The organism is Pseudomonas sp. B21-059, assembly GCF_026016285.1.
Taxonomy (GTDB): Bacteria; Pseudomonadota; Gammaproteobacteria; order Pseudomonadales; family Pseudomonadaceae; genus Aquipseudomonas; species Aquipseudomonas danubii.
In genome coordinates, this window is record NZ_CP087201.1 from 4524043 (window position 1) to 4639385 (window position 115343).

Genomic DNA, 115343 nt, shown 5'->3' on the forward strand with positions numbered 1-115343 from the left:
GCGGCCCAGACCTACGGCGCCGGGCGCTGGCACATCGTCAGCTGGCACGTGGGGCGCAACGCCATGCCGCCGTTGCTGGTGCAACTGAGCCTGGACATCGGCAGCGCCATCCTCATGGCCTCGGCCCTGGGCTTCATCGGCCTGGGGGCGCAACAGCCCACCGCCGAATGGGGGGCGATGGTGGCCACCGGGCGCAACTTCATCCTCGACAACTGGTGGTACTCGACCTTTCCCGGGCTGGCGATCCTGTTCACCGCCACCGGCTTCAACCTGCTGGGTGACGGCATCCGTGACCTGCTCGATCCACGGCAACAGGGGAAATGACCATGAGCTCATCCGCCGTTCTCAACATCGACAACCTGAGCCTGGAATTCCCCGCCTATCGCAGCAACGTGCAGGCCCTCAACGGCGTGTCGCTGCACGTCAACCCGGGGGAAATCGTCGGCGTGGTCGGCGAGTCCGGTTCGGGCAAGTCGGTGACCGCCATGCTCAGCCTGCGCCTGCTGCCCGAGCGCAGCTACCGCATCACCTCCGGCAGCCTCAGCCTGCTGGGCCGCGACATGCTCACCACCCCGGAAAAACAGCTGCTGCAGATCCGTGGCCGCGACGCGGCGATGATCTTCCAGGAACCGATGACCGCCCTCAACCCGACCCGGCGCATCGGCCGGCAGATGCTCGACGTGATCATCCATCACCAGCGCCTGAGTCAGGACGAGGCCCGGGCCAAGGCCATCGCCCTGCTGCGGGACATGCACATCGCCGACCCCGAGCAGGTACTCCAGGCCTACCCCTTCGAGCTGTCCGGAGGCATGCGCCAGCGGGTGATGATCGCCCTGGCATTTTCCTGCGATCCGCAACTGCTGATTGCCGACGAGCCGACCACCGCCCTGGACGTCACGGTGCAGCGCCAGGTGCTGCTGTTGCTGCGCGAGAAGGCCCGGCAACGGGGCACCGCGATCCTGTTGATCACCCACGACATGGCGGTGGTCTCGCAGTTCTGCGACCGGGTCTATGTGATGTACACCGGCGCCGTGGTGGAGCAAGGCAGCACCGCCCAGGTCATGCTCGACCCGCAGCATCCCTACACCCGCGGCCTGCTCAGCGGCCTGCCGGAACAGGTGGCCCCCGGCGCGCCACTGCTGACCATTCCCGGGCAGGTGCCGAACCTCGCCCACCTGCCCGCTGGCTGCACCTTTCGCGAACGCTGCCCGCAGGCCATGGCGGTGTGTGCCCAACGGCCCCCGCTGCATTCGATCAACGCCTGTGAGCAGCGCAAGAGCGCCTGCTGGCTGGCCGCCCCGGAGTCCGCCCAATGACCGCCACCCACTCCCAAACCGGTAACGCGCCGCTGCTGCGCCTCAACGATGTGCAAGTGCGTTTCCCCCTGAGCAATGACTGGCTGGGCCGGCCCCGGGCCTTCGCCCACGCGCTGAACGGCATCGACCTGGAACTGCGCCCCGGGGAAACCCTGGGCATCGTCGGCGAGTCCGGCTGCGGCAAAAGCACCCTGGCGCAGCTGCTTATGGGCCTGGTCCAGCCCAGCAGCGGCGACCTGCGCTGGGCCTACGCCAGCGACCGCGAGCGCCACAGCCACGTGCAGATCGTGTTCCAGGACCCGCAGTCGTCCCTCGACCCGCGCCTGCCGATCTGGAAGATCATCACCGAGCCGCTGTTCGCCCTGGGCACCACCCCGGCCGCACAGATGCGCGAGATCGCCGCCAAGGTCGCGCAGCAGGTGGGCATTCGCGGCGAATACCTGGAGCGCTACCCGCACCAGTTCTCCGGCGGCCAGCGCCAGCGCATCGCCATTGCCCGGGCCCTGGCGTCGAACCCGGACATCATCGTCCTCGACGAGCCGACCTCGGCCCTGGACATCTCGGTGCAGGCGCAGATCCTCAACCTGCTGGCAGACCTGCAACGCAGCCGCGGCCTGACCTTTGTGCTGATATCCCACAACGTTTCGGTGGTGCGACACATGGCCGACCGGGTGGCGGTGATGTACCTGGGACAGATCGTCGAACTGGGCAGCGCCGAGCAAGTGCTGGAGCGACCGCGCCATCCCTACACCCAACTGCTGCTGGATGCGGTGCCACGCCTGGGTGCGCCCCTGGCGGACAGCCAGGTCTCGGCCCCCACCGAACTGCCGGGCAACCGCAAGCTGCCCGCCGGCTGCTTCTTCTTCGACCGCTGCAGCCGGCGCGGCCCGGGCTGCGAACAGCCGCAACAGCTGCTGGGCGATGCGACGCAGCAAGTGCGTTGCCATCTGCAACACCTCACCGGGTGATCCAAGCGCACCACGCCGCCGGCCGCGGCGTGGTGCTTGCTCCCTGCTCGCCAAGGGCTTAAAACAAGCGCCTTCTCTCTGACGTTGCAGGAACCCCACCCATGGAAAGCCATTGGCTGACCCACGCCAAACGCTTGCAAGCCATCGCCTCCACCGGCCTGCACTTCTGTAAGGACGTGCACGACCGCGAGCGCTACCAGGAAATCGCCGACATCGCCCACGGCATGCTGGCGCAGCTGGGCAACGTGCCCCTGGAGCGCATCACCGATCTGGTCTCGGACTTTGCCCAGCGCTATTCGACGCCGATGGTGGAAGTGCGCGGCGCGCTGATCGAGGACGGCAAGATCCTCCTGGTGCGCGAACAGCACGACGGCCTCTGGGCCCTGCCCGGGGGCTATGCCGATGTCGGCCTGTCGGCCAGCGAAAACGTGATCAAGGAAATCCACGAAGAAGCCGGGCTCGAGGTGTCGGTACGCGCCTTGTACGGCGTCCGGCACAAGGCCAAGGGCCCCTACAAGGCTGATCACCGCGACTTCTACAAGCTGTACTTTCTCTGTGAACGCCAGGGAACCCAGCCCCCTTTGGCCGGCAGTGAAGCCACCGAGGCCGGCTTCTTCGCCCCCGACCAGTTACCGCCCCTGTCCCAGGGCCGCACCGTGGAACGGGATATCCGCGAAGCCTTCGATTTTCATCAGGGCCGGACCACCCAGGTCATGTTCGACTGATCCGCACCCCGCGTGGCGTGACTCAAGATGACGCCGTCTGCACCGCTTTCGTGCCGGTGCCGGCGCTTACCTGTGGCTGAATACCTGTCATCGTCTATACCTGCCGGGCAGCCCCCGGTTGTCAGGCCGCTTGGCACGCTGGCTGCAACAACCGGCTATCACTCCGACCAGGGACAGGCCCATGACCCAGCACGAACCCGGCAACGACTACCCCTTGAGCGAAGTTCCAGCGCACGCCCGCAAGGGCCTGGCCTCCATGGCCATGGTGCTGCTGGGCTTCACCTTCTTCACCGCCACCATGTTCGCCGGCGGCAAGCTGGGGGTGGCGTTCGACTTCCCGACCCTGCTGGCGGTCATCGTCCTGGGTAACCTGTTGCTCGGGGTCTATGCCGCAAGCCTGGGCTACATCGCCTTCAAGAGCGGGCTGAATACGGTGCTGATGGGGCGCTTCTGCTTTGGTGAACGGGGCAGCAAGCTCAGCGACCTGATCCTCGGCCTGACCCAGGTGGGCTGGTACGCCTGGGGCACCGCCACCGCGGCGGTGGTGCTGGGCAAGTATTTCCAGCTGGATCAAGGCGCGGTACTGGGGCTGATGCTGCTGTTCGGCATGGCCTTTTGCGCCACGGCCTACATCGGCTACCGCGGCCTGGAGATCCTGTCGTGGATCGCGGTGCCGGCCATGGGCCTGTTGCTGGTGCTGTCGATGGGGGTGGCAAGCATCCAGGTCGGTGGTCTCGACGGCCTGCTGGCCCTCAGCCCCAGCGCCACCATGGACCTGTCCACCGCCCTGACCCTGGTGTTCGGCACCTTTGTCAGCGGTGCGACCCAGGCCACCAACTGGACCCGTTTCTCCCGCTCGGCGCGGGTGGCGGTGAGCGCCAGCCTGATCGGTTTCTTCATCGGCAACGGCCTGATGGTGCTGATCGGTGCCTACGGCGCCATCGTCTACCAGCAGCCGGACGTGGTGGAAGTCTTGCTGCTGCAAGGCTTCGCCATGGCGGCCATGGCCATGCTGCTGTTGAACATCTGGAGCACCCAGGACAACACCATCTACAACTTCGCCGTGGCCGGCTGCAACCTGCTGCGCACCCAGCGGCGCAAGACCGTGACCCTGGTGGGCGCACTGATCGGCACCCTACTGGCGATGCTCGGCATGTACGACTTGCTGGTGCCCTACCTGGTGTTGCTGGGCACGGTGATTCCGCCGATTGGCGGGGTGATCATGGCCGACTTTTTCTATCGCTGGCGCGGCCGCTACCCGCGCCTGGCCGACAGCCAGTTGCCGGCCTGGAACTGGCCAGGGCTGTGCGCCTATGGCCTGGGCACCCTGGCGGCTTTCTGCTCGCCCTGGGTCGCGCCCCTGGTGGGCATCGCGGCTGCCGGCCTGAGCTACATCCTGTTGAGCGCGATGCTGGGCGCGCGCGCCCCCCAGGCCGCCGACATCCAGGCCTGATTTGCTCACCCGGCAGCTTCCGGGTCTATCATGGCCCGGTCACGCAACACCCTGCCCCCTGCCGCACCGCGCATTAACGCCTGACCGGGGGCCGTCCAACGACCGTGGGACAAGGACCTGCCCTGATCCGACGGCTGAACCACTGATTGCCCGACCCGAGGAACTGCTCCGATGCTGATCACCAACGCCCGCCTGCGCCACCGTGAAGGTCTGTACCAACTGCACCTGGAAAACGGCCGCATCGCCCGCATTGTCCTGCAAGGCGCCGACGCCTCCGGCACCGTCCCGGCCTTCGGCCCCGAACACCTGGATGCCGGCGGCAACCTGGTGGTGCCGCCCTTCGTCGAACCACACATTCACCTGGACGCCACCCTGACCGCCGGCGAGCCGCGCTGGAACATGAGCGGCACCCTGTTCGAAGGCATCGAGTGTTGGGGCGAACGCAAGGCCACCATCACCGCCGAAGACACGCGCACCCGCGCCCACAAGACCATCCGCGCCCTGGCGGCCCACGGCATCCAGCACGTGCGCACCCACGTCGACGTTACCGACCCGGACCTCACTGCCCTCAAGGCCATGCTGGAAGTGCGCGAGCAAAGCGCGCACCTGATCGACCTGCAGATCGTCGCCTTCCCTCAAGAGGGCATCGAATCGTTCCGCAACGGTCGCGAGCTGATGGAAGAAGCCATCCGCCTGGGCGCCGATGTGGTGGGCGGCATTCCGCATTTCGAATACACCCGGGACCAGGGCGTGAGCTCGGTGAAATTCCTCATGGACCTGGCCGAACGCACAGGCTGCCTGGTGGACGTGCACTGCGACGAAACCGACGACCCGCACTCGCGCTTTCTCGAAGTGCTGGCCGAAGAAGCCCGCAGCCGCGGCATGGGCTCGCGGGTCAGCGCCAGCCACACCACCGCCATGGGTTCCTACGACAACGCCTACTGCGCCAAGCTGTTTCGCCTGCTGGGGCATTCCGGCATCAGCTTTGTCTCCTGCCCCACCGAAAGCATCCACCTGCAGGGGCGCTTCGACAGCTTCCCGAAACGCCGCGGCGTGACCCGGGTCAAGGAGCTGCTGGATGCCGGGATGAACGTCTGCTTCGGCCAGGACTCGATCGTCGACCCCTGGTACCCCCTGGGCAATGGCAACATCCTGCGGGTGCTCGAAGCCGGCCTGCACATCTGCCACATGCTCGGCTACAGCAACCTGCAAAGCGCCCTGGACCTGGTCACCGACAACAGCGCCAAGGCCCTGGCCCTGGGCGAGGGTTACGGCCTTGAAGAAGGTCGCCCGGCGAACCTGCTGATCCTGTCTGCCGACAGCGACTACGAAATGCTCCGCAGCCAGGGCTTGGCGCTGTATTCGATCCGCCACGGCAAGGTGCTGATGCAGCGGCAGATGGCCCAGGTGCAACTGGCCGGCGACTGACGGTGGCGACGCTTATTTGACCCGAAACGGCTGGGCCGCCATGAACGCCACCGGCAACAGCGGCAGGGCGAGGATCGTCAACACCCCGTCTGCGGTGAGGGTCACCGGCGTCAACAGCACCTGGCCGACCTTGCTCTTCTCCCGGTACGCCGAGAAGTTCAGGGTGTAGGTGCTGTTCAACGGGTTGGCCTGATAGGCGCTGATATCCCGCTTGGACTTAAAGCGGCTGCCGCGAATGGCATAGCGGTGCAACAGGGCGTTCTGCGACCTCGCCACCACGAAACCCAAGGCCTTGGCTGCCTCGATCTGCTGGGCGTCGAGCTGGTCCAACCCGGGAATTCTCAGGAGCAGTTTACCGTCCAGGTTCTGCCCCGCATTGACGAGGATCTGCGAAAACTCGGCCTGCATTTTTCCGTGCAGGTCCGACTTGATGGCCTTGAGCAACTCAGGATCGACTATCACGAAGTAGTGGTACTTCTTGCCCAGGATGACAAAGCTCTGCGCGTCCGCCGTGATGTAGAACTGGCTCACGGTTTCCGTATAGACCTCATTGCTGGCGCGGCTTTCGTACAGCTGGCTGGTCAGGCAACCGCCAAGGCTGCCAGCGACTAAAGCCCCCAGAGCCATAACCGAGCCTTTGAGCAAGGCGCGGCGGGGCATTCCTTTTTGCATGTCGAATCCCTTCCATGAATGCGGGCGGTATCGGGAGATAGGCCACGACTGCCGCCACGCTACATAAACCCCAGCCGTTTTGCACCCGGCCAGCGCCACGGCGGTGCCCTGCTCAGTCAGCCAGGGCCCGCGCCGTGCCAAACAGGCTCACCCGGGTTAACACCCCGTCGATCTCTTGCAACAGCAAGGGCGCGGTACCGCCCGGCATCAGCACTTCGACCCGTCCGGCCTGGACCCAGCCCACCCGCCAGGCCGCACAAGCCACAGCGCTGGCGCTGGTGCCGGACGACGCGGTGGGACCTTCGCCACGCTCGAAAACCCGGGCCGCGATGCGCCCTTCACCTGCGCGCATGGCCCATTGCAGGTTGACCCCGGCCGGGCAGGGCTCGCCGTTGCCGATGGGCCGGGCGAACGCGATACGGGTCAGGCCCTCGAACAGCGGCGGTTCGAGCATCTGCGGGTTGCTCGGCAAAGCATCGGCCGCCTCCACCAGGGTCACGCAATGGGGATTGCCGATACGCACGAACTGGCTGTGCTGCCACTGTGCATTCAACGCTTGCAAGGGCGCGACCCGGCTCAGTTGGCAGCCATTGAAGGTCAGGCTTTGCACCCCATCAGCTGCCACCGCCTCAGGTCCGAAGCTCGGCTGCCCGAGGTCCAGCCAGAACCCCGACACCCCCGCCACCCGCGCCGGCTCCACCGCCGTGATCACCGGCGAGTCGCCACCGGGCTGGTCATGATGCACCCGCAATAGCGTCTCGCCTTCGACCGCCATCAGCCCTTGTTCGGTGAGGGCTTGGGAAAAAATCGTCAGGCCATTGCCGCTGCGCTCGGCCAGGGTGCCGTCGGTATTGACGATCAGCAGATCGAAAGGCGCACCGGCCTGGAACGGCCCCACCAGCAAGCCGTCACAGCGATGAGCCTTGGCCCCTTGCGGCCGAGCTCCCGGCGCCCAGTCACACAGCGCGGCGATGGCCTGCACAGCCCACCGTCGCCGGTCCAGGGCCGCCTGCGCCGCCGTGTCGGGCAAGGCAATGCCCAGGCTGCGCAGCGCCTCGGGCGACACCACGCCATAGATATTGCCCCGGGCATCGTAGAACGCCGCCATCACACCGCCTCCAGAAAAAAAACCGAGCCGCTGACATTACGGGCAATCCAGCGGCTCGACCAGAGGGGACTAAGCAACCCGGGTGGACATCGCGCGCAGCTGAAGAACAACCATCCGCCAGGCTAGCGAATGGGCAAGGCCATGGGCCGGATCGGCGCCGCGTCGGCACCCCGCAGTTTGAGTGAGGCACCGATAAAGGCGAACTGATAGACCTTGTCCCGGGACAAGCCTTCCAGGTTCACCAGCTCCAGGATCGGCGCGCCCTGCATCGCCAGCAGGTAAGTGTGCAACGGCAGGTAATTGCCCTCGACCTCGGAAGGGAAGGTTTCAAAGCTGAGGTTGTCCGCCCCCACCACCATGGCGCCGCCCTCTTCCACCAGGAACTTCGCCGCATCCAGGCTCAGCCCCGGCGGGTTGGCCATATAGCGCTGGGCATTGTCGTAGTCACGCATGCGCCCGGTGCGGATCAGCACCACGTCGCCCTTCTCCAGCGCCACCTTCTGTTTGGCCAGGGCCTGTTGCAGGTCGGCGCGGGTCACTCGGTAGCTGTCCGCCAGCTGTTCCAGCCCCTTGGCCGCAGCCACATCGATCAGCACTCCGCGGGCAATGATCGGCGGCAGTTTTTCCGCCCCGGTGACGTTCCAGCCCCGATCCCCCAGATGCTGATCGGCGCGGTAGCCGTTCCAGATCTTGCCGTTGAGGCCAAAGTGGTTGAGGGCGTCGATATGGGTGCCCATATGGGCGTACATCGACACCGCCGAACCGCTGTAACTGACGTGCTGGTTCATCGGTTCGCCGACCTGCATCGGATCGGCGACCACATTGCCGTGGGGCGTGTGGGTCATCCACATCTGATAGGGCGGATCTCCAGCGGCCTGCCAGCTGGGCATGCCGACAAAATAATCCACGGCCAGGTCGTAGGCCTGCTCGCCGCTGACCCGGGCCATGATCGCCGCCCGGGACTCGGGGGTGATCAGGTTCAAGCGACCGATCTCATCCTTGGGCCCCCAAGGGCTGATCCCCACCTCGGCACGGGCCGCAGTGGCGGCACTGCAACCACCGCTGAAAAGGGCCAGGGCGAGCACCCCGGGAAGGATCTTCGACATTGCGTGATGAGCCATGACAACACTCCTGTGAAATGAAGTGCCCATGGTATTGAGGGATCAATCAGAGATAATCAGCCGATTCGTGGATAGATATTCAACCCAGGGGAAACAATATGGACGTACTGATGGCCATGCGCACCTTTCGCCGGGTGGTGGAACGGGCCAGCTTCAGCCAGGCCGCCGCCGACCTCGGGCAATCCACCGCCGCCGTCAGCAAGCAGGTGCGGCAACTGGAAGAGCGCCTGGGCAGCCTGCTGATCCTGCGCACCACCCGACGCATGAGCCTCTCGGAAGCCGGGCAGAGTTACTTCAATGAATGCTGTCATCTGCTGGATGAGCTGGACGCCCTGGAGCGCGCCACCCAGGCCGGCAGCCACGAACCCGGTGGCCGCCTGCGGATCAATGCGCCGCTGTCCTTCGGGCTCAAGGTGCTGTCGCCGATCCTGGTGGACTTCATGCAGCGCTACCCGCAATTGCAGGTGGACCTGACCCTCAACGATCAGGTGCTGGACGTGGTGGGCGAAGGCTTCGACGTGTCACTGCGGATTCGCCGGCAACTGGAGGATTCGACCTTGATCGCGCGTCACCTGGGTCAGGTTGAGCAGGTGATCTGCGCCGCGCCGGCCTACCTCCAGGCCCAGGGCACGCCCAGCGCCATTGCCGACCTGCATCGCCACCGCTGCCTGGCCTACCGGCTGGCGGAGCATCCTGGGCGCTGGCAACTGGAGGGCCCGGAAGGCCAGACCCGGCTGGAGCTGCCGGTGCACTTTGCCGTGGACAACAGCCTGCTGCTCGGCGACATGCTGGTGGCCGGCCTGGGCATCGGCGCCCTGCCCGGCTTTGTCGCCCAACCGCTCCTGGACAGCGGCCAACTGCTGCGCGTGTTACCGGAACAACGCCTGCCCAGCCGCCAGATCTACGCGCTGTATCCCAGCCAGCGCCACCTGTCACAGAAAGTCCGGGTGTTCATCGATTTTCTGGTGGAGGCGCTGCAGACCCCTTGAGCCTCAACCGTCGGTGGGCACCTGGAGCCCGACCTTGACCCGGTTCATCGCCACCAGGGTCTTGAAGCGCTTGACGTTGTCATTGCCAAAGAACAGCTCACGGGTCAGCTGGGTGTACTGGGCCATGTTGCGCACGCAGAAAATCAGCACGAAATCGCATTCACCGGCCACGTAGTAGCACTGCTGGACCTGGGGGCAGGCCTGGAAGCTGCGCTTGAGCGCATCGATCTGGTCGATGCGCTCACTTTCCACTTCCACCTCGACGATGATGCTCAGCTCATGGCCGAGGGCATCCGGGGCGACTTGCGCGGTGTAGCGCTCGATCACACCCTCGTCCATCAGGCGCTTGAGCCGCCGATTGACCGCCGCCGTGGACAGGTTAACCCGCAGGCCCAGTTCGCTCTGTGCGGTACTGGCATCGCGTTGCAGCTCGGCGAGCAACTTCAGGTCATAGGCATCGAGACTGGTGTTCATGAACGGCGCAACTCCGGAAAACAACGGCGCACAGTGGAATGTTTTTGTGCAAAAGCCGCCGATTATGCGCAATAGATGCGCCCCCTGCGCACTAATATTTCCGCCAACAGCAGCGGCCGTGGAATGCCTCAAGCATTGCCGAGGCGGCGATGAACGTTCCGTTCATGGGCCCGGTTGGGTTTTTCTGCAACCTTCAACCGATAGTTTTGTCACAATCCCCCCGGCCACCCTCGAAGCCTTCTGAAGGCACCACCGATACCAGGCTGCAAGAACAAGGGATCGGTGCGACAGCACAACCGGTCAGCCAGCGTTGCCCCCCTCGCTGGCACCTGACCGCCAAGGATTTTTATGACTGCCAGTAACACTCACCTGCAGGCCACCCCCGGCCGCCTCGAACAGATGTCCACGCGCATCGCCTTTTTCATCGCCGGTTTCGGCATCGCCGCCTGGGCCCCGCTGGTGCCCTACGCCAAGGCCCGGGCCGGGCTCGACGAAGGCACCCTGGGCCTGCTGCTGTTGTGCCTGGGCGTGGGTTCGATCCTGGCGATGCCGATTGCCGGGGCCCTGGCCGGGCGCTTTGGCTGCCGTCGGGTGATGGCCGGTGGCACCTTGCTGATCTGCCTGGCCTTGCCGCTGCTGGCGACCCTAACCTCGATTCCGCTGCTGATGGCGGCGCTGTTCCTGTTCGGTGCCGGCCTGGGTGGTGTGGATTCCACGGTCAACCTGCAAGCGGTGATCGTCGAGCGCGCCAGCGGCAAAACCATGATGTCGGGCTTCCACGGGCTGTTCAGCCTCGGCGGGATTGTCGGCGCCGCCGGCGTCAGCGCCCTGCTGGGCCTGGGCCTGTCGCCTCTGGGGGCAACCCTGGTGGTGATTGCCCTGATGCTGGTGGCCCTGCTCAAGGCCGCGCCGCACATGCTGCCCTACGGCAGCCAGAGTTCGGGCCCGGCCTTTGCCGTGCCCCACGGTGTGGTGCTGTTCATTGGCTGCCTGTGCTTTGTGGTGTTCCTCGCCGAAGGCGCGGTGCTGGACTGGAGCGCAGTGTTTCTCAGCGCCGAGCGCAACCTGGATGCGGCCTACGCCGGCCTCGGTTACGCCGCCTTCGCCCTGACCATGACCCTGGGCCGGCTGACCGGCGATGCCATCGTCCACCGCCTGGGCGCCCGGCGGGTGATCATCATCGGCGGCAGTACCGCGGCCGCCGGCCTGCTGCTGGCGACCCTGGCCCCGGCCTGGGAAGCGGCGCTGCTGGGGTATGCCCTGGTAGGCGCGGGTTGCTCGAACATCGTGCCGGTGCTCTACACCGCCGTGGGCAAGCAGAAGGTCATGCCGGAAAGCATCGCCGTGCCAGCCATCACCACCCTGGGTTATGCCGGCATCCTGGCCGGCCCGGCGGTGATCGGCTTCATCGCCCATGGCAGCAGCCTGAGCGCGGCCTTCGGCCTGATCGCCGTGCTGCTCTTGGCAGTGGCCGCCAGCGGCAGAGTACTCAAGCTCTAGCAAGCTCCAAGCTCCAAGCTCCAAGCTTGCGGCTTGCGGCTTGCGGCTGTGACTGTGGCTTTTGATCTTCCTGCCCCTTCAGGAGGCCGAGTGCAGGCATTGCGCAGGGGGCAGCTCGGCATGGATGCCGAGCTAGCCGCCCATCAACAACCTCCGCCTACTCCAATAACGCCGGAGAACCCAGGCCAACAGCGTCTCTCGGAGCACCATCGAGCAATGCCTCCACCACCGCCCGCGCCATCTCCACCGAATGCACCATGGACCAGATCAACCCGGTCTCCAGGCCACTACCCTGCCGGGTGATTTCATCACTGACCTCCTCCGCGCATTTAAGCAGCAACGCCACATGCACCAGCGCCTCCTCGACGCTGACGCCCGGGCGCACGCTGAACAGCGAGTCGGGAGCAACGGCCTGGGCCGTGGTCTTGAACTGGAACATCGCAGGGTCCAATGGATGCCGGGGCAGCGCTTCACGCAACGAAGCATTGGCGGCCTTGAGCTGGGGATCGCGATAGGAAGTCGGTGGATCGGGAACGATCTTTTTCATGGTCAAACTCCAGTGAATTAAAGGAGCCGACACCGTTCGCTTGCACACGAAATAAGGTGGCAGCCGTACGCAGGTGTGCAAGACCGAGCCCACTGGCACACTCGGCAGATCCGGAGATCTCCCGCGTACGACCGCCATAACACAGCGGACACAAAAAACGCTCAATTAACGCTGAGCGTTTATGCACCAGATTGGGAATCGGACTTGCACATCCGAGCCATCGATTTGGCGATGGCCCAGGCACCCTAGCCCGCCCACCAGGCGCATTCAAGCGGCCCGCAGTTTCTCGGATTTGCCTTACAAAAGAAAGCGACCAAACCCCGTTTCAACGACCTTTAAGCCCGCCTCCGCGCCAAGCTTGCCGCTTGCCGCTTGCCGCTTGCCGCTTGCCGCTAAGCCTCATTTGCCGTGCACCGTGGAACACCTACCGAACATCGCTAGCCGCCCAGGCATTTATCTGCCACGCCAAGTCTGGAATCATGGCCCCCCCGCCTCAACAGGAGTGAGCACCGATGCCGCCGTTCTCCCGCGCCCCCCTTCTCGGCCTGCTGCTGGCCAGCCTCGCGGCCCAGGCCGCGCCAAAGCAGGACCAGGAGCCGCACATCTACTACAGCATGGTGCCCGGCCAGTTCATGCTGATCGGCAAGCAGCCGGACGGCGGCCCGACCTACTCCGGCACCGCGCAGATCCGCTACGAGAACCAGGCCCTGACCCTGGTCAAGACCGTCAACGGCAAGACCACCACCGCCATCGGCAAAGTGGAACGTGCCCGCATGGCCGAGGCCGATGTCTTGCGTTTCAACTGGCCAGGGCACGCCGCCACCTGCCTGGTGCGCGGTGACCTGGACAACTACTCGCGCTTGTCTTGCTACTGGACCAAGGACGGGGTGGACCACCGCGAGCCGGGCCTGGAGGCGTATTTCCCAACCGAAACCTGGCCGGGCCACCAAGATTGAACCCCGGGTCAGCATGGGCAAGGTGATCACCGCCAACCTCCCGGAGCACCGGAGCGGCTGACGGCGACCTCGCCGCCTTTACCAGTTGTGCAGGTTGCTGCGCGGCGGCGCCAGCAGTTGCTGGGCCAGACTGACGGCGGCCAGCGGCGAGGCACTGTGCAGCAGTGGGTAGCCCCAGAACTGTTCATAGGTCCTGGCAAAAGCCTCGACCTGCGCCTGGTTCTCCGGCTGCGGGGCGATGACGATCATCGCCTTGATCCAGCGGCGGATCGCCGCCTTGTTGCACTTGGTCCATATCGAGCCCTGCTTGAGCAACGCCTTGCCCTGAGCGCTGTTGCGCTGCTCGGGCTCAGGTATCAGATCGCTCATCAGGACAAAAGCCTGGGCACGCTGCGTCAGCGCCTCCAACTGCTGGTAAGGGTCGACTACCGGCTGTCCTGCGCCTTCGGCGCGCCGCATCCAGACCAGGGGAAAATGCTGATGATCGAAGTACATGGGAACACCTCCAGAAGCTGACAAACAAGAATGCTTATCATCTTCCCGCCAACCATTGTCCGCATCAGCCGAGATCGACAAGAGATTGATTAATCCAGCCAAATGTCACCACCGCCTGGGCCGCGAACGGGTTGGGCGGTACTCCGACGTCGCGGCCACCGCGATCTTGAGTTTGACGAGGCATCGCCAGGCAAGGCCCTGCGGGCCTTTTCGCAGCCTCGCGGGCTCGGCAGCGGCTACAGGGCGTGGTTTTCCAGGGCTTGGCGACGCTCGGCAAAAAATCGCCCCGGCGGCTGGCCCACGGCTTTCTTGAACATGCGGATAAAGGCGCTGGCGCTGTCATAGCCCAGGGTCAGCGCCACACACTCCACCGAGTCGCCCCGGCCCAATTGCTTGAGTCCCAGGAGGATGTGCAACTGGCGCTGCCAGCGGCCGAAACTCAGGCCGGTCTCGGCCACGATCAAGCGGCTCAGGCTGCGTTCACTGAGGCCGATCTGCTCGCCCCATTGCCCAAGGCTCAGGCGCCGTTCCGGCTGTTCAAGGATCTGCTGGGCCAGACGCCGCAGCTGTGCGTGCCGGGGCATGGGCAGGTGGATCTGCTCACGGGGCGCGACCGCCAGCTCATCCAGGGTCACCGCGACCAGGCGCCCGGCGGCGCCGTCCTGGTCATACAGGAACGGCAGTTGCGCACAGCGCTTGAGCAACTCCTGCAACAGCGGCGACATCACCAGGGTGCAGCAGGCCTGCGGCAACGACCGGGCGTGCTCGGGCTCGACCAACAGGCAATAACCCTGGGCGTTCTCCAGCCCCTGGACCCGATGCTCGATCGCGCTGGGAATCCACACCGCGCACTGCGGCGGCGCCAGCCACAGGCCCTCGGCGCTCTCGCAACTGAGCACACCGCCCGCGGGAAACAGCAACTGGGCCTTGCGATGGCTGTGCCACGGCCGTTCCCAGCGCTCTTCTTGCATCGAGATGCGCAGGGCACATACCGGACGTGCAATCGCGTCCGGGTCCTGGTCCTGCTGTTTCAAGACGGGCATCCACCTTCCTCCACACTCCCAGGGCATGCCGGCCATCGGCACGATGCCGGCGCCTGCCCTGCAAGGTCGAGGATTGTGCCGGGCCCACGGGGCTGAGCCAAGCCACTGACCACGCCGGCCAGCGGCTCTGGACGCCGGGGCATTGGCGCTATTGATGAGGGCCTGCGGCCACCGCCTCCAGCAGCCAGGCCTTGAAGGCGCTCATGGCCGGGGTTTGCGCCCGCGACTGCAAACGGGTCAGCCAATAGCTACCGGTGACGATGCCGATGTCGAACGGCTGCACCACCGCCCCGCTGGCCAGTTGCCGCTCGAACATCAGCGGCGGCGCCAGGGCCACTCCCAGGCCTTGCAGGGCCGCTTCGAGCATGCCCAGGGAGGAGTCGAAGACAATGCTCTGGGGCAAGGGACTGCCGCCGCCCAGTCCCGCCTCCTGGAACCATTGCGGCCATTCATCGGTGCGATAGGAGCGCAACAGGGTCTGGCCCAACAGGTCCGCCGGGCTGTGCAACTGATGGGCGATCTGCGGTATGCACAGTACCGACAGCGGCGCCTGCAACAGCTCCAGGGCCTCGATGCCGTGCCAGGCTCCCGTGCCAAAACGGATGGCGTAGTCCAGGCCTTCGGCGGCCACGTCGACACGGTTGTTGTTGGTGCTCAGGCGCAAGTCGACAAAGGGATAGCGCGCCTGGAAATCCCCCAGGCGCGGCAACAGCCAGCCCACGGCAAAGGTGCCTACGGCCCCCACCGTCAGCACTTCGCGGTAGTGCCCGCCCTCGAAACGCCCCAGGGTCTGGGCGATGCGATCAAAGCACTCACGCAGCACCGGCAGCAGGGTCTCGCCTTCGCTGGTCAGCATCAGCCCCCGGGGCAAGCGCTTGAACAGGGTGACGTTGAGCTGGGCCTCCAGGCTCTTGACCTGATGGCTGACCGCCGCCTGGGTCACACAGAGTTCGATGGCGGCGCGGGTGAAACTCAAATGACGGGCCGAGGCTTCGAAAGCCCGCAGCGCGTTCAAGGGCAGGTGTGGACGGAGCATGGGCATTCCCTAGTTTTTCTAATGGCTCCTGCGAAATATCGTCGTTTGCCGATCCTGCGCAGACTGCCTACATTGGCCTCGCTCGCGCAGCGCTGACCACGTTCTCCCTTCCCGGGAAGACTCCGCGAGCACTGCGCCCCAGGGTTCCCGCAAAGAACCCCGAAGCCGGAAAGTCGCTGGGAATAGGCGGCAAAAAAATCAGAACCCATGGAAAACAGCCCATCATGCGCCATAAAACCTCAACCGGATTAGGCATCATCAGCGCCTGCGCACTGCTCCTCGGCAGCGTCGACGCCCTGGCCGAGAACCCCCAGGACAGCCATCTGAAAACCACCGTGGATGCCACCATCCGTCCGCTGATGCAGCAGCAGGGCATTCCCGGCATGGCAGTGGCGATCATCGCCAACGGCAAGCGACATTACTTTAACTACGGCCTTGCCTCCAAGGACAATCAACAGCCGGTGGACAACGACACCCTGTTCGAAGTGGGTTCGGTGAGCAAGACCTTCAGCGCGACCCTGGCCGGCTACGCCCAGGCCAGCGGCAAGCTGGCCCTCGAGGACCACGCCAGCCAGTACTGGCCGGCCCTGCGCGGCAGTGCCTTCGACGGCATCAGCCTGTTGCAGTTGGGCACCTACAGTGCCGGTGGCCTGCCGCTGCAGTTCCCCGATGAGGTCCAGGGCGAAGACAAGATCCTGGATTACTACAACACCTGGAAGCCCACCTTCAGCCCGGGCACCCAGCGCCTGTACTCCAACCCCAGCATCGGCCTGCTCGGCTACCTCGCCGCCCGCAGCCTGGGCCAGCCCTACGATCAACTGCTGGAAAAGAGCCTGTTCCCCAAACTGGGGCTCAAGCACAGCTACATCAAGGTGCCCAAGGACCAGCAGGCCCACTACGCCCAGGGCTATGACAAGCAGAACAAGCCGATCCGGGTCAGCCCAGGTCCCTTGGACGCCGAGGCCTACGGGGTCAAGACCAGTGCCCCGGACCTGCTGCAGTTCATTGCCGACAACCTGCAACCGCAGCCGTTGGACGACACGCTACAAAAAGCCATCACCAGCACCCAGAGCGGCTATTACCGGGTCGGCGACCTGACCCAGGGCCTGGGCTGGGAGCGCTACGCCTACCCGGTGCCGCTGGCGCGGCTGGTGGCGGGCAACTCGACGCCAATGGCCCTCGAACCGCACCCGGTAGAGTGGCTGACTCCGGCCCAACCGCCCCAGGCCGACGCCTTGTACAACAAGACCGGTTCCACCAGCGGCTTCGGCGCCTATGTACTGTTTGTCCCCAGCCAGCAGATCGGCATTGTCATGCTGGCTAACAAGAACTACCCCAACGAGGAACGGATCAAGGCCGCCCATGCGCTGCTCAGCGCCCTGGAGGCGGCAAAGTAACCGAGCTGCACAACACCGTGCCCCCTGGGGCGCCCGATAAAAAACGCCACCGGCCTGCAACGCCAAGTGGCGTTTTTCTTGTTGCTTGGGCCATGGCGCCTAGAATCAGGAAATCCCTTCGACCGTTGACCTCAGCCAGCTGTGCAACACCCGATTCCCTGGAGGGCGACAAGGCCCGCATTGAGCCTGATTCAGGGGTGGGGCTGAACCTTCTGCCAGGCTTTTCGGTCGATAACTGCAACCTGGACCAGCGCCGCCGCTTGCACACCGCGGGGTGTCCGGGAACCACAGCCGCCGGAGAAAAGCCCCGTGATATCGACCCTGCAAATCGCCAGAATCAAAGCCTGGGGCGCCCATGGCTTCACCGCCACCGGCGTGGTCAGCGCCCTGCTCGCCACCCTGGCACTGTTTGAAAACCAGCCCAAGGCCTGCCTGCTGTGGCTGGGGGTGGCGCTGCTGGTGGATGGCGTCGACGGCTCCCTGGCGCGCAAGGTCAACACCCGCTCGGTGCTGCCCAATATCGACGGCTCGGTGCTGGATCTGGTGATCGACTACCTGACCTATGTGTTCATCCCGGCGCTGTTCATCTACCGCTACATTCCCCTGCCGGAGTACAGCGCGCTGCTGGCCACCTCGCTGATCCTGCTGTCGTCGCTGCTGTGCTTCTGCAACGTCAACATGAAGAGCCACGACAACTACTTCCAGGGTTTTCCCGCCGCCTGGAACGTGGTCGCCCTGTGCTTCTACCTGATCGAGCCCGGCCCCTGGCTGAGCTTGCTGAGCATCTTCGCCCTGGCCCTGCTGACCGCCACTCGGGTGCAGTTCCTGCATCCGTTCCGGGTGCGCAAGTGGATGGGGCTGAACATCATCGTGACCTTCGTCTGGCTGCTCAGTGGCGCGCTGCTGATCCTCAGCCACCCATTGCACAGCCCGTCGATCATGGGCCTGTGGCTGGCGGCTTCCGCCTACTTCCTGGGGATCTGCCTGTGGCGCTCGGCCCAGGAGTGGATGAAGGGCAGCCACCAGCCATAGACGGCGGCGGCCCGCATCACAGCGGCGGGTCGTTGCCGATCGCGGCACTCAAGGCCTGGGCCAGGGCCGCCACCGAGTAGGGTTTCTGCAGGAACACGAACTCCCGGGTCTGGCCCTGGGCCAGGGCCGGGCTGTAGCCGCTGGTGAGGATCACCGGCAGCCCGGGGTAATCGCTGCGGATGCGAGTGGCCAGTTCGATGCCGCTCATGCCGGGCATCACCACATCGGAAAACACCGCCTGGAACACCCCCGGCTCCTGGCTCAGGCGACGCAGCGCCTCGATAGCGCTGGTGGCCCATTCGGTCTGGTAGCCCAGCTCGTTCAAGGCCTGGGCCAGCAGCACGCCCACCTCGGGATTGTCTTCCACCACCAGCAGCGTGGCCCCCTGGCCATCCACCTGCAGCGGCCCCGGGCGAGGGGCCGCTACCGGGCTGACCACAGCTTCAGAGCGCGGCAGGTACAAGGTAAAGCGCGTGCCCTGCCCCGGCTGACTGTGGACCACCAGGCCACCGCCAGACTGCTTGGCAAAACCGAACACCTGGGACAGGCCCAGCCCAGTGCCCTTGCCCACCTCCTTGGTGGTGAAGAAGGGCTCGAAGATCCGCTCGATCTGCTGCGGGTCGATGCCGGCACCGGTGTCGGTCAGGGACACCGCGACAAAGTCGCCGCTCTGGGCACCCTGGCTGGCGCTGGCGGGAATCTGCGCCACCCGCTCCACGGCAATCACCAGCAGGCCCTCGCCCTGCATGGCGTCCCGGGCATTGACCGCCATGTTGATCAGCGCGGTATCGAACTGGCCGGCGTCGGCATGGATGCAGCACGCTTGCTGCGGCAGTTCGATACGCAGTTCGATGCAGGCGCCGATCAGCGGATTGATCATTTGTGCCAGCAGTTGCACGCTGACGCCGACGTCGAAGGTTTCCGGGCGCAGGTTCTGCTGGCGGGCATAGGCCAGGAGCTGGGCGGTGAGCTTGCTGGCGCGGTCCACGGTGTCGGAAATCGCATCGATGTACAGCTGCCGGCGCTCCTCGCTGAGGTTGCGTCGCAGCAGGTCGGTGGACGAGCGGATCACCGTCAGCAGGTTATTGAAGTCGTGGGCGACCCCACCCGTCAGTTGCCCCACCGCCTCCATCTTCTGTGCCTGGCGCAAGATGTCTTCGGTCTTGCGCAGCGCCTGCGCGGCTTCACGCTCGGCCTGAATGTCACGCCCCACGGCATGCAGATGCTGGGGGTCGGGCACGGCACTCCAGGACACCCAGCGATAGCTGCCGTCCTTGTGCCGAAAGCGGTTTTCCACCCGTGAAAAACTCTGACCCAGCGCCAGTTCGGTACAGGCGTTGACCGCCGCCACACTGTCCTGGGGGTGGATGAAATCGTAGAAGCTGCTGCCTTCGAGTTCGTGCCGCTGCCAGCCCAGCAGTCGGGTCCAGGCCGGGTTCACGGCGACGATGCGCCCGTTGAAATCCGCCACCAGCATCAGGTCGGTGGACAGTTGCCAGATCCGGTCGCGCTCCTGGGTGCGCTCCTGGACCCGCTGCTCCAGGGACTCGTTGAGGCGGCGTAATTGTTCCTCGGCCTCGCGGGTGGCGGTAATGTCCCGGGAGATGCAGAGGATCTTCTCCGGCTGACCGGCCTCATCGAGCATCGGCGTGACCTGCACATCCCACCACTTGGCGTTGCCGGCCAGGGTGTTGGCGGCGCCCTGGAACCGCGCCGATTCCCCGGCCTGGGCAGCGGCGATGGCGGCCTGGGCGTCAAGGTTGCCCTGGCCCTGCCAGAAGTCCGGCCAGGGGCAGCCGGCAATGGCGTTGAAGTCGCTGACCTCCATGACCCGCAGGCCACCCTCGCTCATGAACGACAACTGACCATCGAGATCCAGCACCTTGATGCAGTCATTGCTGCTGGCCAGCACCCGGGTATTGAGCTCGCGGGTCTCGCGCAGGCGCGACTCGGTGAGCCGGGCGTGCAGCCCCAGGCGCACCCGCGCGGTGGTTTCCACTGTGTGACAAAGCACCCCCAGCACCTGCTCCTGGCGCTCGTCGAATATCGGGCTCATGGAAAACGACCACCAGGTCAGTTCCTCTCCGGGATAGCGCTGCATGTTCACCGGCAGGTCTTCATGACGGCAGGCCTGGCCGCGAAACGCCTGCTCGACCATGGGCTGCACATCCGGCCAGGCATCGGCCCAAAGAGTCTCGATGGTCTGCCCCAGGGCATGGGCCAGGCGCGGCCCCAGCACCGGACGATAGGCGTCATTGAAGAAGAACTGCTTCTGCGGGCCCCATAGCAGGTACAGGCTTTCAGGGGATTCGAGCACCAGGCTCAAGGTGCTGTGCAGCAGGCTGGGCCAGTGCTCCCGGGGTCCCACCGAGGTCTGCGACCAATCGAACTGGCGGATGGCGGCACCGGTCTCGCCGCCGCGCCAGGTCTGGGGGGCGGCACCATCAGCAGAGGAAATAGTCATGGACTGCATCACACAAGGGGAAAAGGGGCTGCGCCGCCCATCAAAGGCCTGCGCAGGATAACTGACCCCTGGAATCCACGGAAGTTAGCAGGTGACGGCGAGCATGGCCCGGCTGTGGGCCTCAGAAGGCCAGCTTGTAGCCGATGGAGAACAGCATGACCGCCAGGCACGGGCGCAGGATCTCGTCGGAGATCCGCCCGGTCATGTGGCTGCCGATCCAGATCCCCGGCAGTGAGCCCATCAACAGGAACCCCAGCAGGTGCCAGTCCATGTTGCCCATGCTGGCATGACCCAGGCCGGCCACCAGGGTCAGGGGCACGGCGTGGGCGATTTCGGTGCCCACCAGGCGCTTGGTGGCCAGGAACGGATAGAGGATGAACAGCGCCACAGTGCCCAGGGCGCCGGCGCCGATGGAGGTCAGCGCGACCATGGTGCCGAGGATCAGCCCGGTGACTACGGTCAGGCCGTTAAGGCCGCGGGGGCTTGGCTGATAATCGCTGCCGTGGCGCTGGGCGAAGGCCATGAGCTTCTTCTTGAAGACGATGGCCAGGGCCGTGAGCAGCAGGACGAAGCCCAGCCCTTGCTTGATCACCGAGTTCAAGGCTTGGGGATCGGAGTCCAGGTTGTTCAAGAACCCTAGGGTGGCCAGTACCGCCGGCACGCTGCCCAGAGTCAGCCAGCCGGTGATGCGCCAGTCGATATTGCGGTTCTTCTGATGCACCAGCACCCCACCGGACTTGGTGATGGCAGCGTACAGCAGATCAGTGCCCACGGCGGTGGCCGGGTTGATGCCGAACCAGAGCAGGATCGGGGTCATCAGCGAGCCGCCGCCCACCCCCGTCATGCCCACGATGAATCCCACTACCAGGCCTGCGATGACAAAACCGAAATTACCCACATCCATCAATAAAACCCTACAAATCACACGGCCAGGTAAAAAACTGGCGGCAGCATAGCGGCTAAAGCTTATGTCCATTTATATGAATAAAATCTAACGTTATAACCAGGGCCATTTTTTCCATGCGCCAGACGCATCCAGCGCCCCCAGCCCTTGCATCCGCCACATACCCATCCAGCCCTCCCTGAACCCCCGGTGACATACACCGCAACCTGCGCATCCGGTATTCTGCTGGGCGCTCGCCGGGGCAACCGATCCTGAGCTCACTCAGGTCCCGCCCCTTTCGTTTTCCAAGGAAGGCCCATGACACCCGACTCGACCCTCTACCAGATCGAGCAACAGCGCATCCGTTTCAGACGCCTGAGCCTGCATCAGCAAGCCCCCGGACCCAGCACGCCGCAGCGTGGCAACTGGGGCCTGGCGTTGTCCGGGGGCGGCATCCGCAGCGCCACCTTCTGCCTCGGCGTCCTGCAAGCCATGGCCCGGGCGCCGGCACCGGCGACGGCCTCCACGGCCCCACTCCAGCCCGCGCCTGAAACCGCCACCGAGCACAGTCTGCTGTCACGCATCGACTACCTGTCCACGGTCAGTGGCGGCGGCTATATCGGCAGTTTCTTCTCCAGCCTGTTCCTTCCCGGCCGCCTGCGCGAGCCCGATCCCCAGGACCCGGTGGGCCAGGCCGCCCGCGATGCCTACCAGGCGCTGCGCTTCGAGCCGCCGGGACGTATCAGCACCGGCGTCGACTACGCCCAGCAGCCCGTGGGCCAGGGCCCGGGCGCCTGGCTGCGGGAAAACGGCCGCTACCTGACGCCCACCGGCTCCGGCGACATGCTCTATGCCCTGGCCATGACCTGGCGCAACTGGCTGTCGCTGCACGCCATGATCGGCATGCCGATCCTGTTGATGCTCAGCCTGCTGACCCTGTTCCAGGTGTTGAGTCAGGCCAGCCTGCTGTTGTGGCCGCTGATGGCCGCCCTGCTGTTCGCCCTGCCCTGCGCCGTGGCGTACTGGCTGGTGATCCCCCAAGGCGATCTGGACCAGCCGCCAAACCTTGGCAACCCGGCCTTGCGCTTCATGCTGGCGATCGTCACCGGCCTGTGGATCGGCGGCGCCCTGGCCTATGACGTGGCCCAATGGCAGGTGGTGGGCACCCTGGCCCTTGGGGCCGCCCTGGTCGGCAGCAACGCGCTGCTGATCACCCACCGGCTGGTCCGTCGGCTGGCGGATCACCGAGACCCGGCCAAGGACAGCACCTGCAACAACTGCGTGCGCAACTACCGGGTGCAGATCACCCGCGCCCTGGGGCGAGCCATGGCGGCAGTGGCCATTCTCGCTTTCCTGGCCCTGCTGGTGACCGGTGCCGAAGCGTTGTATCGCTACCTGCTGGACTATCAGGCCCTGGCCACGCCCCTGCTGCTGGCGCTGCTGATGTGGCTGGTGCGCCGCCTGGTGCTGCTCAAGGATGAAAAGCCGCTGCCCGACTGGATGCGCAAACTGCCCCTGGATGTCCTGGCGCTGGTTGCCGGATGCCTGCTGATGAGCCTGCTGTGCCTGTGCTGGGCGCTGCTGGTGCAATGGGTCGCCCATGATGCTGGCGCCATCAGCTACAGCGCCGCCGCTGCCTGGCGCCTGCTGGCCCTGAGCCTGGTGACCGCCTTGCTGGTCTGCGTCAGCGGGCGCTTCATCGGCTTTCTCAACACCTCGTCGCTCCAGGCCTTCTACAGCGCCCGGCTGACCCGCGCCTACCTCGGCGCGTCCAATGGCCGGCGCTTCAACGGCCCGCCACAGCAGCGCCGCACCTACCTCAGCGTGGCCGAGCCGATGTCCAGCGACGACCTGTCGCTGCAGCAGTACTACGCCACCCCCAGTGCCGGGCCGGTGCACCTGATCAACGTCACCATGAACCTGACGGTGGACCCCGCCGAGCAACTGGTGCAGCGCGACCGCAAGGGCAAGCCTTTGTGCATCGCGCCGAACTGGGCCCCGTCAACCGAAGGCAGCGTCGCCAGCGACGGTCCGGCGGAACGCTACACCCTCGATGGCAAGCCCTACCGCCGTGACCTGAGCCAGGGCCCGGCCTCGGAAATCATGAGCCCCCTGAGCCTGGGCCAGTGGATCGGCGTCTCCGGCGCCGCCTTCAGCACCGGCCTGGGGCGAGCCAACAGCCTGGGCATGTCGCTGATCCTGGGGCTGGCCAACATACGCCTGGGCATCTGGTGGCCCAGCCACTTCCTCGATCCCGGGCAACAGCACTGGAAGCCCCGTGACCTGAAGCCCTGGACCTACTTCGGCACCCAGGCCTACCTGTTCTATGAGCTGACCTCGCGGTTTCATGGACATCGACGCGACTACCAGTACCTGTCCGACGGCGGGCATTTCGAAAACACCGCCACCTACGAGTTGCTGCGTGAGGGGCGCGGGGTGGAACTGATCGTCACCTGCGACAGCGGCTGCGATCCGGATTACCAGTTCGACGACCTGGCCAATCTGGTGCGCCTGGCGCGCATCGACCAGGCCCTGGAGATCCGCGAAGACCCGGGGGTACTGGCCCACCCCCAACTCAAGGCGCTGTTCGGCAGTCTGGAAGAGTTTCGCCAGCCACCGAGCGCCGACAGTCACAAGTGCGCCTTGCTGCTGAACGTCTACGCCCATAGCCCCGACACCCAGGCGGACATCGCGGCCACGCCCCACTGCCGGATCCTGGTGCTCAAGCCGCGGCTGATCGCCGGGCTGACACCGGACGTCGTCAACTACGCCCGGGCCAACCCGGGCTTTCCCAACCAGAGCACGGTGGATCAGTTCTTCGACGAGGCGCAGTTCGAGAGTTATCGCCAGCTGGGGCTGCATATCGGCCAGCAGCTGTTTGGCCGCAGTGGCCAGTCCAACGAAATGGCCGAGGCCTTGTGGCGTTACCTGGATGATCCGCAGCCTTGAGGAGGGGCCAGCGGATCAACCTGAACCTCAGCGCGGCTGGTGCACCTTGACCGCTTCCAGCCACTGCGCCTCCAGGCGCTCCTGCTGTGGGTCGATGCCCTGCTCGGCCAGCAACGCCAGGTGGCGCTCCACTTCACCCAGCATCTGTCCGTGGGCACTGGAGTTGGCGTCCAGCTGATGCATCTGGGTCAACCCCAGGTGATAGAAACGCAGCAGCTTGAGGGCTGCCGGATCGCCCGCCGCCACCCCGGCGGTGACATGATGCATGACATTGGTCACCCGCATAAGGCTGCGCTTGAGGCGCCAGCCATAGACCGCCGAGGCCATCCACGGCTGGGTCCAGAACACCGTGCGCAATAGCACGGCGCTGATCACCAGCCCGGTGAACACGCCGCCGGCATTCCACACCAGGTTATCGCCACCGGGCTGGCCGAACACCGCCACCGCAGCGCTGGAAAACAGCATGGCCAGGGCGATGAACACCAGGGCGATGATCAGGGTGCTGCGGCGGGTTTGCCGACGGTAGAGTTCGGGGTCCTGCGGGGTGATGACGAACATGGGTGCGATGGGCTCCGGAAGCAGTAGGGAAATGAGCAGGCGGGCATTATCACCGCTGGGACCGGGAGCGGTGGCTTAAATCGTCGGCGAAGGGCAGAAATACTGCATAACCCTGATCCAGGTCGCGGTATTGCGCCCTCCCCCGCCTCAACGCCGACGCGCACGCAATGCACGCCCCAGGCGGCGCCAGCCCAGCACCACACCGCTGACGCTGATCAGCAAGCCTCCGGCGCTGAACAGGATCATCCACAGGTCCCACAAGGGGCGGTTGGCCAGCAGCGGCAGCCAGTCCCAGCTGTGCAGCAGGCCGAACAGCCAGCGCGAGGCGCGGCGCGGCTGGTCCAGTTGCCCGACGATGGCACCGGTGTGCAGGTCCAGGTGCAGCCAGGTCTGGGCCGGGTCGTCGAAGCGCACCCGCAGTACCGGCAGGCGCTGCTGCAAGTGGCCCATCATGCTGTGGGGCTCGCGGGCGTAATAATAGAAATCGTAGGCAGCCAATTGCTGGACAACCATCGGCCGCTCGGGACGAATGGCCCAGGCCGCTTGGCGCAAGGTGTCGGGGTTGAACTGGCGCAGCACCTGCTGATCGTCCATGGCCAGAATCCGCGTGCGTCCGGCACCGTCGTAGCCGATCACATACCCCTTGCCGCCGATCATCCGCCACTCCAGTTCCCGGGCCTGCAGGCCGTCATCGGCAAAGCGTTGCAGGGCCTGGGCCGCGCTCAGGGGAAAGGCCGCGGCGTGCAGCGGTGCGCCTTGATAGGCCGCCACCGACAGGGGCTGGGAGCTGCTGAAGATTTTCCACGGGTTCATCGACATCAGGCCGCTGAAGATCCAGGTGATCAGCAGCACGCCGAACAGCATGCCGCCCACATGATGCCAGCGGGCAAAGCCCTGGTACGGCGAGTGCGAACCATTGCGATAGGTGCGCTTGAAACGCCAGCGCAGCACGCCCACCGCCAGGCCGAGCACGGCCATCAGGGTCGCGGCCAGGGACAGGTAAGTGACGATCGGCCCCCAGGCGCCATCGATGCCGATGCCCCGCAGCGGGTACAGCCAGTGCAGCCAGGCACCGATCCAGTTCCAGCCACGCTCGGTGGCAGTGGCATCGCGCACCACCTCGCCCGTGGTGCCGGAGACATACAGCAGACGTCGTTCGGCATCGGCGGTGGCCACCCGCAGCAAGGGGCGGTCGGCGTCCAGGGCCCGGGACTGGCTCCACATGTCGCCATTCACTGTCCCGCGATCACGCACCGCCACACCGGGGGCAAACTGCCGGGCCGCGGCCAGGGCCTCGACCCGGTCAGTGGGCAGCGCCCGCAGGCCGCTATCGGCCTCGATCGCCACCTTGCGCGGTCCTGGGTATTCGAGGATATAGCGCGGGGCACCGGCCACCGTGGTCAAGCGAATGCTTGACGGCGCCAGCTCGGGATCAGCAGCGTGCAGCACCTGCTTCAGCTCAATGGGTGCATCATCCAGTTGCAGCACAGGCAAGCGTGACCAGTATTCGGCGGGGGTCAGTTTGGGGTAGCCGACATACAGCATCACCACCCCGGAGATAAACCACAGGGCCATGAACAGGCAGGCAACAATGCCCAACCAGCGGTGCCAGAGGTACAGATAACGCTTCATCACAGGCTGCTCGCAAATGCGCGGGGCGCCATCGGACGCCCCGCGGTCTCAGGTTAAAAGCGCGTTTGCAGCGCCAGCTCGAAGGTCCGCGGCGCCCCCAGGTAGAGCTGGGTGGGTGCGGTAGTACGGGCGTAGACCTGATCGGTCAGGTTGCGCACCCGGCCGGTGATCCGCGTATCGGCATTCAACTGGTAGCCGACGAACGCGCCGAAGATCGTATAGGCCGGCGCATAGCGGGTGTTGGCCGCATTGGCGTACATCGACGACACGTAGCGTGCATCGCCACCGACCTGCCAAGACGGCGCAATGTCATAGCTCAGCCACAGGTTGCCTACCTTGTCCGGGGTGTTGGTGGGGCTGTTGCCCTTGCGCGACACCGGCCGGCCGCCGACGTTTTCATAGAACTCGTCGTACTGGGCGTCGACATAAGCGAAGTTGCCTTCGGCCAACAGCTTGGGCGTGACCTGCAACGAGCCCGCCAGCTCCACGCCCCGGGACGATTGCTGGCCCACCGGCTGGCTGCTGCCGGGGTTGCTCGGATCGGCGGTGGACAGGTTCTTGCGTTCGATGCGGTAGGCGGCCAGGGTCGCCGAACCACGGCCGTCGAGGAAATCGAACTTGCTGCCGATCTCCCACTGATTGCCGGTGCTGAGGTCAAAGTCGCGCACCTGACCGTAGCTGGCGGTGGTCAGGATGCCTGCCGGTGGATCGGCAGCGGTGCTGTATTGCACATAGACGTTGGCCGCCGGGGTCAACTCATAGACCAGCCCCAGGCGCCCGGTGGTGGGCCGGTATTTACGCTGGAAGAACGCCGGATTGGCCTCGGTGACGGCGCGGTAATTGGTCACTTGCAGGTCGATCTGATCGTGGCGCAGGCCGCTGAGCAGGGACAGGCGATCGGTCAGTTGCAGGCGGTTTTCCAGGAACAGGGCCCAGGTGTCCACCTGGTTGCGGCGGTTCTTCTCGAAGCCGCGCTGCATGTCTGGCAAGTCCCAGAAGCTGCCCGGAGCAAAAGCGTCCGGATCGACCCCAGGCAGCGAGCCCGACACCGAGCGCGGGTAGTTGCTCATCACGTTGTGGCTGTAATCGATACCCGCCGACCACTGGCTGTCGAGGCCGAACAGACTGTTGTGGTGCAGCAGTTCGAAACGGTTGCCGTTGAGTTCCTGGGCGTGGCGCTGGAGCAGAATGCCAGAGCGCACCACCTGGCTGTTGTCACTCTTGTAGGCGTAGTTTTCCAGGTTGCGGTATTCGCGATCGGCGTTGTAGTGGTACAGGGTGTTGCGCACGGAAGTGCGGTCATTGACCTGATAGTCGATGATCGAACGCAGCCATTGCACCCGCTGTTCATAGCGACCGTCGCTGACGTTGTAGTTCTCGAAGCGCCGGCTCTTGTCCACTTCCATCTTGCCCCCCAGTGGGTTCAGCGCCGGCGTGCCCCAGTAAGGGCTGTCGACGCTTTCATTCTGGTACTCGTAGGCCAGGGTGTGGGACAGCTGGTCGTTGAAATCCGTCAGCAGGGAAAACGCCGTGGTCCAGGCATCGCGCTGTTCGCGGTCGACATAACCGTTGCTGGTGGTGTGGCTGACATCGAAACGCGCGTAGTGGCGCGGCCCGGCGCCGTCGTTCAGCGCATGGTTGAAACCCAAGGAGGTTTCGCGGCTGTCGAAGGAGCCATAGCTGACCCGCCCTTCATTGAATGACTCGGTGCGCGAAGGCAGTTTGGTGATGTAGTTGATGGAACCGCCCACCGCGCCAGTGCCGTAGAGAAAGCTCGACGGCCCGCCGACCGCCTCGACCCGGTCGTAGATCCAGCTGTCCACGGGACGGGCGGCGATGGAGTCGTATTGCACGCTGATGCCGTTGAACAGCTGGGTGATCTGCGGCCCGGAGAACCCGCGATAGGAAACGAACCCCGGAATGCCCGGGGATGCCGCGGCGTTCATTCCCGGCACGCTGGCCAGTATGTCCTGGGTGTTGGCGGCGCCGCGCTGCTCGATCTGCTGGCGGTTGACCACATTGACCGTGGCCGGGGTTTCCCGCGGGGTCAGGCCCAGGCGCGAGCCGGTGGTGGTCTGGGTATCCAGTTGCAGACCAGTGGGTTGCACTTCATCGGCGCTGATGCGCGTCTGCGGCAATTGCAGCGTGCCCTCGGCCAGGGCATTGAACGACAGGGCACAGCACAGCGCCGCGCAACTGGGGGAGCGATACAGGAACTTCATGGACTCGGACTCGAAAAAATCATCAAACACCCCGGCCGCCGTCGCCATCGCGACCGCAGACTTAAGTACCGGGAGATGAAAAAGACGCGACGCCAAGGCAATCGCGAAGCAGCGCTAGGCGCTCAGAGGGGGAGCCCGAGGATTGAGTGACGGCCAGGAGTAACGCGGCGGCGCCTTGCTGCCCCGCTCGACCTTGACCCGCGCCGAGTGCCGTACCAGCAGCAGCCAGGCCAGACAGAACAGCAGCCCCAGGCCCAGGCTCACCGCCGAGCACAGGGGGCAGACAAAAGCCCCCATGGTGCTGGGGCCAGTCTTGTCGCTGGAGCTGTCATCCAGAGTCGATGCAGATTCGCCCATGGCGTGACAGAACTGCCCACCCACGCCGGTGATTTCCAGTGCAGCCATCTGTCCATGACCCAGACCGCAGACGAACACGTTGAACAGCACGCAGAAATACAGCGTCCAGGCAATGTGAGGGCGATGTGCGGAAGAATGGGTCATGGCGGCAAGGTTAACAGTGAAAAACGCACTGGAAAATCACCCATGCATGGCGAGCGAAACTCATGGGCCCGCCTGCGGTGAGGTTGTGGCGAGCTTTATAGCCGACTCGCGAAGCGCGAAGGATCGGACCAGAACTAAAGTCGCCAGGTGAGCCCGCGCCTGGGCGGAACAATGCCGCCTATGCCCATGATGGCTTTTGGCCTTGATGCGCAAGAAGTTGCGCACTCAAATGTGAGTAAGCCTGTGGGCACATCGCTGTAAGCATGACGGTCAGGGCTCTACAGAGGAGTGCGCAAGAAGTTGCGCAGTACTGCGCAACTTCTTGCGCACTTTCTATAGGAATTCAGGCTGGAAACAGCCTGTTGAACCTTGAATTTCCATCAAGTGATTGATTTGCAAAGGGTATTGGCAAGTTGGCATGACTCTTGAGATATCCCTGGAGCCCGGCCGGCCATTCAGGCCTCCGGGTTTTCCGTATATCCAAGCAAGGAGAGCAACAATGGCAACCCCAGCGTACATGTCCGTCACCGGTACCAAACAAGGTCTGATCACCGCCGGTGCCTTCACCGCTGACTCCGTTGGCAACACCTACCAGGAAGGTCACGAAGATCAAGTCATGGTCCAGGGCTTCAGCCATGAAGTGATCATCCCCCGCGATCCGCAGTCCGGTCAGCCCACCGGCCAGCGGGTACACAAACCGGTGAAGATCACCAAGGTTTTCGACAAGGCTTCACCGCTGCTGCTCGCGGCCCTGACCTCCGGTGAGCGTCTGAGCAAGATCGAAATCCAGTGGTTCCGGACCTCCGCCGCCGGCACCCAGGAGCACTACTTCACCACCACCCTGGAAGACGCGATCATCGTCGACATCAAGGACTACATGCACAACTGCCAGGACCCGTCGAACGCGCATTTCACCCACCTGGAGGACGTCGAGTTCACCTACCGCAAGATCACCTGGACCCATGAAGTGTCGGGCACTTCCGGCTCCGATGACTGGCGTACCCCGGTCGCCGGCTAAATCCAGCGGCAGGTTCCAACCCATCGGTCAGCCGGGCTGATCGATGGGGTTCGCGCTCCCAGGCACGCCTGAGGAGGCACACCGGTCATCCGTTGGATGGGATGAGGCTCGGGAAAACCGAGCACCGACTGCACACTCCCTGATCGCTCGTGCTGTCAGGGGGGATGAGCACTTCACGAAGTGGAGGTGTGTGTCATGCGTCAAAGGGATTTGCAGTTCACGTTTTCCGTGCTGACCGCGCAGGTGGCGTTCGAGGTTGTCGAGTTCACTCTGGAAGAGGCCTTGTCCGAGCCTTTTCGCCTGACGCTCGAACTGGCCAGCGACAACGGTGCCATCGATTTTGGCCAGATCCTCGACCAGCCGGCCTTGCTGACGATCTGGCAGGGCGGCCTGCAGGTGCGGCATGTCCATGGCTTGGTCAGCAGCTTCACCCAGGGTAAAACCGGGTTTCGTCGCACCCGTTACCGCCTGCTGGTGGAGCCGCAACTGGCACGGCTGGCCCTGAGTTCCGACTGGCGTATTTTTCAGCACAAAACGGTGCCCGAGATCCTCAAGTCGGTGTTGGACGAGCACGGCGTCCTTGATTACAAACCTTATATCCACACCCAGCATGCGCCACGTGAGTACTGCGTCCAGGCCGGAGACACCGACCTCTATCTGTTCGACCGCCTGTCCACCGAGGAAGGCCTGTTCTATTTCTTCAAACACGATGCCAACGCCCACACCCTGGTCCAGGGTGACAAGTTGTACGTCCAGGAGCGCATCCAGGGCGGGCCGGTGCTGTACTCCACCCAGCCGGCCGGGGATGCCCCGCAACCGGTGCTGTACGCCTTCAGCTACACGGAAAACGTGCGTACCGCCGAGCAGACGCAGCGCGACTACAGCTTCAAGCGCCCGGCCTTCGACCAGCAGCAGCGACAGCTCGGCGATGACCTTGAGCATCAGGCCCAGCGCTATGAGCGCTACGATTACCCAGGCCGCTACAAGAGCAGCGCCGTCGGCCAACCCTTCACCCAAAACCGCCTGCTGGGCCATCGTCGCGATGCCCGGATGGCGACGGTGGAAGGGGATGATCCGCGGCTGATTCCGGGGTTTTCCTTCCAACTGACCGGGCACCCACGGGGTGACTTCAACCGCTGGTGGCGCTCGGTGCGCATCATCCACAAAGGGATACAGCACGCCAGCCAGCAAGAAGAGGCTGCCGGTGCCGAGATGGGCGTGAGTTACGACTTCAGCGCCCAGATCATTGCCGAGGACTGCGAATGGCGCCCGAGACCACTGCCCAAGCCGGTCATTGACGGCCCGCAGATAGCCACAGTGGTAGGCCCGGAAGGCGAGGAAATCCACACTGACGAATATGGCCGGGTGAAAATTCAGTTCCCCTGGGACCGCGAGGGCAAGCACAACGGCTTCAGTTCCTGCTGGGTCCGGGTTTCACAGAACTGGGCGGGGGCGGACTGGGGCCATATGGCGATCCCGCGCATTGGCCAGGAAGTCATAGTCGATTACCTGGATGGCGACTGTGACCAGCCGATCATCACCGGACGCACCTACCGGGCCAGCCATATGCCGCCCTACCGCCTGCCGGATCACAAGACGCTCAACACCCTCAAGAGCAAGGAACACAAGGGCAGTCGGGCCAACGAACTGCGCATCGATGACACCACCCAGCAGATCAGTGCGGCCTTGATGAGCGACCACGGCAGCAGCGCCTTGCACCTGGGGTACCTGACCCACCCCCGGCCCGAAGGGGGCGCACCCCGTGGCGAGGGCTTTGAACTGCGCACCGACGAGCGCGGCGCCTTGCGCGCGGCCAGGGGGCTGCTGCTCAGCACCGAAGCGCAACTGCAGGCCAATGCCGGGCAGCTGCAGCGTGGCGCGGCCATCCAGGTACTGGAGGCCGCGCTGCAACTGGCCAAGGGGCTGGGCGACTATGCCGAAGACCATCAAGGCGTCGGGCACGACACCGAGCCACAGAAAACCCTCAGCGAAGCGGTGCGCGACCTGGGGCATGGCGCCAACGACGAGTCGCAGCAGAGCAACGGCGGCAACCCGGCCATTGCCCTGAGTGGCCAGGCGGGCATCGCCGCGGTATCGCCCAAGAGCGTCACCCTGGCGGCGGGCGAGCATATCGACAGCGTCGCCCAGCAGAATCAGCAGCTCACCTCGGGACAGAAATTCGTGGTCAATGCCGGTAGCGACCTGGGCCTGTTCGCCCAGAGCGGCGAGATGCGCCACATCACCCACCAGGGGCCGATGCTGCTGCAGGCGCAACAGAACAGCATTCGCCTGGAGGCGGATCAGAGTGTGGAGGTCAGCGCGGGCCAGCAGCACGTACTGGTGTCTGCCAAGGAGCACATCACCCTGATGTGCGGCGGGGCTTACCTGACGCTCAAGGGCGGCAATATCGAGCTGGGCATGCCGGGTAATTTCACAGTCAAGGCAGCCAAGCACTCCTCTATCGGTCCCGCACATGCCTCGACCACGTTCAACTCATGGGAGTCGACCCCGTTCAATGACGCCTATGTGCTGCGTGATGAAATCACCCTTGAGCCTCTGGCAAACACCACCGTAGAACTGCGGCGCGGCGACGGTGGGGTCACCACCCTCACGACCGATGGACAAGGCCGTCTGCCCAGGCAGCAGGACCTGGCCATGGATCAAGTCCAGATGCGCATTCTGGCCAAGGGAAATAGCTCCAACGACGACAGGGAGTCCACTGCATGAGCAGCCAAGCAGCCGATAACACTGAGGACGTCATCATTCCTCGCTCGCGCGACAATCTGGGGCGACCGGTCTACAAGACCCAACTGACCCGCACCGAGGACCAGCGTGAAAAGGTCCTGCTGGCGAGGCAGGCCGCGCCGATTCCGGTGATCTTCATTCCAGGCATCATGGGCAGCAACCTGCGTAACAAGGAGGACCAGAGCAAGGTCTGGAGTCCGCCGAATGCCAGCTTTTGGCCCACTGATATCTTCCCCGCTCTCGCAGCCTTGGCTGTCTGGTGGGGCCGCGGCCCCAAGGATCGACAGATACTGCTAATGCCGGAAAACGTCGAGGTGGATGATCGAGGCTCGATTGATACGTGCTCATCCGGCCTGAGCAAAGAGGCGGCGCGCATTCGTGGCTGGGGGACGGTGATGCGCAGCGCCTACAACCCGTTCATGGCCCTGATGGAGGGCCGCTTGGACAGCATCGTCAGCCGACAACAAATCCAGCCATGGTGGAACACTGAAAGCCTGCATGAACCCGCAGCCTATGGCGAAGAACTGGGGCAAGCGACGCCCCTCAGCGAAGACGAACTGAAACAAGCGGGCAAGTATCAATTCGACGTCTGGTGCGCCGGTTACAACTGGCTGCAATCCAACCGGCAGTCCGCCCTGGATGTGCGTGACTACATCGAGAACACCGTCCTCGCCCACTACCGCGAACACGCAAGCGTCAGCCCTGAGCAGGCGGATCAGATGAAGGTCATCCTGGTCACCCACTCAATGGGTGGGCTGGTTGCACGCTCCCTGACCCAATTGCACGGTTACAAACGAGTGCTTGGCGTGGTCCATGGCGTGCAACCGTCAATCGGTTCATCGGCCATCTACCACCACATGCGCTGCGGCTATGAAGGTATTGCCAGCATCATCCTTGGCTACAACGCAGGCGAAGTGACCGCAGTGGTGGCCAATGCCCCAGGGGCGCTGGAACTGACACCTAGCAACGAGTATCGGGAAGGTCGCCCCTGGTTGTTCCTGTGCGATGCCCAGGGGCAGGTCATCAAGGATATGGACGGTAAACCCCGCGCCTATCCGCAGAACCAGGACCCCTACGAGGAAATCTATAAGAGCACCGCCTGGTATGGGTTGGTGCCGGAGCAGAACACTCAGTATTTGGATATGTCAGATAGTGCCAACACGAACAACCTAAACGGTCCACGAGCTATTTTCAGAAAGCGAATTGATGCCGTAGCGAAGTTCCACCGTGAGTTAGCCGCATCGAGCTACCACCCGGAAACCTATGCCCACTATGCAGCAGACGATGACCGCCACAGCTGGCGAGACATGATTTGGCAAGGCGATCCTGCTCCTCTGGAAACACCCGGTTCCGCGCTCAAGGATAACGAGACCGGCAGCTACAGCAGTTGGTTTCGCCGTGGCCTGCCCGTCATCGTACCTACGCTTGAAAACTGGACGGTCAAGGAGGAGGACCAGTCTGGCAGTGGTGGCGATGGCACCGTGCCAACCGACTCAGGTCAAGCCCACAAGAAAGCGGGGGTCAAGGCCAGTTTCCGCCAGGGCGGCAAGGGCGCGGGGCAGTACAACACCGACAAGGGTTACGAACACCAAGAAAGCTACAACGACAGGCGAGCCCAATGGGCCGCGCTTTATGGCGTGATCAAGATCGCTCAGTTGGCTGACTGGCACCCTGACGACCAGGGGGGCTTATGACGCTCACTCGTCGCTTACTTACTGTTCTTGGCCTGGTCGCTTTAACCAGTGTGGCCAGTTGTACTTCGTTTTCATCTTCTCGGAGTCCCACCATGGACAAAACCGGATGGATTACTCATTGCTATGGACGCTTTCTAATTGATTTACCACCCCAGGCAAAGGTCAAAGCAGGGTATGGCCTATGGGGCAGCAGCATCAAAGCACTCGACGACACTGCAGCAACCTTGGCTACCAGAATTGATCAACGGGAGAAGGAGCTAAAAGGGCAACAGCATGATACGAAGGGCAGCATGTTTCTTCGTCGGCTAGATCTTGGTGGAGGCTCAACTGGATTGTTGTCCTGGGCTTCCGACGCCAGCATAGAGACTTATTACTTGAGTACCTACGTTCTTTCTAAACCGACATGGCAACCATATTCTTGGAGAGTTGAAATGTCTCCAGACAGAGAACATCGCGGCATTGAAATCGCTACCTCTCTGGCTCGTAACCTACGCTCTCGCGCCCCCTACGAAATCCCCACCGAACCAGGATTCTGTATCGACCGGGCTTATATCGCGGGTGATAGCTTTCAAAGTGAAAACTTCGGGATTGGCGTGACATTTCCGGAACACCCTAGAACCTTTTTGGCATTCAGATCCAGCACCGGAGCCGAACGTGATCGGTTACTGGATCGAGTAAGTGGCTTTCTGATGGGCGCGGCAAAGATGGTTGCAGGCATCGAGACCCTGCGCAAAAGAGAGCGCGGCGGTGCCATTCCCGCCGATGAGTACCTGCTGGCAGGCAGCGCAAAGGGCCAGCGCACCTACACCTTCCTCTGGGAAGCTCAGGGCAAGGACGAGTCGATCAACGAGCCCCATCTCAAGGTAGAACTGAGCGTGGAGGAAGCTGATGTCGATGACGATGGCAAGCCACCGGCTCCCGCTTTCAAGTCCGATAAAGCCGCACTGGAACTGTGGGATGCCATCATCGATTCGATTCGCCTACGACCGGTATCGGCGTCTGGGCGCAACGACAATGCTGGCCCACCCTCCCCGCCTACAGGCCCGCAACGGATGGCCAACAGCTCAGCGGTAGATGATGACTACGCCCTGGGAGAGTTCCTCGCTGAGCTGAAGCCCAAAGATAACTGGATGGATGATTTGTGAGTTTCCTAAGGAAGCGCGCGCTACCACAGCACACTCGCCAATGGGCCGCACTATCCGACGTGATCAAGATCACTCAACTGGCTGACTGCCAGCTGGATGCCAAGGAGGGTTTATGAAGCGCGCTCGTTGCCTAATAACGATCCTTGGTCTAATCGCTATGACTAGCGTTATCAGTTGCACATCGATTTTTTCCTCTCGGAGCCCGGCCATGGACAAGAGTGGATGGATTACTCATTGCTACGGACGCTTTCTAATTGATTTACCGCCCCAGGCAGAGATCAATGCTGGCTACTACCTGTGGGGCGACAATATCAAAGCGCTCGACGATACCCCTGCCGCCCTAGCAATCAGAATCGATAAGCGTGAACAGACACTAAAAAGTGAACGCCACAGAAAGATACAAGAGAGCATGTTTTTAAGGCGGACTGAACATCAAAACGGTTCAATTAGCCTGTGGTCATGGGGCTCAACGGCTAGCAACTTGTCATATAAAGTTGACTCATACTTGGTGGCTCCACCGAGAGGCTCTGTTTATTACTATTCTGGGAAAGTTACATATGACAGAGAGAAAAGAGGATTAGAAATAGTTAATGATTTAGCCCGCAACCTACGCTCTCGTGCCCCCAACGAAATCCCCACCGAACCAGGATTCTGTATCGACCGTGCCTACATCGCGGGTGACAGCTTTCAAAGTGAAGGCTTCGGAATTGGCGTGACCTTCCCGGAACACCCGAGAACCTTTTTGGCATTCAGATCCAGCACTGGAGCCGAACGTGATCGGTTACTGGATCGAGTGAGTGGCTTTTTGATGGGCGCGCTGAAGATGGTTGCGGGCATCGAAACCCTGCGCAAAAGAGAGCGTGACGGTGCCATTCCCGCCGATGAGTACCTGCTGGCGGGCAGCGCAAAGGGGCAACGCACCTACACCTTCCTCTGGGAAGCACAGGGCAAGGACGAGTCGGTCTACGAGCCCCACCTCAAGGCGGAACTGAGCGTGGAGGAAGCTGACGTCGATGACGATGGCACCCCACCAGATCCGGCTTTCAAGTCCGATAAAGCAGCACTTGCGCTGTGGGATGCCATCATCGATTCAATTCGCCTGCGTCCGGTATCGACGCCTTAAAGCGATGGCAATGACCGGATGCTCAAGGCTGCAATACTGCAGAAGCAGCCTTGAGCAAAGACCCTGAAAGGGCTGGCCGTAGCGGCGAAATCCTAAGCCGGCGTTACCGCAGCAACGGGCATGTCTCCCCATCCTTGTCGCCACTTCGCCGACGGCCAGCATACTTTGATTTGAAGAAGACCGGGGACTCAGGCTTTACGAGCGCGGCTCGTCCGAGCATGAGCAGACACCTCGCGGGCTAGCGTCCAGCAACGCCTCCACCACCGCCCGGGCCATCTCCACGGAATGCACCATGGACCAGATCAGCCCGCGCTCGATGCCGCTGCCCTGCTGGGTGATTTCATCGCAGACCTCCTCGGCGCATTTGAGCAACAACGACACATGCACCAATGCCTCTTCAGCACTGACGCCTGGGCGCACGCTGAACAGCGAGTCGGCAGAAACAGGTTTGGCTTGGGTGTTGCGCTGGAACAGCGCGGGGTCCTGCGGTTGTCGAGCCAGAGCCACGCGCAAGGTGGCGTTGGCGGCCTTGAGTTCGGGATCGCGATAGGACGTGGGGGGATCGGGGACGAGCTTTTTCATGGTCTAACTCCTTGCAGATAAAAGGAGCCAACACCGTTCGCTTGCACACGAATAAGGTGGCAGCCGTACGCAGGTGTGCAAGACCGAGTCTGCAAGGACACCCGGCAGATCCGAAGATCTCCCACGCACGGCCGCCATAACGCAGCGGACATGAAAACGACCAATCAGTGCTGATCGTTTGTGCGCCTTTGCAGAGTTCGGACTTGCACATCCGAGCCATCGATTTGGCGATGGCTCCAGCACCCTAGCCCGCCCACCAGGCGCATTCAAGCGGCCGGCAGTTTCTCGGATTTGCCTTACAAAAGAAAGCGAATGGGCGTAGTTCCAAGCACCTTTCAGCACTCTCTGAAACAGCCAAAGATTTGTGGCGATAGCGTTTTCCCCCGGCGGGTTAGCTTGTCAGCAACCAGCCCGCTCACCGTCCCGCCGCCTTGTTTTCGTATCTGCGATGTACCTGATGCACCGCGCCAACTGGCCGGGCGATGCTCGCCCGTTCGCAGCCTTCGGCAGCTCCTACAAGGGAAGGTGCTCCCCCCCATTCCCGCTCCAGGCCGGCCGCAAGGCCGCCGTCTGGCTCTTGATCTTGATCTTGATCTGAACGCCCCGTTAACCACGATGGCCGAACGCAGGCATTGAGCCGTGGGTAACCCGGCAGGGATGCCGGGTTAGCCGCCACCCGGCCATGGATGGCCGGTGGCGGCGGCCCACGGATCAATGCCGGAGTGAGGGCATGCCGAGCCTAGGCGAGGCACCGAGTGGAGGGGCAGAGCGTTTTGCTTACTTTTGCGCTTTTCAAAAGTGAGTCGCTGTAAGAGCGAAACCATAAGTGGCCGTTACCGCAGCAACGGATATGTACACCGCCCACCGCTGTAAGAGCGAAACCGCCAGCAACCACACCCGCAGCAACGGACATGCCCACCAACAAGACCGCCCCCTCATGCTCCACGACCACCACGCCCCCAAACAGGAACACCCCCCCCTCACCACAACAAGCCCCCCACCCAACAGAAATGCCGATCGCCCGCCTATGTGCCCCAACGCACAGACACCCTCCCCCACGCCCGCCACCGTCAAGGTTGCAGCTTTTTGCCTGAAACGTTCGTCGCGACGGTGCATCGATTTGACCGCACGCCCCGCTCCCGGCCCTCCCTCGCACCCCGTGCCGAGGGACGGCTCTGTTATGCCAAGGAAAACATGGACAGTCATTGGACCCACACATTCCTGAGGTTCTGCCGTCTGCCCGCCGCCAGATACGGCCAATGGAAGGCCTCGCGCAACAGCGTCGAATACGAAGCGCCGCTGCGCTCGGAATTGTTCAGCAGTGAACAGATGGCCAGCCACGGCACCCTGCTGGCGCACCAGCACCGCCTGAGCCAAAGCCGCAACCCCGACTGGCTGCTGGCACGCCTGTCGGACAACGCCAGCGCCCTGGCCAGTTGCTGCAAAAGCCTGACCGCCGCCACCGGCAGCTCGCCCCGGGCCACCCCCGCCGCCGAATGGCTGCTGGACAACTACTACCTGCTGGAAGAACAGATCCGCATCACCCGCACTCACCTGCCCCGGGGCTACAGCCGGCAATTGCCGCGCCTGGCCAACGGCCAGTCGGCGGGCCTGCCACGGGTCTACGACATCGCCCTGGAAACCATTTCCCACGGCGACGGCCGGGTCGACAGCGAAAGCCTGGGGCGTTTCGTCGACAGCTACCAGAGCGTCACCCCGCTCAAGCTCGGCGAGCTGTGGGCGATTCCGATCATGCTGCGCCTGGCCTTGATCGAGAACCTGCGGCGCGTGGCCTTCCGGGTCATGGCCAACTGGAGCGAGCGCAATCTGGCCAACGACTGGGCCGACCGTCTGATGGAAACCGCCGAGCAGGACGCCAAGAGCGTGGTGCTGGCGGTGGCCGACATGGCGCGCTCGGCACCGCCCATGAGTGCCGCCTTCGTCGCTGAACTGGCGCGGCGTCTGCAGGGCCAGAACGCCGCCCTGGTGCTGCCCCTGGCCTGGATCGAGCAACTGCTGGGGGAAACCGGGCTGAACATCGAGCGCCTGGTGCAGCTCGACGCCCAACAGCAAGCCGCCGATCAGGTGTCCATCAGCAACAGCATTTCCAGCCTGCGCCTGCTCTCGGCCAGCAACTGGCGCGAGTTCGTCGAACTGATGAGCCGGGTCGAACAGGTGCTCCAGGACGACCCGGCCAAGGTCTACCGGCGCATGGATTTCGCCACCCGTGACCATTACCGGCATGTGCTCGAACGCCTGACCCGCCACTGCCCCCTGAGTGAAGACCAGGTGGCCCGCCAGTGCATCGAACTGGCCCGGGCCCACTACCGCGCCGAGGCCCCGGAAGCCGTGGCCGGCCATGTCGGGCATTACCTGATCGGCGCCGGACGCCGCACTCTGGAACAACAGATCGGCGCCCGAGTGCCCCTGGCCGAACGCGGCCGGCGCCTGCTGACCCAGGCGCCCCTGGGCTTTTTCCTGGGGCCGGTGATGCTGCTCTCGGCGCTGTTCGCCTGGCCGTTTCTCGATGCCCTGTATCAGGAAGCCAGCCCCGGCCATTACTGGCTGGCACTGTGGGCGGTGCCGGCGTTGCTGCTGGCCAGCCGCCTGGCCATCGGCCTGATCAACGGCCTGGTGACCCTGACCGTGGCCCCGGGCATTCTGCCGCGCCTGGACTACAGCGAAGGCATTGCGCCCCGGGCCCGGACCCTGGTGGCGGTGCCCTGCCTGTTCGGCAACGCGGTGGATGTCGAAGAGCTGGTGGAAGGCCTGGAAGTGCGCTTTCTGGCCAACCGCGATGCCCAGCTGTACTTCGCCCTGCTCAGCGACTTTCTCGACGCCCCCAGCGAAACCCAGGACGGCGACACCGCCCTGCTGGCGCTGGCCCGACAAGGCATTGAGGCGCTGAACCTGAAGTACCCCGAAGAGGCGGTGGATCGCTTCTACCTGCTGCACCGGCCACGGCTGTGGAACGCCGCCGAACATTGCTGGATGGGCCACGAGCGCAAACGCGGCAAGCTCGAAGACCTCAACGCCCTGCTGCGCGGCCGGGGCCAGGAACGCTTCTCGCTGATCGTCGGCGATATCCAGGCCCTGCCCGAGATCACCTACGTCATCACCCTGGACAGCGACACCCAACTGCCCCGGGACGTGGCCCAGCAATGCGTGGGCGCCATGGACCATCCGCTGAACCGGCCCCAGACCGATCCGCTCAGCGGGCGCATCGTCAGCGGCTACGGGATTCTCCAGCCGCGGGTCGGCATCAGCCTGTCGAGCACCGCGCGCAGCGCCTATTCCCGGCTGTTCGCCAGCGATGCCGGGATCGATCCCTATACCCGCGCGGTGTCGGACGTCTACCAGGACCTGTTCCAGGAAGGTTCCTTCGTCGGCAAGGGCATCTATGCCCTGGACACCTTCGAGCAGACCCTGGGCGGGCGCTTTGCCGACAACCGGATTCTCAGCCACGACCTGATCGAGGGCTGCTATGCCCGTTCCGGGCTGCTCAGTGATGTGCAGCTGTTCGAGGAATACCCGGCGCGCTACAGCGCCGACGTCAAGCGCCGCCAGCGCTGGATTCGCGGCGACTGGCAACTGCTGCCCTGGCTCCTACCCTGGTCGCCCAAGGCCGCCGGCGGCCTGGAAAGCAATCGCCTGAGCCCGCTGGCACGCTGGAAAATCCTCGACAACCTGCGTCGCAGCCTCGAACCCCTGGCCTTGCTGAGCATGCTGCTGTGGGGCTGGCTGGGCTCCACCCAGCCCCTGGCCTGGACCCTGGCGGTGCTGATTGTGCTGCTGGTGCTGCCCCTGTCCGCCGCCTTGCGCGAGCTGGTGCACAACACCCCGGAAGTGCCGTTGCTGCAACAACTGAGCGCCGCCCTGGGCAGCGCCGGCCAGCACCTGTCCCGGGCCCTGTTGCCCCTGGCCTGGCTGCCCTATGAGGTCGCCTACAGCCTGGACGCCATGGCCCGCGCGTTGTGGCGCATGGGCATCAGCAAAGCTCATCGCCTGCAGTGGCAACCGTCCCGGGAAGCCGAGCGCGGTCCGGATGACAACCTGCTGCAGCTGTACCGGCGGATGTGGATCGGCCCGTTGCTGGCCCTGCTGCTGACGGCGCTACTGTGGCCGCGGCCGCAACTGCTGATGGCCGCCCCCCTGCTCCTGGCCTGGCTGGCCGGCCCGGCCCTGGCCTGGTGGCTCAGCCGCCCGGCAAGCCAGGTGGCGTTCGAGCCTTCCAGCGGCCAACGGCGTTTCCTGCAGAGCCTGGCCCGCCGCACCTGGGGCTTTTTCGACCAGTACGTCGGCCCCGATGACAACTGGCTGGCTCCGGACAATCTGCAGGAACAGCCCCAGCAGCGCATCGCCCATCGCACCTCGCCGACCAACCTCGGGCTGGCCCTGCTGGCCCATCTGGCGGCCCACGACTTCGGCTACCTGAGCAGCCGCCGGCTGATGCAACGCCTGGAGCAGATGCTGGCCAGCATGGGCCGGCTGGAACGCTATCGCGGGCACTTCTACAACTGGTACGACACCCAGAGCCTGCAACCCTTGCCGCCGCGCTATGTGTCCACCGTGGACAGCGGCAATCTGGTGGGCATGCTGCTGACCCTGCGCCCCGGCCTGCAGGCCCTGGTGGACAGTCCTCCGGCGCTGCTGCAGATCGCCAACGGCCTGCTGGACAGCCTCGATGTGTTCCAAGACGCCCTCACGGCGGCCGGCCAGGACACCGCCCCAGTGCTGCGCTGGCGCCTGGAAACCCGCGCCGTGCATGAGCACCTGAGCCTGCATGCCGATGTGGCTCCGGATGCCTTGCTGGGGCTGCTGCAACGGATTGCCGACAGCGTCGAGCAGGCGCAGACCGGCACAACGGACGATGTGGACTTCTGGCGCCAGGCACTGGCCGCGCAATGCCGTGACCTGCATGACGAACTGCAATGGCGCTGCCTGCCGCCCATGGCCGATGGCCGCCGCTTCGGCACCCTGAGCTGGCGCCAGTTGGCCCAGTTGGACGCCGGGTATTGGTTGCCGATGCACCACGAGCGGATCGCCGCCGTGCAGGAGCTGGCCCTGGAGCGCATCAGTTGCCTCAGTCGATTGCTGGAAGCGGTAGCCAGCATGGCGCAGATGGACTTCGGCTTTCTCTACGACACCCGTCGTCACTTGCTGGTGATCGGCTACAACGCCGATGAGCACCGCCTGGATGCCGGTTACTACGACCTCTTGGCCTCGGAAGTGCGCCTGACCCACTTTGTCGCCATCGCCCAGGGACAGTTGCCCCAGGAAAGCTGGTTCGCCCTGGGCCGCCTGCTCACCAGCAGCGCCGGCACCCCGGTGCTGCTGTCCTGGACCGGCTCGATGTTCGAGTACCTGATGCCGATGCTGGTGATGCCCAGCTACCAGGGCACCCTGCTGGACCAGACCTGCCGCGCCGCGGTGGCCCTGCAGATCGAGCACGGCCAGCAACTGGGCCTGCCTTGGGGCGTGTCCGAGTCGGGCTACAACACCCTCGACAGTCAGTTCAACTACCAGTACCGGGCGTTCGGCGTACCGGGCCTGGGGCTCAAGCGTGGCCTCGGCGCGGAACGGGTGGTGGCGCCCTACGCCAGTGTCCTGGCGCTGATGGTGGCGCCCCAGGCCGCCTGCCAGAACCTGCAGCGCCTGGCACAGCTGGGGCTGGGTGGACGCTTCGGCCTCTATGAAGCCGTGGACTACACCGAGTCGCGCCTGCCCCGGGGCCAGGACCATGCCGTGGTGCGGTCGTTCATGGCTCACCACCAGGGTATGAGCCTGCTGGCCCTGGCCTGGTTGCTGCTGGATCAACCCATGCAACGGCGCTTCGAATCCGATCCGCAGTTCCAGGCCATCGCCCTGCTACTGCAGGAACGGGTGCCGAAAACCGCCGCCCAGTACCTGCACGCCGCCGGTGCTCCGGAAGCCGACGAAGCGGCCCGGGCCCATGAAAACAAACTGCGGGTATTCGCCGACCCGGACCGCAAGCGCCCGGCCGTGCAACTGCTGTCCAACGGTCACTACCACCTGATGCTCAGCAGTGCCGGTGGTGGCTACAGCCGCTGCAACGAACTGGCAGTGACCCGCTGGCACGAAGACCCGACCCGCGATCACTGGGGGCAGTTCTGCTACCTGCGGGACGTGGCCAGCGGCGACTTCTGGTCCGCGGCCTACCAGCCAACCCGCCACCGCCCAGAGCATTTCGAGGCGATCTTCACCGATGCCCGGGCCGAATTCCGCGTGCGTGAACGGGACTTCGACAGCCACCTGGAAATCGTCGTGTCCCCCGAGGACCCCATCGAACTGCGCCGCCTGCACCTGTGCAACCGGGCCCGGGGGCGCCGCAGCATCGAGCTCACCAGCTACGCCGAGGTGGTCCTGGCCCCGGCCCAGAGCGATGCGGCCCACCCGGCCTTCAGCAACCTGTTCATCGAAACCGAACTGCTGCCCAGCCTGCAGGCCATCGTCTGCAGCCGCCGGCCACGGGCCCAGGAGCAGCCAGTGCCGTGGCTGTGCCACCTGCTGGCGGCCCACGGCGTGGACATCGACGCCATCTCCTATGAAACCGACCGCGCACGCTTTATCGGCCGCGGCCGGGATCTGGCCGCGCCCCAGGCCCTGGACCCGCAGGTCGAACGACTCTCGGGGACCGACGGACCGGTGCTCGACCCGATCGTGGCGATCCGCTGCCGGATCACCCTCGACCCCGGCCAGAGCGCCACCATCGACCTGGTGACCGGGGTCGCCGAGAGCCGCGAACACTGCCTGCAACTGATCCACAAATACCGTGACCGGCACCTGGCGGACCGGGTCTTCGACCTGGCCTGGACCCACAGCCAGGTGCTGTTGCGCCAGCTCAACGCCTCGCTGGCCGAAGCCCGGCTGTTCCAACAGATGGCCGCCTCGCTGCTCTACGCCAACGCCAGCCTGCGGGCCGACAGCAGCCTGCTGCTGGCCAACCGCCGCAGCCAGTCCGGGCTCTGGGGCCAGGGCATTTCCGGCGACCTGCCGATCGTCCTTTTGCAAGTGGGTGACCTGGCCAACATCACCCTGGTGCAGCAACTGATCAAGGCCCACGCCTACTGGCGACAGAAAGGCCTGGCGGTGGACCTGGTGATCTGGAACGAGGATCAGGTCGGCTACCGCCAGCAGCTCCAGGACCTGATCATGGGCCTGGTGACCTCCGGCAGCGAAGCCAGCCTGATCGACCGTCCCGGGGGCATCTTCGTGCGTCCGGCCCAGCAACTGTCGGGCGAAGACCGCGTGCTGATGCTGGCGGTGGCGCGCCTGGTGATCAGCGACAGCCGCGGCAGCCTCGCCGAGCAGGTCCACCGGCGCCGCGCCGATCCGTCGCTGCCGCGCCTGGAAGCGCCCCTGGTGCGCCTGCCACAAACGGCCAGCAGTGCCCCGCCCGCCCCGCTGCCGGAACTGATCCTGGAAACGCCCTACGGCGGCTTCAGCAGCGACGGCCGCGAATACCTGATCACCCTCAACCCCGGGCAACCGACCCCGGCGCCCTGGGCCAACGTGCTCGCCAACCCGCTGTTCGGCACGGTGATCTCGGAAAGCGGCGGCGCCTACAGCTGGCGCGAAAACGCCCACGAGTACCGCCTCAGCCCCTGGCACGACGACCCGGTCAGCGACCCCAGCGGCGAAGCCCTGTACCTGCGTGACGAAGACAGCGGCCAGGTCTGGTCGCCCACTCCCCAGCCCTGCCCCGGCAACGGCAGCTATCGCACCCGCCATGGCTTCGGCTACAGCGTGTTCGAGCATGAGGAGAACGGCATTCACAGCGAGCTGACGATCTATGTGGCGCTGCAGGCGCCGATCAAGTTCTCGCGGTTGAAGATCCGCAACCGCAGCGGCCGGCCACGGCGCCTCACAGTGACCTGCTACGTGGAATGGGTGCTGGGGGAATTGCGCGGCCGCTCGGCCATGCATGTGGTCACTGAAAGCGATCCGGTCAGTGGCGCGCTGTTCGCCCGCAACCCCTACAACATGGAGTTTTCCGGGCATGTGGCGTTTCTCGACACCGACTCGGCGGTGCGCAGTTTCACCGGCGACCGCAGCGAGTTCATTGGCCGCAACGGCAGCCTCGCGGCGCCGGCCGCGTTGACTCGGGGGCGTCTGTCCGGGCGTTCCGGCGCCGGTTTCGATCCGTGCGCGGCGATGCAGGTGGCGCTGGAGCTGGCGGACGGCCAGAGCCAGGAAGTGCTGTTCCGCCTGGGGGCCGAGGTGGATGCCAAGGCCGCAACCCGGCGGGTCCTGCAGTACCGCGGCACGCAGATGGCGCAGAGCGAACTGGCCGCCGTGCACCAGCACTGGCAGGACAGCCTGGGCACACTGCAAGTGCATACCCCGGACCCGGCCGTCGATGTCATGGCCAACGGCTGGCTGATGTACCAGACCATCGCCTGCCGCTTCTGGGCTCGCAGCGGTTTCTACCAGTCCGGTGGCGCCATCGGTTTTCGCGACCAGTTGCAGGACAGCATGGCAATGATCCACGCCGAGCCGACCCTGGCCCGCGAGCACCTGCTGCTCTGCGCCGCCCACCAGTACCCCGAGGGCGACGTCCAGCACTGGTGGCACCCGCCACAGAATCGCGGGGTGCGCACCGGCTGCTCCGATGACTTCCTCTGGCTGCCCCTGGCCACCAGCCGCTACGTGCAGATCACCGGCGACCGCAGTGTGCTGGAGGTTGAAGTGGGTTACCTGGAAGGTCGCCAGCTCAACCCCGGGGAAGAGTCCTACTACGACCTGCCCCAGGCCAGCGGACTGCGGGAGAGCCTCTACCGCCACTGCCAACGGGCCATCGAGCACGGCAGCCGGCGCGGCGTCCACGGTTTGCCGCTGATGGGCACCGGGGACTGGAATGACGGCATGAACCGGGTCGGCGAGCGGGGCCTGGGGGAAAGCGTGTGGCTGGGGTTCTTCAGCCACGAGGTGCTGCAGCGGTTCGCCGTCACCGCCGAACAGCACGACGACCCGGCCTTCGCCCGGACCTGTCGCGAGCAGGCCCTGGCCTTGCGCGCCGCCCTCGACAGCCAGGCCTGGGACGGACAGTGGTATCGCCGGGCCTGGTTCGACGACGGCCAGATCCTGGGCTCCGCCGACAACCAGGAATGCCGCATCGACTCCATCGCCCAGAGCTGGTCGGTGCTCTCCGCTGCCGCCAGTGACGTCCGCCAGCATCAGGCCATGGAGTCCCTGGACCGGCATCTGGTGCGCCGCGACAGCGGCGTGGTGCTGCTGCTGGACCCGCCGTTCGCCCACAGTCCCCTGGACCCGGGCTACATCAAGGGCTATGTGCCCGGGGTGCGGGAGAACGGCGGCCAATACACCCACGCGGCGATCTGGGCCAGCATGGCCTTCGCCCGCCTGGGGGACAGCGCCCGGGCCTGGGAGCTGCTGCACATGATCAACCCGGTGAGCCGACGCAGCGCCGAGCAGGTGGCCACCTACCGGGTCGAACCTTATGTGATGGCCGCCGACGTCTATGGCGTGGCGCCCCACACCGGACGCGGCGGCTGGAGCTGGTACACCGGCTCGGCGGGCTGGATGTACCGACTGATCGTCGAGTCGTTGCTGGGGCTGCGCCGCGAAGGCGAGCAGCTGTACATCGAACCGGTGATCCCGGCCCACTGGCCGGGCTACAGCCTGGACTACCGGTTTGGCGCGACGGTCTACCACATCGAGGTGCAGCAGACTCCAGGCGCCAACCTCAGCCTGAGCCTGGACGGCCGCCCCCTGCCGGGGCTGGCCATCCCGCTGCTGGACGACGGCACCACGCGCCGGGTGTTGCTCACTTGGCCCGTCAGTGTCCCACCGCCGCAGACCGGGCATTCCCCGACAGCGGCCATCACCGAGTCGGCGCCATGACAGACACCGGGCAACGCCCTGGACTACCCTGAGTGAGCGCTGACGCCTTGCCATCCGGTGGTTCTGAGATGTTCGACAACCTTGGGCTCGGGCCCAATCACTTGCTCAACGCACTGCCGGCCGAGGTGCAGGAGCGCCTGCTACCCCACCTCAAGCCGGTGCCCCTGGCCCTGGGCCAGGTGCTCTACGAGTCCGGGGATATCCCGCGCCACGTGTATTTCCCCACGGACGCGGTGGTGTCGCTGCTGTACCTGATGGAGAACGGCGCCTCGGCGGAAATCGCCGTGGTGGGCAACGAAGGGCTGGTGGGCGTGTCCCTGGTCATGGGCGGCGAGAGCACCACCAGCCGGGCCATCGTGCAGAGCGCCGGGCATGCCTTGCGCCTGCCCGGGCAGCGTCTCAAGGACGAGTTCAACCGCCACGGCGAGATGCTCCTGCTGATGCTGCGCTACACCCAGTCGCTGATCACCCAGATGGCCCAGACCGCGGTGTGCAACCGGCACCACTCCATCGACCAGCAACTGTGCCGCTGGCTGCTGCTGTCCCTGGACCGCCTGCCGGGCAACCAGTTGGTGATGACCCAGGAGTTGATCGCCAACATGCTCGGGGTGCGCCGTGAAGGGGTCACCGAGGCCGCCGGCAAACTGCAGCGCCAGGGCATCATCGAGTACAGCCGGGGGCGCATCAACGTCCTCGACCGGCCGCGCCTGGAACAGCACAGCTGCGAGTGCTACGCGGTGGTGCGCAAGGAGACCGCGCGGCTGCTGCCGTACCTGCCGGGCAGCCAGCGCGACGAGCCGGGCTGAGGCTCGCCGCTGGCGGGGTCAGAGCGGGGATTTCAGTTCGGGCTCAGCGCCTTCACCGCCAGGATGCTACCCGGCATCGAATACAGGGCACGCTCGGTTGTGCTGCCGATCAGCCGGCCAAAGCCGGTGCGGTGCACGGTGCCCATGACCACCACGTCCACCAGGTACTCGTCGACGAACTGAGCAATGCCTGGCACCGGCGGGCCCATGATGAAGTGGCGAAATTCCTGGGGCACGTTGTGTTCATCGCCCAGGCGCTCGAATTCCTTGTGCAGGGAGTCGCGCAACTCGTCCAGGCAGTTGACGCTCCAGGCGGTGGACGCCACCGGGGCGACGCCATCGAGCATCGGCATCAGGTCGTAGGCATACAGCAGGTGCAATTGCGCATCGCATTGCAGGGCCAGGGCGTTGGCGGTCTGGATGATCAGGCCGTTGAGGCCGCTGATCTGGGTGTCGGACTGGGCCGGGTCGACGGCGGCGACGATGCGCCGGGGCAGTTTGTGCGGAGCGTCGTTGACCAGATGCACCGGCACCGGGGCTTCACGCAGCAGGTGGCAATCCAGGGGGGTGACGAAAACCCGCTTGAGGGCCGATTCCAGGGTCACGTCCTTGATCAGCAGGTCAGGCTGGAATTCGTTGATGTAGGCCAGCATGTCCTTGAGCACCTGGGTGCTCCAGATCACCTGGGTGGTGACTTCCACGCCCTGCTCGCGCATCCATTCGGCTTCCACCTGCAGCCAGCGCTCATGGCGTTGCAGGTAGGCCTGGCGTTCACTCTCCTCCAGGTGCTCTTCCCACAGGTAGGTACGCGCCGGTGGTTCGACGAACACCAGGGCATGCAAGGCCGCTCCGCTGGCCTTGGCCAGGGCGGCAGCGCGGCGCGCCGCGGGAGACTGATGCTGTTGGGGATCGGCAATCAGCAACAGACGCTGGTACTGGCTCATGGTTGACCTCCTTGGACGTTGATGGGCCTGAGTGTCGAGGCAGACGGCCCCGGGCGCCTTGATATGCATCAAGGCCACCCGGTGCTCGGATCATGGTGTGATGGCGATCTTCATTACGCCGTCGCGCTGGCTGGCGAACAGTTCGTAGGCGGCTTCGATGTCATCCAGCTTGAAGCGGTGGGTAACCAGGGGCTTGAGGTCCACCTGGCCACTGGCGACCACCTCCATCAAGCGGCGCATGCGCTCCTTGCCGCCGGGGCACAGGGTACTGAGGATGCTCAGGTCGCCGAGGCCGGCGGCGTAGGCGTCCAGCGGGATGCGCAGGTCGGAGGAATAGACCCCCAGGCTCGATAGCTTGCCGCCCGGGCGCAGCACCCGCAGCGCCGATTCGAAAGTGCCCTGGGTGCCCAGGGCCTCGATGGACACATCGACCCCGCGGCCGTCGGTGAGGTCCATGATCTGCTTCACCACATCGCCCTGCTTGAAGTCCACCACATGGGTCGCTCCCAACCCGCGCGCCACGCTCATGCGCGCGGCCACGGTGTCGACGCCGATGATGGTGGTGGCGCCCTTGAGCCGGGCCCCGGCCACCGCGCACAGGCCGATGGGCCCCAGGGCAAACACCGCCACGCTGTCGCCGATGTTGACTTCGGCGCGCTCGGCGCCGGAGAAGCCGGTGGACATGATGTCCGGGCACATCAGTACTTCTTCGTCACTCAGACCGTCGGGAATCGGGCACAGGTTGGCCAGGGCGTCCGGCACTCGCACGTACTCGGCCTGGCAGCCGTCGATGGTGTTGCCGAACTTCCAGCCGCCCGTGGCGCGAAAGCCATGGCGGGTGTCGGGCCCATCCTGGGAGCCGCAGCCACAGAGGCAGGCGTAGCTCTGGCCGCTGGGGGTGATGGCCCCGGCGATCACCCGCTGGCCCTCATGGAAACCGCGGACCTGGGAGCCCAGGCGCTCGATCACGCCCACCGGTTCATGGCCGATGGTCAGGCCCTTGGCCACCGGGTATTCGCCGCGCAGGATGTGCACGTCGGTGCCGCAGATCGTCGTGGTGGTGATGCGCACCAGGGCGTCCAGCGGACCGATTTCGGGGATGTCCTTGTCTTCCAGGACGATGCGGTTCTTTTCCACGAATACCGCGGCTTTCATCTTGGCCATGTTGCCGATCTCCATTTCCGGGAAGGGGCTGCGCCGTTGCACAGATCTGCCGACAGGCTGCGCGGATGCGCCGGGCAACGGCTTGATCATGGTCAAACAATGGACCCTTCAGGGACGGTGCGGCGACCGCGTGTCGCAAACCCGGCTTTCATGTGCGGTGGCGCGCACCCAGGCACAGCAACAGGGCCGCCGCGCCGCACAGGCAAAGGCTCGGGCCCAGGGCCTGCCCCCAACCCACCAGCAGCAGGCCGGCGCCGATCAGCAGGTAATAGAACAAGCCGAACCAGGCCCCGGCGCTGCCCAACCGGTCGCTGTAGGCCGCCAGGGCCGAGCCGAGAATGTTCGGGATCGCCAGGCCAAAGCCCAGCACCACCCCGAGCATCGGCAGCACCAGCCACAGGCTGTGCTGCAAGGCCAGGACCCCGCCGCCCCCGGCCAACACCGCCAGGGCTGCCAACATCAGTAGCCGCTCGCTGTGCCAGCCCCGGCCCAACAGCCGGCGATTGAGCCAGGCGCCCAGGCCGGACCCCAGGGCCAGCAACGCACCGCTGTAACCGAACCATTGCGCGCCCTGCCCCAGGCTACGGAACACAAAGGGCCCGAGGCTGTAATAGCTGAGCAAGGCCAGGTTGAACACCGCCACCAGCAGCGCCGAGCGCCAGATCGCGGGGTCCCGCAGCATCTGCCACAAGGTGCCGGCCAAAGGCGCCAGAGGCTGCGCAGGCGGACGGGTTTCCGGCAAGGCCCGGGCGCACCAGCAGAACAACGCCAGGGCCAGCAACAGCAACCCCGTCAGTGCGCCCTGATAGCCAAAAGCGCGGCTCAGGGCCGCTCCCGCGAACAGGCCGATAGCGGGACTGGCCGCCAGCACCATGCCCATCAGCGAGAACACCCGGATCAGTTCGCGGCCCTGGAACAGGTCCCGCAGCAGGGTCTGGGTCACCACCGAACCGGCAGCCACGCCCAGGGCAGCCAGGCCCTGGCACAGCAACAGCTGGGCAAAGCTGCGGGCCTGCAACTCCAGGACCAGCGCCAGGGCATACAGCGCCAGCCCGCCAAGCAAGGCCGGGCGCCGCCCCCAGCGATCGCTCAGGCGTCCCCAGAGCACCACCCCCGGCGCGAACCCCAGGATAAACACCGACAGGCTCTGGGCCGCCTGCTGCGCCGGGACGCCAAAGGCCCGGCCGATATCGGTCAGGGCCGGGCTGAAGAGGGTTTGGGCGATCTGCGGGAACATCAGCAGGGCCATGGCCAGGGGCAACAGGGAACGGGGATTCATCAGGTGGGTGCTCGGCAAAAAAACATGCCGGCGATTCTAGGCAGGCGCGGCTGGCGTATTATCGCAATCCGGCCAACAAACAGCGGAAATCGGACAAAGATGGCATGGCTCGATCCCCAGGCACGCTTCGACCCGGACCCCTTCAGCGCACCGGTGATCGGCGTTGCCGCCACCCTCGGCGATCATGACTCTGGCCTGCACCGGCACCGTCGCGGGCAACTGCTGTACACCCGCCAGGGCTGCACCCGAATCACCCTCGCCGACCGCCTGTGCCTGCTGCCCCCCTCGCGGGCGGCCTGGATTCCCGGTGGGGTGCAGCACCGGGCGCAAATGCAACAGAGCGTGGATTACCGCTCGCTGTATTTCAGTGTCGAACTCAGTCCGCGCCTGCCGGCGGACGTGGCGGTGATCGATGTCAGTCCCCTGCTGCGCGCCGTGCTGGAACCCATGGCCCTGGCGGCGTTCGATTGCGACTGGAGCCAGGGCCGCTACCCACACCTGCTGGGCCTGTGCCTGGAGGAAATCGGCGCTGCGCTGCACCAGCCGCTGTCCTTGCCCCTGCCCCGGGACAAGCGCCCGCAGCCGCTGCTGGAAGACCTGCAGCACCTGCCACCGGAGCTAAAGGTGCTGGCCACCCGGGTCGGCGCCAGCAGCCGCACCATCGGCCGCATCTTTCAGCGCGAGACCGGCCTGGGTTACCAGCAATGGCGTCAGCAATGGCGGCTGATGCGCGCCATCGAGTTGCTGGCCACCGGCCGCAGCATCGGCTACACGGCCTTCGAACTGGGCTTTGCCAGTGACAGCATCTTTATCGCCTTCTTCAAGGCCATGACCGGCACCACGCCCCGGGCCTACTTCAAATGAGAAACCGCGACGGGGCACCTCAGGTGCGGCTGCGCAACCACTGCAGAAAGCCCTTCTTGGCCACAGGCTTGGGCGGCGACTGGGCCAGGCTCTGGGCAATGTGCTGGCGGAAGTCCAGCAGGGTCTTCATGGCGTCGCCGATGTCGTGACGGGCATCCAGGCAGGGTTTGAGGAACTCGTTGTCGATGCGGTACAGGCTGCAGAAGGTCTTGGCGGAAAACTCCGCGATCGTGGCCTGCTCGGCCACCACGCCCGCCTCGCCGATCACTTCACCCGGGCCCATGCGCCCGGCTTCGAAGGGCTTGCCGTCACGCTGCATGGTCACCGACACCACACCGGACTCGATGATGAACAGGTGATCGCTGACCGCCCCCGCCGGCAGGATGGTTTCGCCGGCACGGAAGGTCTGCAACTGCATGTTCTGGCTGAAGGTGTCCTTCTCTTCCTGCCGCAGGGTGGAAAAGATACTGGAGGCGTCCAGCAGCGCCCGAGGTCGGGACAGCGCCGGGTTCTGCACCGGCTCGTCACTGGACAGCAGGCTGATGCCGCTGGCCTGCAGATGACGGAAGGCCAAGTCGAACAGCTGGTTTCGCACTTCGCGCTTCTGCCCCATGGTGGCGACGAAGCCGCTGATCTCGTATTCCGCGCCGCTGCTGCCTGAGCTTTTCAGGGCCACGCTGGGGGCCGGGGTGCCGAGCAGGAAACGGCAGCCGAGCATGGCCCGCTCCAGGGCCTCGATGACCTTCTGCGGGCGAGCGTGGGGGCTGACCTGCACGCTGATGGATAAACCATAGATATCGCTGGGGCGGCTGAAGTTGGTGATCTTGGCCTTGGACGCCAGGGAGTTGGGGATCACCACCATGCTGCCCTGAGAGGTCTGCAGCCGGGTCGCCCGCCAATCGATGTCCACTACCCGGCCTTCGGTGCCGTCGATGGCGATCCAGTCATCGATCTGATAGGGCTTGGTGGTATTGAGGACCAGGCCGGAAAACAGATCGCTGAGGGTGCTTTGCAGGGCCAGGCCGACGATGATTGCCAGCGCCCCGGAGGTGGCCAGTACGCCCTTGACCGGCAGGTCCAGCACGTAGGCCAGGGCGGCGATGATGGCGATCAGGAAGATCACCGCGCCCATCAAGTCCTGCAACAGCCGCCCGGTGTGACCGACCCGCTGCATCATCAGGGTTCCCAGCAACACCGTCAGGGTCCGGGCGCCGAACAGCCACCAGCCGATCTGCAAACCGGTGGCCGCCAGGTGCAACGGCACATCGTCCGGCCAGGGCGCCGTCTGCATGGGGCTCAGGCCCTGGTTGAACAGCATCAGGCTGTACAGGCAAAAGATCAGCACCCGCACCGCCAGCTTCCAGCGATCGCCCTGGGTACCGATCAGGTGCCACAGGGCAAGGTCCAGCAGCAACAGCGTCATCGCGGCCAACAGCAGGTGATCGGCGAATGGGGCAAGCATCGAGCAACTCCAGCAGGACAATGGCGGCAAGATCGCACGAAAGGTACAGGAGCAGGTATAGCCGGAAAGGCCCAGGGCGCGGAGCGCGGAGCCCGCCGCCAGCGCCAGACTGTGCCGCGCATGGCCAACACACAACCGACGGTGAGGGCATGCACGCCCTCACCGCCGGTTAGTTTTCGCAGGCTCCGGCGCTGGGCGGCCATCCGCCGCGCCAGGAGCTTATTTGCCCTGGGTCAGGGTGTTGTAGCTGGTCATCAGGTTGCGGTAGTCCGGGATGTGGTTGGAGAACAGGGTCGCCAGGCCTTCCACGTCGTTGCGCCAGTCGCGATGCAGCTCGCAGGCCAGGCCAAACCAGGTCATCAATTGCGCGCCAGCGTTGGACATGCGGTTCCAGGCCGAGTCCCGGGTCAGTGCATTGAAGGTGCCGGAGGCATCGGTGACCACAAAGACTTCAAAGCCTTCTTCCAGGGCCGAGAGCGCCGGGAACGCCACGCAGACTTCGGTGACCACCCCAGCAATGATCAGTTGTTTCTTGCCGGTGGCCTTGATCGCCTTGACGAAGTCTTCGTTGTCCCAGGCGTTGATCTGGCCGGGACGGGCAATGTACGGCGCGTCGGGAAACAGTGCCTTGAGCTCCGGCACCAGCGGGCCGTTGGGGCCGGTTTCGAAACTGGTGGTGAGGATGGTCGGCAGCTTGAAGTACTTGGCCAGGTCGGCCAGGGCCAGCACGTTGTTCTTGAAGCGATCAGGCTCGATATCGCGGACCAGCGACAGCAGGCCGGCCTGGTGATCAACCAGCAGAACAGCGGCATTTTCCTTGTCGAGACGTTTGTAGGCGTTAGTCATGGTAAGTCCTCGTTAATGATCGATGCCGGGTAACCCGGCTGGGGTTAAACCCATGGCCGCGCCTGCTGCGTGAGGGCGGACATTGGGGGGTAGCGCGCGACTCGCAGAGCCTAGTCGGCCAAGCGCGCCGCGCCAGCGCTGCCGGTCAGTGACCGGTAGCGTCCATCTGGCCGAAGCGTCCCGATTGAAAATCGACGAAGGCCTGATGAATCTCCTCTTCGCTGTTCATCACGAACGGGCCGTGACCGACGATGGGCTCGTCGATGGGCTCGCCGCTGAGCAACAGCACAATCGCGTCGCTGTCGGCTTGCAGGCTGATCAGGTCGCCCTCGCGTTCCAACAGTGCCAACTGTCCTTGCGCGACACGCTCCTGGCCATTGACCTGCAGCGTGCCACGCAGCACCACCAAAGCGGTGTTGCGCCCTGGGGGCAGGGGCAGCTCCAGGTGTTTGCCGGCCAGCAGGCGCATGTCCCAGACGTCAATGGGGGTGAAGGTCCGCGCCGGGCCGCGCTGGCCGGCGAACTCACCGGCGATCAGGCGCAGGCTGCCGGCATGGCCGGGCAGCGGGAGCTGCGCAATATCCGCCGCGACGATGGTCTGGTAACCGGGGGCTGCGAGCTTGTCCTTCGCCGGCAGGTTGACCCACAGCTGGACCATTTCCAGATTGCCGCCACGCCGGGCGAAATCGGCGGAGTGGAACTCCTCGTGGAGAATCCCCGAAGCGGCGGTCATCCACTGCACGTCGCCCGGACCGATCTTGCCGCCGCTGCCGGTGGAATCACGGTGTTCCACTTCGCCGTCGTAGACGATGGTCACTGTCTCGAAGCCGCGATGGGGATGTTCACCGACCCCACGGCGGGTGCTGGTGGGGCTGAACTGGGCGGGGCCGGCGTGATCCAGCAGCAGGAACGGGCTGATGTGCTGACCCAGGTTGTCGTAGGAAAACAGGGTGCGGACCGGGAAGCCGTCACCGACCCAATGAGGCCGGGGGCTGGTGTAGATGCCGATGATGTTTTTCATGTCGTCCTCCAGAACTATCTGATGGACACACCTTAAAACTCACACCTTTGCCGCGCTAGACTGCAAAAATCGCCCTTAGCGTTCTATTTGGAGAACGATCTTGGAAGACCTGAATACCCTCTACTACTTCACCCAAGTGGTGGAGCACCGAGGATTCGCCGCCGCCGGGCGCGCCCTGGACATGCCCAAGTCCAAGCTCAGCCGACGGATTGCCCAGCTGGAGGAGCGCCTCGGCGTGCGCCTGATCCAGCGCACCAGCCGCCACTGTTCGCTGACCGAGATCGGCCAGGAGTATTACCAGCGCTGCCTGGCCATGCGGGTGGAAGCCGAGGGCGCGGCGGAAGTCATCGAACGCAATCGCTCCGAACCTCAAGGCCTGGTGCGCGTGGCCTGCCCCACGGCCCTGCTCAATTCCTGGGTCGGGCCGATGCTTACCCGCTTCATGCTCAAGTACCCCTTGGTCGAGCTGTTCATCGAAAGCACCAACCGCCGGGTCGACCTGATCCACGAGGGCTTCGACATTGCCCTGCGGGTGCGCTTCCCGCCCCTGGAAAACACCGATCTGGTGATGAAGGTACTGGGCAACAGCACCCAGAGCCTGGTCGGCCATCCGGACTTTCTCCAGCGCCTGTCGAGCCCGGCCACACCGGCGGATCTCAGTGGCCTGCCGAGCCTGCACTGGGGAGCGGCGCAACGCGAATACCAATGGCAGTTGCTGGGGCCCGACGGCGCCGAAGCCTTGATCCGCCATCGGCCGCGGATGGTCACCGACGACTTGCTGGCCCTGCGCCATGCGGTGCTGGCGGGCGTCGGCATCGCCCATCTGCCCAAGGTGGTGGTCCGCGAGGACCTGGACGCCGGGCGCCTGCTGGAACTGGTGCCCGGCTGGGCGCCGCGCTGCGGGATCGTCCACGCCATCTTCCCGTCACGCCGCGGTCTGCTGCCTTCGGTGCGCAGCCTGATCGACTTTCTCGGCGAGGAGTTCAGCCACAGCGACATGGCCTGAACCCGGCCTCGCCTGCTCAGCGACGCCTTGCCCGAAGCGCAACGTAAAACGGCATCCCCTGGGGATGCCGTTTTGCATAGAGCGCGGTTCAATCAATTGGCACTGACGCGCCAGCCGCCGTGCTGCAGTTCCGGCAGCCACTGAATGCCTGATCTGGCGCCCCTGAACACTGGGGGATCGATCTGCAGCATCAAGCGGCGGATCGCCTCGCTGTCGGGCAACTGGGCGCGGCTGGCCTGGATCCGGTGCCGCAGGCTGCTGGGGATGGGTGGAAAGCGCTGGCTGTCATAGATCAAGGCGTGACCGAGCTGAGGGTTGTCCAGGCAGAAGTCCAGCAGATCGAAACCGCTGTGGATGGCCAGGCTGCCGTTGATGATCAGCAGGTCGAACGGATCGCAGGCGTACTCCACCAGCGAAAGCAGCTCCTCCAGCGTGTGCACGGGGGCAATGCGGTAATAACTCAGTTGATTCAAGGTTCGTTCGATCTGCATCCGATGAAAATGTTGATCATCGGCAATCAGTATGCGCAGCGCTCTATTGGACATTTCTGGATCCTGCTTTTGAGACTACGACCGGCGGCTGCCGGCCTTTCCTCCTAGGTCGCTAGAAGGCTAGGGAAGTGCCTGTAGGTTTTCTCTAGGAGTATTCTGAAAACCATGTCCAGCGTGCTCTTGCCGTAGTTTTTTTCGGACAAGTCAGCTAGTGCACAAGCCCAACCGCTAGCTCTTTCTAAGTCGCTGACTACCTTAATCGCCGCCCGGTTTTTTTAGCAGAGGGGTAGGAGACTGAAAGGTCTTGTTGTTTTGTAAGGCTTTTCCCAGAACCCACTACAGGTCTCTGAGAACAGCAAAAGACAACAGGCTAGCCATCATCGAGCCCCTATCACTCGGTGGTGCTCGGGCTCCAGAATGCCTGCTGCACCAGGGCCGAAGTGGACAGCCGCGCCACCAGCGCATCCAGTTCTTCACCGTCCACCGAGGTGCTGGCCAGAGTCGCCTCGATTTCCACTTCATCGTTGCCAAAAGCATGCACATCGACATCGCTGGCCGGGTAATTGCTGCGCGTCAGCTCGGCTTCCAGCAAGGCGAACACGGCCTTCTGGTTCGAACGCTGGGCAATGACGTAGACGATGTTGGTGACCTCGGCGGAGATCACGTCCAGTGGCTGGCGGTTGATGTTGTTGACGATGGGCCGCAACAGGGTATTGGCGGCCAGCACGAACAGGGTGCCCAGCAGGGCTTCGAGAACCAGATCGGCACCGGCACAGGCGCCCACCGCCGCCGAAGCCCAAAGGGTGGCGGCGGTGTTCAGCCCGCGGACTTTGCCCTCCTCGCGCATGATCACCCCGGCGCCGAGAAAGCCGATGCCCGACACCACGTAGGCCACCACCCGCACCGCGCCGTCGGCACCGCCCAGGCGGTTGGCCATGTCGACGAAAATCGCCGCGCCCACCGCCACCAGCACGTTGGTGCGCAAGCCCGCGGTGCGCTGCCGGTACTGGCGTTCAAAGCCGATCAGGCCACCAAGGATAAAAGCCGCGCTGAGGCTGACCAGGGTATCGATCAGCGAGTCCAGGTTGATGTTGTGCAGGGCCTGCATGGCGAAAATCCTCTTGGCGACTAGCGGCAAGCTACAAGCAGCAAGTTACAAGCAGTACGCCGCAAACCCGAAACTTGCCGCGGGCCACCACGACGCGGCAAGAGGAATCGAAAAGTTCTCAAGCCAAGGTTCAGGAACGCCTTCGCCGGCAAGCCGGCTCCTGCAAAAAACACCCGGGATAACCCCGAACGGCAGGAGCCGGCTTGCCGGCGAAGAGCTCTGCAAGAATGCCTTGGCGCCCGTCCGCGCAGGCCACGCAAGAGCGGCCGTGGCGCCCCTCAGCTGGCGTTGGCCAGCAGCAGGTCGCGGACCGAGCGACTGTGACCGCGGGTCTTGCCATGTTCATACAGCGAATCGGCAATCTCCTGGGCACGAATCGGCAGCACCGACAGCAAGGTGTCGCTCAGGCCATGGCTGGCCTGGCTGAAGCCCTGCATGTAGATACCGGCCTTGCAGCGTTCGTCGGTGATCACCCGATAGTTGCGGTCCACTTCGAAGTCGCCCAGGTATTCCTGCAGAGGCGCCAGCAACTGCCGATGCATCTGGCGCTCATAACCGGTGGCCAGCACTACCGCGTCGTAGTTTTCAGTGGTGCAGGCGCCGGTGGCATTGTTGCGCAGCACCAACTCGATGCCTTGATCGGAAGCCACGGCTTTTTCCACCAGGGTCAGGGTGCGGAATGCGTGACGGGCGATCCCCGAGACTTTCTGGCGATAGAAGATCCCGTAGATGCGTTCGATCAGGTCGATGTCCACCACCGAATAGTTGGTGTTGTGGTACTCGTTGACCAGGCGCTCACGTTCACTGCTGGCTTGCTGGAACACCAGGTCGGTGAACTCGGGCGAGAACACTTCGTTGACAAAGGGACTGTCGTCGGCTGGCTTGAGTGCCGAGCCACGGATCATCATGTCCACCTGCACCGACGGGAAACTGTCATTCAGATCAATGAAGGCCTCCGCCGCACTCTGACCGCCACCAATGATGGCGATTTTCATCTTCTTGCCGGCGACACAAGGTTGTTCAGCCATGCGCTCCAGGTACTGAGAATGGTGGAACACCCGAGGGTCGCCCTTGAGCGCCTTGAAGGTCTCGGGAATCCGCGGTGTTCCACCGGCGCTGACCACCACCGAGCGAGTGCTGCGGATGAACTCTTCCCCCTGGGCATTGCGCGAGATGACCCGCAGCGCCTCGACGTGCTGGTTGTGCAGCAGCGGCTCGATGGCCAGAACCTCCTCGCCGTAGCGGCTCTGGTCCTTGAATTGAGCGGCGACCCAGCGCAGATAGTCGTTGAACTCCATGCGGCACGGATAAAAGGTCCCGAGGTTGATGAAGTCCACCAGGCGTCCATGGTGCTTGAGGTAGTTGACGAACGAGTAAGGGCTGGTGGGGTTGCGCAGGGTGACCAGATCCTTGAGGAAGGAAATCTGCAGTTCACTCTGGGTCACCAGGGTATTGCCGTGCCAGCGATAATCGGCCTGTTTGTCGAGAAACAGCACGTCCAGAGGACCCTGAACCTGGCCGCGCTCCTCCAGCGCAATGGCCAGCGCCAGGTTCGAGGGACCAAAACCGATACCAATCAAATCGTGAACGATGGCCGATGCCATTGCCTGTGTCATGTCCAGTGTCCTCTGGAGAAGCCCCTCAACGCGGGGAATTACGCCGGTGACCTGGCCGGCCCCTGAGGGCCAACAGGTCGTCTGTTGAGTAGGAACGAGGACGATGAAAAAAAATTTAACCCACTGCCCCGGCGGTCCGGCAAACAAAAGTCAGCCGCCACTACACCAGGCTCAGTGCCGCCAGCGTGCGCCGCTGGTCACTGAGCTTCCCACTGACGCAGGCGCACCCGGCAATGCTTCATGGCATTGACGATGTGTTTTTCCACCAGGCTGCGGGAAATGCCCAGATGCTCGGCAATCTGCACATGGGACAGACCTTCAAGCTTGCGCAGCAGAAAACTCTCGCGGCACAGCCGGGGCAGTTCCGCCAGGGCTCGCTGGAGCATCTCCAGGCGCTGCCCCTGATCCAGGCTCGCCTGCGGTGACGGACTGAAGCAGTGCTCTTGCTGGTCGAGTGCTTCCAGGGGTTCGGATTGACGCAGCTGGTTACGCCGATGGTCGTCGATCACCAGATTCAGCGCCGTGCGATAAAGGAAGGCCCGCGGCTGCTCGATGGGAGGAGCGCTGGGGCGCTCCAGCACCCGCACAAAGGCGTCATGGGCAACGTCCTCGGCGACCTGGCGGTTGCCAAGCCTGGCGTTGAGGAAGCCCATCAGCTCGCGGTAGTAACTTTCCAACATGACTCCCGACCCAGGTGGGTGATTTCTGTCCTTGAACAAGATCCGTGGCAAGGGGACTGATCCAGTCATTCAATGATGGCAGTTTAGGAGCGACGTAATTTATAGTAATTCTCATATAGATTTAAAGTACTGCTGCTGCGATACGCTGATATTTCGTGTTCAAGCAGCTGTAACCCCATGTGTCGGGAGTTAAATTCCCCCACGCGCTTCTCGTTTACCTGACAGCTCCCCGTATCTGCCGCCCCGACGGCAGCGCCCGGCCTTGCCTCATGAAGCAGCAACGGCTGGATGACGGGCCGATTTCCCCTGGCCGGAACCCTGCATGAAACGTCCCCGACATACCCGACGCGCCCTGCTTGCAGCACTCTGCTTGATTCCCGTTGTAGCCATCACTGCCTGGACCTTCATTCCCCCTGGACGCGATCAGTTCGCGACGGTGCAAGTCAGCCGTGGCGATATCGAAAGCAGCGTCACCGCCCTGGGCACCCTGCAGCCCCGACGCTATGTCGACGTCGGCGCCCAGGCCTCCGGGCAGATCCGCAAGATCCACGTCGAGGCCGGCGACACCGTCAAGGAAGGCCAATTGCTGGTGGAGATCGACCCCGCCACCCAGCAGGCCAAGCTCGACGCCAGCCGTTTCGCCATCGAGAACCTGCAGGCCCAGTTGCAGGAGCAGTACGCCCAGAACCAGCTGGCCCGGCAGAAATACCAGCGCCAGCAGAACCTGGCAGCCGGCGGCGCCACTCGCGAAGAAGACGTACAGACCGCCCAGGCCGAACTCAAGGCCACCCAGGCGCGCATCGACATGTACAAGGCGCAGATCCGCCAGGCCCAGGCCAGTTTGCGCAGCGACCAGGCGGAGCTGGGCTATACGCGCATCTACGCTCCTATGTCCGGCACCGTGGTGGCGGTGGATGCCCGCGAAGGCCAGACCCTCAACGCCCAGCAGCAGACGCCGTTGATCCTGCGCATCGCCAAACTCTCGCCCATGACCGTCTGGGCCGAAGTCTCGGAAGCCGATATCGGCCACGTCAAACCCGGCATGCAGGCCTACTTCACCACCCTGAGCGGTGGCAACCGGCGCTGGACCAGCACCGTGCGGCAGATCCTGCCCATTCCGCCCAAGCCGCTGAACGAAACCAGCCAGGGCAGCGGCAGCCCCACCAGCACCAGCAAGAGCGGCAGCGGCCGGGTAGTGCTCTACACCGTGCTGCTGGACGTGGACAACGCCGACAACGCGCTGATGGCGGAAATGACCACCCAGGTGTTTTTCGTCGCCAACCAGGCAAAAAATGTCCTCACCGCCCCCATCGCCGCCCTGCAGGGCAGTACTGAGCCGGACCTGCAGATTGCCCGGGTGGTAGCCAAGAACGGTTCGATCGACGAGCGCAAGGTCCGGGTCGGTATCAGTGACCGCCTGCGCATCCAGATCCTCGACGGCTTGAACGAGGGTGATCACCTGCTGATCGGCCCGGCCAACAGCAGCGAGGGTTGAATGCAGACTCCGCTGATCGACCTCAGAGACATCCGCAAATCCTATGGCGGCGGCGACAGCCCACAAGTCGATGTCCTACGCGGCATCGACCTGTCGATCCACGCTGGGGAATTCGTCGCCATCGTCGGCGCCTCGGGCTCCGGCAAGTCGACCCTGATGAACATCCTCGGCTGCCTGGATCGCCCCACGTCCGGCGAGTACCTGTTTGCCGGAGAGAACGTCGCCCAGCTCGACAGCGACGAACTGGCCTGGCTGCGCCGCGAAGCCTTTGGCTTCGTGTTCCAGGGCTACCACCTGATCCCCTCGGCCTCGGCCCAGGAAAACGTCGAGATGCCGGCCATCTACGCCGGCACCCCGACCGCCGAACGCCACGCCCGCGCCGCCGCCCTGCTGGAGCGCCTGGGCCTGGCCAGTCGCAGCGGCAACCGCCCGCATCAACTGTCCGGCGGTCAGCAGCAACGGGTGTCCATCGCCCGCGCCCTGATGAACGGCGGCCACATCATCCTCGCCGACGAACCCACCGGCGCCCTGGACAGCCACAGCGGCGCCGAAGTCATGGCCCTGCTGGACGAACTGGCCAGCCAGGGCCACGTGGTGATCCTCATCACCCATGACCGTGAAGTGGCGGCCCGGGCCAAGCGCATCATTGAGATCCGCGACGGCGAAATCATCAGCGACACTGCCCACCACGACCCGTCGGTGCAACTGAGCGCCAACGCCGGCGCCCTGCAGGCAGTGGACCTGCGCCAGCGCCTGGCCGACGGCAGCGAAGCCACCGGCGCCTGGAAAGGCGAGCTGCTGGAAGCAGTGCAGGCCGCCTGGCGGGTGATGTGGATCAACCGCTTCCGCACCGCCCTGACCCTGCTGGGGATCGTCATCGGCGTCGCTTCGGTGGTGGTGATGCTGGCGGTGGGCGAAGGCAGCAAGCGCCAGGTGATGGCGCAAATGGGGGCCTTCGGTTCGAACATCCTTTACCTCAGCGGACACGCGCCCAACCCGCGCGCACCGCAAGGCGTCATCAGCCTCGACGACGTCGCCGCCGTGGCCACCCTGCCCCAGGTCAAGCGCATCATGCCGGTCAACGGCTCGGAAGCCGTGGTGCGTTTCGGCAATGCCGATCACATGAGCTACGTAGGGGGCAACGACACCAACTTCCCGCACATTTTCAACTGGCCGGTGGTCGAAGGCAGCTACTTCACCGAGGCCGACGAACGAGCCGGCGCCGCGGTCGCGGTGATCGGCAAGAAGGTCCGGGAAAAACTGCTCAAGGACGTTGCCAACCCCATCGGCCAGTACATCCTGATCGAAAACGCCCCCTTCCAGGTGGTCGGCGTACTGATGGGCAAAGGCGCCAGCTCCGGCGACCAGGACAGCGACGATCGCATCGCAGTGCCCTACTCCGCCGCCAGCACCCGCCTGTTCGGCAGTCGCAATCCGGAGTACGTGGCCATCGCCGCGGCGGACGCCAGCAAGGTCAAGGAAGCCGAGCAAGCCATCGACCAACTGATGCTGCGCCTGCACAACGGCAAGCGCGACTATGAGCTGACCAACAACGCGGCGATGATCCAGGCCGAGGCCCGCACCCAGAACACCCTGTCCCTGATGCTCGGCGCCATTGCCGCGATCTCGCTGCTGGTGGGCGGTATCGGGGTGATGAACATCATGCTCATGACCGTGCGCGAACGCACCCGGGAGATCGGCATCCGCATGGCCACCGGCGCTCGCCAGCGCGACATCCTGCGCCAGTTCCTCACCGAAGCGGTGATGCTCTCGGTGGTCGGCGGCCTGACCGGCATCGCCCTGGCACTGCTGATCGGTGGCGTACTGATCCTCAGTGAAGTGGCGATCGCCTTCTCCCTGGTCGCCGTCCTCGGCGCCTTCGGCTGCGCCCTGGTCACCGGCGTCATCTTCGGCTTCATGCCGGCCCGCAAAGCTGCCCGGCTCGACCCGGTCACGGCCCTTACCAGTGAATGATCGAACGATGAAAACACCCCTGAGCCTTCTGGCCGCCTGCATCCTGCTGGCCGCCTGCAGCAGCCCCGCACCGCGCCCGGACAGCGGCCTGCAAGCACCCGCCACCTGGCAAACAGCCACCCCCCCCGCCGCCCAGGCCGACAACCGGCAATGGTGGAGCCAGTTCGCCAGCCCGGACCTGGACCGCCTGATCGCCCAGGCCCGCGATGGCAGCTTCGACCTCGCCGCGGCCATGGCGCGGGTACGCCAGGCCCAGACCAGCGCCGTGATCGCCGGCGCGCCACTGCTGCCCGAGCTCAAGGGCGGGCTCAACGCCAACCGGCAGAAACTGCTGCGCGGCAAGGGCTACAGCAAGTTGGACGCCACCAGCGACAACCAGGCCGTGGACTATTTCGACGCCAGCCTCAGCGCCAGCTACGAGATCGACTTCTGGGGCGGCCGCCACGCCGCCCGCGACAGCGCCCTGCTGGGGGTCAAGGCCAGCGAGTTCGACCGGGCCACCGTGGAACTGACCCTGCTCAGCGGCGTCGCCAACAGCTACACCCAGGCCCTGGCGCTGAGCGAACAAAGCCGGATCGCCCAGCTGAATCTGGACAACGCCCTGAACGTGCTCAAGCTGGTGCAGACCCGCTACGACTCGGGCTCGGCCACCGCCCTGGAACTGGCCCAGCAACGCAGCCTGGTCGCCGCCCAGCAACGCCAGTTGCCCCTGGCGCAGCAACAGGCCGAGGAAGCCCGGATCACCCTCGCCGCCCTGCTCGGGCAACCGGTGCAGGCGCTCAACCTGGGTCACCAGGACTTCGCCCAACTGCAATGGCCGAGCATCAATGCCGGCGTCCCCAGCGACCTGCTGACCCGGCGCCCGGACATTGCCAGTGCTGAGGCCAAACTGGCCGCAGCCCAGGCCGACGTCAAAGTGGCGCGGGCGGCCATGTTGCCCAGCGTGACCCTGAGCGCCAGCCTCGGCTCCGGTGCCAGCCACGCCCCGGATCTGCTGCGCAGTCCCTTCTACAACCTCGGCGCCGGGCTGGTGGCGCCGATCTTCAACGCCGGACGCCTGAGCGCCGAACGGGACAAAGCCACGGCCCGCCAAGAAGAACTGCTGGAAAGCTATCGGGGGGCGATCATCAATGGTTTTGCCGATGTGGAAAAAGCCCTCAACAGCATTCGCGGCCTGGACCAGCAACGCCAGTGGCAGAGCGAGGAGTTGAATCAGGCGCAACGGGCCTTCGAGATTGCCCAGAGCCGCTACCAGGCCGGCGCCGAAGACCTGCTGACCGTGCTGGAAACCCAGCGCACCCTGTACGCCGCCCAGGATCAGAACGTGCAACTGCGGCTGTCACGGCTGCAGTCGAGCATTGCCCTGTACAAGGCCCTGGGCGGCGGCTGGAATCAATGAATCACCAAAGTCTCGCATGGCCGGCGGCATCACCACTGGCCATCGTCGCAGCGACGGCCAGGACCCTGATGACCTAGAATCGTCCGACCACCAACAGACGCGAGCAACACCCCCACCATGCCCATCGGAACCGAGCTGGACGCCTCCCTGGCAGACGTACTGTCGATGCTGAAAAGAGCATTCCCGAACGGAGTCAGCCCAACCGATTACCGCCCTCTTCTGGCAGCGCTATATGAACATCTGTCAGATCGAAACCTGGCGAATGTCATCTCACAGCTCACCCACAAGGACCCGGATCTGGTCCTCAACGAGATCTACGAGGCCGTGACCAGCAAGAAACCGAAAGCTCAGGAGATAGCATCGCTAACTCGGCTCCTGAACCATCACGGAGCGTCTGAAACACTGGCCGACACCTGATGCCTCGCCCCTCAAGAAGACCAGGACAATGAACTTCAGTGAATTTGAACAACTGCTGAATGCCAAGAAGAACCTCCATCCGATCTGGTTTGAGCTCCCTTCGGACAGCGCCGCCACCGAGGAGGACATCACCGAGACTCAAAATGACCTGGCGCTGCGACTTCCTGTCGAGTACCGCCAGTTCCTGCTGAAGCATGGGGGCGGCTACTTTGCCTTGGGAATCGTCTACTCACTGGACAGAGACAGCGATTTCAACCTGGCCAGAATCAATCGACAACACCCACTGATTGGCAAGTGTCATCTGTTGTTTTCAGAGAACGGCTGCGGCGACTTCTACGGATTCCGGATTGAAAAAAACCAATGCCTGGCAGAGGTGTGCTTTTTTGATCATGAAACCCAAGCATGGCAGCAGACCGGATACCCAGAACTGTTCAGCTTCCTGGCCGAAGTGGCCCTTTCGATCTGAACACCCCTAGCAACGACCTCCAGACTCGAAGTTCGCGATCAGTCCGGCGCCGCTATAGCAGCCGCTGCCTGACCTTCAGATGCCGCGCATACCAGGGCCGGCGCGGCACCTTGCGCAGCAGATCGGCCAACTGCTTTTCATCCTCGATAAAGGTGATGCGCAGGGCCAGCTTCATGGTTTCCGGGTCCATCTCCACGGTCTTGCCGGTCTGCAATCCAGGGATAGTGCTGCAACCGTGGGTCACCGGCCCCAGCCAGGGATCGCCGGCCTCGACCCAGCGCCCCGGGGCGAACCAGGGCACGCCATTGACTTCCAGGCGCTTGAGCTCGCCGGGATGGAAACGCTCGTGGGCGCGGAACCAGTCCTCCAGGCGGTCGTCGATCCAGCCATGGAAACGCCAGAACACCGGGCTGACATGGGACGAAAACGGATCGCCGAGAAAGTCGTTTTCCGGCTGGTACCAACGCGGGGAAAAGTCCGCCGGATCGCGGGCCATGGGCACCGGTGCACCGCTGGAAGGATCACGCGGCACCGAGGCCCAGCGCATGTGCAGCCAGTCGTGCAGGCCCAGTTCAATCTCCGAGCCGAACTGGCCCAGGGTCAGGTTCGCCAGGTAGCGCGGGTTGCGATACTGCGACTCCCAGACCTGGAAGTTGCTGTGATAGGTCTCGCCGGCCTTGATGTCGCTGACCCACTGGCTGTAGTCGTCATCGTCATCAGCCAGCCACGCCGGCGGCAGGGAACCGCCGTCATGGTTGTCGAAATAGCGGGCGAAACCCAGGCGATCACGCAGCAGTTCCGGCTGCGGCAGGGGGAAATGCTGCCAGGACGGCAAGTCCTGCATGGAACGCGCCGTGCCCAGCATGTGCCGGTGCATGAAGAAGAAATCGATGCCAGAGCCGTTGCGATCCTTCTTCGGACCGCGCGCATCGCGCTCCTGCCCCCGGGGACCGGGCTGCCAGCCGATGCCGCGTAGGGCGTCACGCTTCTCTTCGGACAGCCGGTGCCACTTGTCCCGGGTCGCGTGCCACAGCTGGTGGAACAACCGATGCTCGGGCGACACCAGCCAGGCCTGCAGCGTCGGGTTCAGGCCGATACGCTGGCGAGCCTCGGGAAACATCTGCTTGGTGGCGACAAAGCGGTTGTCCAAGGCGGGCAGCGCCAGGGGCCGGTCCAGGCGCTCGACCCGGCCGCTCAGGGTGCCGCTGCCGGCGTTGGCGAAATCGGCCCAGACTTCATCCAGGCTCATCTTGAACTCATAAGTGGCGGCACCGTCCACCGCCGTGGCAGGAATCAACCGCCAGTACATTTCACCCGGCTGCGGGTTCACCAGGTCGGCAACGATCCGGTAGCGCGGCTCGGCGGCGCCGCGCAGGCCCTCGGCGGTGTCCAGGTAACCGCGCAGGCCACGCCCGCGCTGGGCGATGTCGAGAAACACTTCCAAGTCCTGGCGCCCCAAGCCATCGAGCCCGGCATCGGCACCTTCAAAGCGAATGCTCCAGATGCCCCGCAACTGGTCCGCCAGGCGTTGCCCGGCGGTATCCGCCAGCTCCACTGTGGCCTCGCCCGGGGTGATCGGGAATTCCTCACGCGTCAACTCGCGATGCACATAAAACGCCGCCGGCACTGCAGCGCCAGTCAGCGCCAAGCCCGCCATGAACCCTCGTCGAGAAATCGTCATTGCCCTACCTGTGTCAGCCCTGATGCAGGCTTTATCCAAGCTAGAACGTTTATTGCCCACGGAAATTTACCGCCCGCGCAGGGGGCTTAAATTTCTTCGTCACTGGCTCGTTCTTCCCAGATAGCAAAGGCCCCTGTGCCTGCACCTTGACGGCGAAACCGACTGAGATGGCAATGACAAAACCACGTTCGAAGAAGGCTCTTTACATCGGCCTGCCGCTGGCCCTGGCGATTGGCGCCGGCGCCGGCTTCCTGGCCTGGGACTACTGGTTCAGGGACAACCCGGGCTACCCGGTCAAGGTGATGAAGCAGGCAGAAGAACTGCAGGAGCGCATCCTCTCCTTCGACAGCCACATTACCGTGCCCCTGGATTTCGGCAGTGCCGGCAACGAGGCCGACAAGGACGGCAGCGGCCAGTTCGACCTAGCCAAGGCCGGACGCGGGCGCCTGTCCGGCGCAGCCCTGACGATCTTTGGCTGGCCGGAAATCTGGAACGGCGCAAATGCCCCTCATCGTCCCACGGCGGGCTTTGTCGACGCCGCGCGCAACGAGCAGGAAGCGCGCTACAAGATCCTCACCGGCATGGTCCGCGACTTCCCCAACCAGGTGGCCATTGCCCACACCCCGGAAGAGTTCCGCCGCCTCAATGGTGAAGGCAAGTTCGCGGTGTTCCTCAGCATGCTCAACGCCTACCCCCTGGGCACCGATCTCGACCAGCTCGATCTCTGGGCGGCCCGGGGCATGCGCATGTTCGGTTTCAGCTACGTGGGCAACAACGCCTGGTCCGACTCCTCGCGCCCGCTGCCGTTCTTCAACGACACCCCGGACGCCCTCGGCGGCCTGTCCGACCTGGGCCGGCAGGCCGTGCGCCGGCTCAACGACCTGGGGGTGATCATCGATGTTTCGCAGATGTCGACCAAGGCCCTGGAGCAGGTCAGCCAGCTCAGCCGCGCGCCCTTCGTCGCTTCGCACTCGGCGCCCCGGGCCCTGGTGGATATCCCGCGCAACCTCAGCGACAAGGAAATGCAGCTGATCAAGGACAGCGGCGGCGTGGTGCAGATCGTCGGTTTCCCCACCTACCTGCGCCCCCTGAGCCAAGCGACCCGGGACAAGCTCAACGCCCTGCGCGCGCGTTTCGACCTGCAACCCTTGACCGGGCTGGAAATGGCCCTGATGCCCGGCGACGCCATCATCACCGTGTGGCCCGAACAGCGTTTCGGCGAATACGCCGGCGAGCTGTACAGCATTGTCGAAGCGGAACCCAAGGCCACCCTCAAGGACTTCGGCGACGCCATCGATTACGCCGTGAAGAAGATCGGCATCGACCACGTCGGCATCAGTTCGGACTTCAACGACGGCGGCGGCCTGGACGGCTGGAAGGATGTCAGCGAGGGCCGCAACGTCACCGCCGAACTGCTGCAGCGCGGCTACAGCGAAGCAGATATCGCCAAGCTCTGGGGCGGCAACTTCCTGCGGGTCTGGGAGCAGGTGCAGAAATCCGCCAAGCCCCTGGCCAATCGCTGATCCCCCCTTTTGCCAACCAGTGAAATGAGCTCATGACCGATCGCCGTACATTTCTCAAACAGGCCGGCATCCTCGCCGCCGGCCTGCCTCTGGGCGCCGGCGCCCTGGCCGCGTCCGGCACCAGCGCTAGCGCCCCGGCGCCCACGCCCAAGGACCCATGGGCGCAACTGCGCCTGCTGTTCGACCAGGACCCGGACTCCATTCACTTTTCCAACTTCCTGGTGACCTCGCACCCAAGGCCCGTACGTGAAGCCATCGAACGGCATCGCGCCAATATCGACCGCAACCCCGGGCTGGCCATGGACTGGGACCTGCAGGAACCCTGGAAACGCGAGGCCGAGGTGCGTCGATGGGCGGGTCGCTACCTGCAAGCCAAGCCCGGCCAGATCGCCCTCACCGGCAGCACCAGCGAAGGCCTGGCGATGATCTATGGCGGCCTTCACGTGCGGCCCGATCAGGAGATCCTGACCACGGTGCACGAACACTACGCCACCGAGTACAGCCTGGAATATCGCGTGCGCAAGCAAGGCACCCAGGTGCGCAAGATCAGCCTGTTCAAGGACCCGCACCGGGTGTCCAAAGATGAAATCCTCGACTCGATCAAGCGCAGTATCCGCCCCAATACCCGAGTCCTGGGCATGACCTGGGTGCAGTCGGGCAGCGGCGTGAAACTGCCGATCGGCGAGATCGGCCAGTTGGTGGACGAGTTCAACCGCAACCGCGACGACAAAGACCGAATCATCTATGTGGTGGATGGGGTCCACGGGTTTGGCGTGGACAACCTGGACTTCCCCGACATGCACTGCGACTACTTCATTTCCGGCACCCACAAGTGGATGTTCGGCCCTCGCGGCACCGGGATCATCTGTGCCCGTTCCGAGGAGCTCAAGGACGTTACCCCCAGCGTGCCGACCTTTTCCGAGGACAACAATTTCGCCACCAGCATGACCCCCGGCGGCTACCACGCCTTTGAACACCGCTGGGCCCTGGATGAAGCCTTCAAGCTGCATTTGCAATTGGGCAAGGCCCAGGTCCAGGCGCGCATCCACGCCCTCAACAACTACCTCAAGCAACGTCTGCAGGAGCTGCCCCAAGTGGAGCTGGTCACCCCCCTGAGCCCCGAGCTGTCAGCGGGCTTCACCTTCTTCCGGATCAAGAATCAGGACTGCGACAAATTCGCCGCCTACCTGATGGCCAATCGGGTGGTGGTCGATGCCGTGGACCGCGACGTCGGTCCGGTGATCCGTACCGCGCCTGGCCTGCTCAACGACGAACAACAGATCGATCGCTTCATGGACCTGCTGCGCAAAAAGGTCTGAAACCGCTCCTCCTTGCGCCCTGCGTCACTTTTAAAAAGAGAGTCATGATGAAACAGCATTCACTGAGCACCGCCCTCCGCCCGCCCCTGGCCAGCTTCTCCCTGGCCCTGCTGTTGAGCCTGTTCCTGCCGACCGCCGCCCAGGCCGCCGCCTCGCCCCAGCCGGGCAAGGTGTTCAAGGACTGCAAGGACTGTCCGGAAATGGTGGTGCTGCCCGCCGGCACCTTCACCATGGGCACCCCCGCTGACGAGGTCGGCCGCCAGGAGGACGAAGGTCCGATGCATGAAGTGACCTTCGCCAAGCCATTCGCCATCGGACGCTTCCAGGTCCTGGCCGGCGAATGGGCGACCTACCTGAAGGAAACCGGCTACCAGATGCCCGACGGCGACACGCGCCCTGGCCGCGAATGCAAGGCCGGCAAACCCCGCTACGAAGTCGGTCCGCGCCAACCGGCGGTATGCATGGACTTCAACGAAGCCCAGGCCTACACCGCCTGGCTGTCCAAGCGCACCGGCCAGCACTACTTCATCGTCAGCGAAGCCATGCGCGAATACGCGGCCCGCGCCGGCAGCACCGGCCCCTTCCCCTTCCCTTTCGACGAGGGCAAGGAGTACAGCATCGCCAAGCACGCCAACACCTACGGCCCGGAAGACGGCTTCAGCTTCACTTCGCCCGCCGGCTCCTTCCCCGCCAACGCCTTCGGCGTCTACGACATGCACGGCAATGTCTACGAGTTCACCCCCGACTGCTGGCATGAAAACTATGTCGGCGCCCCCACCGACGGCAGCGCCTGGACCGAGCCCAACTGCAGCGTCCTGCAGATGCGCGGCAACGATTGGACCGAAGCGCCGATATTTTCCCGCTCAGGCAACCGCAACAACATCTACCCCACCGATCGTGGTGACTGGCTGGGGTTCCGGGTTGCCCGCGACCTTTGACCTTCCCCCTCATCGCCTGACGGAGACACATCATGAAAGCAGCTTTGTTCACCCTGTCGCTGAGCGACGGTTCCACCGCCAGCGTGCATGACGCCGAAGAGAACCAGGGCAGCCTGCACACCGAGGGCTTCGCGGCACTGACCTTTCGCAGCGATGGCGAACTGATCGAGATCGCCGGCGAGATTGCCCCCAACTACCCGGCCAGCGCGCTGCTGGCCTTGTTGGGCGGGCATTTCTGCTACAAGAAAAAGTCCGCCCAGGTGCGGGTTCGCCTGCGTGGCAGCCGCGACTTTGCCGTGTCAGCCATCCGCCAGGGGGTCTTTGACACCTTGCTCGCCGCCGATGCCCACCAGGTGGAGCTACAGTGCCGACGCAGCACCTTCTGGCAGCACCCGCTGCCCTGGCTCAGCGCTCCGGCCAGCGCCCACACCGCGCCCTTCTACCAGTTCAGCGGCGAGAAACGTCACCCACAACGCCCGCCACTGCCCCAGGGCGAGGTGTACCGCCGTCGACTGCCGGGGCTCAACACCGAGTTCAGCCTGCGCACCATCGATCCGGACCGTGACCTGCAAGCCTTCAATCGCTGGATGAACCTGGAGCAGGTGGCGTTCTTCTGGGAGCAGGCCGGCAGCCTCGACGAGCACGCCGCCTATCTGCAAGACATGCTCGCCGACCCGCGGGTCCATCCGTTGATCGGCTGCTACGACGACGAGCCTTTCGCCTACTTCGAAGTCTACTGGTGCAAGGAAGACCGCATCGCCCCCTACTACGACGTGCAGGACCACGACCGCGGCTGGCACGTGGTGGTGGGCGAGAACAAGCACCAGGGCATCGGCAAGCTCAAGGGCTGGTTCAATTCGCTGATGCACTACATGTTCCTGGATGATCCACGCACCCAACGCATCCTTGGCGAACCGCGCATCGACCATGACCGGCAGATCGACTTCCTCAAGTCCCAGGGCTTCGGTCACTTGAAGGATATTCAACTGGCCCACAAGAAAGCCGCCCTGCTGCGCCTGGAGCGCGAGTTCTTCTTCGATCGACCACTTTGAGCTGATCCAGCGGTCGCTGCAGCCTCCCTGCAGCGACCGACGCACGGCGCGACGCCAGGCCTGCGCTAAATCCCCCCAGCGCCACTTCGTCTTCTCTGCAACGGTCTTGAGTCAAGCCCCGTCCCGAACGCGACAGCCTCCTCAAGCCCGGCATTGAAGCGCACGGCACTGCACGCCGCGTCGCGCTGTGCACCCCGGCCCCTTGCCCGTATCTCGATCCATTCCAGAGGAAGCGCACCAGATGAACCCGACGGCTGCACCCCGGCCCCCATGCCCCAACGCAAACCGCCTCTCACCCGCCCTTATCCGTGCTTGAACCAGGAGTCATCATGAACAGCCCTCCGCGTAGCCGCAGCGCCATCCGTGACCTGCTGGGCCTGCTCAAACCTTTCTGGCCCACCGTGGCCGTATCGATCGTGCTGGGCATCATCGGCGGCCTGAGCATCACCGTCCTGTTGGCGACCATCAACCAGGCCCTGAACGGCGCCGACGGCCTCAGTCGCGGCGTGGTCCTGACCTTCGCCGGGCTGTGCCTGCTGGCGCTGCTGTGTTCGATTCTGTCGGACATCGGCAGCAACTACGTCGGCCAGCACATCATCAGCAAGCTGCGCAAAGACCTGGGGGAAAAAGTCCTCAGCGCGCCCATCGAGCAGATCGAACGCTATCGCAGCCATCGCCTGATCCCGGTACTGACCCACGACATCGACACCATCAGCGACTTCGCCTTCGCCTTTGCGCCACTGGCCATTTCCCTGACCGTGACCCTGGGCTGCCTGGGTTACCTGGCCCTGCTCTCATGGCCGATGTTCCTGCTGATGCTGGTGGCCATCGTGATTGGCTGCAGCGTGCAGTTTGTCGCGCAGACCAAGGGCATCAAGGGCTTCATGGACGCCCGGGATGAAGAGGACAACCTGCAAAAGCACTACAACGCCATTGCCGACGGCGCCAAGGAACTGCGCATCCACCGGCCTCGCCGCAACCGCATGTTCAACCAGCGGATCAAGCACAGCGCCGAGCACATCTGCAACAAACAGATCGAGTCGGTGAACATTTTCATCGTCGCCAAGACCTTCGGCTCCATGCTGTTTTTCGTGGTCATCGGCCTGGCCCTGGCCCTGCAGTCCTTCTGGCCCAACAACGACCGCGCAGTGATGAGCGGTTTCGTCCTGGTGCTGCTGTACATGAAGGGCCCCCTGGAGTTGCTGATCGGCAACCTGCCGATTGTCAGCCGCGCCCAGGTGGCCTTCCGCCGCATCGCCGAACTGTCCGAGCGCTTCTCCTCCCCCGAACCGCACCTGCTGCTCAGTGAAACCGCGAGCCAAGCCCAGACTGTGCACAGCCTGGAACTGCACGATGTGCGCTACGCCTTCCCGGCCGTCGAAGGCAGCGCGCCCTTTGCCCTGGGCCCGGTGAACCTGCGGATCAAGCAGGGCGACATCGTCTTCATCGTTGGCGAGAACGGCTGCGGCAAGACCACCCTGATCAAGCTGCTACTGGGCCTGTACCGACCCCAGGAAGGCGAGATCCGCCTCAACGGCCACGCGGTCACCGCCCAGACCCGCGACGACTATCGGCAACTGTTCACCACCATCTTTGCCGACTACTACCTGTTCGACGACCTGGTCCAGGGTGGCGAACAACTGCCCGAAGAGGCCGAACAGTATCTGCGCCGCCTGGAGATCGGGCACAAGGTGAGCATCCGCGACGGGGCCTTCACCACCACCGACCTGTCCACCGGGCAACGCAAGCGACTGGCGCTGGTCAACGCCTGGATCGAAGAACGCCCGGTGCTGGTGTTCGACGAATGGGCCGCCGACCAGGACCCGACCTTCCGGCGCATTTTCTACACCGAGCTGCTGCCGGACCTCAAACGCCTGGGCAAGACCATCATCGTCATCTCCCACGACGATCGCTATTTCGACATTGCCGACCAGTTGGTGCGCATGGAAGCGGGCAAGGTCAGTTGCGAACTCGAACCGGCTTGATTTTTTTCGTCTCGGCTTTCCGGTTTTCGGGAAGTCGAACGTCTCATAACAAGTTTGAGAAACATTCACATTTAAAACGAATTCCCATTGCCGCTTAATAAGAGCAAATGAACATGCCAGCACCTCTTGGACTCACCCCCCTGAAAACAGCCCTGCTCATGCGCCATGCGCTGCGGCCGAGCTTGCGTCCCTATCTGCTTGGGGCCGTATTGGCGCTGCCCTGTGCCGCCCAGGTACAGGCCCAGCAAGCCAATTTCGATATTCCTGCACAGTCACTGGGCAGCGCCTTGCAGACATTCGGCCAGCAAGCCGACCTGCAAGTGCTCTACAACCAGGACAGCGTCCAGGGCAAGCGCAGCACGGCGATCAAGGGCGCCTTGCAGCCCGACCAGGCCCTGTCGCAACTGCTGCGCGGGACCGGGGTGAGTTATCAGCGCCAAGGCAACACCGTGACCCTGGTGCAAAGCAGTGGGGCTGTGGAGCTGGGGACCATGAACATTTCCACTCAGGGGCTGGGGAGCACCACTGAGGGGACTGGTTCCTACACCACCGGGCAAAGCAACTCGGCCACGCGCATGGACCTGTCCCTGCGTGAAACGCCGCAGTCGGTGAGCGTCATCACCCGCCAGCAGATGGATGACCAAGGGTTGACCGAACTGGCGCACGTCATGCAGCAGACCCCCGGGATCACGGTCAACCGCGAGAGCTCCGAAGGCTACGTGTATTACTCGCGGGGCTTTGAAATCCAGAACTTCCAGTACGACGGCATTCCCAGCCTGGGCACCGACGGCGGCAACATCCGCGACAACTACAGCATCGGCAACACCCTGATCTACGACCGCATCGAAGTGCTCAAGGGCGCCACCGGCCTGGTCAACGGCATCGGCTATCCGTCCGGGGTGATCAACATGGTGCGCAAGCGCCCCACCCGGGAATTCCAGGGCCACGTCGCCGCTGGCGCCGGTTCCTGGGACCGCTACACCAGCGAAGTGGACGTTTCCGGCCCGCTGGTGGAAGGCGGTGCGATACGCGGACGGATGGTGGCCGGCACCGGCAAGCGCAACAGCTTCATCGACTATCAGAAAGGTGAGCAGAACGTCTTCTACGGCATTCTCGAAGGCGACCTGAGCGACGCCACCACCCTCAGCGTCGGCTACGACTACCAGAAGAACAACAACGACGCCACGACCAACACCAGCTTGCCGGTGTTCTACAAGAACGGTAATCGGATCAAGTTCTCCCGTTCCACCAACCCGGCGGACAAGTTCGCCTACCGCAACCAGGAAACCCAGCACGCCTTTGTCGGCCTCGATCACCAGTTCGACAACGACTGGACCTTCAAGGCGACGGTCAACACACGCAAGTACACCTCGCGGGAAATCATCGCCGGCATGTCCAGCGAGCACGTCAACCTCGACAACAGCCAGGACTATGGCTACCTGCCGCCGGGCGGCGTGGCCAACTTCGGCTCCAACAGCGACGAGAAGTCCTTCGATGCCTACGCCAAGGGTCCGTTCGCGCTGTTTGGGCGCACCCACGAACTGGTGCTGGGCTACAACTATTCCCACGCCACCACCCGCTCCAAGCGTATCGACGGCACCACCACTGGAGTCATCGACGACGTGCTGAACTGGAACAACAGCATGCCCTACCCGACCGACTGGGCCTGGTGGTCGACCTTCGACATCAAGAGCACCCAGAAAGTCTCCTACGCAGCGGTGATCCTCAAACCCACCGACGCCCTGAACTTCATACTCGGTGCCCGGGTCACCGACTACGACTGGCAGATCGATCGGGTCAACGCCCTGCGCCAACTGCCGCGCATCTCCACCACCAACTCCGGGGAAGTCATTCCCTATGCCGGTATCACCTATGACCTGGACGACTACCACACGGTCTACGCCAGCTACACCGACATCTTCAAGCCACAGCCCTACAGCCTGGACGTCAGCGGCAAGTCCCTGGAGCCGCTCACCGGGCAGAGCTACGAAGTGGGGGTCAAGGGTGAATACTTCGACCGTCGCCTGAACGCCAGCCTGGCGCTGTTCCAGCTCAAGCAGGACAACCTGGGCGAGAATACCGGCGTCATGGGCGTTGACGGCTTCGAGGCCATGCGCGCGATCAAGGGTGCCACCACCAACGGCATCGAACTGGAAATGGCCGGTGAAGTGCTGCCGGACTGGAACGTCAACGCCGGCTACGTCTACCAGGAATCCTACGACGCCAAGAACAAGCGCGTGGCCACCACCCAGCCACAGCACTTGTTCAAGGTAGCCACCACCTATCGCCTGCCTGCCGAACTGAACAAAGTCACCGTAGGCGGCAACATGCAATGGCAGAGCTCGACCTCCTTCGTCGACAACAGCTTCGTCGATGCCGCCTACAACCAACTGCCCAGCCACAAATTCACCCGTGCCAGCTACGCCGTGGTGGGCCTGATGAGCAGCTACGACTTCAACCAGAACCTCAAGGCCACGGTCAACCTGAACAACGTCTTCGACCGCAACTACTACAGCGGTATCGGCACCTACAACTCGGTCTACTACGGCGACCCGCGCAACGTCATGTTCAACGTCAAATACAGCTTCTGATTCCCCTTGGTTGAACCCCTCCCCGCCCCGGTCACCGGTGCGGGGATTTTTTTTGCCCGAGGCGCCAGCATCGACCTGATGTCTCGCCCTCAGTCTTCGGCATACGCATTGGTATTGGATTTTCGTAGGAGCCGGCTTGCCGGCGAAGAGGCCCGCAAGTCATGCGTCGCCTGGGCGGACGCCTTCGCTGGCAAGCCAGCTCCTACACAAACGCACCCCACCCTTAGCTTCAGGCCGGCCGGCAGGCCGCCGTCACGCTCTTGATCTTGATCTGAACGCCCCGTTAACCACGATGGCCGAACGCAGGCATTGAGCCGTGGGTAACCCGGCAGGGATGCCGGGTTAGCCGCCACCCGGCCAAGGATGGCCGGTGGCGGCGGCCCACGGATCAATGCCTGCGTTCGGGCATGCCGAGCCTAGGCGAGGCACCGAGTGGAGGGGTAAAGCCCTTTGGTTACTTTGGGGCCCCAAAGTGACTCGCCGTAAGGGCGAAACCGCCAGCCGCCGCACCCGCAGCAATGGATAAGCCCCCTAACCGCCAGCCACCACCCCCGCAGCAATGGATCTGCACTCCAACCCCCGCCGCAAAAGCCCAACCACCACCAGATTTCCCCAATCAAAAAAAAACGGGAGAACAGTCACCTGCCCTCCCGCCCTTCACTCCAATGTCCTATGCCTAAGCCCCCACCCGCACCTCCCGCTGAGACCGAGTCCCACCCAGCTGCGCCAACACCTGCGCCAGCGAGCGCGCCGGCGAACCATCTGCCAACACCCCAAGCAACTGCACCAGTTGCAGATTCACCCCCTGCACCGCCGCCTCGCTAAAGGCCTCAAGCCGATGGTCATAGTGGAACTGCAACTGCCCCTTGAGCTCGACATACAAGGTCAACGCCGAACTGGTCTGCTCGAAACTGTGCATGCTCTCCAGACGCAAATCACCGACATCACCACCGGCCGACGCCGCACTGACCGGATAGTTCTCGAACACGATCACCGTGTCGCTCAACTCCCCGCCCGGCAACCCGGCCCAGCGTTCGATATCGCTCAAGGCACTGTAGCCATGCTCACGCATCAGCAAGTTGCGTCCTTGCAGCGCTTGCAGCCAGTCACCCACGCTCTGCTCTGGCTCGATACGGGCCACCAGCGGCACATCGTTGATGTACATCCCCAACTGCTGCTCAATGCCCTTGAGCTGTGGCGGGCGTCCGGCGATGGTGGCGCCGCAGGCCACCGTCGACTGACCGCAATGCACATGCAGGAGCAACAGCCAGGCCGCCTGCACCAGGGTGTTGGCGGTGATCTTCTGCTGCCGGGCGAAACGAGTCAGTTGCTCGGTCTGGGCCTCGTCGAACTCGAAGTAATGCTGGCGATGCCCACCCCGCTGCCGATCACCCTGGGCCATCGCACAGGCACTGAGCAAGGTCGGCACCTTCAGTGGCTTGAGCTGTTCACGCCAGAAGCATTCGTCGGCCTGCTGGTCACGGGCCTGCAGCCAGGCAATGTAGTCATGGTAGCCAGCCGGTCGGTGACTGATGGCCTGCCCGGTGTAGGCCGCCAGCACATCGTTGAACAACTGGAACCCGCTCCAGCCGTCCAACAGGATGTGATGGTTGGTACAGATCAGCCGGTAGCGTCCCTCCCCCAGCTTGATCGCCTGCAGACGCAGCAACGGCGCCTGGGCCAGGTCGAAGCCCTTTAGCCGGTCAGCCAGGGCCAGACGCTCCAGCGCATCGCTGCTCAACACAGTGCCGTCGAGCTCCTGGAACGGCACCTCGACCTGCTTGTGGACCACCTGCAGCGGCTGCACCAGGGACCCGCCCCAGACAAAACGGCTGCGCAGGATCTCATGGGTATCCATGGCCTGCTGCCAGGCCTGACGCAGTCGCTGCGGGTCGACGCCTTGCACATCCATGCACATCTGGTTGACGAAATCCCCCGCCTCATGGTCCTGCAACTCATGCTGCAACAAGGCCTGCTGCATCGGCGCCAATGGGTAGATGTCCTCGATCTGCGCCGGCACCAGCGTCAGGGCGTCGAGCTGTTCCTGAGTCAGCCGCGCCAGCGGGAAGTCCGATGGCGTGACGCCGCCGCGGGCCTGGCAGCAATGCTCCACCAGTGCCTGCAGCGCCTGGATATAGTCCTGGGCCAGTGACTCGATCTGCGCACTGTCGAACATGCGCTGACTGAAGCTCCAGTCCAGGCGCAATTGACCGTCGTACACCTTGCCGCTGATGGACAGCCAGTTGCCCAGGGGCGCATCGATACTGGCATCCGCGCCATGGGCCTCGGGCGCCGGAATGAACAGCGCCTGAGGATCATCGAAACTGCCGTCGAACTGCCCCAGGTAGTTGAAGGTGACCCGAGGCTGGGCAAGCCCCTGCAACGCCTCGCGACTGGCGGTATCCCCCAGGTAACGCAGGGCACCGTAGCCGATCCCCTTGTTGGGGATCGCCCGCAGCTGTTCCTTGATCCGCTTGATCGAAGACTCGGCGCTATCCCCGGCGCTCAGGCGCACCGGGAACACCGAGGTGAACCAGCCCACGGTGCGGCTCAGGTCCAGGTCCTCGAAGAGTTGCTCACGCCCGTGGCCTTCCAGCTGGATCAGGGTCGAAGGCTGTCCGGTCCACTGCCCCATGACCTGGGCCAGGGCCGCCAGCAACAGGTCGTTGACCTGGGTCCGGTAGGCGGCCGGAGCGCGTTGCAGCAAGCGTTGGGTGGTCGCGGCATCGAGCTGGACCTGCACGCTGCCGGCGTCGCGGCTCAAGGCCTGGGTGCCGGGTTCAACCCCAGGCAACGATGCCTGTGCGCCCGCAAGTTGCGCGCGCCAGTAGGCCAGCTCGGCCTGGGCCTCGGGCCCATGGGCATACGCTTGCAGGCGTCGGCCAAAGGCCTGATAAGAACTGCTCTTGGCAGGCAACTGCAGCGCTTGCCCGGCCAGCGCCTGGGTGTAGGCACTTTGCAGGTCTTCGAACAGCAGGCGCCAGGACACGCCATCCACCACCAGGTGATGGGCCACCAGCAACAAGCGCTGAGTGGAGTCCGCCAGGGTCACCAACAGCGCCCGCAACAAAGGCCCGCGCTGCAGGTCGAGGCTGCACTGGACCTTCTCGCAGAGCTGCTCCAGCTCGGCGGCGTTGGCGGCTTCGGCCTGCCACAACAGGTCCGGACCGGGCCCGGACTGATCCAGCGAACCATGGCTGGCACTCCAGCCTGCGCTCCCCTGCTGGAACTGCAGACGCAATCCGTCGTGATGTTCAAGCAAGGCCCGCAAGCCCTGCTTCAGGGCCAGCGGGTTCAAGGGCGTGGCCGGAATCAGCAGCACCGACTGATTGAAATGGTGCCGCTGGGGAATCGGCTCGGCAAAGAACAGACGCTGGATCGGCAGCAGCGGCATGTCGCCGGTCACCGGTCCCTGGTCGATGTCGTCCTGCACCCCGCACTGCGCCACCGCCGCCAGCCCTCCGATGGTCTGTTGCTCGAACAGGTCCTTGGGGGTAAAGCGGATCGAGGCCTGACGCGCTCGACTGACCAACTGCAGGGAGATGATCGAGTCCCCACCCAGCTCGAAGAAGTTGTCGGTCAGACCGACCTGCGCCAGCTTCAGCACGTCCTGCCAGATCTGTGCAAGGCGCTTCTCCAGATCGCTGCGCGGTGCCACATAGGCGTGGCTGGCCTGGGCCATTTCCGGCATGGGCAGCGCCTTGCGATCCAGCTTGCCATTGGGCGACAGCGGCAAGCGTTCGAGGAACAGCCAATAGGACGGCACCATGTAATCGGGCAGGCAGGCCTTCAACGTCTGGCGCAGGGTTTCACGCAACCTTTCCTGGTCTTGCTCGTCCTCACGCGCGGTCGCGGCCGTCACCAGATAAGCCACCAGACGCCGGCCATGGGCGGTGTCCTGGGCCAGAACCACCGCCTCGCTGACCTGCTCATGGGCCATCAGCCGCGCTTCGATTTCACCCAGCTCGATGCGGAAGCCGCGGATCTTCACCTGGTTGTCGATACGCCCCAGGTACTCGAACACCCCGTCACTGCCCTGGCGCACCACGTCCCCGGTGCGATACAGACGTCCCCCCAAGGGGCTGTAGGGATCGGGAACAAAGCGCTCGGCGGTCTGGGCGAAACGCTTCAGGTAGCCTCGCGCCAAGCCATTGCCGCCGATGTACAGCTCTCCGGCGACCCCCACTGGCAAGGGATTGAGATCGGCATCCAGGACATAGGCGCTGCGCTCGCCGACGCAATGGCCGATGGGCGCATAAGCAGCCTTGCAAGGCTCACCGGCAGCGGTTTTCCACACCAGCGGCGTGACCACGGTTTCGGTGGGCCCGTAACCGTTGATCATGTACTGGGGACGCAACACCTGCTGGACCAGCTCGAAGCTGGCCTGAGGCATGGCATCGCCGCCAAAGCTGTAGAGGCGCATGGGCGGCGGATTGCCGACCCGCTGCACATGCTCCGCCAACTGATGCAGGTACGCCGGCGGGAAGCCGGCCATGGTCACGCCATGGCTGCGAATCGCTTCACAGGTCTGCTCCGGGGTCCACAGGCTGTCGTCACGCAGCAGCAGGCTGGCACCGCAGACAAAGGCGGTCAGCCAGCGTTCATGGGCGCCGTCGAAGGAAAACGACAGGAAGTGCAGTTCACAGTCATCGGGCGTCATGCCATAGCGTTCGCCGGTGGTGCGACAGTGCATCGCCAGCGGACCATGGGCCACGGTCACGCCCTTGGGCTGCCCGGTGGAGCCCGAGGTGTAGATCACATACGCCAGGCTCTCTGGCGCCACCGTCACCGCAGGCGCGGTCAGCGGATGCTGCCCGACCTCCAGGCGCGACAGATCGAGCACCGCCAGACCGGCGGCCGAAGGCAGGCGCTGCAACGACTCGCTGTCACTGAGCAACAGGGCCATGCCGGAATCCGCCATGAGGTAGGCCAGGCGGTCGGCTGGGTAGCTCAGGTCCAGCGGCACGAAGGCACCGCCGGCCTTGAGCACCGCCAGCAAGGCCACCAGCAGCCCCTCGCCCCGGGGCAGGGCCACGCCGACCCGGACCTCCTGGCCGACCCCGCGGGCCACCAGTTCATGGGCCAGGCGGTTGGCCCGGCGATCCAGTTCACCGTAAGTGAAGCGCTGCCCGGCAAACAGCACCGCCTGACGCTCCGGCCAGCGTTGTGCGAGGGCACCGATGCTCTCGTGTACCGCCGGCTCGATCCCCGGCGCGACGGGCGCTACGCATTGGCTCGCCGTCTCGGCCGGGGTCAGCAGCTCGATGGCGCCCAGTTGCAACTGGGGGTTATCAATCAGCTGCGCCAGCAGGTGCAGCAGATGGCCGTTGAGGCGCTCGATCACCGCCGCGCTGAAGGCCTCCCGGGCATAGCCGTAGCTGATGCTCAGGCGCTGCTCCAGCGCCACCGCCACCGACAACGGATAGTTGGTGCGTTCACGACTGTGCACGGCACCGAAGCGCACGCTGGAAGCCTCCTCCTGCTCCAGGGCCTGGGCCACCGGGTAGTTGTCGAAAACCAGCAGGGTATCGAACAGCGCTTCACCGCTGCTGCCGGCCCAGCGCTGGATATCGTTGAGCGGCGTATGTTCGTATTCGCGCAGTTGCAGATTGTGCGCCTGCACCTGTTGCAGCCACTGCGCCACGCTCATCTGCGCATCGGGGGTGGCGATCACCGGCAAGGTATTGATGAACAGACCGATCTGCTGCTCGATCCCCGGCAGCTCCGAAGGACGCCCCGCCACCGTCGCGCCAAAGGCCACGGTGCTCTGTCCGGTATAGCGCTGCAACAGCAGGAGCCAGGCCGCCTGCAACAGGGTGTTGGCGGTGATTTTCTGCTGCCGGGCGAAGGCCACCAGGCGCTCGGTCCACGGCTGGGTCCAATCATGGTGGAGCTCGCCATGGCCGGCATCCGCGCCCGGGTTCTCCAGGGCGATGCTGCCCGCCAGGCGGGTCGGGGTCGACAAACGCCCCAGTTGCTCGCGCCAGAAACTTTCACAGGCGCTCAGGTCCTGGCGTTGCAGCCACTGGATGTAGTCGCGATAACGCCCCGGAGCCTGTGGCGGCACCACCCCGGCGTAGCGTTGCAGGACCTCGCTCATCAACTGCGAACTGCTCCACCCATCCATCAGGATGTGGTGGTTGGTGTAGATCAGTTGGTAGTCCTGGGCCGTGGTCTGTACCAGGCACAGGCGCAACAGCGGTGCACGATCGAAATGCGCACACAGGCTGCGCTCTTCGCCGGCCAGCGCTTCAAGGGCCGGCTCGGTGGCCTGCCCGGCCGACCAGTCGAGCACCCGGAACGGCAGCGCCAGCTGACGCTGGACAATCTGCACCGGTTGCTCCAGCTCCGCTTGCCAGTGGAAAGAGGTACGCAGGATGTCATGGGCCTGCAGGGCATCTTCCCAGGCCCGGCGGAAACGCTGCGGGTCCAAGCCCTGCACCGACACCCGGACCTGATTGACGTAATCGTCGCTGGCCTGCTCGTAGAGGGTGTGGAACAGCATGCCCTGCTGCATCGGCGACAAGGGATACAGGTCGACGATGGTTCGTGGGGCCACCGGCAGCGCATCCAGCTGAGCCTGGTTCAACCCGGCCAGGGGGAAGTCCGACGGCGAGACACCAGCCGAGGTGTCCAGGGTGCAATGCTCGATCAGTGCCTGCAGTTCCAACAGGTAATCATCGGCCAGGCGCTGAACCGTCTGCGGCTTGAACAACTGATGGCTGAAGCTCCAGCTCAGGGACAGTTCGCCCCCATAGACCTGGCTGTTGACCGTCAACCAATTGCTCAGTGGCGCCTCGTGGTGACGTTCGTCACCGGCCGCTTCCGGCGCCGGAGCCAAAAGTGACTGCGAGTCGAAGCTCTGGTCGAACTGCCCCAGGTAGTTGAAGGTGATCCGCGGCTGCGCAAGCCCCTGCAGGCGTTCGCGGACCGCGTCCTGCCCCAGGTAACGCAACGCGCCATAACCCAGGCCATTGGCCGGGACCCGACGCAAGTCCTCCTTGACCGCCTTGATCGAATCCGAGAGTGACTGCGCCGGCGTCAGGCACAGCGGATAGAGACTGGTGAACCAGCCCACCGAACGCGACAGATCGACATCGGCAAACAGTTCCTCACGCCCGTGACCTTCCAACTGCACCAGCATTTGCGAATGCCCGGTCCAACGGCAGATCACCCGCGCCAGGGCGGCCAGCAACAGATCGTTGATCTGCGTGCGATAGGCCTTGGGGGCTTCCTGCAACAGCTGGCTGGTCAGCTCCCGAGGCAGCCGGGCATTGATCGCCGTGCCATGGCACGCCAGGTTCGCCCCGGCGGGATAGTCCAGGGGCAGGCCCTGGGGCGCCTGCTCCAGTTGCCGGCACCAGTAATCGAGTTCGTCGGTGTGCCCAAGGCGCTGCGCCCAGTCTTGCAGGTGCACGGCCCAATCCTGGAAAGCACTGGTCTTGGACGGCAGGACCGGCGCCGCACCCTCGGCCAACTGCCGATAAAGGCTTTGCAGGTCCTCCAGCAGAATCCGCCAGGACACGCCGTCCACCACCAGGTGATGGATGACCAGCAACAAACGCTGGCTGCCATCGTCCAGGTCCATCAGCACCGCGCGCAACAACGGTCCATGTTCCAGGTCAAGGCTGCTCTGGGCCTGTTGGCCCAGTGCCTGAATCGCTGCGGCATCCGCCACCCGCTGCCGCCAGAGGCTGACCGGCTCGGGATGCTCCTGGTGTTCGGCCTGCCAGAGGCCGGCGTGCTGCCGATACCTCAGGCGCAAGGCATCGTGCTGCACCAGCAGTTGGTTCAGGGTGCGCTCCAGCAGCGGCACCTGCAGCGGCTCGCGTGGGGTCAGCAGCAGCGACTGGTTCCAGTGCTGGCGCTGGGGAATGTCACTGGCAAAAAACACCTGCTGGATCGGCGTCAGCGGCATCGGGCCACGCACCGGCCCCTGATCGATGAGCAAGGCCGTGCCTTGCTTGGCCACCGCTGCCAGTTCAAGAATGCTCTGGCAGCGGAACACGTCCCGGGAGGAAATCTGCAAGCCCGCCTGGCGTGCCCGGCTGACCATCTGGATGGCAATGATCGAGTCGCCACCCAGTTCGAAGAAGTTGTCGTTGATACCGATCCGCGGCTGGTTCAAGACCTCCTGCCAGATATCCACCAGTGTCTGTTGCACGGGGTTCTGTGCCGCACGGTAGAGGTCCTGCGGACGGCCCTGCTCAGGGCGCGGCAGGGCCTGGCGATCGAGCTTGCCGTTGGGGCTCAGGGGCAGCGCCGGCAGCAACAGCAGGTGGCTGGGCACCTGATGGGCCGACAGCTGCGCATTCATGTGCTGCTTGAGCCCTTCCTTGCACTGATCCGGGTCGAGCCCGGGCTGGCACACCAGATAGGCCACCAACTGCTTGCCCTGGGGTCCATCCAGAGCCAGTACCGCACACTCGCGCACCCAGGGATGACTGTGCAGGCAGGCCTGGATCTCTCCCGGCTCGACCCGGAAGCCACGAATCTTGATCTGCTGGTCGATGCGCCCGCAGAACTCGATGCTGCCGTCGCGGCGGTAGCGCACCTGATCGCCGGTACGGTACAGACGGGCACCGCCCTGCGGGTCGAAAGGATCGGGGATGAAGCTGGCAGCGGTCAGCTCAGGACGCCGATGGTAATCACGGGCCAGTCCGGCACCGGCCAGATACAGTTCGCCCAGGCTGCCGACGGCGGCCGGCTGGCCTTCGCTGTCCAGCACATAGGCGCGGACATTGGCCAGTGGCCGGCCAAGGGGAATCGACGCGGCCTGGGACCAGTCGCCCTCCACGGCCTGGGTCAGCGCGCCCACGGTGCTTTCGGTCGGCCCGTAGTGGTTGACGATCCGGCACTGCGGCGCCAGGCGTTGTATGCGCTCAACCAGGCTCACCGGGCAGGCTTCGCCACCCAGCACCAGGCACTGACGTGGCAACACCGCGCCATTGTCCTCACCCAACAGCGCCGCCAGGTGCGAGGGGACAATTTTCAGCACATCGATCTGTTGCTGTTGCAGGTACTGGCCCAGGCCCGCACCGTCCACCGCCAGATCGGCGCTGATCACATGCAGCGCCTGGCCGCCGCACAGGGCACCGAACAGCACCGTGTGCCCAAGGTCCGCCGCCGGCGTGGACACCAGCGCCATGCTGCGGGCCGACGCCAGCGGCAGACGCTGATGAATGGCCGCCACGTAGTTGGCCAGGGCGCCGTGGCTGATGGTCACGCCCTTGGCCCGACCCGTGGAGCCGGACGTGAAGATCACATACGCCAGGTGCCCGGGAGCCGTCAGGGGTTCGAGGTTGTCGCCACTCAGGGCCTGGCGTGCCGGCGAATCCTCAAGGGGCTCGATACAGAGCCCGGGCAGATCGGCAAAACGCCCGATCAGCTGCTGTTGGGCCAGCAACTGGGTAATCCCGCTGTCCTCGATCATGCCGTTTAGGCGTTCCTGGGGGTATTCGGGGTCCAGAGGCACGTAAGCGCCGCCGGCCTTGAGCACCGCCAGCAGGCCCACGATCATCTCGATCGAGCGTTGCGCGGCAATGCCCACCAGCACATCCGGCCCCACGCCGCGCTCGCGCAGCTGACGCGCCAGGCGGTTGGCCTGCGTATTGAGCTGTTGATACGTCAGTTGCTGACCGGCGCAGACCACGGCCGGCGCATCGGGGCTGCGCAGCGCATGTGCCTCGACACAGGCCGGTACCGACAGGGGTGGACGCTCAAAGGCGCTGCCGAGGTTCCACTGCTCCAGTATCTGCGTGCGCTCTGCAGCATCGAGCATGGGCAGTTCGCCCAGGCGACGCTGCGGTTCGCGCACCACCGCCTGCAACAGGTTGTGCCAATGCCGGGCCATCTGCTCGATGGTCTGCGGGTCGAACAGGTCGCTGGCGTAGACCAGCGCCCCCTGCAGGCGCCCGCCTTCTTCATGAGTGTTGAAGGTCAGGTCGAAGCGCACGGATTCGCTGTCGCTGGCCAGGGCCTCGATCTTCAGCCCGGGAATCTCCACCCGCGCGCCTTCATTGTCCCCCGCCAGGTGGTTGTAGAGCACCTGGAACAATGGGCTCTGGTTCAAGCTGCGCTCAGGCTGCAGGGCATCGACCAGTTGCTCGAACGGCAGGTCCTGATGCGCCTGGGCCTCCAGCACCCGGGTCTTGACCTGGGCCAGCAAGGCACTGAATGACTGCTGCGGGTCGATCTCGGCCTGCAGCACCTGGGTGTTGACGAAAAAGCCGATCAGCCCCTCGACTTCGGCCCGCGTGCGGTTGGCCACCGGCGTGCCCACGCGAATGCTGCGGGCACCGCTGTAGCGCTGCAGCAGCGCCTGCAGGGACGCCAGCAGCACCATGAACAGGGTGCAGCCGGTACTCGCGGCCAGTTCGCGCACACCGCGGTCCAGGTCCTGATCGAAGACCATGGCGTGACGCCCGCCCCGGGCACTGCGCACCGGCGGGCGCGGCCGGTCCAGAGGCAGTTCCAGGGTCAAGGGTTCGCTGCCCAGGCGCTCGCGCCAGTACTGCAACTGCCGCTCGGCTTCACCGGCTTCCAGCCACAGGCGCTGCCAAACGGCGAAGTCGGCGTACTGCACCGCCAGCGGCGCCAGGTCCGGCGCGCGCTGGTATTGGCGCCAGTGCTCATAGGCGCTGGTCACCTCGCCCACCAGGATCGGCAGCGACCAGGCATCACTGATGATGTGATGGGTACAGAACAGCAGCACATGTTCCTGGGGCCCGAGTTTGATCAGGGTCGCCCGCAACAGCAGGTCGTGCTCCAGGTCGAAGGGGCGTTCGCCCTGCTCCGCCACCTGTTCGGCCACCTGCGGGCCGGCCTCCTCAAGGTGGCTGTAATCCAAGCGCTGCAGGAGGAACTCGCGCTGCGGATGAATCACCTGCATCACTTGCTGGCCGTGCAGGCTGAAGGTGCTGCGCAGCACCTCATGGCGGTCGATCAGGTACTGGATACTGCGTTGCAGATCGGCGTCCTGCAGGTCGCCCTGCAAGCGCAGCACCGCCAATTGGTTGTAGGCGCTGGAGGTCGGCTCCAGTTGCCAGAGAAACCACAGGCGCTGCTGGGCATAGGACGCGCACATCAGCGTCTGGTCCTGGCTGCGCCCAGGGATCGGCAACAGGTCCAGGGACAGCCCCTGCTCGATCATCTTGCGCTGCAAGGCGCTACGCTCCTGGGGGCTGAACGCGGCGAACCGCTTGGACAGCGCCAGCATGCGCTCGGGTAACGGATTCATCACTCCTGGGCCTCCGCAAACAGGGCTTCCAAGGCATCGACCTTGTCCCCTGTCACCCCGGAATCACGATGCAGCTCGACCTGTCGGGCCAGCAGCTCCACCGTTTCGCCCTCGAAGAACACCCGCAGCGGCAAGGACAGGTTGAGCTCGCTTTGCACCTTGGAGCGAATGCGCGTGGCCAGCAGTGAGTGGCCGCCCAGGGCAAAGAAGTTGTCATGCACACCGACCCGCTCCAGTTGCAGCGCCTCTTGCCAGATGGCGGCCAGGGTGGCCTCCAGCTCGTTGCGCGGCGCCACATAGGCGCTGCCTTGCAACTCCAGGGCGCTCAGGGCGTTCCGGTCCAGCTTGCCGTTGGGGGTCAGGGGGAAACGCTCCAGGACACTGAGGAACGACGGCACCATGTACTCGGGCAACTGCTCGCGCAGCTGGGCCAGCAGGGCCTGCTCCTGGGCCTCGCGGTCGTCGACCTGGGCCAGCACCACATAGGCCACCAACTGTTTGCCGGCCGCCGTGTCCCGGGCCACGACAGCGGCTTCGCGCACATTGGCAGCTTGCCCGAGCAGGCTCTCGATCTCGCCCAGCTCAATGCGAAAGCCACGGATCTTCAGCTGGAAGTCAATCCGGCCGAGGTAGTCCAGCGTGCCCTGGGGCAAGCTGCTGACCCGATCCCCGGTGCGATACAGACGCGCGCCGGGGGTGCTGGCGAACGGGTCAGGGAGGAAGCGGCTGGCAGTCAGGGCCGGACGCTTGAGGTAGCCACGGGCCAGGCCCGGACCGCCGATGAACAACTCGCCCTCGCGACCGATACCGGCCAGTTCGGCTTCTTCATCCAGCACCCGCAGGCGCGTACCGGCGATAGCGCCACCGATGGCCACCCGCTCATCCACAGGCGGCTGCTCCACCGCGAAGGCCGAACACCAGACCGCACTTTCCGAAGGGCCGTATTCATTGACCAGCAAGGTCTCGGGCAGCCGTTCCCGGTGCCGCAGGGCCAGCTCCACCGGACAGGCTTCGCCGGCCACGATCACACAGCGCAGTGATGGCTGCTGCAGGGCTTCGAGGATTTGCGCATAGAACGATGGCAGGGCCAGGAAGTGGGAAATCCGCTGCGCGTCGATGAGTTCGGCGACCTGCTGCGGGTCCTTGTGCTGCTCTTCGCTGGGCAGGTACAAGGTCGCGCCCTGGCTCAGGGTCCAGAAGATCCCCGCCACGGAGCTGTCGAAGGAGAACGAGGACAGCATCAGGAAACGGTCCAGGGGCGCCTGGTAGAACGCGCCGCGGGCCAGGGTCGAGGTGCTGGCATTGGTGTGGGACACCATCACGCCCTTGGGTTTGCCGGTGGAGCCCGAGGTGTAGATGACGTACGCCAGGTTATCGCCTGTGCTGCGGCTCGGCAGCGCTTGGGCGCTGCCGCTCAACAGCTGCGGGTCCAGGCTGATCTGGGGCAGCTCGGCCGGCAAGACGATGTCCGGGTGCAAGGGTTGCAGGCTGATCAGGCAGCGCACCGCTGCGTCCTCGAGCATGAAGGACAGGCGCTCGCTGGGATAGGCCGGGTCCAGCGGCAGGTAGGCGCCACCGGCCTTGAGAATCCCCAGCAGGGCCACCACGATTTCGATGGAACGCGCCCCATAGACCCCGACGATGGCATCGCTGGCAACCCCTTGCTGGCGCAAGGTGTGGGCCAGCTGATTGGCCTGACGGTCGAGCTCGGCGTAAGTGATTTCCCGGCCATCGACATGGATCGCGGCACGCTCGGGAAAGGCCCGGGCCGCCTCTTCGAACAGCTGGTGCAGCAGTGGTGCATCGGCGGCGCTCAGGTCCGTGCTGCGATCGAAATCCTGCAACAGGCGTTGCGCCTGATCAGCGCTGACCAACGGCAATTGCTCAAGGCTGAGACTGCTGTCCGCAGCGGCCGCTTTGAGCCACTGGGCGAATTGTTCGAGCCAGGCGGCTGGCAGGCCGTCGGGCAGCAGATGGGGCTGCCAGCTCAGTTGCAGCGACAGCTGGTCGGCCTCGGCCCGGGCCTGCAGGTGCAACTTCTCGAAGCACGCCTGATCGAGGAACAGCTCCTGCACCTCGGCGCCTTCGCTGTAGGAGCAACCCAGGTCCAGGGGACGGGGTTGCTCGGCGCCGAACGCTTCCAGCTCGTTCAGGCAATCCTGCCAGGAGCGGCTCAGGTCCAGCTGATGACGGAACGCCTGCAGGTTGTCCTGCAAGGTGGCTTGGGGCTGCAACGTGACGGCCACGGGCAGGCGCCGGCTGAAATGGCCCAGGGTCTGCTGCAACTGGTCGCTGCGACCGTCCACGGTCAGCGCCACCAACAGCGAGTCCTGCTGGCTCAGCCCGGCGAGGAAACCGGCCCAGAGGAACAGCAGGCTGTCCTCGACACTCAGCTCGGCCGCACTGGCCAATTGGCGCAATGCCGGTGCCAGATCGGTGTCCAGGCGGCATTCCTGCAACTGCGGCGTAAAGTCCAGGCGGCGCTCGAACGGCAGGCGCACGCCCGGCTGCTGTCCGGCATACAGAGTGCGCCAGAACTGCAGGCCTTCGCGACCGATCGCCTCCTCCCCCAGCTCGCTCTGCCAGGCGGCGTAATCGGCGTACTGCAGGCTGTCGAACGCTGGCAACTGCCCTCCCGCGCACAGTTGCTGCAGTTCGGTCATCAGCAATGCCAAAGACTGGCGGTCACAGCTGGCCAGGGCCACGCTGACCAGCAACTGGCGATCCAGCAGCGAGGCCACCAGGGGCACCTCGGTCAGGGCCAGGCGATCCTCGGCACGGGCCTGTTGCAGGCTGCGCCCCGTTTCCAGCGACAGGCGCAGGCGCACCTGGGGGGTGATTTCCTGCACCGGTTGCTTGAAGCCGGGCACCTGCCGGTAGCGGGTGCGCAGGATTTCGTGGCGCTGGCACACCTCGTTCAGTGCGGCCTCCAGCACAGCACGCTCGGGCGGCGTGTCGAAGGACAGGAGCGCCTGCGCCGCCAGCGGCTGGCCCAGGTACTGCTGCTGGGAAAGAATCGCGGCCTGCTGGGCCGAAATCTGAAACGTCTCTGCTGGGGAAAAGTCGGTCATGCTGATGTCCTTAACCAATGGCCACGTCGGTGCTTTTCAGCGGGACGGCCATGGCTGTGAGTATTTTGCGCGGGCCTGAATATTCGTTGCGGGCGTGCAGGGTGAGGATGTTGTCGAGCATCACGACGTCGCCCTTCTCCCAGGGAAACTCCACCATCACCTCGCGATAGAGCTGTTGCAGATGGGTGATGTAGTCATCGGGGATCGGGCTGCCATCGCCAAAGAAGGTGTTTTGCGGTAGGTCCTCGGGCGCGAACTCCGCCAGCAGGCTGTCGCGGATGCTCTCTGGCAGGGTCAGGGCATTGAAGAACGTCGCATGGTTGAACCACACGCTCTCGCCGGTACGCGGATGCCGGACCATGGCCGGGCCCTGTTGCCGGGTGCGCAGGCGGTTGCCGGATTTCCACTCAGGGGTCACGCCGATCTTCGCGCAATAGGCCTCGACCTCGGCGCGGTTGTCGGTCTGGAACACGGTCTGCCAGGGCAGCCCCATGCCGTCGCCATAGTTGCGCACATAGAGCACGCGCTTGTGTTGGAACTCTTCGCGCACCTGCGGATCGATCCGCGCCAGCAAATGCCGGGTGTCGCCAAATGGCGTCTCGCCGCCGGTGGTCGACGGCACGTCGCAGTAGAAATACAGGTGCAGCGGAAACACCGGGGAATAGGAGTGCTCGTTGTGGGGGAAGATCTTTTCCACGGCCGGGTAGTCGGTGGAGCTGTAGACATTGAGTTTCTTGGTGATCTGGGTCCGCGGCGAGGCCCGGAACAGGTACTCCAGGGCCCCACCGGAAATCGAATCGACGCACTGGTTGAATTCGGTGATGTCCTGCACCGCGAAGCCGCGGAACAACAACGTTGCGTGCCGGTCGAGCTTTTCCTGGAGCAGCTCGCGGTTTTCCCCGGCCCACTGCGCCAGCCCCACGCCAGGAACGTTCGGCGTACACAACAGGGGAATCGAGCTGTTCTCGAACAGCGGCGTAAACGTCACCAGGCTGGATTGGTCCAGGCTCAAGCTCTTGCGCCGTCCCTTGCCCAATGCCGGTATGGCTTGAGACTCGAATTTCGACATGACCCACCTCCGATTCGCGGTATCAGGCGCGGCGATCGCACGCGCCTGCATGATTCTTCAATATGGCTTCACTCGACCGGCACCCGTCCTGGACGGCGCCGCTGAATCGGGTGCTGTTGCTTGAGCAGGGCCTGGCGCTGTTGCAGCTGGTCTCGCTCACGCAGGTATTGGATATCCCGTGCCTGGTTCAGCAACGCCGCCAGCGGCGCCTGGGTATCAATCACCATCAACTCGAACACCGCCTGCAACTGCTCGAACAAGCACGCCATGTCCGCGGCGGTGTAGAGCCCTGCATCGCACTTCAGGCCGAGGTAGATGCCCTGTGGCGCATTGACGAACTCGGCCACCAGGTCCAGCTCCGCCGCGGCCCTGCCGGCAGCCACCGGCTGCACGTCCAGGCCGTCGATCGACAAGGGCTGATCGAGGCTTTCCTGATAGATGAACTTGATGCTGAACAACGGCGAACGACCGGCGCGCCGGACCACACGCAGCGCCTCCACCAGGCGCTCGAAAGGCAGGTCCTGGTGATCCGAGGCACCGATGACCGTGCTCCGTGTCACCTGCAACAAGTCGCTGACGCACTGTTGTTCCTCGACACTTATCTGCAATACCAGTTGGTTAACGAAGAAGCCCACCAGATCTTCAACGCCGGCGTGATTGCGGTTGGCGATATCGGTCCCCAGACGCACCCGCGAACTGTCGCTGCGCTGCCCCACCACCAGGGCAAAACCTGCCAGCAGCAGCATGTACAAGGTCACCCCCTGGGCACTGGCAAAGGCACGCAGCGCCTGGCTCTGAGCCGCCGAAAAATGGAACTCGTGGAGATCGCACAAGGGTGACGGCGCCTGCCCTGGCTGCACCGTGGCACTGGCGGGCAAGCGTGTGAGGTGATGGTCATCGCCCAGGACATCACGCCAGTAATCGAGCTGACGCTGCAGTTCACCGCCTTCGAGCCATTGCCGCTGCCAGACAGCGAAGTCCACGTAATGCAGGGCCGGCTCCGGCAACGGGCTGGCCGTGGCGGTCCGATGGGCGTGATACAGGCTTACGAACTCGGTCGGCAGAATGCCGAACGACCAGTGGTCGGCGACGATGTGGTGCAGGGTCATGAGCAGCAGGTGCCGTTGCGGCTCCAGCCGCAGCAGGCGTACACGCATCGGCGGACCGGCGATCAGGTCGAAGGGCTCCGCGGCCTGTTGCTGCAACTGCTGCTGGGCCATGATCTCGCGCTCGGCCACTGGCAAGGCGCACAGGTCATCGAACACGAACGACAGCGGCAGGTGGCGATGGACGTGCTGCCAGCTCTCGCCTTCGACCTCGCTGTAGGTGGTACGCAATACCGAATGCCGCTGCATCAGCGATTCGAAGGCTTGCCGCACTGCCTCGATGTCCAGTTCGCCACGCAACTCCAGGGCCCGGGCGATGTTGTACATCGAGCTCTGCGGCTCCAACTGCCAGAGGAACCACAAGCGCTGCTGGGCAAAGGACAACGGCTGTGGCCGCGAGTCATCCACCCGACACAAGGCCGGGGCCGCCTCCGGAGCCTCAGTGACGCCCAGGGCGGCGACAAAGGCCTGCAGGTCGGGCGCATCGAACAGGGTTCGCAGCGCCGCCTGCAAGCCCAGCTCATGCCGCACCCGGCTTATGACCTGGGTGGCCAGCAACGAGTGCCCGCCCAGGGCGAAGAAGTTGTCCTGCAGGCCGACCCGCTCGACTTCGAGCACACCCTGCCAGATCGCCGCCACCTGCTGCTGCAGTTTGCTGTGCGGGGCCACATAGGCTTGTTGCAAGGCACTCAAGTCCAGCTTGGGCAGGGCCTTGCGGTCCAGCTTGCCGTTCGGGTTGAGGGGCAGGCGCGGCAACAGCAGCACGTGGCTGGGCAACATGTAATCCGGCAGCGTTTCCTTGAGCCCGGCCTTGATCAGCGCGCAACGCTCGGCCTGTGCCTGAGCATTGCCCAGGCCGTCGTCGGTATCCCCAGGCAACGCAGAGGGCACCACATAGGCCACCAGTTGCATGCCGTTGTTGGCCGGCACGGCCAGCACCACCGCCTCACGCACATCTGGCCGAGCCGACAGGCGCGCCTCGATTTCCCCCAGTTCGATGCGGAAGCCGCGGATCTTCACCTGATGATCGATGCGGCCGATGTACTCGATCGCCCCTTGCGGGTTGTAACGCGCCAGGTCGCCACTGCGATACAGCCGGGCGCCTGGCTGACCGGCAAAGGGGTCGGGAATGAAGCGTTCGGCAGTCAGTCCCGGCCGGTCAAAATAACCCTGGGCCAGACTCGATGCAGAGCCGATGCACAGCTCCCCGGTGCCGCCTTCGGGCAGCAGATTGAGGTCGCCGTCGATGATCCGCAGGGCGCGGCCGATGATCGGCTGGCCGATCGGGATGCCGTAGACCTCGCTGGCATCCTGCTCCCGGCAGTCGTGGACACTGGAGACCACGGTGGCCTCGGTCGGGCCGTAGGTATTGAGCAGGCGTACACCCCCAAGCCCAGCGGCGTGCCACAGGCGCAAGCCCTCCACCGACATCGCCTCGCCACCGACATGCACCTGGCGCAGGCGCCCCAGGCTGCGGATACCGTCGGCCATGCACTGCTTGGCCAGCAAGTGCCAGTAAGCCGCCGGCAGGTCAGCCAGGGTCACGCCCTGGCTGACGATCACCGCCGCCAGTTGCTCGACGGCCCAGGGCTCGTCGCCGCGCATCACCAGGGCCGCGCCGAGGCACAGGGCTGGGTAACACTGCTCGACGAAACCGTCGAAGCTGAAGGTGGCGAATTGCAGCACCTTGTCGGTAGCGGTGAGCGCCGAATAATCAGCCGCCGCTTCGCAGAACGCCGACAAGGCCCGGTGATCGATGGCCACGCCCTTGGGGACCCCGGTGGAGCCCGAGGTGTAGATCACATAGGCCAGGTCTTGCGGGCTGGCGCGGTTCTGCGGATCGGCGCCGGAGCAGTGGCTCAAGCGTTGCGCCAGGCTCGGTAGATCCCAATGCAGCACGCTGTCGGGCAGCAGCGGCGCGGCCCAGGTGCCGGTGTCGCTGAGCAGCAGGCTCAGGCGGCTGTCGGCAATCATGAACGCCAGACGCTCTTGCGGGTATTGCGGGTCCAGGGGCACATAGGCCGCGCCACTCTTGAGCACCGCCAGCAGGCTGACGATCAGTTGCGGGCCGCGCTTGAGTGCCAGGCCGACCCGATCCCCCGGGCCAATCCCCTGGGCTTGCAGACAATGGGCCAGGCGGTTGGCCTGGGCGTTCAACTGGCCATAGTCCAGTTGCTCGCCATCGACCACCAGCGCCAGCGCCTCGGGCGTGGCCGCCGCCTGCGCCGCGATCCGCTGGTGCACCAGCGGCGCCTGGGCGGGCACCACCTCGGCCAGCTGGCTGTGCTGCAGCAAGTCCTGGCGCGCCTGTTCGCTCAACAACTGCAAGCCCCCCAGGGCCGCGTCGGGATCGGCCATGAACTGCAGCAGCAAATGCCGCAGCTGGGCACAGAAGCCCTGGACCTGATCGGGACTGAAACGACTGCGGTCATAGCTGAAGTCCAGGCTCAGGTGCTCGCCCAACTCGATGCCCAGGGTCAGCGGATAGCTGGTCTGCTCGTGGTTGGCCAGGCCGGAGAACTGCAGCCCGGCCGGAGCCCCCTCCTTGAGGGCCTGGGCCACGGGGAAGTTCTCGAACACCAGCAGGCTGTCGAACAAGGGGGCGCCCTGGTGCCCGGCCCAACCCTGGATCTCGTAGAGCGGCACGTGCTCGTGTTCGCGCAGGCCCAGATTGAGCGCCTGCATCTGCTCCAGCCATTGCCCCACGCTGCACTGCGAACGTGGCTGGCAAATGATCGGCAAGGTGTTGATGAACAGCCCCAACTGCTGCTCGATACCCGGCAGCGGCGCCGAACGCCCCGCCACGGTGGCACCGAAGATTACGCACTGCTGCGCGCAGTACCGCTGGAGCAACAGCGCCCAGGCGGCTTGCAGCACGGTGTTGAGGGTGACCTTCTGCTGCCGGGCAAAGCTGCCCAGGCGCTGTGTCAGCGCCTGGTCGAACCCTTCCAGGTACTGCCCATGGCCGCTGCCCGACACCGGCCTGCGCACTCCGTCGGCGAGCAAGGTCGGCGAGTCCATGGCATGCAGGCGCTCGCTCCAGAACTGTTGTGCAGCCGGGGCCGACTGCTGCTGCAACCAGCCCAGGTAGTCGCGATAGCGGCCTTGGGGCGCCGGCAAGCGGGCCCCGCCGTACAACTGGATCACTTCGGCCAGCAGGCTGGCATTGCTCCAGCCATCGAGCAGCAGGTGGTGGCAGGTGTAGATCAGGTGCCAGTGGTTGTCGACGATGGGCACCAGCAGCAGGCGCAGCAAGGGCGCCCGGTCCAGCTCGAACCCCCGGGAACGCTCTTGCGCGGCCAATCGATCGAGATCCGCCGGGGCCGATGCCAAGACCTGCAACGGCACCTTGACCCGGTTCCTGACCAACTGATGGGCGCTGTCCAGCCCTTCCCAGTGCACGCTGCTGCGCAGGATCGGGTGGCGATCCAGGGCACTCTGCCAGGCATCGGCAAAACGCTGGGGATCAAGGCCGTGGATGTCCAGGCGCAACTGGTTGATGTACGCCTGTTCCTGGGGCTCGTAGAGGGTATGGAACAGCATGCCCTGCTGCATCGGCGTCAGCGGATACAGGTCCTCGATGGCGGCCGCCGGCACCGGCAGCGCGTCGAGCTGTTGCTGGGAGATGCGTGCCAGCGGGAAGTCCGAAGGCGTAGCCTGAGCCTGGTCCAGCCCGCAGCAGTGCTCGATCAGCAGGCGCAGCTCGGCGAGGTAGTCATCGGCCAGCTGCTGGATGCTGGCGTCGCTGAACATTTCCTCGCTGTAGCCCCACTGCAACGCCAGTTCGCCGCCGTAGACCTGGCCCTCCAGGGTCAACCAGTTGGCCAAGGGGGCCTGTGGGTCCTGGGCCTGCCCGCTGCTCTGGCTGGCCGGCGTCCACAACGCCTGCTCATCGAACTGGCGGTCGAACTGGCCCAGGTAGTTGAAGGTGATGCGTGGCTGCGGCAATGCCGCCAGCGCCTGACGCTGGGCCGGGCTGCCCAGGTAGCGCAGCAAGCCGTAGCCCAGCCCCTTGCCGGGGATCGCGCGCAACTGCTCCTTGATCCCCTTGATCGCGGCCCCGGCTTGCTCGGCTGGCTGCAGGCGCACCGGGTACAGGCTGGTGAACCAGCCCAGGGTGCGGGTCAGGTCCAGATCGTCGAACAGGTCCTCGCGGCCATGCCCTTCCAACTGGATCAGGGCCGAAGCCTGCCCGGTCCAGCGGCACAGTACGCGAGCCAGGGCGGTCAACAGCAGGTCGTTGACCTGGGTGCGATAGGCGCTCGCAGCCTGCTGCAGCAGTTTGCGGGTCAATCCCACATCCAGTCGCGACTCGATCTTGCGGCCATGACGGTTCTGCAGGCCGCCCGCCGGGTTGTCGCAGGGCAAGTCGCCGGCTCCGCTCTGCTGCGCCAGCCAGTACGGCATTTCGGTCTCGCGCTGCGGCGCATGCTCCTGCAAACGCCGGGCCCAGGCCTGATAGGCGCTGGTCTTGGGCGGCAGTTGCACCGTCTGAGCCTCCGCCAACTGCCGGTAGGCCTGTTGCAGGTCCTCCAACAGCACCCGCCAGGACACCCCATCCACCACCAGGTGGTGGATCACCAGCAACAGTTGTTGGCGACCCGACTCGCGCTCCACCAGGACCGCGCGCACCAGCGGGCCGGCTTGCAGGTCCAGGCTGCGCTGGGCCTCGTCGCACACTGCCGCCAGGGCCTGGTCATGCTCGACCCGGCACTGCCACAGGTCGAAGTGGCTGGCAGGCTCGGCATAGGCCTGCTGCCAACCCTGCTGCGTGCCGACAAAGCGCAGGCGCAAGGCATCGTGATGATTGACCACCTGCAACAGCGCCGCCTGCAACAGCGCTGGCTGCAAGGGCTGGCGCGGGTCCAGCAGCAACGACTGGTTCCAGTGCCCCGGTCGAGGCACCTCCTGAGCCAGGAACCAGTGCTGTACCGGGGTCAACGGCACCTCACCGGTCACTGGTCCCTGGTCGATCTGCGGCTGATCGTCGAGGACCGCGACCTGGGCCAGGCTGCGCACGCTCTGGTACTGGAACAGGTCCCGGGGCGCCAGACGGACCCCGGCCTGACGGGCGCGACTGACCACCTGGATCGAGATGATCGAATCACCGCCAAGTTCAAAGAAATTATCGTCAAGACCCACCTGGGCCAGCCCCAGCACATCGCACCAGATGCCCGCCAGGGCCTTCTGCATGGCGCTTTCCGGGGCCACGTAGGCCAGTTGCGGCGCCGCCTCGGGCAGCGGCAAGGCCCTGCGATCGAGCTTGCCATTGGCGGTCACCGGCAAGCGATCCAGGGCCAGCAGGTGATGGGGCACCATGTACTCCGGCAGACTGCTGGCCAGCCAGGCCTTGAGTTCGTCGGTTAACCCCTGGGCCTGGGCCTGGGCGCCCTCTTGCAACACCAGATACGCCACCAGGTGCTTGGCGTTCTGCACCAGCACCACGGCCTCACGCACGCTCGGGTGCTGCATCAGCCGGGCTTCGATTTCACCCAGCTCGATGCGCAGGCCCCGCAGCTTGACCTGATGGTCCAGGCGGCCCAGGTATTCGATCACCCCATCGGCCCGCTGGCGCACCCGGTCGCCGGTGCGATACAGCCGCGCCCCCTGATGGAAGGGGCAAGGTACAAAGCGCTCGGCGGTCAGGGCCGGGCGCCGGTGATAACAGCGAGCCAGCCCGAGGCCGCCCAGATAGAGCTCACCGGCAACACCCGCCGGTACCGGTTGCAACTGGGCATCCAGAACATGGGTGCGCAGGTTGGCGATCGGCTGGCCGATCGGCACGCTGCTTGCGCCTTCGTCGACACAGGTCCAGTGGGTGACGTCGATTGCCGCCTCGGTCGGGCCGTAGAGGTTGTACAGGCCAGCGCCCGGCAATCGGGCGAAGACCTGCTGCTGGGCATCCAGGGGCAAGGCCTCGCCACTGCAGACGATGCGTTTGAGGCTGGCGCAGGCCGACACGCCCTGCTCATGGATGAAGGCCTGGAGCATCGAGGGCACAAAGTGCAGGGTGCTGATGCCGTGGTCGATGATGGTGTCGATCAGGCACGCCGGCTCACGGTGAGCCCCCGGGGCCGCCACCACCAGCCGGGCACCGGTCATCAGCGGCCAGAAAAATTCCCAGACCGAGACGTCGAAACTGAACGGGGTTTTCTGCAGCACCGCGTCACTGGCGTCCAGGCCATAGGCCTGCTGCATCCAGTACAGACGGTTGACCAGCGCCGCGTGGCTGTTGCCCGCCCCCTTGGGCTTGCCGGTGGAACCCGAGGTGTAGATCACATAGGCCAGGTTCAGCGGGTCGACCAACGTCTCCAGCGGGCCGCTGTCATAAGCCAGCAGCGCGTCCTGATCCTGGTCCAGGAGGATGACCTTGAGCGCCTCTGCATCGGCTTGGAAATCCAGCAGCGGCAGCAGCGAACGCTGGCTCAGCAAGAGGCGGATGCCGCTGTCCTCGATCATGTAGGCCAAGCGGTCCCGGGGGTATTCCGGGTCCAGGGGCACGTAGGCGCCACCGGCCTTGTGGATCGCCAGCAGGCCCACGACCATTTCGATGGAGCGTTCGATGCAGATGCCCACCAGCACATCCGCCGCCACACCCTGCTCACGCAGCAAGCGAGCCAGCCGATTGGCTCGGGCATCCAGTTCGGCGTAGCTCAGTTGCTGCTCGCCGAACACCAAGGCGCAGGCCTCGGGGGTACGCCGGACCTGAGCTTCGATCAGTTGCGGCATGCTCAACCCGGTGGGGTAAGCCTGCGCCGTAGCGTTCCAGTCGTGCACCAGGGTCTGGCGCTCCCGGGCATCGAGCATCGGCAACTCGCCGATGCGCTGCTCGGCATCCTCCAGCATGCCTTGCAGCAGCGCGGTCCAATGCCGCGCCATGCGCGCGATGGTGCCGGCGTCAAACAGATCATCGGCGTAGGTCAGGGCGGCGTGCAGCTTGCCGGACTTCTCGTAGGTGTCCAGGGTCAGGTCGAACTGGGTGGTGCGGCTCTGCCATTGCACCAGGCCCAGCTCCAGCCCGGACGCCGTCTGTACCGTGCTGATATCCGCCACCTGGGGCTGGTGGTTGTACATCACCTGGAACAGCGGTGCGTGGCTCAGGTTGCGCTCCAGCTTCAAGGCTTCAACCAGTTGCTCGAACGGCAGGTCCTGATGAGCCTGGGCACCCAGCGCCGCTTCTTTGACGGCCTGCAGCAGTTCGCTGACCCGGGTCTGGCCGGTGAGCTGGGTACGCAGCACCTGGGTGTTGACGAAAAAGCCGATCAGGCCTTCGACCTCGGCGCGGTTGCGGTTGGCGATGGGCACGCCGACGCGAATATCGCCCTGGCCGCTGTAACGGTGCAGCAGCACATTGAAGGCCCCGAGCAACAGCATGAACAGGGTGACGTTGTGCTGTTTGGCCAGGGCCCGCAGCTGCTCGGCCAGCTCCGGCGCCACGGCAAAGTCATAGCGGGTGCCACGGTAGCTGGGCATCGCCGGGCGTCCATGGTCAGTGGGCAGTTCCAGCACCGGATGCTCGCTCCCCAACTGCGCCTGCCAGTACTCCAGCTGCCGTGCCTGCTCCCCCGCCTCCAGCCAGCGCCGCTGCCACAGGGCATAGTCGCTGTACTGGATTGGCAACGCCGGCAGTTGCGGCTGATCACCCCGTTCGAAGGCGTCGTAGCAACGGATGAACTCGTCGATCAGCACGTTCATCGACCAGCCGTCAGAGACGATATGGTGCAAGGTCAGGAGCAACACATGCTCCTCGGCGGCCAGCCTGATCAGCTTGACCCGCAGCAACGGACCGGTTGCCAGGTCGAACGGCTGCAGCGACTGCTGCTGCGCCTGTGCCGCCACCGCCCGCTCCTGTTCCGATGCGTCGGTTGCACTCAGATCCAGGTATTGCACGGCCAGCTCGACCTCTGCCGCAGCCTGCTCCAGACGATCGTCGGCGTGGCGCTTGAACACCGTGCGCAGGGTCTCGTGGCGTGCCACCAGGGCGGCGAAGGCCTGCTCCAGCGCCTGGTGATTCAGCGCCCCCGTCAGGCGCACCGCCCCCGGCAGGTTGTAGGCGCCACTCTCGGGGTCCAGCTGCCACAGGAACCACATGCGCCGCTGCGCGTAGGACAGATCCTGCCGGTCCTCCACGGCCACGTCGGCCGGGATTGGAAACAACGAAAAGTCGATGTTTTCCGCCCGCAGACTATCGAGGAACAACCGGCGCTTCTCCAGCGGCAGCTCGATAAATCGGCGTGCAAGTTTCAGGGACTTTTCAGCGTTCATCTGGATTCATCCGTACATGTTGGGTATCGAGCGTTGGCTCGGCTATCCCTACGAAACGGACGGGCCTGGTGAAAAATTAACCCCTGCGCGACAGGCAGATCAGGGCTTGCACGGTAAATTCCAGCGCTTGCGGCTCGTCAAATCAGGACCTTCCCCTTAATAAGGTCGCGATCATGTCCTCAGCCACTTCCCTGGCCAGCTCACTGGCAAATGGCTTGCGCAAGCTGGTAGGTGCCGGCGCCCAACAACCCCGGAGCTACCGGCTGATCAACGTCGAACTCAAGCAACGCATCGACCTCAGCCCCTCCATGACCCGCCTGGTGTTCGGCGGCGAGGACATCGCCCAGGCCCGCAGCCTGGCCCCGGACCAGCGCATCAAGCTGCTGTTTCCTGGGGCCGACGGCACGCCTGCGCAATTGCCAGCGGACGGCGACTGGCAAGCGGCCCGGCGCCAGTTGCCGGCCGAGCAGCAGCCACCGATGCGCACTTACACCATTCGTGCCTTGCGCATGCAGCCGGCAGAGATGGATGTGGATTTCGTGCTGCACGGGGTCAACGGGCCGGCCTCCGCCTGGGCCACCCACGCCCGGCCCGGCGACCGCCTGCAGATGGTGGTGCCGAACAAGGCCTACAGCGGCGACCCCGGCGGTTATGAGTGGCTGCCGCCGGCGGGGATTCGCAAGGTGCTGCTGATGGGCGATGAAACCGCCCTGCCCGCCATCGCCGGGATTCTGGAGGAGTTGCAGGATTACCCGGATTACCCGGACGTGCAGGTGTTCATCGAGGTGCCCTACGAAAGCGACTGCATCGACCTGCGCTGCAATCCGCAGACCCGGGTCAACTGGCTGCCTCGGGACGTACTCAATGCCCAACACGGTGAAACCCTGATCCATGCCGCCCGGGAGCTGGCCGAGCTGCCACCGGCCAATAGCGGCCGACGGCCGCTCAAGGTCTCCGAGCGCCACGACGCGCAACGGCTTTGGGACACCGCAGCGCCGGCAGACAACCATTTCTATGCCTGGGTAGCCGGCGAGTCGGCGACGGTGATGAGCATCCGCCGCCACCTGATCAACGAGCGCGGCCAGGAGCGGCGCAACCTGACCCTGATGGGTTACTGGCGCCTGGGTATGTCCCTGGGTTGAGCCCACCAACCGCCCCCTATTCCCTATAGCCGCTGCCGAGCCCGCGAAGCTGCGCAAAGGCCCGAAGGGCCTTGCTTGGCGATCGCCAGTCGAACCTTTGGAGCCCTCAGGTTTTTTGCGTCCCTGCGGGCCGTGCGCAGCCTGCGGCAGCGGCTACAGGAAGCATGCCTGTAGCCGCTAGGAAAGCGCGGCTACCGGTTGCAGGTGGCGCCGGCGGTGCACTTCCAGGTGGCCCTTGATCAGGCTCAGCACCTTGGTTTCCTGTTCGTGGATGAAGAAGTGCCCGCCCGCGAGCATGTCCACGGAGAAGCTGCCGCAGGTTTCCTGGCTCCAGCCAATCAGTTGTTCGGTGGTGGCGCGGTCGGTCGTGCCCCCCAGCACATGCACTGGGCAATTGAGCAACGGGCGCTGCAGCGGACGAAAACGCCCGCACAACAGGAAGTCGGCCCGCAGGATCGGCAAGGTCAGGCTCATCAGTTCCTGGTTGGCCAGCACCTCTTCGCTGGTGCCATTGAGGGTGCGCAGCTGCTCGATCAGCTGTTGGTCAGTCTTGGCCTCGGCAAACCCTCGGTCGTATTCGCTGCGCAAGGTCGGTGCCGCTGTCCCGGAAGCGAACAGCGCCACCGGTTCCGGACACCCCAGGGCGCGCAGGGCGTGGGCCAGCTCACAGGCCAGCAAGGCCCCCAGGCTGTGGCCGAACAGGGCATAGGGCGCGCGCAACGTGCTCTGGATTTCCCGGGCAAGCTGCATCGCCAGCACCCGCATGTCGGTGTGCAGGGGCTCGGTGTAACGGGCGCCGCGCCCGGGCAGTTCCACGGGCGTCAGGTGCAGCCACTGGGGCAGCTTGCGCCGCCAGCGGCTGTAGACCATGGCGCTGGCGCCGGAATACGGCAGGCACAGCAGGTTCAATTGGGTCACGGTTTATCCCTCGACAGATGATCTGTTAAGGAAACGCAGTGCAAGGCGGACAAATTAGGGCGCGCTCGCCCCCGGCAAGCGGACGGCAACCCATGGGCCGGCGCTAACCGGTTGTCTGCGCCGCAGCGTAAGCGTGGCGAGCCGGCCCAAGGTGCTCATAGCTGGAAGCGCTGGACCTGGCCATGCAGGTCTCCCGCCAGGCTCGCCAAGTGGTCGCTGACGCTGGAAGTCTGTGCCGCGCTGTCGACGTTGTGTGCCGCCACGTCGCGAATCGCCAGCAGATTCTGATCGACTTCCCGGGAAACCAGCGCCTGTTGCTCTGCGGTGCTGGCAATCGCCTGGTTCATTTCGTTGATCTGAACGATGCGCTCGGCAATCTGCGCCAGCACCCCGTCAGCCTCCAAGGCCTTCGCGTTGCTGCGTTCGACGTACTCATTGTTCGCGACCATCGCCTGCACCGCCTCACGGCTGGTGGCCTGAACGGAGGTGATCATGCCTTCGATTTCCGCAGTGGAGCTCTGGGTGCGTTGCGCCAGCGCTCGGACTTCGTCGGCGACGACGGCAAACCCACGCCCCTGCTCGCCTGCCCGGGCGGCCTCGATGGCCGCATTGAGGGCCAGCAGGTTGATCTGCTCGGCAATGGCGCGAATCACTTCCAGCACTCGGCTGATGGACAACACTTCATCGGCCAGCCGCGTGATGGTGCCCGACGTCGTCTGCAGCCGCTGTCCCAGCTGTTCGATGGTGAGGCAGGTCTGCCCCACCTGTTCACGCCCTGAACGGGCCTCGCGCTGCGCATCACGGGTGGAGTCGAAGGTCAGGTTGGCGTTGCGAGCGACCTGATCCACCGCCAGGGACATCTGGTTGACCGCTTTAGCGGCCAGCTCGATTTCCTGGTTCTGCTGGCTGATGCCCTGTTTGTTGCTGGTCGCGGTCACACGCAGCCCCTGGGCTTGCTTGTGCAATTGCGTAGCGGTGGCCTGAATCGCCTGCAAGGTATCGCGCAAGGTGTTCTGCATGCTCTGCAGCGACAGCTGGACCTGACTGATCTCGTCGCGACCGGCGACCTTCACCGGCTCACGCAAATCCCCCGAGGCGGTGCGGGCCACCGTCTTTTGCAGGCCGTCCAAGCGCTGGGTAATGCTGCGGCTGAGCAACCACGCAAAGCCGCCACCGCCACACAGGAGAATCAGCAGCAGTCCCCAGGTGAACAGCACATTGTTCTCGTAGACCCGCTTGCCTTGTTCGTAACTGCGAGACGACTCTTGCAGTTGCACGGCAATCAGTTGATTGAAGTCCTCTGACAGCGGATCAATCACCGGATACAGTTCCTGGGCGGTGAACAGCGCCAAGCCGGCCTTGTCTTCGCTGCCGAGCAAGGTCTTGAGCTTGTGCAATGGCTGCTTGGCCTGGGCCATCAAGGGCTCGATGCGCTCGATCAGGCGCACCTCTTCATCGATCAGCAACGTGGCCTTGTAGGCCTTCCAGATGTCCGCGATCTGCTGCTCGGCCTCCTCCACCCGCTGCAGAGCTTCCTTGAATGACAAGCTGCCATTGCGAGCCTTGTGACTGCTGTCCACGATATTCACCGCGTACAGATCAGCCACCTGCTTCAAGTCCCGCAAGGGCACTACACGATCCAGATAGACGCTGTTGAGCCGCCCCAGAACCCCCTCTACCCCTAGCAGACCCGAAACCCCTATCGCCAGGCTGCCCACCAGCATCAGAACGATAAGAACAATGAGCCGTGCTCGTATGCTGAAATAATTCATGTGCAATTCCCGGCCAGAAAAAACGCGGCCGCGACGCACAGGTCAGGCAACGTGGGGAAAGTATGGTCGGGAAACACCCACTTCGCCTGGCCGGATGAACGCACCGACCACGCTCAGGCGCACGCCAGCAGGAGGCGCCCACTCAGGCCGCACGCTTGCTGGTGGTTTTGAGGCGACGTCGGATTCAGCTGACGTCGGACTCAGGTGGCATCCAGCTCAGGGGCATCGCGCATCAGGCGTCGATAACTTTGCAACGCCGCCCCCAGCACCACCGCGCCGCCGCCCAGGGCCAGCCAGAAGCCGCTGCGGGCGCCGAAATGGTCCACCAGGAGCCCGGACCCCGCCGCCCCCAGGGCCACGCCAATGCTCAGGCCGGTGACCAGCCAGGTCAGGCCCTCGGTGAGCTTGGCCGGGGGCACGATGCGTTCCACCAGGGCCATGGCGACGATCAGGGTCGGGGAGAAAAACAGCCCGGCGACGAACACCGCCAGGGACAGGCCAAAGATGTTGCTCGCCCAGAGCAGCGGCAAGGTGGCCAGGGCCGTGGCGATACCGCCGTACATGAACAGCCGGGGCAAGGGCGTGGCCAGTTTCAGCGCGCCGAAGGCAATGCCCGCCAGGCACGAGCCGATGGCGTACACCGAGAGCACGACACTCGCCGCCGCCGGCTGCCCCTGGTGCTGGGCGAAGGCCACGCTGACCACATCCACCACGCCGACTATGGTGCCCATGGCCACCATCAACAGGATCAGCAGGCGGATTTCAGCGGAGCGAATGATCGAGCCTGTATGCCCCTCCTCGTGGGGGTGCACCGGCGGCTCGGTGCTTTTCTGCATGACGAACACACTGACCCCCAGGGCCAGCATCAACAGCGCGGCCAGGGGCCCGGCCTCGGGGAACAGCCCCACGCACAGGCCCACCGACACCGGGGGACCGATGATAAAGCAGACCTCATCGAGCACCGATTCCAGGGCGTAGGCGGTCTGCAACTGCGGTTGGCCACGGTACAGCTCGGTCCAGCGGGCGCGGACCATGGCCGACATGCTGGGCATGCAACCGGCCAGGGCGGCGCAGATGAACAGTGTCCAGTGCGGGGCCTGCAAACGCGTGCACAGCAGCAGGGCCAGCAAGGCGCCACCTCCAAGGCCCGCGGCCAGGGGCAGCACCCTGCCCTGGCCGAAGCGGTCCACCCAGCGTGACACCTGGGGCGCGCAGAAGGCCGTGGCCAAGGCGAAGGTGGCCGCCACGGAACCGGCCAGGGCATAACCGCCATGGAGCTGCGCGAGCATGGTGATCAGGCCGATGCCGGTCATGGAGATCGGCATGCGCGCGATCATTCCGGCCAGGACGAACGCCCGGCTGCCGGGGGCCTTGAACAGTTCGCGATAGGGGTTTGCCATTTACAACGACTCCTTGGGGGGCTGCAACTTGCCACAAAGTGCTCGCGCAGTAGAAATACATACGCCGCGTATGTCAAAAATCATGTAAACATACGCCGCGTATGTCAACCCACCCTTTGTTGGAGAACTGTGATCATGAGCAGCCGCCCTCGCGCCGAGATGATCGAAGCCACCCGCGCCAGGCTGATTGCCAGCGCGCGCCAGGCCTTTGCCCGCCTGGGCTATGCCAAGACGTCCATGGACGACCTGACCGCCGAGGCCGGCCTGACCCGCGGCGCGTTGTATCACCACTTCGGTGACAAGCAGGGCCTGTTGGCGGCGGTGGTGGAGCAGATCGACGGGGAAATGGATCAACGCCTGGAGGCCATCTCCCGCGAGGTTGCCGATCCCTGGGAGGCTTTCTGCCAGCGTTGCCAGGCCTATCTGGAGATGGCGCTGGAGCCGGAAATCCAACGCATCGTCCTGCAGGACGCACGGGCGGTGCTGGGGGACGTCACCCAGGCCGGCGAGGATCAGTGCATCGACACCCTTGGCGCCCTGCTGAGCCGGCTGATCCAGGAGCAGGTGATCGAACCGGCGTCGCCCCAGGCCCTGGCGCGATTGATCAACGGCAGCCTGGTGGAGGCAGCGCTGTGGATTGCCGCCGCCGAGCAGCCTGAGGCCCGCCTCGATGAGTCGCTGCAGGGGCTTGAGCTGCTGCTGCGCGGGCTGCGGCGGCAGCAACCGAACTGAACGCTCTGACACCCTGAGCCCGGCTCCGGTGCTGACCGAAGCGCTCAGCCCTTTGTGCCCGCCAGAAACGGAATTGGCCCCATGCCCGACTCTCCGATCATCGCCGTGATGATCCACGCCGCCGACTGGCGCGCTGCGACCCTGTGGTACGCCCAGGCCTTTCCCCAGGCCCGCCGGGTGCTGCACGAGCCGGATGATTTCGGCCATTTGCAGCTCGATGGCCTGTCTCTGGAAATCGTCCCCAGCGACGCCAAGGTGGGCCAGGGCCCGGCGGGCACAGTGGTGTATTGGCAGGTCAGCGACCTGTCCGCCGAGGTGCAGCGCCTGGTGGCCCTGGGCGGGCACCTGTATCGCGGCCCCCTGGCCATCGAAGGTGGTGAATGGATCTGCCAGGTGCAGGACCCCTGGGGCAACTGCATTGGCCTGCGCCAGCCAGCGACGCTCGCCTGACGCGTTAACTGGCGGCACACTGACGAGCTTTTCACCCGAGCCCCAAGGAGAAACGGCATGCATCAGGTGCTGCTGATCATTGATGTGCAACCCTGTTTCAACCCACCGCCATGGCTGGTGGAAGGCATCAACGCACTGCTGGGACAGATGCCCTCGGTGGCCACGGTGGAACGCCATGATGAAAGCCGCACGCCCTTCGCCCGGCAACTGGGCTGGCAACCGGCGGCGGACGACCAGAGCCTGGTGGCCGCCGATAAGGTTTTCATCAAGCACGGCTATGGGCCAACGGCAGAGCTACTCGACTACCTGAAAAGCCTCTGTCCCGAACGCGTGCTGGTGTGCGGCATCCAGACCGACACCTGCGTGCTGGCCGCCGGCTTTGCCCTGTTCGATGCCGGATTGCAGCCGACCCTGCTTACCGACCTGACGGTGGGCTCATCCCTGGACCGCAGCGGCGGCCTGGGTATTGACCTGTGGCGGCATCACTTCAAGCACCTGATCCGCAGCGACGAACTGTAGAAGCCGGCGTGCCGGCAAAGGCAGTGTGAGGCCATCGATACGCCAGGTGCCAAGCAGCGCTAGACTCCGCGCCTTCGCGCCGTTCGCCTACCAAAACGCAAGTGACTCCCCACCCATGAAAAAATTTGTCGCCCTGCTTGCTCTGTTGTTCTGCAACCCCGCCTTGTGCGCCTCGTTCAGCGATTCGCCCGAAGCGCTGGTCCGGCAGTTCATCGCCGACTATCAACAGTGGAGCGACAGGGCCAGTGCACGCCAAGCGGACAACGCGCCCATGCAATCGATGGATCTGGCGCAGCAGGAGTACGCCCGGTTGCTGGCCAAGTTCTGCCTGCCGGGCTTTCAGGGCCAGCCCATTGCCTTCAGTTCCCCGGCCAGCCACGGCACGGCGTATGAGCAGATCCTCTCCAGCAGCCGAACCGCGGATCGCGCACTAGTGAAAACCCGGGCAATCAGCCCCGGCGAGGGCTTTGCCGCCGATTACCACTACCACCTGATCTTCAGCGGCCAGCGCTGGTACCTCAGCGAGGTGTTCTACGTCGACCAGGACGGCCAGTACGAGTCGCTCTAGATCAGCCGTAACCGTTTTGAGCTAGGGTGTTTCAAGCCACCGAACCCCGGAGCCACCATGCCCAGCTCAGTCTCCCTGCGTCAGGTCACTACCCCCAGCCTGCACCTTGCCTATGAAGAACACGGCCCGGCCAACGCCGAACCGGTGATCCTGCTCCACGGTTTTCCCTACGACGTGCGGGCCTACGACGAGATCGCCCCGCCGCTGGCCGAGCGCGGCTATCGGGTCATCGTTCCCTACCTGCGGGGCTACGGCCCGACGCGCTTTGTCAGCGAGCAGATCATGCGCTCCGGGCAGCAGGCCGCCCTGGCCCGGGACCTGCTGGAGCTGATGGACGCACTGCAGTTGCCCCGGGCCACCCTCGCCGGCTACGACTGGGGCGGTCGCGCCGCCTGCATCGTCGCCGCCCTGTGGCCGCAGCGGGTCAAGGGCCTGATGAGCGCCGACGGCTACAACATCCAGGACATCCCCGGGGCCTGCGAACCCAGGGCGCCAGAGACCGAGCACCGGTTGTGGTACCAGTACTACTTCAATACCCAGCGCGGGGTGGATGGGCTGACCGCCAATCGCCGGGCGTTCTGCGAGCTGTTGTGGCGCCAGTGGTCGCCGACCTGGAACCAGGGACCGCAGTGCTATGGCCTGAGCGCGCCGTCCTTCGACAACCCGGACTTTGTCGAAGTGGTGATCCATTCCTACCGCCATCGCTTCGGCTACGTACCCGGCGACCCCAGCCTGGAAAGCATCGAGCAGGCGTTGCAGGCACAACCGCCGATCCAGGTGCCGACCATCGCCCTCTGTGGCGCCGATGACGGGGTCGGCCCGGCCACCGAGCCGGACCCCGATATCGGCCTGTTCAGCGGGCCCTATCAGCGCAGGATCTTGCCCGGCGTCGGCCATAACCTGCCCCAGGAAGCCCCGCAAGCCACCCTCGACGCGCTGCTGGAGTTGCTCCAGAACGCCTGAGAAGAGCCGCAGGCTGCACGCCATGCCGGGGAAAAATCGGTACACTTCGCGCCTTTGATCCCCCACAGGACATGGAATGTTACCCGCCACGACTTCCCCCCGGCCCGGCCTGCGCCGGGCCCTGGTGCTTTGGCTGTACGCCGTAGGTGCCGGCCACCTGCTGGCCGGACTGCTGCTGACCTGGGCCGGCCACAGCGGCCTGTTCAACGACTACCTGGCCAGCATCGAACAGGCCTTCTGGGGCGCCGCCGCACCGGCGCCGGCCCGGGCCCAGCAGATCTGGTGGCTGGGTCTGTTCGGCGCCACCCTGCAAAGCTATTCGTTGTACCTGCTGGGCCTGGTGCACCTGGGCAACCGCCTGCGGGCCCCGGCGGCCTGGGCCTGGCTGATGGCCGGGATTGTGCTGTGGGCGCCCCAGGACATGTGGTTGTCGTGGCAGATGAACATGACCGCGCACCTGTGGATCGACAGCTTCGCCCTGCTGGTGCTGCTGCCACCGTTACTGTGGCTGCAGCGCCACGACCGCCGTACCTCTCGTCTTCCCTCGTAAAAGGACTTCACCATCGTGGCTGATTTGCCAATCCTGCAGTGGGCCATCGCCCTGTTGCTCGCCCAGGGCGTGCTCGGCGCCCTGGACACGATCTACCATCACGAACTCACCGTGGCCCTGCCGCAACGCCACGGCGCGCGCAAGGAGCTGGCGATCCATGCCCTGCGCTCGTGCTTCTACGGCGTGCTGTTCATGGGCATCGCCCACCTGGCGTTCCAGGGCATCTGGGCCCTGGTGATCGCGGTGCTGTTCGCCCTGGAAATCGGCCTGACCCTGTGGGACTTCGTGGTCGAGGACCGCAGCCGCAAGCTGCCGGCCATCGAACGCATCATGCACACCGTGCTGGCGATCAATGCCGGGGCCTTCTTCGCCTTGTATGGCCTGCAACTGCTGGAGTGGTCGCGCCTGCCCAGCGCCTTGAACCCCATCGATCTGGGTTGGCAAGGCTGGGCCCTGAGCCTGTTTGCCGTCGGCGTGACAGCGTCGGGCATTCGTGATGGCCTGGCGGCGTTGCGCTTGCAACGCCAGGGCCAGGGCGCCAATCCCTTTGCCGGTGGCCGCGGCAAACGGGTGCTGGTCACCGGTGGCACCGGCTTTATCGGTGAAACCCTGGTCAACCAACTGCTGGATGCCGGGCACACCGTCAGCGTGCTGGCCCGCGATCCGCTGCGCGCCGCCTACCTGTTCGACGGTCGTGCCCGCTGCCTGCGCTCGTTGAGCAAGCTGGGCCATGGCGAGGCCTTCGACGTGATCATCAATCTGGCCGGCGCCCCGGTGGCCGGGCCGCGCTGGTCGGCCAAGCGTCAAGCGCAACTGTTGGCCAGCCGGGTTGGCACCACCGAAGCCCTGCTCAACTGGCTGCAGCACGCCCAGCACAAGCCGGAGCTGTGGATCCAGGCGTCGGCCATCGGTTTCTACGGGGTGCGCGACGCCAGCCAGAGCCTGGATGAAAACGCCGAGCGCGGTGAAGGCTTCATGGCCGATCTGTGCGCGCGCTGGGAATCCTCGGCGGAACCGGCGACGCGCTTCGGCGTGCGCCAGGTGGTGCTGCGCTTAGGCATCGTGTTCGGTCCCGGCGGCGCCCTGAAACCCCTGCTGCTGCCCTTCCATTTCGGCTTTGGCGGACGCATGGGCGATGGCCAGCAGATCATGAGCTGGGTGCACCGCGACGACGTCTTGCAAGTGATGGCCCGGGCCATCAACGACGCCTCTCTGTCCGGCACCTACAACATGGTGGCGCCGGAAGCGGTGAGCCAGGGCACCTTCGCCACCACCGTCGGCAAGGTGCTCAAGCGTCCGGTGTGGCTGCATGTGCCGGCCGCGCCGGTGCGGGCCCTGGCCGGGGAAATGGCCGAGCTGTTCTTCGACGGCCAGAAGGTGGTGCCCGCGCGCCTGCTGCAGGCCGGCTACCGCTTCCGTTACCCGACCCTGGACGCCGCCCTGCGCGACCTGACCTGAGCTGAGGAATGCCCATGAGCAAGCCCCTGTTGTACCTGCTGGCGGGCAATGGCAGCGCCGCCGACTGGTGGAACGATGCCCTGCCGCACTTTCAGCGCTATCAGGTGCAGCCGCTGGAACTGCCGGGGTTTGGCGACAACCCGCTGCCTCCTTGCAATGACCTCGCTGAATACGCCGAGGCCTTGCTGGGCATGACCGAGCCGGGCCAGGGAATTGTCGCGGTGGGGGTCAGCGCGTTGATCGTGCTGCACGCCTTGCAACGCCGCCCCGGGCATTTCTCGCGCAGTGTGCTGCTGTCGCCGGTAGGGGCCTTTCTCTGGCAACGGCGCCTGCCGGCGCTGATGTCGCCGCTGCCGGCGCGCCTGCTGATTCATGGCTTGCTCAGCCATAAACCGACTTTGTTCGCCGGTAAATTCTCGCGCCAGCCGTGGACGCCGCAGCAGTACCAGCGCATGGGTTCAGGCTATGCCCGCTGCCGGGCTTTCGTGCCCCTGTGGGAACAGCTGCGGGCCGACACCGCGCTGCCGCTGCTGGAGTGGATCAAGGACCCGGTGCAACTGGTCTGGGGCGACCAGGACCGACTGCTGGGGATGGCCCAGGCTGCGGCCTGGTCGGCAATCCTGGCCCGGGCCGACCTGCGGATCAGCCTCAAGCCGGGCTGGGGCCATTACCCCTGGATCGATGCGCCGGCGGCGTTCGTCGACTGGCTGGAGTCCGGCGACCCGGGTTTTGTCGCCCACACCAAGGGCGGCCGCCTGCGCCTGGCAGAGCTGGCCGGCCAGCCGGTGCCCAGCGCCCTGTCCCTGGACAGCGCCGGCGACCCGCGCTTGCCGACCCTGCTCGCCAGCCAGCCGGAGGCCCTGTGGGCGGTGCGCTCTTCCAGCTACGGCGAGGATCAGGCCGACTCGGCCAATGCCGGGCTGAGCACCACTTACCTGCGGGTCCCCCGGGATCAGGTGGCTGCGCGCATCGGTGAACTGCGGGACGCCGGCGTCGAGGAAGTGGTGGTGCAGCGCTTCATCCAGCCGACCCTGTCGGGGATCGCCTTCGTGCGTCATCTCGCGGTGGAGCTGGAGTGGGTCGAAGGCCATCTGGAAAGCCTCGCCGACGGTCAGGTCAGCCCCCAGCGGGCGGTGCTGTCGCGTCTGGGCAGTGCCTGGGAAAGTGGCCACTTCGCCAGCACCCAGGGACTCGACGCCAGTGCCTTGTGGGACTTCCTGCAAGGGGTGCTGAAGGTCTTCCACTATGTGCCCGGCGATGTGGAATGGGCCTGGGACGGCCAGCAACTCTGGCTGCTGCAGTACCGGCCCATCAGCGACTACGGCTGGCGCCGGCACCTGACCGCGGCCAATATCGCCGAGATCCTGCCGCCGCAACCCAGCCGCTTCGTCGAGTACGGCCAGCGCCGGGCAGCGGCGAGCATCCCGGCGATCATGGCCCGCTGGGACAGCCGAGTGCTGCAGGACAACGAACCCTTCACCGCGGTGTTCGGCGGCGCCTCCTATATCAACAACGACCTGTTCCTGGCGCGCCTGGCCGATTGGGGCCTGCCCTCCTCCAGCTACGCCGGGGAAGTCGGTGGCGCCACCCCGGAGCTGCCCCTGCGCCCGCTGCGGCTGCTGCGCTCGCTGCCGCGTTTCCTGCGCATGCAGCACGTCGCACGAGGCCATCTGCTGACCCTGGAACGCGGCCTGCGGGGCTTCGATGACGAGTTGGCGCAGTTGCACCAGAGCGCTGCCGATGGCCAGCAACTGGCGGACTGGTTCAGCCGTTTCTATGTGTTCGTGGTGCAGGGCAACCTGTGCATCGCCACCGCCCTGGCCAGCAGCGGCGGCGCGCTGTTGGGGCGCCCGCCCACCGCCTACGACAACCTGGACAACAGCCCCCACCGCCTGCCCTGGGAAACCGACCCCGGCACCCCGCGCCCGCCGTGCGCCGAGTTGCCGTTGCAGGCTTTCCCGCACTGGAGCCCGGCCATCACCCTGGCCCATCGCCTGGGTTTGCCGGGCATGCGCGGCTTCTACCTGCAAGTGCGCGAGTGGTACCGGGACAACCTGATGCGGATCTTTTTCCGCCTGCACCACGCCGTGCCCGAGGCCGATCGCGACTACTGGTTCGCCCCCCACGAGCATCCGCGCAGCCGCGGCGGCAGCTTCTGGCAGGACGGCCGCGAAGGCAGCGAGCAGGCCGCGGGCTTCATGATCTATCCGGGGCAGGTACAGGGCGTCTTGGGGGTCGATATCCTCCTGGAGGACACCCTCGATCCCGGGCGCCACGCTCACTACCAAGCGGCCCGGGCCGTGATCGCGCGCATGGGTGGGCGCCTGTCCCAC

74 protein-coding genes (2 of these 74 only partly in view) are annotated in these 115343 nt (G+C 64.8%); 41 read left to right on the plus strand and 33 right to left on the minus strand.

All coding sequences use genetic code 11. The features are described 5' to 3' along the window. The 6 genes from ddpC to codA form a co-directional block, all read left to right on the plus strand. Positions 1-324, plus strand: the 3' end of a protein-coding gene (ddpC, locus tag LOY69_RS19930) for a D,D-dipeptide ABC transporter permease (protein WP_102881856.1). It extends 576 nt beyond the left edge of the window; the window shows 324 of its 900 coding nt (coding positions 577-900); its start codon lies beyond the left edge, outside the window; its stop codon occupies positions 322-324. Beyond that, positions 321-1316, plus strand: a complete 996-nt coding sequence (locus LOY69_RS19935) for an ABC transporter ATP-binding protein (RefSeq protein WP_253126937.1) — start codon at positions 321-323, stop codon at positions 1314-1316. Before ddpC ends, LOY69_RS19935 begins: the two co-directional genes overlap by 4 nt. Beyond that, positions 1313-2284: an oligopeptide/dipeptide ABC transporter ATP-binding protein gene (locus LOY69_RS19940; protein WP_170004517.1), complete on the plus strand. Its 972-nt coding sequence runs from the start codon at positions 1313-1315 to the stop codon at positions 2282-2284. Before LOY69_RS19935 ends, LOY69_RS19940 begins: the two co-directional genes overlap by 4 nt. 101 nt (positions 2285-2385) lie before the next feature. Further along, positions 2386-3009, plus strand: a complete 624-nt coding sequence (locus LOY69_RS19945; RefSeq protein WP_102881859.1) for an NUDIX hydrolase — start codon at positions 2386-2388, stop codon at positions 3007-3009. Positions 3010-3190: 181 nt separating this feature from the next. After that, entirely contained in the window at positions 3191-4462 is a 1272-nt protein-coding gene (gene codB, locus LOY69_RS19950) for a cytosine permease (RefSeq protein WP_253085190.1), read from the plus strand. 171 nt (positions 4463-4633) lie between these two features. Next, entirely contained in the window at positions 4634-5890 is a 1257-nt protein-coding gene (gene codA, locus LOY69_RS19955) for a cytosine deaminase (protein WP_102881861.1), read from the plus strand. Between the two features lie 12 nt (positions 5891-5902). Here codA and LOY69_RS19960 read toward each other — a convergent pair whose 3' ends face one another. From LOY69_RS19960 to LOY69_RS19970, 3 genes are all read right to left on the minus strand, one after another. Further along, complete coding sequence (locus LOY69_RS19960) at positions 5903-6562, minus strand: hypothetical protein (protein WP_110596175.1); 660 nt, start codon at positions 6560-6562, stop codon at positions 5903-5905. A gap of 112 nt (positions 6563-6674) precedes the next feature. After that, the gene (locus LOY69_RS19965; protein WP_265073476.1) at positions 6675-7670 is read right to left on the minus strand and encodes a diaminopimelate epimerase; all 996 of its coding nucleotides are present in this window, start codon (positions 7668-7670) and stop codon (positions 6675-6677) included. A 122-nt stretch (positions 7671-7792) separates the two neighbouring features. Next, positions 7793-8791, minus strand: coding sequence for a cyclase family protein (locus LOY69_RS19970; RefSeq protein ID WP_102881864.1), 999 nt, complete (start codon positions 8789-8791; stop codon positions 7793-7795). Positions 8792-8889: 98 nt separating this feature from the next. Here LOY69_RS19970 and LOY69_RS19975 point away from each other — a divergent pair, with 98 nt between their 5' ends. Continuing rightward, positions 8890-9780, plus strand: a complete 891-nt coding sequence (locus LOY69_RS19975; RefSeq protein WP_265073477.1) for a LysR family transcriptional regulator — start codon at positions 8890-8892, stop codon at positions 9778-9780. Between the two features lie 3 nt (positions 9781-9783). Here LOY69_RS19975 and LOY69_RS19980 read toward each other — a convergent pair whose 3' ends face one another. After that, positions 9784-10254: an Lrp/AsnC family transcriptional regulator gene (locus tag LOY69_RS19980; RefSeq protein WP_102864614.1), complete on the minus strand. Its 471-nt coding sequence runs from the start codon at positions 10252-10254 to the stop codon at positions 9784-9786. 348 nt (positions 10255-10602) lie between these two features. On the opposite strand from LOY69_RS19980, the gene LOY69_RS19985 reads away from it, so the two are divergent. After that, a complete protein-coding gene (locus tag LOY69_RS19985) occupies positions 10603-11754 on the plus strand; it encodes an MFS transporter (RefSeq protein WP_102881866.1) in 1152 nt (383 codons plus the stop codon). Between the two features lie 157 nt (positions 11755-11911). Here LOY69_RS19985 and LOY69_RS19990 read toward each other — a convergent pair whose 3' ends face one another. Beyond that, on the minus strand, positions 11912-12301 hold the full coding sequence (locus LOY69_RS19990; protein WP_265073478.1) for a hypothetical protein: 390 nt from the start codon (positions 12299-12301) through the stop codon (positions 11912-11914). 512 nt (positions 12302-12813) lie between these two features. On the opposite strand from LOY69_RS19990, the gene LOY69_RS19995 reads away from it, so the two are divergent. Further along, on the plus strand, positions 12814-13257 hold the full coding sequence (locus LOY69_RS19995) for a hypothetical protein (protein ID WP_102881868.1): 444 nt from the start codon (positions 12814-12816) through the stop codon (positions 13255-13257). Between the two features lie 78 nt (positions 13258-13335). Here the strand turns inward: LOY69_RS19995 and LOY69_RS20000 are convergent, their stop codons facing one another. The 3 genes from LOY69_RS20000 to LOY69_RS20010 all read right to left on the minus strand — a co-directional run bounded on the left by LOY69_RS20000 (position 13336) and on the right by LOY69_RS20010 (position 15831). Beyond that, a complete protein-coding gene (locus LOY69_RS20000) occupies positions 13336-13752 on the minus strand; it encodes a hypothetical protein (protein WP_265073479.1) in 417 nt (138 codons plus the stop codon). 236 nt (positions 13753-13988) lie between these two features. Further along, positions 13989-14795 carry an AraC family transcriptional regulator gene (locus LOY69_RS20005; protein ID WP_102881871.1) on the minus strand — a complete coding sequence of 269 codons (807 nt, stop codon included), beginning with the start codon at positions 14793-14795 and terminating at the stop codon, positions 13989-13991. A gap of 148 nt (positions 14796-14943) precedes the next feature. Then, entirely contained in the window at positions 14944-15831 is an 888-nt protein-coding gene (locus tag LOY69_RS20010) for a LysR substrate-binding domain-containing protein (RefSeq protein WP_102864608.1), read from the minus strand. 224 nt (positions 15832-16055) lie between these two features. Between LOY69_RS20010 and ampC the strand changes: the two genes are divergently transcribed. Next, positions 16056-17228, plus strand: coding sequence for a class C beta-lactamase (ampC, locus tag LOY69_RS20015; protein ID WP_265073480.1), 1173 nt, complete (start codon positions 16056-16058; stop codon positions 17226-17228). Between the two features lie 309 nt (positions 17229-17537). Beyond that, positions 17538-18260: a phosphatidylcholine synthase gene (gene pcsA, locus LOY69_RS20020; RefSeq protein ID WP_102864606.1), complete on the plus strand. Its 723-nt coding sequence runs from the start codon at positions 17538-17540 to the stop codon at positions 18258-18260. 16 nt (positions 18261-18276) lie between these two features. Here the strand turns inward: pcsA and LOY69_RS20025 are convergent, their stop codons facing one another. Both LOY69_RS20025 and LOY69_RS20030 read right to left on the minus strand, forming a co-directional pair. Further along, positions 18277-20724 carry a PAS domain-containing sensor histidine kinase gene (locus tag LOY69_RS20025; RefSeq protein ID WP_110596195.1) on the minus strand — a complete coding sequence of 816 codons (2448 nt, stop codon included), beginning with the start codon at positions 20722-20724 and terminating at the stop codon, positions 18277-18279. Positions 20725-20845: 121 nt separating this feature from the next. After that, a complete protein-coding gene (locus LOY69_RS20030; RefSeq protein WP_102864605.1) occupies positions 20846-21628 on the minus strand; it encodes a sulfite exporter TauE/SafE family protein in 783 nt (260 codons plus the stop codon). A 297-nt stretch (positions 21629-21925) separates the two neighbouring features. Here LOY69_RS20030 and LOY69_RS20035 point away from each other — a divergent pair, with 297 nt between their 5' ends. Then, a complete protein-coding gene (locus LOY69_RS20035; RefSeq protein WP_110651332.1) occupies positions 21926-24556 on the plus strand; it encodes a hypothetical protein in 2631 nt (876 codons plus the stop codon). A gap of 27 nt (positions 24557-24583) precedes the next feature. Here LOY69_RS20035 and LOY69_RS20040 read toward each other — a convergent pair whose 3' ends face one another. The 4 genes from LOY69_RS20040 to LOY69_RS20055 form a co-directional block, all read right to left on the minus strand. Then, positions 24584-25114, minus strand: coding sequence for a DUF3087 domain-containing protein (locus tag LOY69_RS20040; protein ID WP_102881875.1), 531 nt, complete (start codon positions 25112-25114; stop codon positions 24584-24586). Positions 25115-25261: 147 nt separating this feature from the next. Beyond that, a complete protein-coding gene (locus LOY69_RS20045) occupies positions 25262-26746 on the minus strand; it encodes a PepSY-associated TM helix domain-containing protein (protein WP_265073481.1) in 1485 nt (494 codons plus the stop codon). Positions 26747-26799: 53 nt separating this feature from the next. Further along, complete coding sequence (locus tag LOY69_RS20050; protein ID WP_265073482.1) at positions 26800-28968, minus strand: TonB-dependent receptor; 2169 nt, start codon at positions 28966-28968, stop codon at positions 26800-26802. A 114-nt stretch (positions 28969-29082) separates the two neighbouring features. Next, positions 29083-29469 (minus strand): DUF2946 domain-containing protein, encoded by a 387-nt coding sequence (locus tag LOY69_RS20055; RefSeq protein ID WP_110596184.1) that lies wholly within the window; start codon positions 29467-29469, stop codon positions 29083-29085. 499 nt (positions 29470-29968) lie between these two features. On the opposite strand from LOY69_RS20055, the gene LOY69_RS20060 reads away from it, so the two are divergent. The 5 genes from LOY69_RS20060 to LOY69_RS20080 all read left to right on the plus strand — a co-directional run bounded on the left by LOY69_RS20060 (position 29969) and on the right by LOY69_RS20080 (position 37194). Beyond that, positions 29969-30487: an Hcp family type VI secretion system effector gene (locus tag LOY69_RS20060; RefSeq protein WP_025129830.1), complete on the plus strand. Its 519-nt coding sequence runs from the start codon at positions 29969-29971 to the stop codon at positions 30485-30487. A gap of 195 nt (positions 30488-30682) precedes the next feature. After that, the gene (locus LOY69_RS20065; protein WP_265073483.1) at positions 30683-33214 is read left to right on the plus strand and encodes a type VI secretion system Vgr family protein; all 2532 of its coding nucleotides are present in this window, start codon (positions 30683-30685) and stop codon (positions 33212-33214) included. Beyond that, positions 33211-34926, plus strand: coding sequence for an esterase/lipase family protein (locus LOY69_RS20070; protein WP_170004039.1), 1716 nt, complete (start codon positions 33211-33213; stop codon positions 34924-34926). The genes LOY69_RS20065 and LOY69_RS20070 overlap by 4 nt, the downstream gene beginning before the upstream one ends. After that, positions 34923-36071, plus strand: a complete 1149-nt coding sequence (locus tag LOY69_RS20075; RefSeq protein WP_170004041.1) for a T6SS immunity protein Tli4 family protein — start codon at positions 34923-34925, stop codon at positions 36069-36071. Before LOY69_RS20070 ends, LOY69_RS20075 begins: the two co-directional genes overlap by 4 nt. A 208-nt stretch (positions 36072-36279) precedes the next feature. Further along, on the plus strand, positions 36280-37194 hold the full coding sequence (locus tag LOY69_RS20080) for a T6SS immunity protein Tli4 family protein (RefSeq protein ID WP_170004043.1): 915 nt from the start codon (positions 36280-36282) through the stop codon (positions 37192-37194). A 195-nt stretch (positions 37195-37389) separates the two neighbouring features. Here LOY69_RS20080 and LOY69_RS20085 read toward each other — a convergent pair whose 3' ends face one another. Then, positions 37390-37776: a DUF6124 family protein gene (locus LOY69_RS20085; RefSeq protein WP_102880165.1), complete on the minus strand. Its 387-nt coding sequence runs from the start codon at positions 37774-37776 to the stop codon at positions 37390-37392. Positions 37777-38970: 1194 nt separating this feature from the next. Here LOY69_RS20085 and LOY69_RS20090 point away from each other — a divergent pair. Together LOY69_RS20090 and LOY69_RS20095 are read left to right on the plus strand one after the other, a co-directional pair. After that, positions 38971-47661: a glycoside hydrolase family 94 protein gene (locus LOY69_RS20090; RefSeq protein ID WP_265073484.1), complete on the plus strand. Its 8691-nt coding sequence runs from the start codon at positions 38971-38973 to the stop codon at positions 47659-47661. Between the two features lie 68 nt (positions 47662-47729). Continuing rightward, positions 47730-48467, plus strand: a complete 738-nt coding sequence (locus LOY69_RS20095) for a Crp/Fnr family transcriptional regulator (protein ID WP_102880162.1) — start codon at positions 47730-47732, stop codon at positions 48465-48467. A gap of 32 nt (positions 48468-48499) precedes the next feature. Here the strand turns inward: LOY69_RS20095 and LOY69_RS20100 are convergent, their stop codons facing one another. The 3 genes from LOY69_RS20100 to LOY69_RS20110 all read right to left on the minus strand — a co-directional run bounded on the left by LOY69_RS20100 (position 48500) and on the right by LOY69_RS20110 (position 51854). Beyond that, on the minus strand, positions 48500-49411 hold the full coding sequence (locus LOY69_RS20100) for a universal stress protein (RefSeq protein ID WP_102880161.1): 912 nt from the start codon (positions 49409-49411) through the stop codon (positions 48500-48502). A 90-nt stretch (positions 49412-49501) separates the two neighbouring features. After that, positions 49502-50575: an NAD(P)-dependent alcohol dehydrogenase gene (locus LOY69_RS20105; RefSeq protein WP_053152835.1), complete on the minus strand. Its 1074-nt coding sequence runs from the start codon at positions 50573-50575 to the stop codon at positions 49502-49504. 148 nt (positions 50576-50723) lie between these two features. Then, positions 50724-51854, minus strand: coding sequence for an MFS transporter (locus tag LOY69_RS20110; RefSeq protein WP_265073485.1), 1131 nt, complete (start codon positions 51852-51854; stop codon positions 50724-50726). 99 nt (positions 51855-51953) lie between these two features. Between LOY69_RS20110 and LOY69_RS20115 the strand changes: the two genes are divergently transcribed. Further along, a complete protein-coding gene (locus tag LOY69_RS20115) occupies positions 51954-52718 on the plus strand; it encodes an AraC family transcriptional regulator (protein WP_265073486.1) in 765 nt (254 codons plus the stop codon). Positions 52719-52737: 19 nt separating this feature from the next. On the opposite strand, the gene LOY69_RS20120 is transcribed toward LOY69_RS20115, so the two are convergent. The 3 genes from LOY69_RS20120 to LOY69_RS20130 all read right to left on the minus strand — a co-directional run bounded on the left by LOY69_RS20120 (position 52738) and on the right by LOY69_RS20130 (position 56047). Beyond that, a complete protein-coding gene (locus LOY69_RS20120; RefSeq protein WP_102880159.1) occupies positions 52738-54180 on the minus strand; it encodes a mechanosensitive ion channel family protein in 1443 nt (480 codons plus the stop codon). 219 nt (positions 54181-54399) lie between these two features. Further along, positions 54400-55026 carry an isochorismate family cysteine hydrolase YcaC gene (gene ycaC, locus LOY69_RS20125; protein WP_060840265.1) on the minus strand — a complete coding sequence of 209 codons (627 nt, stop codon included), beginning with the start codon at positions 55024-55026 and terminating at the stop codon, positions 54400-54402. A gap of 145 nt (positions 55027-55171) precedes the next feature. After that, the gene (locus LOY69_RS20130; RefSeq protein WP_265073487.1) at positions 55172-56047 is read right to left on the minus strand and encodes a pirin family protein; all 876 of its coding nucleotides are present in this window, start codon (positions 56045-56047) and stop codon (positions 55172-55174) included. 97 nt (positions 56048-56144) lie between these two features. Here LOY69_RS20130 and LOY69_RS20135 point away from each other — a divergent pair, with 97 nt between their 5' ends. Next, positions 56145-57053: a LysR family transcriptional regulator gene (locus tag LOY69_RS20135; protein ID WP_102880157.1), complete on the plus strand. Its 909-nt coding sequence runs from the start codon at positions 56145-56147 to the stop codon at positions 57051-57053. A 92-nt stretch (positions 57054-57145) separates the two neighbouring features. Here LOY69_RS20135 and LOY69_RS20140 read toward each other — a convergent pair whose 3' ends face one another. From LOY69_RS20140 to LOY69_RS20155, 4 genes are all read right to left on the minus strand, one after another. Next, positions 57146-57598 (minus strand): response regulator, encoded by a 453-nt coding sequence (locus LOY69_RS20140; protein ID WP_102880156.1) that lies wholly within the window; start codon positions 57596-57598, stop codon positions 57146-57148. Between the two features lie 337 nt (positions 57599-57935). Continuing rightward, a complete protein-coding gene (locus LOY69_RS20145; protein ID WP_265073488.1) occupies positions 57936-58652 on the minus strand; it encodes an MgtC/SapB family protein in 717 nt (238 codons plus the stop codon). 278 nt (positions 58653-58930) lie between these two features. Continuing rightward, entirely contained in the window at positions 58931-60268 is a 1338-nt protein-coding gene (locus LOY69_RS20150; protein ID WP_265073489.1) for a lysine N(6)-hydroxylase/L-ornithine N(5)-oxygenase family protein, read from the minus strand. A 197-nt stretch (positions 60269-60465) separates the two neighbouring features. Beyond that, positions 60466-60948 carry a sigma-70 family RNA polymerase sigma factor gene (locus tag LOY69_RS20155; protein WP_102880153.1) on the minus strand — a complete coding sequence of 161 codons (483 nt, stop codon included), beginning with the start codon at positions 60946-60948 and terminating at the stop codon, positions 60466-60468. 322 nt (positions 60949-61270) lie between these two features. Here LOY69_RS20155 and LOY69_RS20160 point away from each other — a divergent pair, with 322 nt between their 5' ends. The 5 genes from LOY69_RS20160 (at position 61271) to LOY69_RS20180 (ending at position 66699) form a co-directional block, all read left to right on the plus strand. After that, the gene (locus LOY69_RS20160) at positions 61271-62443 is read left to right on the plus strand and encodes an efflux RND transporter periplasmic adaptor subunit (protein ID WP_102880152.1); all 1173 of its coding nucleotides are present in this window, start codon (positions 61271-61273) and stop codon (positions 62441-62443) included. Further along, positions 62444-64417, plus strand: a complete 1974-nt coding sequence (locus LOY69_RS20165) for a MacB family efflux pump subunit (protein WP_170004334.1) — start codon at positions 62444-62446, stop codon at positions 64415-64417. 7 nt (positions 64418-64424) lie between these two features. After that, entirely contained in the window at positions 64425-65816 is a 1392-nt protein-coding gene (locus tag LOY69_RS20170; RefSeq protein WP_110653645.1) for an efflux transporter outer membrane subunit, read from the plus strand. A 117-nt stretch (positions 65817-65933) separates the two neighbouring features. Beyond that, positions 65934-66233, plus strand: coding sequence for a DUF3349 domain-containing protein (locus LOY69_RS20175; protein ID WP_102880149.1), 300 nt, complete (start codon positions 65934-65936; stop codon positions 66231-66233). 28 nt (positions 66234-66261) lie between these two features. Beyond that, complete coding sequence (locus LOY69_RS20180; protein WP_110653646.1) at positions 66262-66699, plus strand: SMI1/KNR4 family protein; 438 nt, start codon at positions 66262-66264, stop codon at positions 66697-66699. Between the two features lie 52 nt (positions 66700-66751). On the opposite strand, the gene LOY69_RS20185 is transcribed toward LOY69_RS20180, so the two are convergent. Beyond that, positions 66752-68380, minus strand: a complete 1629-nt coding sequence (locus LOY69_RS20185; protein WP_265073490.1) for a PvdJ/PvdD/PvdP-like protein — start codon at positions 68378-68380, stop codon at positions 66752-66754. Positions 68381-68553: 173 nt separating this feature from the next. On the opposite strand from LOY69_RS20185, the gene pvdM reads away from it, so the two are divergent. From pvdM to LOY69_RS20215, 6 genes are all read left to right on the plus strand, one after another. Next, on the plus strand, positions 68554-69903 hold the full coding sequence (gene pvdM / locus LOY69_RS20190; RefSeq protein WP_110653648.1) for a pyoverdine-tailoring dipeptidase-like protein PvdM: 1350 nt from the start codon (positions 68554-68556) through the stop codon (positions 69901-69903). 32 nt (positions 69904-69935) lie between these two features. Further along, entirely contained in the window at positions 69936-71222 is a 1287-nt protein-coding gene (locus LOY69_RS20195) for an aminotransferase class V-fold PLP-dependent enzyme (protein WP_265073491.1), read from the plus strand. Between the two features lie 47 nt (positions 71223-71269). Further along, positions 71270-72160, plus strand: a complete 891-nt coding sequence (locus LOY69_RS20200; protein WP_110653650.1) for a formylglycine-generating enzyme family protein — start codon at positions 71270-71272, stop codon at positions 72158-72160. Between the two features lie 32 nt (positions 72161-72192). Then, entirely contained in the window at positions 72193-73212 is a 1020-nt protein-coding gene (locus LOY69_RS20205) for a GNAT family N-acetyltransferase (protein WP_265073492.1), read from the plus strand. Between the two features lie 329 nt (positions 73213-73541). Next, entirely contained in the window at positions 73542-75197 is a 1656-nt protein-coding gene (locus LOY69_RS20210; protein WP_102880142.1) for a cyclic peptide export ABC transporter, read from the plus strand. A 113-nt stretch (positions 75198-75310) separates the two neighbouring features. Next, positions 75311-77788: a TonB-dependent siderophore receptor gene (locus LOY69_RS20215; RefSeq protein ID WP_180988411.1), complete on the plus strand. Its 2478-nt coding sequence runs from the start codon at positions 75311-75313 to the stop codon at positions 77786-77788. 676 nt (positions 77789-78464) lie between these two features. On the opposite strand, the gene LOY69_RS20220 is transcribed toward LOY69_RS20215, so the two are convergent. From LOY69_RS20220 to LOY69_RS20235, 4 genes are all read right to left on the minus strand, one after another. Next, positions 78465-89027, minus strand: a complete 10563-nt coding sequence (locus LOY69_RS20220) for a non-ribosomal peptide synthetase (protein ID WP_265073493.1) — start codon at positions 89025-89027, stop codon at positions 78465-78467. Continuing rightward, on the minus strand, positions 89027-92098 hold the full coding sequence (locus LOY69_RS20225; protein ID WP_265073494.1) for a non-ribosomal peptide synthetase: 3072 nt from the start codon (positions 92096-92098) through the stop codon (positions 89027-89029). Before LOY69_RS20225 ends, LOY69_RS20220 begins: the two co-directional genes overlap by 1 nt. Positions 92099-92108: 10 nt before the next feature. Then, positions 92109-93167, minus strand: a complete 1059-nt coding sequence (locus LOY69_RS20230; protein WP_102880138.1) for a TauD/TfdA family dioxygenase — start codon at positions 93165-93167, stop codon at positions 92109-92111. A gap of 68 nt (positions 93168-93235) precedes the next feature. After that, the gene (locus tag LOY69_RS20235; RefSeq protein ID WP_265073495.1) at positions 93236-102538 is read right to left on the minus strand and encodes a non-ribosomal peptide synthetase; all 9303 of its coding nucleotides are present in this window, start codon (positions 102536-102538) and stop codon (positions 93236-93238) included. Positions 102539-102711: 173 nt separating this feature from the next. Between LOY69_RS20235 and LOY69_RS20240 the strand changes: the two genes are divergently transcribed. Beyond that, positions 102712-103680 carry a siderophore-interacting protein gene (locus tag LOY69_RS20240; RefSeq protein WP_265073496.1) on the plus strand — a complete coding sequence of 323 codons (969 nt, stop codon included), beginning with the start codon at positions 102712-102714 and terminating at the stop codon, positions 103678-103680. Positions 103681-103857: 177 nt separating this feature from the next. On the opposite strand, the gene LOY69_RS20245 is transcribed toward LOY69_RS20240, so the two are convergent. The 3 genes from LOY69_RS20245 to LOY69_RS20255 form a co-directional block, all read right to left on the minus strand. Next, positions 103858-104598: a thioesterase II family protein gene (locus tag LOY69_RS20245; RefSeq protein ID WP_102880135.1), complete on the minus strand. Its 741-nt coding sequence runs from the start codon at positions 104596-104598 to the stop codon at positions 103858-103860. Between the two features lie 155 nt (positions 104599-104753). After that, complete coding sequence (locus LOY69_RS20250; RefSeq protein ID WP_110653489.1) at positions 104754-106370, minus strand: methyl-accepting chemotaxis protein; 1617 nt, start codon at positions 106368-106370, stop codon at positions 104754-104756. 200 nt (positions 106371-106570) lie between these two features. Next, positions 106571-107770: an MFS transporter gene (locus LOY69_RS20255; RefSeq protein ID WP_265073497.1), complete on the minus strand. Its 1200-nt coding sequence runs from the start codon at positions 107768-107770 to the stop codon at positions 106571-106573. Between the two features lie 135 nt (positions 107771-107905). Between LOY69_RS20255 and LOY69_RS20260 the strand changes: the two genes are divergently transcribed. The 8 genes from LOY69_RS20260 to LOY69_RS20295 all read left to right on the plus strand — a co-directional run. After that, positions 107906-108502, plus strand: a complete 597-nt coding sequence (locus tag LOY69_RS20260; RefSeq protein WP_265073498.1) for a TetR/AcrR family transcriptional regulator — start codon at positions 107906-107908, stop codon at positions 108500-108502. An 81-nt stretch (positions 108503-108583) separates the two neighbouring features. Beyond that, positions 108584-108952 (plus strand): VOC family protein, encoded by a 369-nt coding sequence (locus tag LOY69_RS20265; RefSeq protein WP_265073499.1) that lies wholly within the window; start codon positions 108584-108586, stop codon positions 108950-108952. Between the two features lie 57 nt (positions 108953-109009). Next, positions 109010-109471 (plus strand): cysteine hydrolase family protein, encoded by a 462-nt coding sequence (locus tag LOY69_RS20270; protein ID WP_110597163.1) that lies wholly within the window; start codon positions 109010-109012, stop codon positions 109469-109471. A gap of 115 nt (positions 109472-109586) precedes the next feature. After that, on the plus strand, positions 109587-110039 hold the full coding sequence (locus tag LOY69_RS20275) for a hypothetical protein (RefSeq protein ID WP_102880131.1): 453 nt from the start codon (positions 109587-109589) through the stop codon (positions 110037-110039). A gap of 57 nt (positions 110040-110096) precedes the next feature. Then, positions 110097-111002, plus strand: coding sequence for an alpha/beta fold hydrolase (locus LOY69_RS20280; RefSeq protein WP_265073500.1), 906 nt, complete (start codon positions 110097-110099; stop codon positions 111000-111002). Positions 111003-111078: 76 nt separating this feature from the next. Continuing rightward, positions 111079-111552 carry a hypothetical protein gene (locus LOY69_RS20285; RefSeq protein WP_265073501.1) on the plus strand — a complete coding sequence of 158 codons (474 nt, stop codon included), beginning with the start codon at positions 111079-111081 and terminating at the stop codon, positions 111550-111552. Between the two features lie 15 nt (positions 111553-111567). Next, positions 111568-113010: a TIGR01777 family oxidoreductase gene (locus tag LOY69_RS20290; RefSeq protein WP_265073502.1), complete on the plus strand. Its 1443-nt coding sequence runs from the start codon at positions 111568-111570 to the stop codon at positions 113008-113010. A gap of 14 nt (positions 113011-113024) precedes the next feature. Further along, positions 113025-115343, plus strand: the 5' portion of a protein-coding gene (locus LOY69_RS20295; protein ID WP_265073503.1) for an alpha/beta fold hydrolase. 120 nt of this gene lie beyond the right edge of the window; only the first 2319 of its 2439 coding nucleotides appear in the window; its start codon is at positions 113025-113027; its stop codon lies beyond the right edge, outside the window.

Excerpts from the sequence above, each read along its gene's own strand:
- LOY69_RS19935 (WP_253126937.1), top strand. The coding sequence starts at position 321 with ATGACCATGAGCTCATCCGCCGTTCTCAACATCGACAACCTGAGCCTG.
- LOY69_RS19940 (WP_170004517.1), top strand. The coding sequence starts at position 1,313 with ATGACCGCCACCCACTCCCAAACCGGTAACGCGCCGCTGCTGCGCCTC.
- LOY69_RS19945 (WP_102881859.1), top strand. The coding sequence starts at position 2,386 with ATGGAAAGCCATTGGCTGACCCACGCCAAACGCTTGCAAGCCATCGCC.
- codB (WP_253085190.1), top strand. The coding sequence starts at position 3,191 with ATGACCCAGCACGAACCCGGCAACGACTACCCCTTGAGCGAAGTTCCA.
- codA (WP_102881861.1), top strand. The coding sequence starts at position 4,634 with ATGCTGATCACCAACGCCCGCCTGCGCCACCGTGAAGGTCTGTACCAA.
- LOY69_RS19960 (WP_110596175.1), bottom strand. The coding sequence starts at position 6,562 with ATGCAAAAAGGAATGCCCCGCCGCGCCTTGCTCAAAGGCTCGGTTATG.
- LOY69_RS19965 (WP_265073476.1), bottom strand. The coding sequence starts at position 7,670 with ATGGCGGCGTTCTACGATGCCCGGGGCAATATCTATGGCGTGGTGTCG.
- LOY69_RS19970 (WP_102881864.1), bottom strand. The coding sequence starts at position 8,791 with ATGGCTCATCACGCAATGTCGAAGATCCTTCCCGGGGTGCTCGCCCTG.
- LOY69_RS19975 (WP_265073477.1), top strand. The coding sequence starts at position 8,890 with ATGGACGTACTGATGGCCATGCGCACCTTTCGCCGGGTGGTGGAACGG.
- LOY69_RS19980 (WP_102864614.1), bottom strand. The coding sequence starts at position 10,254 with ATGAACACCAGTCTCGATGCCTATGACCTGAAGTTGCTCGCCGAGCTG.
- LOY69_RS19985 (WP_102881866.1), top strand. The coding sequence starts at position 10,603 with ATGACTGCCAGTAACACTCACCTGCAGGCCACCCCCGGCCGCCTCGAA.
- LOY69_RS19990 (WP_265073478.1), bottom strand. The coding sequence starts at position 12,301 with ATGAAAAAGATCGTTCCCGATCCACCGACTTCCTATCGCGATCCCCAG.
- LOY69_RS19995 (WP_102881868.1), top strand. The coding sequence starts at position 12,814 with ATGCCGCCGTTCTCCCGCGCCCCCCTTCTCGGCCTGCTGCTGGCCAGC.
- LOY69_RS20000 (WP_265073479.1), bottom strand. The coding sequence starts at position 13,752 with ATGTACTTCGATCATCAGCATTTTCCCCTGGTCTGGATGCGGCGCGCC.
- LOY69_RS20005 (WP_102881871.1), bottom strand. The coding sequence starts at position 14,795 with ATGCCCGTCTTGAAACAGCAGGACCAGGACCCGGACGCGATTGCACGT.
- LOY69_RS20010 (WP_102864608.1), bottom strand. The coding sequence starts at position 15,831 with ATGCTCCGTCCACACCTGCCCTTGAACGCGCTGCGGGCTTTCGAAGCC.
- ampC (WP_265073480.1), top strand. The coding sequence starts at position 16,056 with ATGCGCCATAAAACCTCAACCGGATTAGGCATCATCAGCGCCTGCGCA.
- LOY69_RS20025 (WP_110596195.1), bottom strand. The coding sequence starts at position 20,724 with ATGACTATTTCCTCTGCTGATGGTGCCGCCCCCCAGACCTGGCGCGGC.
- LOY69_RS20030 (WP_102864605.1), bottom strand. The coding sequence starts at position 21,628 with ATGGATGTGGGTAATTTCGGTTTTGTCATCGCAGGCCTGGTAGTGGGA.
- LOY69_RS20035 (WP_110651332.1), top strand. The coding sequence starts at position 21,926 with ATGACACCCGACTCGACCCTCTACCAGATCGAGCAACAGCGCATCCGT.
- LOY69_RS20040 (WP_102881875.1), bottom strand. The coding sequence starts at position 25,114 with ATGTTCGTCATCACCCCGCAGGACCCCGAACTCTACCGTCGGCAAACC.
- LOY69_RS20045 (WP_265073481.1), bottom strand. The coding sequence starts at position 26,746 with ATGAAGCGTTATCTGTACCTCTGGCACCGCTGGTTGGGCATTGTTGCC.
- LOY69_RS20050 (WP_265073482.1), bottom strand. The coding sequence starts at position 28,968 with ATGAAGTTCCTGTATCGCTCCCCCAGTTGCGCGGCGCTGTGCTGTGCC.
- LOY69_RS20055 (WP_110596184.1), bottom strand. The coding sequence starts at position 29,469 with ATGACCCATTCTTCCGCACATCGCCCTCACATTGCCTGGACGCTGTAT.
- LOY69_RS20060 (WP_025129830.1), top strand. The coding sequence starts at position 29,969 with ATGGCAACCCCAGCGTACATGTCCGTCACCGGTACCAAACAAGGTCTG.
- LOY69_RS20065 (WP_265073483.1), top strand. The coding sequence starts at position 30,683 with ATGCGTCAAAGGGATTTGCAGTTCACGTTTTCCGTGCTGACCGCGCAG.
- LOY69_RS20070 (WP_170004039.1), top strand. The coding sequence starts at position 33,211 with ATGAGCAGCCAAGCAGCCGATAACACTGAGGACGTCATCATTCCTCGC.
- LOY69_RS20075 (WP_170004041.1), top strand. The coding sequence starts at position 34,923 with ATGACGCTCACTCGTCGCTTACTTACTGTTCTTGGCCTGGTCGCTTTA.
- LOY69_RS20080 (WP_170004043.1), top strand. The coding sequence starts at position 36,280 with ATGGACAAGAGTGGATGGATTACTCATTGCTACGGACGCTTTCTAATT.
- LOY69_RS20085 (WP_102880165.1), bottom strand. The coding sequence starts at position 37,776 with ATGAAAAAGCTCGTCCCCGATCCCCCCACGTCCTATCGCGATCCCGAA.
- LOY69_RS20090 (WP_265073484.1), top strand. The coding sequence starts at position 38,971 with ATGGACAGTCATTGGACCCACACATTCCTGAGGTTCTGCCGTCTGCCC.
- LOY69_RS20095 (WP_102880162.1), top strand. The coding sequence starts at position 47,730 with ATGTTCGACAACCTTGGGCTCGGGCCCAATCACTTGCTCAACGCACTG.
- LOY69_RS20100 (WP_102880161.1), bottom strand. The coding sequence starts at position 49,411 with ATGAGCCAGTACCAGCGTCTGTTGCTGATTGCCGATCCCCAACAGCAT.
- LOY69_RS20105 (WP_053152835.1), bottom strand. The coding sequence starts at position 50,575 with ATGGCCAAGATGAAAGCCGCGGTATTCGTGGAAAAGAACCGCATCGTC.
- LOY69_RS20110 (WP_265073485.1), bottom strand. The coding sequence starts at position 51,854 with ATGAATCCCCGTTCCCTGTTGCCCCTGGCCATGGCCCTGCTGATGTTC.
- LOY69_RS20115 (WP_265073486.1), top strand. The coding sequence starts at position 51,954 with ATGGCATGGCTCGATCCCCAGGCACGCTTCGACCCGGACCCCTTCAGC.
- LOY69_RS20120 (WP_102880159.1), bottom strand. The coding sequence starts at position 54,180 with ATGCTTGCCCCATTCGCCGATCACCTGCTGTTGGCCGCGATGACGCTG.
- ycaC (WP_060840265.1), bottom strand. The coding sequence starts at position 55,026 with ATGACTAACGCCTACAAACGTCTCGACAAGGAAAATGCCGCTGTTCTG.
- LOY69_RS20130 (WP_265073487.1), bottom strand. The coding sequence starts at position 56,047 with ATGAAAAACATCATCGGCATCTACACCAGCCCCCGGCCTCATTGGGTC.
- LOY69_RS20140 (WP_102880156.1), bottom strand. The coding sequence starts at position 57,598 with ATGTCCAATAGAGCGCTGCGCATACTGATTGCCGATGATCAACATTTT.
- LOY69_RS20145 (WP_265073488.1), bottom strand. The coding sequence starts at position 58,652 with ATGCAGGCCCTGCACAACATCAACCTGGACTCGCTGATCGATACCCTG.
- LOY69_RS20150 (WP_265073489.1), bottom strand. The coding sequence starts at position 60,268 with ATGACACAGGCAATGGCATCGGCCATCGTTCACGATTTGATTGGTATC.
- LOY69_RS20155 (WP_102880153.1), bottom strand. The coding sequence starts at position 60,948 with ATGTTGGAAAGTTACTACCGCGAGCTGATGGGCTTCCTCAACGCCAGG.
- LOY69_RS20160 (WP_102880152.1), top strand. The coding sequence starts at position 61,271 with ATGAAACGTCCCCGACATACCCGACGCGCCCTGCTTGCAGCACTCTGC.
- LOY69_RS20165 (WP_170004334.1), top strand. The coding sequence starts at position 62,444 with ATGCAGACTCCGCTGATCGACCTCAGAGACATCCGCAAATCCTATGGC.
- LOY69_RS20170 (WP_110653645.1), top strand. The coding sequence starts at position 64,425 with ATGAAAACACCCCTGAGCCTTCTGGCCGCCTGCATCCTGCTGGCCGCC.
- LOY69_RS20175 (WP_102880149.1), top strand. The coding sequence starts at position 65,934 with ATGCCCATCGGAACCGAGCTGGACGCCTCCCTGGCAGACGTACTGTCG.
- LOY69_RS20180 (WP_110653646.1), top strand. The coding sequence starts at position 66,262 with ATGAACTTCAGTGAATTTGAACAACTGCTGAATGCCAAGAAGAACCTC.
- LOY69_RS20185 (WP_265073490.1), bottom strand. The coding sequence starts at position 68,380 with ATGACGATTTCTCGACGAGGGTTCATGGCGGGCTTGGCGCTGACTGGC.
- pvdM (WP_110653648.1), top strand. The coding sequence starts at position 68,554 with ATGACAAAACCACGTTCGAAGAAGGCTCTTTACATCGGCCTGCCGCTG.
- LOY69_RS20195 (WP_265073491.1), top strand. The coding sequence starts at position 69,936 with ATGACCGATCGCCGTACATTTCTCAAACAGGCCGGCATCCTCGCCGCC.
- LOY69_RS20200 (WP_110653650.1), top strand. The coding sequence starts at position 71,270 with ATGAAACAGCATTCACTGAGCACCGCCCTCCGCCCGCCCCTGGCCAGC.
- LOY69_RS20205 (WP_265073492.1), top strand. The coding sequence starts at position 72,193 with ATGAAAGCAGCTTTGTTCACCCTGTCGCTGAGCGACGGTTCCACCGCC.
- LOY69_RS20210 (WP_102880142.1), top strand. The coding sequence starts at position 73,542 with ATGAACAGCCCTCCGCGTAGCCGCAGCGCCATCCGTGACCTGCTGGGC.
- LOY69_RS20215 (WP_180988411.1), top strand. The coding sequence starts at position 75,311 with ATGCCAGCACCTCTTGGACTCACCCCCCTGAAAACAGCCCTGCTCATG.
- LOY69_RS20220 (WP_265073493.1), bottom strand. The coding sequence starts at position 89,027 with ATGAATCCGTTACCCGAGCGCATGCTGGCGCTGTCCAAGCGGTTCGCC.
- LOY69_RS20225 (WP_265073494.1), bottom strand. The coding sequence starts at position 92,098 with ATGACCGACTTTTCCCCAGCAGAGACGTTTCAGATTTCGGCCCAGCAG.
- LOY69_RS20230 (WP_102880138.1), bottom strand. The coding sequence starts at position 93,167 with ATGTCGAAATTCGAGTCTCAAGCCATACCGGCATTGGGCAAGGGACGG.
- LOY69_RS20235 (WP_265073495.1), bottom strand. The coding sequence starts at position 102,538 with ATGAACGCTGAAAAGTCCCTGAAACTTGCACGCCGATTTATCGAGCTG.
- LOY69_RS20240 (WP_265073496.1), top strand. The coding sequence starts at position 102,712 with ATGTCCTCAGCCACTTCCCTGGCCAGCTCACTGGCAAATGGCTTGCGC.
- LOY69_RS20250 (WP_110653489.1), bottom strand. The coding sequence starts at position 106,370 with ATGAATTATTTCAGCATACGAGCACGGCTCATTGTTCTTATCGTTCTG.
- LOY69_RS20255 (WP_265073497.1), bottom strand. The coding sequence starts at position 107,770 with ATGGCAAACCCCTATCGCGAACTGTTCAAGGCCCCCGGCAGCCGGGCG.
- LOY69_RS20260 (WP_265073498.1), top strand. The coding sequence starts at position 107,906 with ATGAGCAGCCGCCCTCGCGCCGAGATGATCGAAGCCACCCGCGCCAGG.
- LOY69_RS20265 (WP_265073499.1), top strand. The coding sequence starts at position 108,584 with ATGCCCGACTCTCCGATCATCGCCGTGATGATCCACGCCGCCGACTGG.
- LOY69_RS20270 (WP_110597163.1), top strand. The coding sequence starts at position 109,010 with ATGCATCAGGTGCTGCTGATCATTGATGTGCAACCCTGTTTCAACCCA.
- LOY69_RS20275 (WP_102880131.1), top strand. The coding sequence starts at position 109,587 with ATGAAAAAATTTGTCGCCCTGCTTGCTCTGTTGTTCTGCAACCCCGCC.
- LOY69_RS20280 (WP_265073500.1), top strand. The coding sequence starts at position 110,097 with ATGCCCAGCTCAGTCTCCCTGCGTCAGGTCACTACCCCCAGCCTGCAC.
- LOY69_RS20285 (WP_265073501.1), top strand. The coding sequence starts at position 111,079 with ATGTTACCCGCCACGACTTCCCCCCGGCCCGGCCTGCGCCGGGCCCTG.